54 protein-coding genes and 3 pseudogenes are annotated in these 96,940 nt (G+C 72.6%); 28 read left to right on the top strand and 29 right to left on the bottom strand.

Going from position 1 to position 96,940, the window contains the following annotated elements:
• The 5 genes and pseudogenes from Pen02_RS31755 to Pen02_RS31735 all read left to right on the top strand — a co-directional run.
• A partial coding sequence (locus Pen02_RS31755) for a type I polyketide synthase (RefSeq protein WP_203869841.1) occupies positions 1-9,877 on the top strand: 9,877 nt, incomplete at its 5' end.
• 249 nt (positions 9,878-10,126) lie between these two features.
• Positions 10,127-16,576 (top strand): annotated as a pseudogene (locus Pen02_RS31750) (SDR family NAD(P)-dependent oxidoreductase); the annotation flags it as partial.
• Positions 16,577-16,633: 57 nt separating this feature from the next.
• Entirely contained in the window at positions 16,634-17,812 is a 1,179-nt protein-coding gene (locus tag Pen02_RS31745) for an FAD-dependent oxidoreductase (RefSeq protein ID WP_203869839.1), read from the top strand.
• 294 nt (positions 17,813-18,106) lie between these two features.
• A pseudogene (locus Pen02_RS31740) lies at positions 18,107-36,196 on the top strand (SDR family NAD(P)-dependent oxidoreductase); the annotation flags it as partial.
• A gap of 272 nt (positions 36,197-36,468) precedes the next feature.
• A complete protein-coding gene (locus tag Pen02_RS31735; RefSeq protein ID WP_203869837.1) occupies positions 36,469-36,876 on the top strand; it encodes a winged helix-turn-helix transcriptional regulator in 408 nt (135 codons plus the stop codon).
• Positions 36,877-36,893: 17 nt separating this feature from the next.
• On the opposite strand, the gene Pen02_RS31730 is transcribed toward Pen02_RS31735, so the two are convergent.
• Complete coding sequence (locus Pen02_RS31730) at positions 36,894-37,667, bottom strand: thioesterase II family protein (RefSeq protein ID WP_203869836.1); 774 nt, start codon at positions 37,665-37,667, stop codon at positions 36,894-36,896.
• A 362-nt stretch (positions 37,668-38,029) separates the two neighbouring features.
• Between Pen02_RS31730 and Pen02_RS31725 the strand changes: the two genes are divergently transcribed.
• From Pen02_RS31725 to Pen02_RS31715, 3 genes are all read left to right on the top strand, one after another.
• Positions 38,030-39,469, top strand: coding sequence for an acyl-CoA carboxylase subunit beta (locus Pen02_RS31725; protein WP_203869835.1), 1,440 nt, complete (start codon positions 38,030-38,032; stop codon positions 39,467-39,469).
• Between the two features lie 114 nt (positions 39,470-39,583).
• Positions 39,584-40,579: a 3-oxoacyl-ACP synthase III family protein gene (locus Pen02_RS31720; protein WP_203869834.1), complete on the top strand. Its 996-nt coding sequence runs from the start codon at positions 39,584-39,586 to the stop codon at positions 40,577-40,579.
• A 188-nt stretch (positions 40,580-40,767) separates the two neighbouring features.
• The gene (locus Pen02_RS31715; RefSeq protein WP_203869833.1) at positions 40,768-40,971 is read left to right on the top strand and encodes a DUF5988 family protein; all 204 of its coding nucleotides are present in this window, start codon (positions 40,768-40,770) and stop codon (positions 40,969-40,971) included.
• A 43-nt stretch (positions 40,972-41,014) separates the two neighbouring features.
• Here the strand turns inward: Pen02_RS31715 and Pen02_RS31710 are convergent, their stop codons facing one another.
• Together Pen02_RS31710 and Pen02_RS31705 are read right to left on the bottom strand one after the other, a co-directional pair.
• Positions 41,015-41,692, bottom strand: coding sequence for a 4'-phosphopantetheinyl transferase family protein (locus Pen02_RS31710; protein WP_203869832.1), 678 nt, complete (start codon positions 41,690-41,692; stop codon positions 41,015-41,017).
• Positions 41,689-41,979 carry a hypothetical protein gene (locus tag Pen02_RS31705; protein WP_203869831.1) on the bottom strand — a complete coding sequence of 97 codons (291 nt, stop codon included), beginning with the start codon at positions 41,977-41,979 and terminating at the stop codon, positions 41,689-41,691. The genes Pen02_RS31710 and Pen02_RS31705 overlap by 4 nt, the downstream gene beginning before the upstream one ends.
• A 138-nt stretch (positions 41,980-42,117) precedes the next feature.
• Here Pen02_RS31705 and Pen02_RS31700 point away from each other — a divergent pair, with 138 nt between their 5' ends.
• The 4 genes from Pen02_RS31700 to Pen02_RS31685 all read left to right on the top strand — a co-directional run bounded on the left by Pen02_RS31700 (position 42,118) and on the right by Pen02_RS31685 (position 47,703).
• Positions 42,118-43,944, top strand: a complete 1,827-nt coding sequence (locus tag Pen02_RS31700) for a methylmalonyl-CoA mutase family protein (protein ID WP_203869830.1) — start codon at positions 42,118-42,120, stop codon at positions 43,942-43,944.
• On the top strand, positions 43,941-46,163 hold the full coding sequence (gene scpA / locus Pen02_RS31695) for a methylmalonyl-CoA mutase (RefSeq protein ID WP_239141627.1): 2,223 nt from the start codon (positions 43,941-43,943) through the stop codon (positions 46,161-46,163). The genes Pen02_RS31700 and scpA overlap by 4 nt, the downstream gene beginning before the upstream one ends.
• Positions 46,163-47,170: a methylmalonyl Co-A mutase-associated GTPase MeaB gene (meaB, locus tag Pen02_RS31690; protein WP_239141626.1), complete on the top strand. Its 1,008-nt coding sequence runs from the start codon at positions 46,163-46,165 to the stop codon at positions 47,168-47,170. The genes scpA and meaB overlap by 1 nt, the downstream gene beginning before the upstream one ends.
• Before the next feature lie 119 nt (positions 47,171-47,289).
• Complete coding sequence (locus tag Pen02_RS31685) at positions 47,290-47,703, top strand: YkvA family protein (protein ID WP_203869829.1); 414 nt, start codon at positions 47,290-47,292, stop codon at positions 47,701-47,703.
• Positions 47,704-48,271: 568 nt separating this feature from the next.
• Here Pen02_RS31685 and Pen02_RS43250 read toward each other — a convergent pair.
• Positions 48,272-48,760: pseudogene (locus Pen02_RS43250) on the bottom strand (GbsR/MarR family transcriptional regulator); the annotation flags it as partial.
• 108 nt (positions 48,761-48,868) lie between these two features.
• Between Pen02_RS43250 and Pen02_RS31675 the strand changes: the two are divergent.
• From Pen02_RS31675 to Pen02_RS31640, 8 genes are all read left to right on the top strand, one after another.
• Complete coding sequence (locus Pen02_RS31675) at positions 48,869-49,174, top strand: hypothetical protein (RefSeq protein ID WP_203869827.1); 306 nt, start codon at positions 48,869-48,871, stop codon at positions 49,172-49,174.
• Entirely contained in the window at positions 49,171-50,547 is a 1,377-nt protein-coding gene (locus Pen02_RS31670; protein WP_203869826.1) for a serine hydrolase, read from the top strand. Before Pen02_RS31675 ends, Pen02_RS31670 begins: the two co-directional genes overlap by 4 nt.
• A 373-nt stretch (positions 50,548-50,920) precedes the next feature.
• Positions 50,921-51,196, top strand: a complete 276-nt coding sequence (locus Pen02_RS31665; protein ID WP_203869825.1) for a hypothetical protein — start codon at positions 50,921-50,923, stop codon at positions 51,194-51,196.
• A gap of 66 nt (positions 51,197-51,262) precedes the next feature.
• A complete protein-coding gene (locus tag Pen02_RS31660; protein WP_203869824.1) occupies positions 51,263-52,204 on the top strand; it encodes a hypothetical protein in 942 nt (313 codons plus the stop codon).
• Between the two features lie 18 nt (positions 52,205-52,222).
• Positions 52,223-52,726, top strand: coding sequence for a hypothetical protein (locus Pen02_RS31655; protein ID WP_203869823.1), 504 nt, complete (start codon positions 52,223-52,225; stop codon positions 52,724-52,726).
• A gap of 135 nt (positions 52,727-52,861) precedes the next feature.
• The gene (locus tag Pen02_RS31650) at positions 52,862-54,058 is read left to right on the top strand and encodes a sensor histidine kinase (RefSeq protein WP_203869822.1); all 1,197 of its coding nucleotides are present in this window, start codon (positions 52,862-52,864) and stop codon (positions 54,056-54,058) included.
• On the top strand, positions 54,055-54,708 hold the full coding sequence (locus tag Pen02_RS31645; RefSeq protein WP_203869821.1) for a response regulator: 654 nt from the start codon (positions 54,055-54,057) through the stop codon (positions 54,706-54,708). The genes Pen02_RS31650 and Pen02_RS31645 overlap by 4 nt, the downstream gene beginning before the upstream one ends.
• A 253-nt stretch (positions 54,709-54,961) precedes the next feature.
• Complete coding sequence (locus Pen02_RS31640; RefSeq protein WP_203869820.1) at positions 54,962-56,050, top strand: aldo/keto reductase; 1,089 nt, start codon at positions 54,962-54,964, stop codon at positions 56,048-56,050.
• Positions 56,051-56,183: 133 nt separating this feature from the next.
• Here Pen02_RS31640 and Pen02_RS31635 read toward each other — a convergent pair whose 3' ends face one another.
• Entirely contained in the window at positions 56,184-57,026 is an 843-nt protein-coding gene (locus tag Pen02_RS31635) for a S1 family peptidase (RefSeq protein WP_203869819.1), read from the bottom strand.
• A gap of 236 nt (positions 57,027-57,262) precedes the next feature.
• On the opposite strand from Pen02_RS31635, the gene Pen02_RS31630 reads away from it, so the two are divergent.
• On the top strand, positions 57,263-58,159 hold the full coding sequence (locus Pen02_RS31630) for a LysR family transcriptional regulator (protein ID WP_203869818.1): 897 nt from the start codon (positions 57,263-57,265) through the stop codon (positions 58,157-58,159).
• Between the two features lie 30 nt (positions 58,160-58,189).
• On the opposite strand, the gene Pen02_RS31625 is transcribed toward Pen02_RS31630, so the two are convergent.
• Genes Pen02_RS31625 through Pen02_RS31615 form a run of 3 tightly spaced genes read right to left on the bottom strand, consistent with a single transcriptional unit; the run spans position 58,190 to position 61,862 of the window.
• Positions 58,190-60,388, bottom strand: a complete 2,199-nt coding sequence (locus tag Pen02_RS31625; protein ID WP_203869817.1) for a xanthine dehydrogenase family protein molybdopterin-binding subunit — start codon at positions 60,386-60,388, stop codon at positions 58,190-58,192.
• The gene (locus tag Pen02_RS31620; protein ID WP_203869816.1) at positions 60,385-61,368 is read right to left on the bottom strand and encodes an FAD binding domain-containing protein; all 984 of its coding nucleotides are present in this window, start codon (positions 61,366-61,368) and stop codon (positions 60,385-60,387) included. The genes Pen02_RS31625 and Pen02_RS31620 overlap by 4 nt, the downstream gene beginning before the upstream one ends.
• The gene (locus tag Pen02_RS31615) at positions 61,365-61,862 is read right to left on the bottom strand and encodes a (2Fe-2S)-binding protein (protein ID WP_203869847.1); all 498 of its coding nucleotides are present in this window, start codon (positions 61,860-61,862) and stop codon (positions 61,365-61,367) included. The genes Pen02_RS31620 and Pen02_RS31615 overlap by 4 nt, the downstream gene beginning before the upstream one ends.
• A gap of 689 nt (positions 61,863-62,551) precedes the next feature.
• Here Pen02_RS31615 and Pen02_RS31610 point away from each other — a divergent pair.
• Positions 62,552-65,077 (top strand): AfsR/SARP family transcriptional regulator, encoded by a 2,526-nt coding sequence (locus Pen02_RS31610; RefSeq protein WP_203869815.1) that lies wholly within the window; start codon positions 62,552-62,554, stop codon positions 65,075-65,077.
• Between the two features lie 399 nt (positions 65,078-65,476).
• On the opposite strand, the gene Pen02_RS31605 is transcribed toward Pen02_RS31610, so the two are convergent.
• The gene (locus Pen02_RS31605; protein ID WP_203869814.1) at positions 65,477-66,895 is read right to left on the bottom strand and encodes an amidohydrolase family protein; all 1,419 of its coding nucleotides are present in this window, start codon (positions 66,893-66,895) and stop codon (positions 65,477-65,479) included.
• Between the two features lie 455 nt (positions 66,896-67,350).
• Positions 67,351-67,860, bottom strand: coding sequence for a hypothetical protein (locus Pen02_RS31600; protein WP_239141624.1), 510 nt, complete (start codon positions 67,858-67,860; stop codon positions 67,351-67,353).
• Between the two features lie 176 nt (positions 67,861-68,036).
• Here Pen02_RS31600 and Pen02_RS31595 point away from each other — a divergent pair, with 176 nt between their 5' ends.
• Together Pen02_RS31595 and Pen02_RS31590 are read left to right on the top strand one after the other, a co-directional pair.
• Positions 68,037-68,552, top strand: a complete 516-nt coding sequence (locus tag Pen02_RS31595; RefSeq protein ID WP_239141622.1) for an RNA polymerase sigma factor — start codon at positions 68,037-68,039, stop codon at positions 68,550-68,552.
• Positions 68,542-69,840 carry a hypothetical protein gene (locus Pen02_RS31590; RefSeq protein ID WP_203869812.1) on the top strand — a complete coding sequence of 433 codons (1,299 nt, stop codon included), beginning with the start codon at positions 68,542-68,544 and terminating at the stop codon, positions 69,838-69,840. The genes Pen02_RS31595 and Pen02_RS31590 overlap by 11 nt, the downstream gene beginning before the upstream one ends.
• Positions 69,841-70,154: 314 nt before the next feature.
• On the opposite strand, the gene Pen02_RS31585 is transcribed toward Pen02_RS31590, so the two are convergent.
• From Pen02_RS31585 to Pen02_RS31520, 14 genes are all read right to left on the bottom strand, one after another.
• Entirely contained in the window at positions 70,155-70,652 is a 498-nt protein-coding gene (locus Pen02_RS31585; RefSeq protein ID WP_203869845.1) for an HAD domain-containing protein, read from the bottom strand.
• A 197-nt stretch (positions 70,653-70,849) separates the two neighbouring features.
• The gene (locus tag Pen02_RS31580) at positions 70,850-71,968 is read right to left on the bottom strand and encodes a hypothetical protein (protein ID WP_203869811.1); all 1,119 of its coding nucleotides are present in this window, start codon (positions 71,966-71,968) and stop codon (positions 70,850-70,852) included.
• Between the two features lie 6 nt (positions 71,969-71,974).
• Positions 71,975-72,850 (bottom strand): DUF1963 domain-containing protein, encoded by an 876-nt coding sequence (locus Pen02_RS31575; RefSeq protein ID WP_203869810.1) that lies wholly within the window; start codon positions 72,848-72,850, stop codon positions 71,975-71,977.
• 146 nt (positions 72,851-72,996) lie between these two features.
• On the bottom strand, positions 72,997-73,983 hold the full coding sequence (locus tag Pen02_RS31570; protein WP_203869809.1) for a serine hydrolase domain-containing protein: 987 nt from the start codon (positions 73,981-73,983) through the stop codon (positions 72,997-72,999).
• A gap of 219 nt (positions 73,984-74,202) precedes the next feature.
• The gene (locus tag Pen02_RS31565; RefSeq protein ID WP_203869808.1) at positions 74,203-74,931 is read right to left on the bottom strand and encodes a GntR family transcriptional regulator; all 729 of its coding nucleotides are present in this window, start codon (positions 74,929-74,931) and stop codon (positions 74,203-74,205) included.
• A gap of 141 nt (positions 74,932-75,072) precedes the next feature.
• Positions 75,073-76,275, bottom strand: coding sequence for a dipeptidase (locus Pen02_RS31560; protein ID WP_203869807.1), 1,203 nt, complete (start codon positions 76,273-76,275; stop codon positions 75,073-75,075).
• A gap of 37 nt (positions 76,276-76,312) precedes the next feature.
• Entirely contained in the window at positions 76,313-77,305 is a 993-nt protein-coding gene (locus tag Pen02_RS31555) for an ABC transporter ATP-binding protein (protein ID WP_203869806.1), read from the bottom strand.
• Positions 77,292-78,290, bottom strand: coding sequence for an ABC transporter ATP-binding protein (locus Pen02_RS31550; protein WP_203869805.1), 999 nt, complete (start codon positions 78,288-78,290; stop codon positions 77,292-77,294). The genes Pen02_RS31555 and Pen02_RS31550 overlap by 14 nt, the downstream gene beginning before the upstream one ends.
• Positions 78,290-79,159, bottom strand: coding sequence for an alpha/beta fold hydrolase (locus Pen02_RS31545; RefSeq protein WP_239141618.1), 870 nt, complete (start codon positions 79,157-79,159; stop codon positions 78,290-78,292). The genes Pen02_RS31550 and Pen02_RS31545 overlap by 1 nt, the downstream gene beginning before the upstream one ends.
• Positions 79,156-80,331, bottom strand: coding sequence for a M24 family metallopeptidase (locus tag Pen02_RS31540; RefSeq protein WP_203869804.1), 1,176 nt, complete (start codon positions 80,329-80,331; stop codon positions 79,156-79,158). The genes Pen02_RS31545 and Pen02_RS31540 overlap by 4 nt, the downstream gene beginning before the upstream one ends.
• 3 nt (positions 80,332-80,334) lie before the next feature.
• A complete protein-coding gene (locus tag Pen02_RS31535; RefSeq protein WP_203869803.1) occupies positions 80,335-81,231 on the bottom strand; it encodes an ABC transporter permease in 897 nt (298 codons plus the stop codon).
• Positions 81,232-81,289: 58 nt separating this feature from the next.
• Positions 81,290-82,243: an ABC transporter permease gene (locus Pen02_RS31530; RefSeq protein WP_203869802.1), complete on the bottom strand. Its 954-nt coding sequence runs from the start codon at positions 82,241-82,243 to the stop codon at positions 81,290-81,292.
• A gap of 35 nt (positions 82,244-82,278) precedes the next feature.
• Positions 82,279-83,916 carry an ABC transporter substrate-binding protein gene (locus Pen02_RS31525; protein WP_203869801.1) on the bottom strand — a complete coding sequence of 546 codons (1,638 nt, stop codon included), beginning with the start codon at positions 83,914-83,916 and terminating at the stop codon, positions 82,279-82,281.
• Positions 83,913-85,115: a dipeptidase gene (locus Pen02_RS31520; RefSeq protein ID WP_203869800.1), complete on the bottom strand. Its 1,203-nt coding sequence runs from the start codon at positions 85,113-85,115 to the stop codon at positions 83,913-83,915. The genes Pen02_RS31525 and Pen02_RS31520 overlap by 4 nt, the downstream gene beginning before the upstream one ends.
• Before the next feature lie 509 nt (positions 85,116-85,624).
• Between Pen02_RS31520 and Pen02_RS31515 the strand changes: the two genes are divergently transcribed.
• Positions 85,625-86,575, top strand: a complete 951-nt coding sequence (locus tag Pen02_RS31515) for a GlxA family transcriptional regulator (protein ID WP_239141616.1) — start codon at positions 85,625-85,627, stop codon at positions 86,573-86,575.
• A gap of 10 nt (positions 86,576-86,585) precedes the next feature.
• Entirely contained in the window at positions 86,586-87,206 is a 621-nt protein-coding gene (locus tag Pen02_RS31510) for a DJ-1/PfpI family protein (RefSeq protein WP_203869799.1), read from the top strand.
• 195 nt (positions 87,207-87,401) lie between these two features.
• Here the strand turns inward: Pen02_RS31510 and Pen02_RS31505 are convergent, their stop codons facing one another.
• Together Pen02_RS31505 and Pen02_RS31500 are read right to left on the bottom strand one after the other, a co-directional pair.
• Positions 87,402-88,769, bottom strand: a complete 1,368-nt coding sequence (locus Pen02_RS31505) for a condensation domain-containing protein (RefSeq protein WP_203869798.1) — start codon at positions 88,767-88,769, stop codon at positions 87,402-87,404.
• Positions 88,770-89,215: 446 nt separating this feature from the next.
• Complete coding sequence (locus Pen02_RS31500) at positions 89,216-90,034, bottom strand: SDR family oxidoreductase (RefSeq protein ID WP_203869797.1); 819 nt, start codon at positions 90,032-90,034, stop codon at positions 89,216-89,218.
• A 143-nt stretch (positions 90,035-90,177) separates the two neighbouring features.
• Between Pen02_RS31500 and Pen02_RS42130 the strand changes: the two genes are divergently transcribed.
• Complete coding sequence (locus tag Pen02_RS42130) at positions 90,178-91,560, top strand: cytochrome P450 family protein (protein WP_239141614.1); 1,383 nt, start codon at positions 90,178-90,180, stop codon at positions 91,558-91,560.
• 149 nt (positions 91,561-91,709) lie between these two features.
• On the opposite strand, the gene Pen02_RS31490 is transcribed toward Pen02_RS42130, so the two are convergent.
• The 3 genes from Pen02_RS31490 to Pen02_RS31480 are packed head-to-tail and all read right to left on the bottom strand — an operon-like array spanning position 91,710 to position 95,295.
• Positions 91,710-94,004, bottom strand: a complete 2,295-nt coding sequence (locus Pen02_RS31490) for an ABC transporter permease (RefSeq protein ID WP_203869796.1) — start codon at positions 94,002-94,004, stop codon at positions 91,710-91,712.
• 3 nt (positions 94,005-94,007) lie between these two features.
• A complete protein-coding gene (locus tag Pen02_RS31485) occupies positions 94,008-94,745 on the bottom strand; it encodes an ABC transporter ATP-binding protein (RefSeq protein WP_203869795.1) in 738 nt (245 codons plus the stop codon).
• Positions 94,738-95,295, bottom strand: a complete 558-nt coding sequence (locus Pen02_RS31480; RefSeq protein ID WP_203869794.1) for a PadR family transcriptional regulator — start codon at positions 95,293-95,295, stop codon at positions 94,738-94,740. The genes Pen02_RS31485 and Pen02_RS31480 overlap by 8 nt, the downstream gene beginning before the upstream one ends.
• A gap of 367 nt (positions 95,296-95,662) precedes the next feature.
• Here Pen02_RS31480 and Pen02_RS31475 point away from each other — a divergent pair, with 367 nt between their 5' ends.
• Positions 95,663-96,775 (top strand): glycerophosphodiester phosphodiesterase, encoded by a 1,113-nt coding sequence (locus tag Pen02_RS31475; RefSeq protein WP_203869793.1) that lies wholly within the window; start codon positions 95,663-95,665, stop codon positions 96,773-96,775.
• Positions 96,776-96,940 lie beyond the last annotated feature (165 nt).

The raw sequence follows: 96,940 nt of genomic DNA, 5'->3' as shown, positions 1-96,940 counted from the left end.
CGACCCCATCGAGGCCCAGGCGCTGCTCAATGCCTACGGCCAGAACCGCGACCGTCCCCTCTGGCTCGGTTCGGTGAAATCCAACCTCGGCCACACCCAGGCGGCCTCCGGCGTCGCCGGCGTCATCAAGATGGTCCTCGCGATGCGCAACGGCTTGCTCCCGCGCACCCTGCACGCCGACGTTCCCACTCCCGAGGTGGACTGGAGCGTCGGCGACGTGCGTCTGCTCACCGAGGCGCAGCCGTGGCAGCGCAACGGTCACCCCCGCCGCGCCGGCATCTCGTCCTTCGGCATCAGTGGCACCAACGCCCACGTGATCCTCGAAGAGGCCGAGGACCGCGAACCGGTCGTGCCGCAGCCGGACACCGCCGCACCCGTACCCCTGGTGCTCTCCGCCTCCGCGCCGAACGCCCTGCGTGAGCAGGCCGCCCGCCTGGCCGACCTGCTCGGCACCGACGACATCTCGCTACGCGACGTGGCCTCCTCCCTGGTCCGCACGCGCGGCCTGCTCGCCGAACGCGCCGTGGTGGCCGCCACCGACCCGGCCGCGGCCCGCGACGGTCTGCGCGCCCTCGCCGCCGGCACCGAGGCACCGAACGTCACCACCGGCCGCCCCGCCGGCCGCGACGAGCGGGTGGTGTTCGTGTTTCCGGGGCAGGGGGCGCAGTGGGTGGGTATGGGGGTGGAGTTGCTTGCCGTGTCGCCGGTTTTCGCCGAGCGGATGGCGGAGTGTGAGCGGGCGTTGGCGCCGTTTGTGGATTGGTCGTTGGTTGAGGTTTTGGGTGATGAGGAGGCGTTGCGGCGGGTTGATGTGGTGCAGCCGGTGTTGTGGGCGGTGATGGTGTCGTTGGCTGCGGTGTGGCGGTCGTGGGGTGTGCGGCCGGCTGCGGTGGTTGGTCATTCGCAGGGTGAGATCGCGGCGGCGTGTGTGGCTGGGGCGTTGTCTTTGGAGGATGGTGCTCGGGTGGTGGCGTTGCGGTCGGCGGCGATCGCGGGGCTGCCGGGTGCCGAGAGCGGCATGACCTCGGTGGCGATGCCCCGGGCGGACGTCGAGGCCCTGCTCGACCCGAACCTCGGGGTGGAGGTCGCGGCGGTCAACGGACCGGCAGCGACAGTGATCTCCGGCGAGGTGACGGGCCTGGCCCGGATCGAGTCCTGGTGCGAACAGCGCGGCATCCGCGCCCGCCGGGTACCGGTCACCTATGCCTCGCACTCGGCTCAGATGGAGGTTCTGCGCGACGAACTCGCCCGCGTACTCGGTCCGGTGCGGCCACAGGCGGGACAGGTGCCGTTCTTCTCGACCCTACGGGGCGAGGTGGTGGACGGAGCCGAGCTGGACGCCGGCTACTGGTTCGCCAACCTGCGGCACACCGTACTGCTGGAGCCGGTGGTGGCGCGGCTGACCGCCGACGGTGTGGGCGCGTTCGTGGAGATGAGCCCTCACCCGGTACTGACCGCACCGGTCGCGGAGATCGTGGAGGCGGCGGGCGGTACGGCGGTGGTGGCCGGCTCGCTGCGCCGTGACGAGGGCGGCCTGGATCGGCTGCTGCTGTCGGCCGGCGAACTCTTCGTCCAGGGGGTACGCCTGGACCTGCGCGCGTGGGTGCCGGAGGGCAACCGGGTCGAGCTGTCGTCGTACCCGTTCCAGCGTCGACGTTTCTGGCTCACGACCTCCGGCGGCGACGTCCGGGCGGCCGGTCTGGCGGCAACCCGGCATCCCCTGGTCGCGGGATCGATGCGGCTGGCCGACGGCGACGCGCTGGTTCTCACCGGACGGCTGTCCCTGCAGAGCCACGCCTGGCTGGCCGACCACACCGTGGGCGACACGGTCCTGGTGCCCGGCACCGCCTTCGTCGAACTCGCCGTCCGGGCGGGCGACGAGGCCGGCTACGACCACATCGAGGAGATGACCCTGCACACCCCGCTGGTACTGCCACGGCGGGGACACGTGACGCTACAGGTCGTCCTGCGCGACGGGACGGTCAGCGTCCACTCCCGCCCCGACGGCGAGGACGACTTCACGCACCACGTGACCGCGACCCTGGCCCGGGGCACCGGAGCTGGTGGCGCGGCGCCGCCCTCGTGGCCGCCCGCAGATGCCCGGCGACTGCCCGTGGAGGGGGTCTACGAGCGGCTCGCCGACGGCGGCTATCACTACGGACCCGCCTTCCAGGGCCTGCGAGCCGCCTGGTGGCACGACGGCAGCCTCTACGCCGAGGTCGCCCTGCCGGAAGGCGTCGAGACCGACGGTTTCGCACTGCATCCCGCTCTCTTCGACGCAGCCCTACAGGCGGTCTCCCTCGACCCCACCACCGCCGCCACCGGCGAGCAACCCCGGCTGCCGTTCGCGTTCACCGGCGTCACCGTGCACGCCGGCGGCGCCACCCACCTGCGCGTCCGGCTGACCCGCGACGAGCAGGGCGACCTGACCCTGCACGCCTTCGACCCGACCGGCGCCCCCGTGGTCACCGTCGACAGGCTCGTCACCCGTCCCCTCACCGACACCACCGTCACCCGTCCCGCCGTCGGCGACGCCCTGTGGCGGGTCGACTGGACCGGGACCACTCCGGCCGCCGACCACGACGCCACCCGCTGGGCGGTCGTCGGCGCTCCGGAATTGGCGGCCCGGCTCGGCACCGTGGCCGCCCAGCATCCCGACCTCGCCGCCCTGCTCGCCGTGCCCGGCACTCCGCCGGAAACCGTGGCCCTGCTGCTGCCCCCGGCACCGACCGGCCTCGGTCTCGCCGGCCGGACGCACCAGGCCACCCTCGGCATCCTCGACCTGCTCCAGCGGTGGCTCGCCGACGCACGTACCGCCGGCTCGCGGCTGGTGCTGGTCACCACCGGCGCGGTGAGCGCGACCCCGGACGGACACGACCTGACCGACCCTGCCCACGCGGCGGTGTGGGGCCTGGTCCGCTCCGCGCAGGCCGAACACCACGACAGGTTCGTCCTCGTCGACGTCGACCGCGCGGACGCGCTCACCCGGCTGCCCGCCGCCGTCGCCACCGGCGAGACCCAGATCGCCGTGCGCGGCGACCGGCTGCTCGTCCCCGGGCTCGCCCGCCCGACCGCCGCCGACGTCCTCGAACTTCCTGCCGACGGCATCTGGCGGGTCGAGGCGGGCGCCGACGGTTCCCTGGACAGCCTCGTCGTCGCCGCCGTCGAGCGGCCCGGGCTCGCGGCGCGCGAGGTCCGGGTCGGGGTACGCGCGGCCGGGGTGAACTTCCGGGACGTCCTGCTCAGCCTCGGCATGTACCCGGGCGCCGGAACCATCGGCGGCGAGGCCGCCGGGATCGTGCTCGACGTCGGCGAGGAGGTGACCGCGCTGCGCCCCGGCGACCGGGTGATGGGGCTGTTCACCGGCGCCTTCGGCCCCGAAGCCGTCGCCGACGAGCGGATGCTCGCCGCGATCCCCGAGGGCTGGTCCTTCGCCCGCGCCGCCACGGTGCCCGCGGCGTTCGCCACCGCCTGGTACGCCCTGCACGACCTCGCCGGGCTGCGCGCCGGGGAGCGGGTACTGATCCACGCGGCTGCCGGCGGGGTCGGGCAGGCAGCGGTGCAACTGGCGCAGCACCGGGGCGCGGAGGTGTTCGGTACGGCCAGCCCCGGCAAGTGGGACGTGTTGCGCGGGCTCGGCCTGGCCGACGACCACCTCGCCAGTTCCCGTGACCTGACGTTCGCGGATCGTTTTCCGTCCGGTATGGACGTCGTCCTGAACAGTCTCGCCGGTGAATTCGTCGACGCGTCCCTCGACCTGCTCGCGCCCGGCGGCCGGTTCGTGGAGATGGGCAAGACCGACATCCGCCGTACCGCCGCCACCGTCCGCTACCGCGCCTTCGACCTGGCCGAGGCCGGCCCCGATCGCATCCAGCAGATCCTCACCGGGGTCACCGGGCTGATGGCCACCGGCGCGCTGCGCCCGCTGCCGCTGCGGGCGTTCGACGTACGCCGGGCGGCGGACGCGTTCCGGTTCATGAGCCAGGCCCGACACACCGGCAAACTCGTCCTCACCGTGCCGAAGCCCGCGATCACCGGAACCGTACTGGTCACCGGCGCGACCGGCACGCTGGGCCGGATGATCGCCGAACACCTCGCCGCGGCCGGCGCCCCGCACCTGCTGCTGCTGAGCCGCACCGGCGAGGCCGCCGACGGCGCGGACGAACTCCGTGCCCGGCTCACCGCCCTCGGCGCGGAGGTGACGATACGTTCCTGCGACGCCTCGGACCGGGAGCAGTTGGCCGCCGCCCTGGCCGGGATCCCCCGGGCGTACCCCCTCACCGGCGTCGTGCACGCGGCCGGCGTCCTCGCGGACGGAGTCCTGGAGTCGTTGACTCCACAGCAGGTCGAGGCGGTGCTGCGGGCCAAGGTGGATGCCGCGGTCAACCTGCACGAGCTGACCGTGGACGCCGACCTGGCGATCTTCGTGCTCTACTCGTCGGTCGCCGGTGTCCTCGGCGCGGCCGGGCAGGCCAACTACGCCGCCGCCAACGCGTTCCTCGACGCGCTGGCCCGGCACCGCCGCAGTCAGGGCCTGCCCGCCACCTCCCTCGCCTGGGGATTCTGGGACGAACGCAGCGCCATGACCGGGCACCTCGACGACACCGACCTGCGCCGCCTCGCCCGAGGCGGCATCGCCGGACTGACCCGCGAGCACGGCCTCGCCGTGTTCGACGCGGCGGTCCACCGCGAGGAGCCCGCGCTCGTCGCCGCCCGCCTCGACCTGCGCGCCCTGCACCGCGCCGACGCGGTCGTACCGCCGCTGATGCGTGGCCTGGTCCGCACCCCGGCCCGCCGTACCGCCAGCAGCGGCACGAGCGCGGCGGGCTTCGCCGGCCGGCTGGACGCCATGCCGCCCGGTGACCGGGAGCAGCACGTCCTCGACCTGGTCCGGGCCGCCGGCGCGGCGGTTCTCGGCCATCGGGGCGCCGACGCGATCGACCCGCACCGCGCCTTCAAGGACATCGGCTTCGACTCACTGACCGCCGTCGAGCTCCGCAACCGGCTCGGTACCGCCACCGGACTGCGGCTACCCGCCACGCTCGTCTTCGACCATCCGACGCCCGCCGCGATCACCGCGTACGTGCTGGCGGAAACGCTCGGCACCGGGTCCGCGCCGAGCCTGCCGGTGGTGGGTACGTCCACACCGGACAGCGCGGTGGACCCGATCGTCATCGTCGGGATGAGCTGCCGCTTCCCCGGTGGGGTCAGCTCTCCCGAGACGCTGTGGGAGCTGCTGGACGCGGGCGGCGACGCGGTCGGGCCGTTCCCCGTCGACCGGGGCTGGGACCTGGAGGGGCTCTACCATCCCGATCCTGAGCACCCGGGCACCTCGTACACCCGGCAGGGCGCCTTCCTCGGCGGCGTCGCCGACTTCGACCCCGGTTTCTTCGGCATCTCGCCACGCGAGGCGCTGGCGATGGACCCGCAGCAGCGGCTGCTGCTGGAGATCTCGTGGGAGGCGTTCGAGAACGCCGGGATCGACCCGTCGACGCTGCGCGGCAGCCGTACCGGTGTCTTCGCCGGAGCCAGCGGCCAGGACTACACCGGCCTGGTCGCCCGGATCCCCGAGCGGGTGAAGGGTCATTTGGTCACCGGCAACACCGGTAGCGTGGTGTCCGGGCGGATCTCCTACACCTTCGGGCTGGAGGGCCCGGCGATGACCGTGGACACGGCCTGCTCGTCGTCGCTTGTCGCGTTGCACCTGGCGGCGCAGGCACTCAGGCAGGGGGAGTGCACGCTCGCCCTCGCCGGCGGCGTGACGGTGATGTCCACCCCCGGCTTCTTCGTCGAGTTCAGCCGACAGCAGGGCCTCGCCCGCGACGGGCGCTGCAAGGCGTTCTCGGCGGACGCGGACGGCATGGGAGCCGCCGAGGGCGCCGGCATGGTAGTGCTGGAACGCCTCTCCGACGCCCGCCGCCACGGGCACCAGATCCTCGCCGTGATCAGCGGGTCGGCGGTCAACCAGGACGGCGCGTCGAACGGTCTCACCGCACCGAACGGCCCGAGCCAGCAGCGGGTGATCCAGCAGGCGCTCGCCGCCGCCGGATTGCGCCCCGCCGACGTCGACGCCGTCGAGGCGCACGGCACCGGCACCCGGCTCGGCGACCCGATCGAGGCGCAGGCGCTGGTCGCCACGTACGGCCAGGACCGGGACCGTCCGGTTCGGATCGGCTCGATCAAGTCCAACATCGGCCACACCCAGGCGGCGGCCGGGGTCGCCGGCGTGATCAAGATGGTACTGGCCATGCGGCACGGGATCCTGCCGCGAACGCTGCACGCCGAGCAGCCCAGCCCGCACGTCGACTGGTCCGCCGGAGCCGTCGAACTGCTCACCCGGCCACAGTCCTGGGAGGCGGACGGCCGCCGACGGCGTGCCGGGGTGTCGTCGTTCGGGATCAGCGGCACCAACGCCCACGTGATCCTCGAAGAGGCACCCGGCGTACCGGAGGTCGAGCCGGAGTCGGTGCCGGCGGACCGCCCCGCGCGAGTCGCCCTGGTCGACGCCGCCGCCGGGGACCGCGTACCGGCTGCCGAAGGTCCGCTGGTGCCCTGGGCGCTCTCGGCCAAGACGGCGGAGGCATTGCGCGACCAGGCGGAACGGCTGGCGGCCGTGACCGCCGAGCCCCGGGACGTCGCGCACTCGCTGCTGGTCACCCGCGCGGTGTTCGACCACCGTGCGGTCGTGCTCGGCCGGAGACACGCCGACCTGGTCGCCGGCCTGTACGCACTGCGCGACGGTACCCGGGCGGCGAACCTCGTCCAGGGGGTACGCCGGGACGGGAAGCTCGCCTTCGCCCTCACCGGACAGGGCGCCCAGCGCGCCGGGATGGGCCGGGAACTGGCCGCCGCGTTCCCCGCCTTCGACGCCGTGCTGGAGGAGACCTGCGCCGCGTTCGACCGGCACCTCGACCGGCCGCTGCGCCGGGTGGTCGACGGCGACCCGGAACTGCTCGACCGTACCGAGTACACCCAGCCGGCGCTGGTCGCCGTCGAGATCGCACTGGCCCGGCTGCTCGGCACCTTCGGGATCAGGCCCACCGCGCTGATCGGCCACTCCATCGGGGAGTTCGCCGCGGCCCACCTCGCCGGGGTGCTCAGCCTCGAGGACACGGCCGCGCTGGTGTGCGCCCGGGGCCGGCTGATGCAGGCGCTGCCCGGCGGCGGTGCGATGCTGGCGCTGGGCGTCACCGAGGAGGAGGCCCGGGAGGCGATCTCGGCGGTCGGCGGCCGGATCGGCATCGCCGCGGTCAACGGCCCGAGGTCGGTGGTCGTCTCCGGCGACGGCGACGCGGTCACGGCGGTCGCGCAGCGGTTCGAGGGCCGGCGTCGCAAGGCGCTGCGTACCTCGCACGCCTTCCACTCGCCGTTGATGGCGCCGATGCTGGCGGAGTTCCGGGCGGTCGCTGAGACGGTCACGTACGCCCCGGCGGAGATCCCGGTCGTCTCCACCGTCACCGGCCGTCTCGCTGCTGCCGGCGATCTGCGGTCGGCGGACTACTGGGTGCGGCACGCCGCCGAACCGGTCCGCTTCCACGACGGTGTGCGGGGCCTGCACCAGGTCGGCGTCACGACGCTGCTCGAACTCGGCCCGGACGGCACCCTCACCTCGATGGCCCGGGACCTGATGCCCGACGAGGCCGTACTGGAGCCGGTCCTGCGGCGGGACCGGCCGGAGCAGGAGACGCTGCTGACCGCCCTGGCCCGGCTGCACGCGACCGGCATCCCGGTCGACTGGACGCCGGTGGTACCGGGTGGCCGCCGGGTCGCGTTGCCGACGTACCCGTTCCAGCACCGGCGCCTGTGGCTCACCGACGCGGTCGCGGGCGAGGGCCTCGACCTGGGTGACCCGCTGGTGATCGCGGGCGACGGCGTGCTGTTCGACGCGACGCTTCCGGGAGCGGATGGTCTGGACGCGCCGGGCGGCCTGGTGGTGGAGCTGCTGCTGCGGGCCGGTGACGAGGTCGGCGCCGAGGTGATCGACGAGGCGGAGCTGCTGGTACCGCTTCCCGCCGCCGAGCCGGGCGGGACGCGGGTGCAGGTGCGGGTCCGGGCTGCCGATCCGGCCGGGCGGCGGGCGGCGAGCATCTCCTCGTACGACGGCACCGGCTGGACCGTCAACGCGACCGCGACCCTCGTGACCGGCGACGCGACCGACGAGCCGGAGCCGATCGACGTCTGGCCCCCGGCCGGAGCGGAGGCCGTCGAGGTCGGCACGGACACCACCCTGCGGGCCGTGTGGCGCGGCGACGGCGAGGTCTTCGCCGAAGCGGTCCTGCCCGACCCCGCGCGGGCCGACGGCTACCTGCTGCACCCGGCGCTGCTGGAGGCCCTGGCCGCGGTGCCGGGGCCGGGCGGACCCGTACCGCTCACCCGGTGGCGCGACGTGCGGCTGCTCGCCACCGGCGCCCACCACCTGCGGCTCCGGCTGTCGACCCGGCCCGACAACGGCCACGCCCTGCTGGCCACCGACGCGACGGGCGTACCTGTGCTGACGGCCGGCACGGTGGTGCTGGGACACCCCGGCTCGGCCGCCAGCCCGACGAACGGCGCCGACTCGGCCGCCAGCCCAATGAACGGGACCGCCGGCCCACTGAACGGCGCCGGGTCGCCCAGCGGTTCCCTCGACGGCGTCGGGTCGCCCACCGGCCCTCTGAACGGCGCCGGGTCGGTTGCTGCCGGGCAGGCGCCGGTCCGGCGCGCGGTCCGGAGGGTCGTGCGTCCGGTGGACCGGGCGGCCGGGGAGGGCTCCGGAGGCAACTCCTTCGACCCGGCCACGGCGCTGGAACTGGTCCGGCGGGAGGTCGCCGCCGCGCTCGGCCACGACCCGACCGACCTCCTGGACGACCAGCTCAGCCTGCTGGAACTGGGCTTCGACTCGCTGACCGCGACGGAGCTGCGCCGACGCCTGGTCGCGGCGACCGGCATCCCGCTGGAGCCGACCGTCGTCTTCGACGAACCCTCACTGGCGGCGCTCGCCCGGCATCTCACCGAACGCGCCGACAGTCGTGGACCGGAATCCTCCGGTACGGTCAGCGCGCTCTACTGGCAGGCCTGCGCGCAGGGCCGGCTCGACGAAGGACTCGCCCTCGTGCAGGCGGCGGCGCGACTGCGACCGGCCTTCGATGTCGCCACCGCCGAGCAGCACGTTCCCGGCCCGGTACGCCTGGCCGACGGCTCCGGCGGGCTCCGGCTGATCTGCCTGCCGAGCTTCAGCGCCGTCGCCGGCCCGCACGAGTTCGCGCCGTTCGCCGCCGCGCTGCGGGGCAGGCGCGAGGTGTGGGCACTGCCCGAGCCCGGTTACCTCGACGGCGAGGCCCTGCCGGAGTCGCTCGACGCGCTCGTGCGGATGCAGGCCGAGGCGGTCCGCCGCCTGACGGCCGACGGGGACGGCTTCGTCCTCGTCGGGCGGTCGATGTCGGGCATGCTGGCGTACGCGCTGACCGCGCACCTTGAGGCGGCGCAGCTACCGCCCGCAGCGGTACTGCTGCTCGACAGCTCCACGCCGGAGTCGATCCGTCGCCGGCCGTGGCTTTCGACCGGGCTCGCCCAGGCGGTCGCCGAGCGGGAGAGCGGGATGGAGCTGCGCAGCGACACCCGGATCACGGCGATGGGCCGCTACCACGAGATCTTCGGGGCGTGGGAGCCGAAGCCGGTGGCCACCCGGACGCTGCTGGTGCGCGCCACGGAACCGTGGTCGGCGGAGACGGGCGACGGCGGCTGGCGGGCCGAGTGGGACCTGCCGCACGAGACGATCGACGTCCCGGGCGACCACTTCACCATCCTGGAGTCGGCGGCCGGGTCCACCGCCCTCGCGGTCGACGGGTGGATCGGCGCGACGCTCCTGGAGACCGGTAGGGGCGGCGATAGGGGTTGACCCTGGCCCGGCCGTGCTGTCCGTCCAATTGAACGACGTACCCGTGGATTCTTTCGCCATTTCTCCGGCCGATTCCTGGACATCGTCGTCCGGTGGCCGGAGGTAATTACCAGGTCCCGAGTCAGGGGTTGGCAGGGGTTCAGCTCATCCGACCGAGTCACTAGCTTCAACTGCGGAGACACGCTTCTCACCGGGTTGTGCGTCCTGACGGTCTCCGGCTGCGACAGACAGGTTGCGTGAATGTCGAACGAAGAAAAGACCGTCGAATACCTCAAGCGGTTGACGGCAGATCTGCAGCGTACCCGGCGGCAGTTGCGCGACGCCGAGGAACGGGACCGGGAGCCGATCGCGCTGGTGGGCATGGCGTGCCGTTTCGCCGGCGGGGTCGGCTCGGCCGACGAGCTGTGGCAACTGCTGGCGAGCGGATCCGACGCGGTCGGGGAGTTCCCGGCCGACCGAGGCTGGGACCTTGCTGCCCTCTTCGACCCGGACCCGGAGCGTGTCGGCACCTCGACCACCCGACACGGCGCCTTCCTTCCGGCGGCGGGCGAGTTCGACGCGGGGTTCTTCGGCGTTTCGCCGCGTGAGGCGATCGCGATGGACCCGCAGCAGCGGGTACTGCTGGAGACCTCCTGGGAGGCGTTCGAGGATGCCGGGGTACGCCCGGACACGTTGCGCGGCACCGCCACGGGCGTCTTCGTCGGCAGCAACAGCCAGGACTACGCCTCCGTCGCCACCGCCGCGCCGGAGGAACTCGAGGGCTACCTCGGCACCGGTACCGCCGCCAGTGTGCTGAGCGGCCGACTGTCCTACACGTACGGCTTCCAGGGCCCTGCGATCACCGTGGACACCGCCTGCTCGTCCTCGCTTGTCGCCCTGCACCTCGCCGTGCGGTCGCTGCGCGCCTTGGAGAGCTCCCTGGCACTCGCCGCCGGGGTCACGGTGATGTCCACGCCCGGCGCCTTTCTCGAGTTCAGCCGTCAGCGGGGGTTGGCTGCGGATGGTCGGTGCAAGGCGTTCGCGGCGGGCGCTGACGGTACGGGCTGGGGTGAGGGTGTCGGTGTGCTGGTGTTGGAGCGGCTTTCGGACGCCCGCCGGCACGGTCGGCGCATCCTGGCGGTGGTGCGTGGTTCGGCGGTGAACCAGGACGGCGCCTCCAGCGGTCTGACCGCGCCGAACGGTCCGAGTCAGCAGCGGGTGATTCGGCGGGCGTTGGCGGACGCGGGTGTCGACGCGGCCGGTGTGGATGTGGTGGAGGCGCACGGTACGGGTACGCGGTTGGGTGATCCGATTGAGGCGCAGGCGTTGTTGGCCACGTATGGGCGGGATCGTGTTCGGCCGTTGTGGTTGGGGTCGGTGAAGTCGAATATCGGTCATACGCAGGCGGCTGCGGGTGTGGCTGGTGTGATCAAGATGGTGTTGGCGATGCGTCACGGCGTGCTGCCGAGGACGTTGCATGTGGACGAGCCGACGCCGGAGGTCGACTGGTCGTCGGGGGCGGTTCGGTTGTTGACCGAGGTCCAGCCGTGGCAGCGTAACGGCCACCCCCGCCGAGCCGGCGTCTCCTCGTTCGGAATGAGCGGCACGAACGCCCACGTCATCATCGAGGAGGCACCCGAGGGCTCCCTGGCGGGTGAACCGGTCGACGTCTCTGCGGCGGGTGAGCCGGTCGAGCCGCCGGGTGAGCCGGTCGAGTCAACCGTCGCGGTGCCGCTGGTGCTGTCCGCCCGTACCGAGCCGGCCCTGCGCGAGCTGGCTGCCCGGATGGCCGCGCTGCCGGAGACCTCCGGCGTGGACCTCGGGCACTCGCTGGCCGTCACCCGGACCCCGCTGCCGGTCCGAGCGGTCGTCGTCGCCGACGACTCCGGCTCCGCCCGGGCCGGGTTCACGGCACTGGCCGCCGGGGAGGCCGTGACCGGAGTCGTCACCGGCACCGCCGCCGGCACCCGCGACAACGTCGTCTTCGTCTTTCCGGGACAGGGGTCGCAATGGGCCGGCATGGCAGCCGAACTGCTGCGTACCTCGCCCGTGTTCGCCGAGCGGATGGCCGAATGCGCCGACGCGCTCGCCCCGCATGTCGACTGGAAGCTGCTCGACGTGCTCACCGGCGTGCCGGGCGCGCCCGGGCTGGACCGGGTCGACGTCGTACAGCCCGTGCTGTTCGCGATGATGGTGTCGCTGGCGGAGGTGTGGCGGGCACACGGCGTACGCCCGGCCGCGGTGCTGGGGCACAGCCAGGGCGAGATCGCCGCCGCCTGCGTCGCCGGGGCGCTCTCCCTGCCGGATGCCGCCCGGCTGGTGGCCCTGCGTTCGCAGGCCCTGTTGCAGCTCTCCCAGCAGGGCGGCATGCTCTCGCTCGCGCTGTCCGTGGCCGAGGTACGCGACCTTGTCGCCGATGACTGTCCGGAGCTGTCGGTCGCCACGGTCAACGGCCCGTCCTCGACCGTGGTCTCCGGCCCGCCCGACGCCCTGCACGCCCTGCGCGACGCGTGCGAGGCGGAGGGCGTCCGAGCCCGGATGATCCCCGTCGACTACGCCTCGCACTCGCCGCAGGTCGAACGGTTGCGCGACGAGCTGATCCGGATCGCGGCGCCGATGACGCCGCGCGACGGCGAGGTCCGTTTCTTCTCCTCGGTCACCGCCGCCTTCCAGGAACACCGGTCGCTGACCCCGGAATACTGGTTCCGCAACCTGCGCGACACCGTCGAGTTCGAGCCTGCGGTCTGCGCCCTGCTGGCTGCCGGATTCACCGCGTTCGTCGAGGTCAGCCCGCATGCGGTGCTCACCATGAGCATCGAGGAGACCGTCCAGGCGGCCGGCGCGGACGCCGCCGTCGTCGGCACCCTGCGCCGCGACGAGGGCGGTCTCGCACGCCTGTACCGCCAGCTCGGCGAAGCATGGGTGCGCGGCGTCCCGGTCGACTGGTCCACCGTGTTCACCGGCGCCCGGCGGGTGGACCTGCCCACGTACCCGTTCCAGCGCCGCAGGTTCTGGCCGGGCCGCCCACGCGGCGCGGGTGACGTCGCCGCCGCCGGTCTCGCGCCGGTGTCCCATCCGCTGCTCGGCGCCGCCGTGCCGATGGCCGGCGCGGGCGCCGTGCTGCTGACCGGCCGGCTCGCCCTCGACACCCAACCCTGGCTGGCCGACCACCGGGTCCGCGACGAGATCCTGCTGCCCGGCACCGGTTTCCTCGAACTGGTCGGCCGTGCCGGCGACGAGGTGGGCGGCACCCTCGTGGAGGAACTCACGTTGCAGGCCCCGCTGGCCGTGCCGGCCACCGGAGCGGTCCGGGTGCAGGTCAGCGTCCGCCCGGCCGAGGAGGGCCGCTGGACCGTCGCGGTGCACTCCCGCGCCGACGGCCGCGACCGCTGGGTCCAGCACGCCGAGGGCGTGTTGAGCAGCGGCTCCGGCACGGCCGTACCCGCGACCGTGGCGTGGCCACCCGCCGGGGCGTCCACGGTGGATGTCGGCGGCGCCTACGACGCCCTGGCGGAGCGCGGGCTGGACTACGGGCCGTCCTTCCGGGGGCTGCGCCGGGTCTGGTCCGGTGACGGTGCCGTCTACGCCGAGGCGCGGCTGCCCGGCGACGTCAGCGGTGCGCCGGCCGACTACCTGCTGCACCCGGCCCTGCTCGACGCCGCCCTGCACGCCGCCGGGGTGGGCGGTCTGCTGCCCTCCGACGGCGTCGCCCGGCTGCCGTGGAGCTTCCAGGGCGTTCGGGTGCACGCCACCGGAGCCGCGGAGCTGCGGGTACGCCTGACCTCGCCGGCGCCCGGGACGCTCGCCCTGACGGCGACCGACACGACCGGCGCGCCCGTGGTGTCGATAGACTCCCTGACCCTGCGCGCGGCCGGTGACGCGGCCGGCGCCGACGACGACCTGTACGCCCTGGAGTGGATTCCCGCCGGCACCACCGCCGCAGCGGTGGCGGACTGGGCACTCCTCGGACCGTACGACGCCGGGGCGCGGCCGGACCGGTGCTACCCGGACCTGGCCGCGCTCTCCACCGCGCTCGACTCCGGCGGACAGGCGCCCGAGCTGGTGGTGACCGTCTGCCCGGCCGCCTCCGGCGACACACCCGCCGAGGTACGCGCCGCCCTGTCCGCCGTGCACGCCCTGCTCGCCGGCTGGCTGGCCGACGGTCGCCTCGACCGGTCCCGGCTGGTCGTCGTCACCCGTGGCGCGGTGGCGGTCCAGGATCGCGGCGAGGTGCGCGACCTCGCCCACGCGGCGGTACGCGGCCTGGTCCGTACCGCCCAGTCCGAGAACCCGGACAGGTTCGTCCTCGCCGACCTCGACGACGACCCGGGCCCGCTCCCGGTCGAGCTGTTCGCCGCCGGTCACCCCGAGGTCGCGATCCGCGCCGGCCGGGCGTGGCTGCCCCGACTGCGCGCGGTCGCCGGCCGGCTCTCCCCGCGTACGCCGATGGCGGCCGGCCCGTGGCGCCTGGACGCCACCGGCGCCGGCTCGGTCGACGGCCTGGCCGTGGTGGCGGCCCCGGAGTCGGCGGCGGAACTGGAGCCGGGCGAGGTCCGGGTGGCCGTACGCGCCGCCGGGGTCAACTTCCGGGACGTGCTCATCACGCTCGGCATGTACCCGGACCCGGCGCTGTTGGGCAGCGAGGCCGCCGGCACCGTGCTCGAAGTGGGGCCGGGCGTGCCGTCCCTCGCGCCGGGCGACCGGGTCACGGGCCTGTTCACCGGCGCGTTCGGCCCGGTGGCGGTCACCGATCACCGGATGCTCACCCGGATACCCGACGGATGGTCCTTCACCCAGGCCGCCTCCATGCCGATCGTCTTCCTCACCGCCTGGTACGCGCTGCGCGACCTCGCCGGCCTGGAAGCGGGAGAGCGTGTCCTCGTGCACGCGGCCGCCGGTGGGGTGGGGCAGGCGGCGGTGCAGTTGGCCCGGCACTGGGGTGCGGAGGTCTTCGGCACGGCCAGCGAGGGCAAGTGGGCGGTGCTGCGCGGGTTGGGCCTGCCGGACGACCACATCGGCAACTCGCGGGACCTGTCGTTCGCGGAACGCTTCCCGGCCGGGCTGGACGTCGTGCTCAACAGCCTGGCCGGCGAGTTCGTCGACACGTCGGCCGGGCTGCTGCGTCCCGGCGGCCGGTTCGTCGAGATGGGCAAGACCGACATCCGCGACCCCGGGTCGGTCGCCGGAATCCACTACCGCTCCTTCGACCTCGTGGAAGCCGGACCGGACCGCATCCAGCAGATGCTCAGCGAGCTGGTGCGGCTGTTCACCGACGGCACGCTGCACCTGCTGCCCACCCACGTCTGGGACGTACGCGAGGCGCCGGAGGCGTTCCGCCGGATCAGCCAGGCCCGGTACGCCGGCAAGGTCGTGCTGACCCTGCCGCAGCCGTGGCAGCGGCACGACACGGTCCTGATCACCGGCGGTACGGGTACCCTTGGCCGGCTGCTGGCCCGGCACCTCGCCGACCGTGGGGTACGGCACCTGCTGCTGGTCAGCCGGTCCGGTCCCGACGCCCCGGGCGTGCCGGAGCTGGTCGCCGACCTCGCCGACCGTGGCGCGACCGCCACCGTGGCGGCCTGCGACGTCGCCGACCGTGGTGCGCTGGAGAAGCTGCTGGTGACGGTCCCGCAGGACCGTCCGCTCACCGGAGTCGTGCACGCCGCCGGGGTTCTGCGCGACGGGCTGGTGGGCTCGCTGACCCCGGCGGACTTCGACGAGGTGTTGCGGGCGAAGGTGGACGCGGCGGCGAACCTGGACGCGTGCACCCGCGACCGGGACCTCGTCGAGTTCGTGCTGTTCTCCTCGGCGGCGGGTCTGCTCGGCGCCCCGGGCCAGGGCAACTACGCCGCGGCGAACACCTTTCTGGACGCGCTCGCCCTGCGCCGCCGGGCGGCGGGCCTGCCGGCGACCTCGCTCGCCTGGAGCCTGTGGGCGCAGCGCAGCGCGATGACCGGACACCTCGGCGACACCGATCTCGGCCGTCTCGCCCGAGGTGGGGTGGCGCCGCTGCGCAGTGACGAGGGACTGCGGCTGTGGGACGCGGCGCTGCGGCACGCCGATCCGGTGCTGGCACCGATGCGGATCGACACCGCGGCCCTGCGTGCCGGTTCGGGCCCCGGTGTCGTCCCGGCGCTGCTGCGCGGCCTCGCCGGTGCCGCGGCACGACCTGCGGCCCGGGCCGTCGACCCGGGAGGTCCGGCCGAGACCCCCGGGCAGCGCTACCTCGCCCTGGCGCCCGCCGAGCGGGACCGGGCCCTGCTGGACCTGGTCCGGTCCTCGGCCGCCGCGGTGCTCGGCCACGCCGACAGCACCGAGATCGGTACCGACCGGGCCTTCAAGGATCTCGGGTTCGACTCGCTGACGGCGGTGGAGCTGCGCAACCGGCTCACCACCGCCACCGGGTTGCGCCTGCCCGCGACCCTGGTCTTCGACAACCCCAGCCCCGCCGCGCTCGCCGCCTCACTCAGCCGCGAACTGCGGCCGGACGAGCCCGGTGCCACCGATGAGGACCCGGCCGGCGCCGAGTTCCACCGCGTGCTGCGGGCGATCCCGTTGCAACGGTTCCACCAGGCCGGCCTCTACGACGCGATCATGAGCCTCGCCGCCGCTCCGGACGAGGTTTCCGCGTCCACCGGGCCCGACGGCGACTCCACGGCCATCGACGACCTCGACGTCGCCGCACTGATCCAGCGGGCGATGGACACCTCGCAATCCTGATCCACCGGCCGCGCCACAGGGGCGCGGCGATCCGGTCGAGCACCCTGGAGAGACACGATGAAGGCGGTAATCATCGGCGCCGGCGTCAGCGGGACGCTGACGGCGGTCGGGTTGGCCCGGGCCGGGCACGACGTGGAGATCTACGAGCGTGCGCCGCAGTTGCGGGACGGCGGCAACGGTGTGATGGTCTGGCACAACGGCACCGGCATCATGAAGGACCTGGGGCTACGGCTGGACGGGCTGGGCCAGCGCATCGACGCCGCCGACGTCTGGTCGTACGACGGGCGCCCGCTGATGCGTACCGACATGGCCGAGATCGCCGACGAGCTGGGTACGCCGGGGCTGGGCGTCATGCGGGGCCAGGTCATGGACCGTGCCGTCGAGGCGCTGCCGCCCGGTGTGCTGCGGTTCGGCAAGAAGTGCGTCCGGATCGAGGAGGCCGGCACCGGCGTCGTGGCCCACTTCGACGACGGTACGACGGCGAACGGCGACGTGTTGATCGGCGCGGACGGATACCGGTCGGTCGTACGGCGTCACCTGGTCGGCGACGTGCTGCCCCGGGCGATGGGACTCGCCTCGTGGCACGGCACCACGCAGGTACCCATCGGGCTGGGTTCCGAGCACGTCGTGCCGACCTACTACGGCAGAGTCGGGCTGTGCACCATCCACCCGGTCGGGCAGGGGCTGATCCACTGGGCGTTCGAGGTGCCGTGGACGGGCGCGCTGCGGCACATCCCCGCCGGAGCGGAGACGGCCGACGCAGCCGAACGACCGGTCGCCGGATCCCGGCTCGCCACCCTGCGCAAGGGCTTCGGCGACTGGGCCCCGCCCGTACGAGAGTTGCTGGACGCCCTGACCGAGGACGACATCGCCGTCGCGCCGCACCTCCTGCACCGCGTTGCCGGGGAGTGGGGTCGGGGCCGGGTCACGCTCGTCGGCGACGCGGCACACGTGGTGCCTCCCCGCATCGGCATGGGCGTCAACCAGGCGCTCGAGGATGCCTGGGTGCTCAGCCGGACGACCGCCGCGGCCGACGATCCGGCACTCGCGCTGCGCCGCTACGAGCAGATTCGCCGGCCGCGCGCCAAGCGCATCCACTCCACGGCCCGGATGATGCAGCGCGCCAACCCGCTGCTGCTCGCCCTGCGCCGTACCCGCAAGGGCGTGAACGGCACGAAGATGCTGCGCGCCAACATCGTGCGCGGCAGCAGCTTCCTCAACGACGACGTGCGCTGAGCCGACGGCATCGCACCGAGCCGACGTGCGGACGGAGACGAACGCGCGCAGCGAGACGACGGCACGCAGCGACGACCGCGCGCGCGGGCGGGACAAGGGCAGGCACGGAGACGACGGCACGCAGCGAGACGACCGCGCGGACGGGGACGAACGCGCGTACGGAGACGAACGACGCCCGGAACCGGAACGACGGCGTGTGCGGGAACCGGCCCGCCGGACGAGGACAGGGAGACCCAGGTGCCACTTTCCGAGCCGATCCGAGCGTTGCCGGAGCTGCTGCTGGCCAACGCCGAGCGCTTTCCCGGCAAGGCGGCGTACCGCGACGACTCGCGCAGTGTCGGCTACCCGGAGCTGGCGCTGCGTACCGGGCGGCTCGCGGGTCACCTCGCAACCCTCGGGCTCGGTCGCGGCGACCGGGCGGTGCTGATGCTCGGCAACACCGTCGAACAGGTCGAGTCGTACCTGGGCGTGCTGCGCGCCGCCGGGGTCGGGGTGCCGGTGAACCCGCTCGCGACGGCGGACGAGCTGGCGTACCTGGTCGCGGACAGCGGCGCCCGGCTGGTGATCGCCGACGCGGCCCGGGTCGCGGAGGTGCGTGCCGCCCTGCCAGCCGACGTGACCGTCGTGGCCGGTGGCGCCGGGCAGCAGGGCGAACTCTCGTTCGAGCGGCTGGCGAGCACCGAGCCCGGCCCCGCTCCCCGGGACGACCTCGGCCTGGACGAGGTGGCGTGGATGCTCTACACCTCGGGAACCACCGGCCGGCCCAAGGGGGTGCTCTCCACCCAGCGCAGTTGCCTCTGGTCGATCGGGGCCTCGTACGAGCCGCTGCTGGGCCTGCGGCCCGACGACCACCTGCTGTGGCCGCTGCCGCTGTTCCACAGCCTCTCGCACATCCTCGCGGTGGTCGGCGTGACCGCGGTCGGCGCGTCGGCGCGGATCCTGCCCGGCTTCGCCGCCGAGCAGGTCGCCGCCGAGCTGACGACCGGTGCCTACACAGTCCTGGTCGGAGTGCCGACGATGTACCACCACCTGGCCCGGGAGGCCGGGCGTGGTTCGGTGCGGACGGACAGCCTGCGGGTCTGTCTGTGTACGGGCGCGGTGGCCGGTGCCGCGCTGCGCGCCGCGTTCCTGGATGCGGTGGGCGTCCGGCTGCTCGACAGCTACGGCAGCACCGAGACCTGCGGCGCGATCACCATGTCCCCGCCGGACCGGCCGTTGCCCGACGGGTCCTGCGGGCTGCCGGTACCAGGACTCGACGTGCGGATCACCGACCCGGGTACCGGCGCGGAGGTACCGCCCGGCACCGAGGGCGAGGTGTGGGTCCGTGGCCCCAGCCTGATGCTCGGGTACCACGGCCGGCCCGAGGCGACGGTCGAGGCGCTACGCGACGGCTGGTACCGCACCGGTGACCTGGCCCGCCGCGACACCGCCGGGCACCTGACGATCAGTGGCCGGATCAAGGACCTGATCATCCGAGGCGGGGAGAACATCCATCCCGGCGAGATCGACGAGGTGCTGCGTGGGCTCGGCGGCGTGACCGATGCCGCAGCGGCCGGGGAGCCCGACGAGGTGCTCGGCGAGCAGCCGGTCGGTTACCTCGTGCTCGACCCGGCGGAGCCGTTCGACGTGACGACGGCCTTCGCGGCCCTGGGCGCGCGGCTGTCCTACTACAAGGTGCCGGTCGCGCTGTACGCGGTGGCCGAGATCCCGCGCACCGCCTCCGGGAAGATCACCCGGCACCGGCTGGGCGGTACGCCCGCGCGCCTGCTCGGCGTGCACGGCCGCACGGACGCGCTGTTCCGCCTGACCTGGCCCCCGGCCGATCCGGTCACGGTCGCCCCGAACCCGTCCGGCCCGGCCTCGGTCGGCGGGGCCACGATCGCCCCGGACCCGGTCGACCCAGCCACGGTCGCCCCGAACCGAGCAGCCAGACGATCGCGGCGGCGATCTCGTCGGCCCGACCCGGCCGATCCGGCCACGGTCGGCTCGGACCCGGCCGGGGAGGCGCCCGGAGACGACGCCGTCCTCGATCTCACACCGCGGCCCGACCCGGCCGGGGTGCGCGCGGCCGTCCGGCGGGCTGCCGGTCTGCTGGAACAGCGGCTCACCGAAACCACCGGCCCGGTGGTCGTGCTGACCCGTGGCGCGATCGCGGTGCTGCCCGGAGAACTGCCCGAGCCCACGGCCGCTGCGGTGCACGCCATGGCCACCGCCCGCGCCGCTGCGGCCGACGGCCGGATCGTCGTACTCGACACCGACGACCCCGGCGCGGCAACGGTCGCGGCGGCGCTCGCCGGGCACGGCGGCGAACCGCGCCTGGCCGTCCGCTCCGGACGCCTCCACGTGCCGCGCCTGGCGCGGGCCGCCGCCGACGGCATCCCCTCGTTCGCGCCGGACGCGGCGGTGCTGGTCACCGGAGCCCGGCCCCGGGAGGTCGCGCTGCGTCTGGCGGCCCGGCACGGCGTACGCCACCTGGCCGTCCCCGGCGAGCAGGACGGACTGGCCGAGGCCCTCGCCGACCTCGGCGCCACGCTCACGGTGTCGCCCACCACGAACGGCGCCGGTACGCCGCTCGACATCCTCACCGGGCCCGGGGCGGGGCGTCCGCTGGCGGTGATCGTGCACACCTCCGCCGACGAGGACCCCGAGGGCGTGTGGCAGCTACACGAGGCGAGCACCGAGCCGGGAGCGCCGGTGCTGGTGCTCTTCACCACGGCGGGACCGGCCCTCGGCGTACCGGTGGAATCGACGCGGGCGGCAGCGGCCGGCTTCTGCACCGCGCTTGCCGCCCACCGTCGGGCCATGGGCCTGAGCACTGTCAACCTGGCCTGGGGGCCGGCGCCCGGCGACGACCTGTCCGGCTGGCCGAGGGGATGCCTCCCGCTCACGCCCGAGCAGGCCCTGTCACTGCTCTCCGTCTCCATGACGGCCGGCGCACCGGAGCTGCTGCCGGTCGACATCGACATCGCGGCCCTCGATGGCGGCGCCGGGACAGCACCGGTCCTGCGCGCCCTGGCTCCCCGCGCCAGGACGACGACGGACCGGCTCCACGGGTTGTCCGGCCGCGAGCGCGAGCAGCGGATCCTCACCATCGTGCTGACCGAGTCGGCCGCCGTGCTCGGCCTGCCCGGCCCGGCGGACGTACTGCCCGAGCGGTCCTTCCAGGATCTCGGCTTCACCTCCGCCACCTCGGTGGAGCTGCGGAACCGGCTGGTCGCCGCGACCGGGCAGCCGCTCGCGGCGACGGCGGCATTCGACCATCCGTCCCCCCGGGTGCTCGCCCGGCACCTGGCGGCCGGGCTGTCCGGGGCCGAGCCTGTCCCGCACCCCGCCGACGAGCCCGTGGCGGACCCGGGGGAACCGATCGCCATCGTCGCGATGAGCTGCCGCTATCCCGGGGGGATCGACTCACCCGAACAACTGTGGGACCTGGTCGTCGAGGGCCGGGACGCGATGACGAGCTTCCCCGGCGACCGGGGCTGGGACGTCGAGGCGCTCTACCACCCCGATCCGGACAGCCCGGGCACCAGCTACGTGCGTACCGGTGGATTCCTGACCTCGGCCGCCGCCTTCGACGCCGAACTGTTCGGCATCTCGCCCCGCGAGGCCCTCGCCATGGATCCGCAGCAGCGGCTGCTGCTGGAGATCGCCTGGGAGGCGTTCGAGCGCGCCCGGATCGACCCCGTGAGCCTGCGCGGCGACGCGGTCGGGGTGTTCGCCGGGGCCATGTTCCATGACTACGCCACCCGGCTGGACCGGGTACCCGAGGACGTGGAGGGCTTTCTCAGCACCGGTACTGCGGGCAGCGTGCTGTCCGGCCGGATCGCCTACGCGTTCGGGCTGGAGGGTCCGGCGGTCACAGTGGACACCGCCTGCTCGTCGTCGCTGGTCGCGCTCCACCTGGCCGCCCAGGCGCTGCGGCAGGGCGAGTGCTCGCTCGCGCTGGCCGGCGGTGTGGCCGTGATGGCGACGCCCGCCCCGTTCCTGGAGTTCAGCCGCCAGCGCGCACTCGCCGCCGACGGCCGGTGCAAGCCGTTCGCGGCGGCGGCCGACGGCACCGCCTGGGGCGAGGGCGCCGGCATGCTCGTGCTCGAACGGCTCGGCGACGCGCGGCGGCACGGCCATCCGGTCCTCGCGGTGCTGCGCGGCTCGGCGGTCAACCAGGACGGCGCCAGCAACGGGCTGACCGCGCCGAACGGACCCGCGCAGGTCCGGGTGATCCGGCGGGCGCTGGCCAGCGCCGGGCTGGCTGCGGCGGACGTCGACGCCGTGGAGGCGCACGGTACCGGCACCCGTCTCGGCGACCCGATCGAGGCCGAGGCGCTCATCGCCGCGTACGGGCGGGACCGTCCGGCGGACCGGCCGCTGCGGCTCGGCTCCGTCAAGGCGAACATCGGTCACACCCAGGCCGCCGCAGGCGTGGCCGGTGTGATCAAGATGGTCCTCGGCATGCGGCACGGGCTGCTGCCACGAACCCTCAACCACGACGCGCCCACACCGTACGTCGACTGGTCCGCCGGCACCGTCGAGCTGCTGCCCGAGACCGTTCCGTGGCCGGTCACCGGCGGTCCACGGCGCGCCGGGGTCTCGTCCTTCGGAGTCAGCGGCACCAACGCACACGTGATCCTCGAACAGGCACCGCAGGACGATGCCGGCGGGATCAGCGGCACCAACGCGCGTGTGATCATCGAGCAGGCGCCGCAGGACGGTGCCGGTTTCGGGGAGTTGCGGGGCAGCGCGCGAGTTTCAGCCGCCGGTGCCGCGAGCCCGGAGCCGCGTACCGAGCCGGCCGGACCGGTCGCCTGGGTACTCTCCGGGCGCTCGCCCGAGGCGCTGCGGGCGCAGGCGGAGCGGCTGGCCGGGTACGCGGAGACCCGGTCGCCGGAGCCTGCCGACGTGGGCCTGTCGCTGGCCACCACCCGAGCCCGGCTGGAGAGCCGGGCCGTCGTGGTCGGTCACGACCGCGCGGACCTGGTCGCGGGGCTGCGCGCGCTGGCGGACGGCACCGAGGCGCCGAACGTGGTCACCGGCGGCGTCGCGCTCCGGACCCCGGTCGCCTTCGTCTTTCCGGGCCAGGGCACCCAGTGGCCGGGCATGGTGGCGGAGCTGCTGGAGACCTCGCCGGTGTTCCGGGCGAGTGTGCAGGAGTGCGACGCCGCACTGCGGGAGTTCCAGGACTGGTCCGTTCTGGATCTGCTGGCCGGGGTGCCGGACGCGCCGTCGATGGAGCGTACGGACGTGGTCCAGCCCGTGCTCTTCACCACCATGGTGTCGCTGGCCGCACTCTGGCGCTCCTTCGGCGTGGAGCCGGTCGCCGTGGTCGGGCACAGCCAGGGCGAGATCGCGGCGGCGTACGTCGCCGGGGGCCTGACCCTGCGCGACGCCGCCCGGATCATCGCCCTACGCAGCCAGGCCGCGCAGCGGGCGATGGCCGGTGCGGGCGGTATGACCTCGGTCCTGGCGTCCCGGCAGGAACTGGAGCGGCGTCTGCCGCGCTGGACGGGCCGGCTGTCGATCGCGGCGATCAACGGTCCCGCGACCGTGACCGTCTCCGGCGACCGGGACGCGCTCACCGAGCTGGAGACGGCCCTGGAGGCGGACGGAGTCCGCGCCCGGCGGATCCACGGCATCGACCTCGCCGCGCACTCCGCGCAGGTGGACGCGGTGCGGGAGGAACTGCTGCGGGTGCTCGCCCCGGTCGCGCCCACCGCCGCCACCGTGCCGTTCTACTCCACGGTGACCGGTGGGCTCCTCGACACCGGTACGCTCGACGGCGACTACTGGTACCGCAACATGCGGCAGATCGTGGAGTTCGACCCGGCCGTACGGGCGCTGGCCGCCGAGCGGATCACCACCTACCTCGAGATCAGCACCCACCCGGTGCTGCACGCGTCGATCGAGTCGGTGCTGGACGACGCCGGGGTACGCGGGTCGGTGCTGAGCACGCTCCAGCGTGACGTCGGCGGCCTGTCCCGGATGACCACCGCACTGGCCGAGGCGGAGGTCGCCGGCGTCGAGGTCGACTGGACCCCGCTCTTCGGGCCGGACGCCCGCCCGGTGGACCTGCCCACCTACGCCTTCCAGCAACGCGACTACTGGCTGCTGCCGACGCCGTCGGCCGGCGACGCGACCGGGCTGGGCCTGGCACCCGCCGGACACCCGTTGCTGGGCGCGGCCGTGGAGCAGGGCGGCGGAGGCGGTGTCCTGCTGACCGGCCGGCTGTCGGCCGCGACCCATCCGTGGCTGTACGCGGGCGCGGAGCCGCCGCCCGCCGAGGTCCTGGTCGAACTCGCCCTGCGCGGCTGCGACGAGGCCGGCTGCGAACGGCTCGGCACGCTCACCGTCGAGGCGCCGCTGCCGCTGTCATCGTCGACCGCGACGCGGGTGCAGGTGACGGTGGCCGGGTCCGATGCCGACGGCCGCCGTACCGTGGAGATCTTCGCCCGGCGTGACGACGATCCCTCGTGGATCCGGCTCGCCCACGGCACGGCGGAGCGGCGTACGGTCGGACCTCCGGACGCGGAGCTGGCCGTCTGGCCGCCACGTTCCGCTCGTGCCGAGCCGGGCGGGGTGTGGCAGCGGGGCGACACGACGTGGGCGGAAGTGCGTCTCGCGGACGACGCGGAGCCGGCGGGCGGCTTCGGCATCCACCCGGACCTGCTCGCGGCTGCCGTACGGGCCGCGACATCGGAGCCGTCGGCCGTGGCGACCGACTGGCAGGACGTGGTCCTGCACGCCACCGGCGCGACCGAGTTGCGGGTGCGGCTCACGCCGGGGCCGGCGGGCACGCTGACGCTCGTCGCCGCCGACGGTACGGGTGCCCCGGTGCTCACGGCCGGGGCGCTACGACTGACCACCCCCGACCCCGCCACGTACTCCGCCCCGGCCCGCCGGGGCCTGTACCGCCTGGCCTGGAGCGCCCTGCCGCAGGCGACGCCGGGCGTACCGCCGACGGTGGCGACTGCGGACGAACTGCTCGCCCTGCTCGCCGAGCCCGCGACGGAGCTGTCCGGCCCTGTGCTGCTGGACGTGCCGCGCCGAGCGGACACCGACGTGGCCGCCGCCGTGCGGGCCGCCGTGTACGAGACGTTGCGGGTGGTGCAGGCGTGGCTGGCCGACCGGCGGACCGCCGACGTACCCCTGGTCGTGCTGACCCACGACGCGGAGGAGCGGGACCTGCCCGGCGCAGCCGTACGCGGCCTGCTGCGCTCGGCGCAGTCGGAGGAGCCGGGCCGGTTCGTGCTCGTGGACACCGACGACGCCCCGGCTTCCGCAGCGGTGCTGCGTGCCGGGGTGGCGACCGGTGAGCCGCAACTGGCCGTCCGTGACGGTGTCCTGAGCGTGCCGCGCCTGGTCCCGGTGTCGGCAACGGGCGAGCCGGAGCCGGTCGGCGGGACCGCGCTGATCACCGGCGGCACCGGCGCGCTCGGCCGCCTGGTCGCCCGGGACCTGGCGACCCGGGGCGAGGTCGGTCACCTGCTGCTGCTGGGCCGGCGTGGCGCCGACGCCCCCGGCGCGGGTGAGCTGGCGGCGGAACTGGAAGCCCTCGGCGTCGGCGTCACCCTGGTCCGGGCCGACGCGGCGGACCGCGACGCACTGGCCGCCGCCATCGCGGACATCCCCGCCGCGCATCCGCTGACCGTCGTGGTGCACGCGGCCGGTGCCCTGGACGACGGTGTGGTCGGCGCCCTGACCCCCGCGCGGGTCGACGCGGTGCTGCGCGCGAAGGTCGACGGCGCGCTGCACCTGCACGAGCTGACCGCCGGGCTCGGCCTGCGGGAGTTCGTACTCTTCTCCTCGATCGCGGGTACGGTCGGCACCGCCGGACAGGCCAACTACGCCGCCGCGAACGCGTTCCTCGACGCGCTGGCCCGCGCCCGCCGCCGGCAGGGCCTTGCGGCGCTCGCCGTGCCGTGGGGGCTCTGGGCCGAGCGCAGCGAGCTGACCAGCCACCTCGCCGAGGCGGAGCTGCGCCGGATCGGGGGCGGCGGGATCGCCCCGCTGGCGGCCGGGGACGGCCTGGCGTTGCTGCGCGCGGCCCGGGCCGGCGACGAGCCGGTCGTGGTCGCCGCGGACTTCGACCTGGCCGCGCTGCGCGGCCAGGCGGCCGCCGGGACGCTGCCCGTGGTATTACGTGATCTCGCCGGGGCCCGCGCCCGGCGGGCTGCGGCGACCCGCGCGGACACCGGCTCCGGGACCGGTTCGGCCCTGGCGGACCAGCTCGCGGCGCTGCCGGCGGCCGAGCGGCGGGCTCAGGTCGAAGAACTGGTCCGCGAGCAGGCGGCGGCGGTACTCGGCCACGACTCGCCGCGCCGGCTGTCGCTCGCCCGGGCGTTCAAGGATCTGGGCTTCGACTCGCTGACCGGCATCCAGTTGCGTAACCGGCTGCGCACCGTCACCGGCCTCAACCTGGGTACGACCCTCGTCTTCGACCACCCGACCGGGGAGGCGCTCGCCACCCATCTGCTGCGCGAGCTGACCGGCGAGCTGACCGCCGACGCCGCTGCCCCGGTTCCCGTCGCTGCGGTGGACGCGGCGGACCCGATCGCGGTCGTCGCCGTCAGTTGCCGGTTCCCCGGCGGGATCCGGTCGCCGGAGGAGTTCTGGCAGGTGCTGGCCGAGGGCGTGGACACGGTCGGTGGATTCCCCGCCGACCGGGGCTGGGACCTGGACAGTCTCTGGTCGGGCGAGCCGGGGCGCCCCGGCACGACCACGACGCGGGCCGGCGCGTTCCTGTACGACGCTGCGGAGTTCGACGCGGAGTTCTTCGGCATCTCGCCCCGCGAGGCCACCGCCATGGACCCGCAGCAGCGGATCCTGCTGGAGACCGCCTGGGAGGCCGTCGAGCGGGCCGGCATCGACCCGGCGACGCTGCGGGGCAGTCGTACGGGTGTGTTCGTCGGCGCCAACGGCCAGGACTACGTGACCCTGATGCAGGGCGCCGAGCGTGGCGGCGAGGGCTACCTGATCACCGGCAGCGCCACCAGCGTGATGTCCGGGCGCATCGCCTACCAGCTCGGCCTGGAGGGGCCGGCGGTCACCGTGGACACCGCGTGCTCGTCGTCGCTGGTGGCCCTGCACCTGGCCGCCCAGGCGCTGCGGGCCGGCGAGTGCGACCTGGCCGTGGCCGGTGGCGTCACCGTTTTGTCGACGCCCGGCGCGTTCATCGAGTTCAGCCGGCAGGGGGGTCTCGCGCCCGACGGCCGGTGCAGAGCCTTCGCCGCCGCCGCCGACGGCACCGGCTGGGGCGAGGGCGCCGGAATCCTGCTCGTGGAGCGCCTGTCGGATGCGCGGCGGCGCGGCCACCGGGTTCTGGCGCTGCTGCGCGGTTCGGCGGTCAACCAGGACGGCGCGTCGAACGGTCTGACCGCGCCGAGCGGACCCAGCCAGCAGCGGGTGATCCGGCAGGCGCTGGCGAACGCCGGGCTCACCACCGCCGACGTGGACGCCGTCGAGGCGCACGGTACGGCCACCGTCCTCGGGGATCCGATCGAGGCGCAGGCGCTGCTCGCCACGTACGGGCAGGACCGGCCGGCGGACCGGCCGCTGCGGCTGGGGTCGGTCAAGTCGAACATCGGCCACACGCAGGCTGCGGCGGGCGTGGCCGGTGTCATCAAGATGGTGCTGGCGTTGGAGCACGGCCTGCTGCCCAAGACGTTGCACGTGGACGAGCCGACCCCGCACGTCGACTGGTCGGCCGGCGCGGTCACGCTGCTCGGCGAGGCCGCGCCGTGGCCGGAGACCGGACGCCCGCGCCGGGCCGCCGTGTCGTCCTTCGGCATCAGCGGTACGAACGCCCACGTGATCCTCGAACAGGCCGGTCCCGCCGAGATCCTCGAAGCGGCCGGTCCTGCCGAGGACGTGCAGGTCGGTCCCGGGGGAGCGGACCGGCCGCTGCCCTGGGTGTTGTCGGCGGCGACCCCGGCGGCGCTGCGGGACCAGGCGCGAGGTCTGCTCGGGTACGCCGGCCCGGACAGCCCGTACCGCCCGGTCGACGTCGCGCTGGCCCTGGCCACCACGCGTACCGCCCTGCGGCATCGCGCGGCGGTGACCGCGCCGGACGGCGACGGCTACCGGGCCGGGCTCATGGCGCTCGCCCGTGGCGAGACGACCGCCGCCGTGCTGACCGGTGTCGCCGAGGATCCCGGACCGCTGGCTTTCCTGTTCACCGGGCAGGGCAGCCAGCGTCCGGGCATGGGCCGGGCGCTGGCCGATGCCCATCCCGTCTTCGCCGCCGCTCTGGACGAGGCGCTGGCCCGGTTGGACGAACACCTCGACCGGCCGTTGCGCGAGTTGATGTTCGCCGCCGAGGGGGCGAGCGAGGCGGCGCTGCTGGACGAGACCGGCTACACCCAGCCGGCGATCTTCGCGTTCGAGGTCGCGCTGTTCCGGCTGCTGGAGTGGCTCGGCGTACGCCCGGCTCTGCTGGCGGGACACTCGGTGGGAGAGTTCGCGGCGGCGCACGTGGCCGGGGTGCTGTCCCTCGCCGATGCCGCCCTGCTGGTCACGACTCGTGGCCGGCTGATGCAGCGGCTGGACCGGGTCGGGGCGATGGCCTCGGTGGCAGCGACCGAGCAGGAGATCCTCGCCGAGTTGCCGCCGCGTGCGGACGTCGCGGCGGTCAACGGTCCGGAATCCGTCGTCGTGTCCGGTGACAGCGACGTGGTCGATTCGGTCGTCGCGCTCTGGGCCGGACGCGGCCGGCGTACCCGACGGCTGCGGGTCAGCCACGCCTTCCACTCCTGGCACATGGACGAGATCAGCGAGGAGTTCCGGCGTGTCGCGCAGACCGTCGGCTACGCCGAGCCGAACGTCCCGATCGTCTCCACCCTCACCGGCCGCCGCGCCACCGACGGCGACCTGCGGTCCGCGGACTACTGGACGCGGCACCTGCGGGAGGCTGTCCGGTTCGCCGACGCGGTGCGGACTGCCGAGGCCGAGGGCGTACGCGCGTTCGTCGAGGTCGGCCCGGACGCGGCGCTGTCCGCCACGGCCGGCGCGTGCCTGACGGGTGCGGAACCGGCCGTGGTCGTACCCACCCAGCACCGCAGGCAGCCGGAGGACCTCGCCTTCGCGGCCGCGCTGGCCCGGCTGTACGTGCACGGCTACGCCTGGAACCACGACACGGCGTTCGCCGGGCTCGGCGCGCGGCCGGTACGGCTGCCGACGTACCCGTTCCAGCGCCGCCGCTACTGGTGGCCGATCGAAACCCTGACCGCCGCCGCGACCCGCCCCGGAGCGGCGGAAAGCGAGCCGTGGTGTTACCAGGCGGTCTGGCGTCCGCTGCCCGAACCGGCCGCCGACCCCGCCGGGGGGACCTGGCTGGTCGTCGCCGCCGACGACGCGCTGGCCCCCGCCGCGCGGGCACTGACCGCGCGGGGCGCCCGGGTGGTGCAGGTGGCGGCCGGCCCCGGTTCCCCGGCCCTGGCGACCGGCCCTGACTTCCCTGACCTGGCGACTGGCGCCGATTTCCCGGACCTGGCGGCCAACGCCGCTCTCCCGGATCTGTTGGCCGCTGCCGGCGACGAACCGCTGACCGGCGTGTTGTGCGCGCTGGACCTGGCGTCGACCGTGGCCCTGGTGCAGGCGCTGCACGACGCCGGTCGCACCGCGCCGGTTTGGGCGGTGACGCACGGCGCGGTCTCCGTCGGCCCCGCCGACCGGCTCGCCGACCCGGTGGCAGCCCAGCTCTGGGGACTGGCCCGGGTCGCGGCCCTCGAACTTCCCGGGCTGTGGGGCGGGGTGGTCGATCTGCCCGCGACGCCCGGGGAGCGGGCGTGGCAGCGGCTCGCCGCCGTCGTGACCGGCCGGGGCGGCGAGGACCAGGTCGCGGTCCGCGACGCTGGCGTCTTCGGCCGCCGACTTGTCCGCACGGCCGCCCTTCCGGACGAGGAGCCGGCCTCCGCCGCCCGTCCGAAACGGTCGGTGCAGGGCACCATCCTGATCACCGGCGGCACCGGCGGACTCGGCGCCCAGCTCGCGCGTCGCCTCGCCGCGCACAGTACCCAGCACCTGATGCTGGTCAGCCGCTCCGGCGAGGCGGCGCCCGGCGCGGTCGAGCTGCGTACGGAGCTGACCGCGCTCGGGGCCGTCGGGGTGACCGTCGCCGCCTGCGACGTGGCCGACCGGGAGGCGCTCGCCGGCCTGCTGGCGGCGGTGCCCGCAGACCGCCCGCTGGTCGCGGTGGTGCACGCCGCAGGTGTCCTCGACGACGGCGTGATCACCTCGCTCACCCCCGAGCGTCTGACCGGTGTGCTGCGGGTCAAGGTGGACGGTGCCCGGAACCTGCACGAGCTGACCGCCGGGACGGGCGTGGGCGGGTTCGTCCTGTTCTCCTCGTTCGCCGGCGCCGTCGGTGGGGCGGGGCAGGCGAACTACGCCGCCGCGAACGCCTACCTGGACGCCCTGGCCGAGCAGCGCCGTGCGGACGGTCTGCCCGCCACCGCCGTCGCCTGGGGACCGTGGGCCGGGGCCGGCATGGCGGCGGGTGCGGTCGGCGAGCGGCTGGCCCGGGACGGGGTCCGGCCGATGCCACCCGAACGCGCGCTGGCGCTGCTGGAGCGGCTCGTGCGCTCGGGAGGCCCGTCGACCGTGGTCGCCGATCTCGACGTGGACCGGTTCGCCGCGTCGTTCACCGTGGTGCGGTCGAGCCCGCTGCTCAGCGAACTGGTTCCGCAGGTGCAGGCCCCCACGGCGCGGCCCGCCGGGGACGCCGGGTCCGTCCTCGCGGCGACACCGCCGGCCGAGATGGCCGCAGCGCTGACGAATCTGGTACGGACCGAGGTCGCCGCGGTGCTCGGGCACGGCGGGGCCGCCGAGGTCGATCCGAACCGGGCGTTCCAGGAGATCGGCTTCGACTCGCTGACCGCCGTGGAACTGCGCAACCGGCTCGCGGCGGCGCTCGACAGGGCGCTGCCCACGACCCTCGTCTTCGACTACCCGACGCCCGCGTCGCTGGCGGGTTTCCTGCACGGCGAGGCGGCGGGCGGCGGTACTGCGGCGAGTCCGGTCACCACGGCGCCGGTCGACGAGCCCGTCGCGATCGTCGGTATGGCGTGCCACTTCCCGGGTGGCGTGCGTACCCCGGACGAGTTCTGGACTCTGCTGAATTCCGGCGGCGACGCCATGGTGCCCTTCCCGGCCGACCGTGGCTGGGATCTCGACGCGCTGTTCGACCCGGACCCCGAGCACCACGGCACGACGTACACCACCGTGGGTGGCTTCCTGTCCGGTGCGGGCGAGTTCGACGCGGGCTTCTTCGGTGTCTCGCCGCGTGAGGCGATCGCGATGGACCCGCAGCAGCGGGTACTGCTGGAGACCGCCTGGGAGGCGGTCGAGCAGGCGGGCATCGATCCGATGACGCTGCGCGGTACCGACACCGGCGTGTTCGCCGGTACCAACGGCGGCCACTACGCCGCCCGGCTGCGGAACGTGCCGCCGGAGGTCGAGGGCTACCTCGGTACCGGCAACTCCGCCAGCGTGGCCTCCGGCCGGGTCGCCTACACGCTGGGCCTGGAAGGGCCGGCGATCACCATCGACACCGCCTGCTCGTCCTCGCTCGTCGCGATCCACCTGGCCGCGCAGGCGCTGCTGCGCGGCGAGTGCCGCCTCGCCCTGGCCGGCGGCGTCACGGTCATGTCCTCACCGGAGCCGTTCGTCGATTTCAGCCGTCAGCGGGGGTTGGCTCCGGACGGTCGGTGCAAGGCGTTCGCGGCGGGCGCCGACGGTACCGGTTGGGGTGAGGGTGTCGGTGTGCTGGTACTGGAACGACTCTCGGACGCCCGCCGGCACGGCCGGCGCATCCTGGCGGTGGTACGTGGCTCGGCGGTCAACCAGGACGGCGCCTCCAACGGTCTGACGGCGCCGAACGGTCCGAGTCAGCAGCGGGTGATTCGGCGGGCGTTGGCGGACGCGGGTGTCGAGGCGGCTGGTGTGGATGTGGTGGAGGCGCATGGTACGGGTACGCGGTTGGGTGATCCGATTGAGGCGCAGGCGTTGTTGGCCACGTATGGGCGGGATCGTGTTCGGCCGTTGTGGTTGGGGTCGGTGAAGTCGAATATCGGTCATACGCAGGCGGCTGCGGGTGTGGCTGGTGTGATCAAGATGGTGTTGGCGTTGCGTCATGGTGTGTTGCCGAGGACGTTGCATGTGGACGAGCCGACGCCGGAGGTCGACTGGTCGTCCGGGGCGGTGCGGTTGTTGACCGAGGTCCAGCCGTGGCAGCGTAACGGCCATCCCCGCCGGGCCGGCGTCTCCTCGTTCGGGATCAGCGGCACGAACGCCCACGTCATCATCGAGGAGCCGTCGGAGCCATCGGAGGCACCGGCGGCGTCGGCGGCGTCGGAGGCACCGGAGCCCGAGATCGTGGTCGACCGGCCGGTGCCGGTGTTGCTGTCGGCCCGCGCCGACGACGCGCTGCGCGCCCAGGCCGACCGCCTGCACCGCCATCTGCTGGCCCGGCCCGACCTGCCGCTGCCCGGCGTCGCCCGTACCCTCGCGCTCGCCCGCTCCGCGTTCGACCGGCGCGCCGCGATCGCCGCCACCGACCGCGACACCCTGCTCGACGGTCTGCGCATCCTGGCCCGTACCGGTCGGGGCGCCACTCCCACCGGTGCCCGGGTGGCCGTCCTCTTCTCCGGCCAGGGCTCGCAGCGCCCCGGCATGACCAGCGAACTGTACGCCGGCTATCCGGTCTACGCCCGTACCCTGGACGAGGTCTGCGCCGGCTTCGACGACGCCCTGGATCTGCCGCTGCGTACGGTGATCTTCGCCGAGCAGCCCGACGACGCCGCCCTGCTGCACCAGACGGTGTACACCCAGGCGGCACTGTTCGCCGTCGAGGTCGCCCTCTACCGGCTGGTCGAGTCCTGGGGCGTGCTGCCCGGGCACCTCGTCGGTCACTCGATCGGCGAACTGGCCGCCGCGCACGTCGCCGGGGTGCTGAGCCTGCCGGACGCCGTCCGGCTGGTCGCCGCCCGGGGCCGGCTGATGCAGCAGTTGCCGCCCGGCGGCGCGATGGTCGCGGTCCAGGCCGGCGAGGACGAGGCCCGCGCGCTGATCGCCGACGACCCACGGGTGAGTGTCGCGGCGGTCAACGCCCCCTCGGCGGTCGTGCTCTCCGGCGACGAGGAGGCGGTGCTGCGGGTCGCGGAGCGGCTGACCGCAGCCGGGCACAAGACCAAGCGGCTCACCGTGAGCCACGCGTTCCACTCGGCGCAGATGGACCCGATCCTCGACGAGTTCCGTCGGGTGGCCGAGAGCGTCTCGTACGCCGAGCCGCAGATCCCGGTCGTCTCCAACCTCACCGGTACGATCGCGGGTCCGGGTGACCTCACCACCGCCGACTACTGGGTCCGGCACATCCGGCACGCGGTCCGCTTCGCCGACGGCGTCAGCGCCCTGCGCGACCACGGGGTGGACGTCTTCCTGGAGATCGGCCCCGGCGCGGTGCTCACCCCGATGGCAGCGGAATGCCTGGACGACGAGCCCGGCGGCCCGCAGCGGCTGGTGCTGCCGATGCTGCGGGCGGACCGGCCGGACGGTGTCGCCGTCGCCGAGGCGGTCGGCCGGTTGTGGGCGCACGGTGTGCCGGTGGACGCCGACGCCGTCCTGCCCGACGCGGATCTCGTGCCGGTGCCGACGTACGCGTTCCGCCGGGAGCACTTTTGGCTGCTGCCGGGCGCCGACGGGCCGGATCCGGCCGGACATCCGCTGCTCGGCGTGACCGTCGCGCTGGCCGGTGGCGGTGCCGTGCACACCGGCCGGGTCACCGCGCGGGACGGTACCTGGCTCGCCGACCACACCGTCGCCGGCCGGCCGGTGCTGCCGGGCACCGCGATCACCGACGCGCTGCTGTACGCCGCCGCCGGCAGCGGTTGCACCGGTTTCACCGAGCTGACACTCGGCGGGCCGCTCGTGCTGCCCGCCCGGGGCGGCGTCGACCTACAGGTCCGGGTGGGGGAGCAGGACGGGGACGGCTGCCGCGCGGTCACGCTGCACGCCCGCCGGACCGGCCGGGACGACTGGACCGAGTACGCCCACGGCCGGGCCTGCACCGGTGACCCGGCTGCCGCCACCTCGTCCGGCTGGCTGCCCGCCGACGCCGAGCCGGTGCCGCTGGACGGCCAGTACGACCGGCTGGCGGAGCAGGGCGTGGCGTACGGTCCCGCACAGCGGGTGGTCTCCGCACTGTGGCGCGCCGACGACCAGGTGTACGCGGAGCTGACCCCGACACCGGGCAGCGCCCCCGGAGCCGCCCTCGCCGCGCTGCCCCCGTTGACCGGCCACGGCACGGTAGGAGTCTGGCACGGGCTGGACCGCCTCTCCGCCGGTTCACCGGAGCGCCTGCGGTTCCGGCTCGACGGCGACGACGCCGCCGACGTGGAACTGTCGGACGCCGCCGGTCGGCTCCTGTTGCGGGCGGCCCGGGTGACCTTCGCGGAGCCGGGGCCGCCGGTGGACGACGCCGACGACCGGCAGGAGTGGCTGTACCGGATGAGTCTGGTTCCGTACCGGCTTCCGGAGCCTGCCGGAACGTTCCCGGTCGCGGTGCTGGGGGACCCGGAGACGTTCCCGGCGCTGCGCGGGCTGGCGGCGGTGGCCGTACCCGGGCTCTCGGCGCTCGAACCGGATCTGCCCGGCCCGGTCGTCCTGCCGGTGGGAACGCGGGCGGGGACGCCGGACGCGGTGTCGGCGCGCGAGGCGACCGTCGGGGTGCTGTCCGTGGTCCGGCAGTGGCTCGCCGACGACGCCCGCGCCAACACCACGCTGGTCGTACTCACCCGCGAGGCCGTGCCGTACGTGCCCGGCGGCCCGGTCGACCCGACACACGCCGCGGTCTGGGGGCTGATCCGGGCGGCCCAGGCCGAGCAGCCCGACCGTTTCGTGCTGGTCGACGTCGACGACACGGTGGCCGCGCACGATCTGGCGGCCGCGCTCGCCGGACCCGAACCGCAGTTGGTGCTGCGGGGCAGGCAGGCGTTCGTACCCCGGCTCGCTCCGGCGGTGGTGCCGGCGGCGGTACCCGGGTATGCCTTCGACCCGGCCGGGACGGTCCTGGTCAGCGGTGGCATCGGCGGCCTCGGCCGCGAACTCGCCCGGCACCTGGTCGTCTCGGCGGGCGTGCGCCACCTGCTCCTGGTCGGCCGGCGGGGAGCGGCGGCGCCCGGCGCCGCCGAGCTGCGGGACGAACTGGGCGGCCTCGGCGCCGAGGTGACCGTGGCCGCGTGTGATCTCGCGGACCCGGACCGGGTACGTGAACTGGTCGCCGCGATCCCGGCCGCGCATCCGCTGACGGCGGTCGTGCACGCCGCCGGGATCAACCGGGACAGCGTCATCGCCGCGATGACCGACGAGCAGGTCGACGAGGTGTTCCGCGCCAAGGTCGACGCGGTGCTCAACCTGCACGAGGCGACGGTGGATGCGGATCTCGGGGCGTTCGTCGTCTTCTCCTCGGCCTCCGGCATCCTCGGCGGGCCGGGCCAGGGCAACTACGCGGCCGCGAACGCGTTCCTGGACGCGTTCGCCCACCACCGCGCCGCCCGGGGCCTGCCGGCGATCTCGCTGGCCTGGGGCCTGTGGCGGGAACGCGCCGGGATGGCGGGCAGGCTCACCGACGCGGACCTGCGCCGGATGCGCCGGGGCGGCATCGCGCCACTGGACACCGCCGACGGCCTCGCCCTGTTCGACCTGGCCCTGCGCGTCGGCGAACCGGCCCTGGTGCCGGTCCGGCTCGACGTGGCGGCGCTGCGCGTGGCCGCGCGGACCGCGCCGGTCAGCCCGCCGCTGCGCGGCCTGGCGCCGTACGTCCCGGCCGAGGGCGGCGCGGACGGTACCCCGCGACCCACGGCGGCCGTCTCCTTCGCCGACCGGCTGGCCGGGCTGTCCGCCGCCGACCGGGACCGGGCGGTTCTCGACCTGGTCCGGACCTGCACCGCCACGGTGCTGGGCCACCCCGGCCCGGGTGCGGTCGACCCGGACCGTGGCTTCCTGGAGCAGGGCCTCGACTCGTTGACGGCGGTGGAGCTGCGCAACCGGCTGACCGTGGAGACCGGGCAGCGGCTGTCGGCGACCGTGGTGTTCGACCATCCGTCCCCGGCCGAACTCGCGGCCCAGCTCCGGGAGCTGTTGCCGGCGCCGACGCCCGAGGCCGGCCCGCTGGACCTGACGTCCGAGCTGGACCGGCTCGCCGGGGCGCTGGGCGCGGCCGAGCCGGGCGATCCGGAGCATGCGGCGGGGATCGCCCGGCGCCTCGAACAGCTACTGCGGGCCTGGGAGGGACGGTTCCCACGGCAGGCGGCGGAGAACGGCGCCATCGACCTGGAGTCGGCGTCGCTGGACGAGGTGCTCGGCTTCATCAACGACGAGTTCGGTTACTCCAGTTGAGATCTGCGGAAGCCGGAAGCCGGAAGCCGGACGCCGGACGCCGGACGCCGGAAGCTGGGGGCCGGACGCCGGAGGCCGGAAGCTGGGGGCCGGGGGCCGGAAGCCGGGGCCGGTCGGCCGGTCCGGGCAGGGGCGGGATCCGGCGTCTGGGCGCACGTCGGATCCTTGCCGACAGCGATTGGCGGCTAACATGGCGCCACAGCAGGCACGTCACCGAGAGTGGAGAGAACCGTCCTCTTCGTGTCTCGCGCTCGAGGGAAGAAGGCTTTCTCATGTCCGCAGCGAACACCGGCGTCACGTCCCTGGCGAGCGCGGCTCTGCCGATGCCCGTGCCCGCCGAGGAGTACGACAGCTGTCCCGTCACGGACGTGGTGCGGCTGATGAGCGACAAGTGGTCGATGGTGGTCCTGGTGCTGCTCGGCCGCCGGTCGCACCGCTTCAACGAGCTGCACCGCAGCATCGACGGCATCAGCCAGCGCATGCTCACCCGCACCCTGCGCGGTCTGGGGTCGTCCGGTCTGGTGCTGCGTCAGGTGCGTCCGACCGTCCCGCCCAGCGTCGAGTACGGTCTCACTCCGCTGGGGGAGAGCCTGCTCGAACCGCTGTCAGGACTCGCCGAGTGGGCGGTGCGGAACTGGCCCGAGATCGCCGCCGCACGCAACCGCGTGCCGACGAGCTGACAAGCCTCGTCCTCGCCTCACCGGCCGGACGGGTTGTCGCGCGTCGTCAGTGACCGGACGACGACGTCGAGAACAGCCGTGTGGTGCTCGTTGAGGAAGAAGTGCCCGCCGGTCATCGTGTGGACGGTGACGTCGGCCGTGGTGTGCCGGCGCCACGCGTCGGCCTCTTCCGAGGTGGTCTTCGGGTCCGCGGCGCCGGTCAGTACCGTCACCGGAGCCGAGATCGTGACGTCCGGAGCGCACCGGTAGGTCTCGATGGCACGGTAGTCGTTGCGGATCGCCGGGAGCAGCAGCGCCCGCATCTCGGGGTCGGCGAAGATCCGGCTGTCGGAGCCGTTGAGCGCCGCCAGTTCGGCGATGACGCCGTCGTCGCTCAGCGTGTGTACGCGCTCGTCGCGCTGCCGGGACGGAGCGCGGCGGCCGGAGGCGAAGAGCCGGCGGGGAGTGAGCCCCAGCCGGTGCTCCAGCCGACGCGCCACCTCGAAGGCGACCGTCGCGCCCATGCTGTGCCCGAAGAGCGAGACGTCGTCGCCGAGGTCGGGCAGGGCGGCGAGCGCCCCGACGACTCCCTCGGCGAGCTCGGCGACGGAGCCGGCGAACGGCTCGTGGCGCCGGTCCTGGCGACCGGGGTACTGCACGGCGAGGACCGCGACGGCGGGCGCCAGGTCGGCGGAGTGCGGAAAGTAGAAGCTGGCGCTGCCGCCGGCGTGCGGTACGCAGACCAGGCGTGGCGCGTCCGCTGCCGCTGGATGGAACCGGCGGATCCAGGCACCCGTGGCGATCGTGGTCACGGGTGCCAGGATGCCCCAGCCGCCGGACCGGTACCAGGGCCCGGACGACAGGATCGGGGCTGTGCTGGGGTGTGTCGGCCCGACAGGGGTAGCTCTGGGGTTGTCCGCCGGTCGGCGCCTCTCTAGCGTCCTCAACGTCGGGCTCGACCGCCCGAGCACCACGTCGAGGGTTCTGGTCGACCCGGCCGCCACGTGATCCAACGGGAACGCGGTCCCGGAGCGAGCCCGACACAGCGGTCACCGCACCGCTCGATCCGCCACGCCCACGATTCTCCGGACCTCGCCCGTGCCGTCTGAGCCCCGGCCCGGACTCCCTACTTCCCTGTTCGCTGGTTGCCCTGCTACAGCTAGGCGGTAGACGAATGACCGTGCTCAGCGTGCCCCCGGTTCCGGCCCCGTCGGAGCCGGCGACCGAGCCCCGTGACCCTGTGCTGCGGATGGAGCGGACGCTCGACCCCGGCACCCTCGAACTGCTCCGGGAACGTGACGACAGCGGCGTGTGCGTGGCCCGGGGCCGGGTCGACGGCTCACCGGTGATCGTCTACTGCACGGACGCGACCCGGATGGGCGGTTCCATCGGCGGTGTCGGCAGCCGGCACATCGTGGAGGCGATCGACGCGGCGGTTCGGGATCGGGTACCCGTCCTCGGACTCTGGCATTCCGGCGGCGCGAAACTCGCCGAGGGAGTGGAGTCGATGGACGGCGTGGGCCGGATGTTCGCGGCCATGATCCGGGCGTCCGGTCGCGTGCCGCAGATCTCGGTAGTGCTCGGCCCGGCCGCCGGAGCCGCTGCCTACGGTCCGGCGCTGACCGACCTGGTGGTCCTGGCGCCGGCCGGGCGGCTCTTCGTGACCGGTCCGGAGGTGGTCAGGTCCGTCACCGGAGAACAGATCAGCATGGAGGAACTCGGCGGCGCGGACGCGCACGGCCGCCGTTCCGGCGTCGCCCATGTCCTTGCCGACTCGGAGGAACACGCCCTGCAACGGGCCCGGCAGATCGTCGGCGTCTTCGCCGCGACGGGCTGGTTCGACCCGGCGGCCGCGACCGACGACGAGGGACTGCGCGGGTTGCTTCCGGACCGGCCGCGCCGGGCGTACGACGTGCGTCCGCTGGTGCACCGCCTGCTCGATCCGGTGCCCGTCGGCGACCGGTTCATCGAGTTGCAGGCCCGGTGGGCCCCGAACGTGGTGGTGGGTTTCGGCCGCCTCACCGGCCGGTCGATCGGGGTGGTCGCCAACAACCCGCTGCGCCGTGGCGGCTGCCTCGACACGCTGAGCGCGGAGAAGGCGGCCCGGTTCGTGCGGATGTGTGACTCGTTCGGCGTTCCGCTGCTCGTCGTCGTGGACGTGCCCGGTTATCTGCCGGGGGTCGGGCAGGAGTGGGACGCCGTCGTACGGCGGGGCGCGAAACTGCTCTACGCGTTCGGTGAGGCGGTCGTGCCGAGGGTCACCCTGGTCACCCGGAAGTCGTACGGCGGGGCGTACATCGCGATGAACTCCCGGGCGTTGGGCGCCACCCGCGTGTTCGCCTGGCCGGAGGCCGAGGTGGCGGTGATGGGCGCGCAGGCGGCGGTCGGCATCCTGCACCGCAAGCGGCTCGCCGCAGCCGAGCCCGCCGCGCGGGAGACGCTGCTGGCCGAACTCGTCGCCGTGCACGAACGGGAGTCCGGTGGGGTGGCTCGCGGTCTCGCCCTCGGCGTGGTCGACGAGGTCATCGAGCCGGCCACCAGCCGGCGGCGGGTGGCCGAGGCGCTCGCGGGCGCACCCGCCGGGCGCGGCCACCACGGCAACATCCCACTGTGACCGCCGCCCCCGGCGGGCGGTGCTGTTCGGTGGCGCTAGGGGTTGAGGCTAGGGGGCACCCGCGCCCTAGTTTGCGAGCACAGGCAGTATGGGCCTCCAGTCTGGAGTGGGTCAGTGGCACAGCATGTCGGGGTGCTCGGCACCGGTTCTTATGCTCCCGCCCGCGTGGTATCGAACGCGGAGGTCGCCGGCCCCGCCGGGGTGACCTCCGACTGGATCACCGTCCGTACGCAGATTCGATCCCGGCGGTATGCCGCGCCGGACGAGGCGACGTCGGACCTGGCCGTGCGGGCCGCCGCGCAGGCACTGGCGAACGCGGGACTCACGGCGGACGAGGTGGACTTCCTCGTGCTGGCCACCTCGACGCCCGACCATCCCCAGCCGCCGACGTCGTACCTGGTCCAGCACGCGCTCGGCGCCACCGGGGCGGTGTGCCTGGACATCAACGTCGTCTGTAGCGGCTTCGTGTACGGGCTGGAGGTCGCCCGGAGTCTGCTGGCCACGCGCCCGGGCGGCCACGCACTGGTCGTGGGGGCGGACATCTACTCGCGGATCGTCGACCCGGCCGACCGGGCCAGTGTGGTCCTGTTCGGTGACGGCGCCGGCGCGGTCGTGGTGGGGCCGTGCCCGGAGGCCGTGGGCATCATCGGAACCGAACTGCGGAGCAACGGCTCGGAGCACGATCTGGTCGGGGTGCACGCCGGGGGCAGCCGTGCACCGGCGAGCGTCGGCACGCTGGACGCCGGGTTGCACTACTTCCGGATGCGTGGCCGGGACGTGCGCCGGTTCGTCACCGACCACGTGCCGCCGATCCTGTCGGACCTGCTGCGCGTGCACGGCACGATGACCTCGGAGATCGATCACTTCGTTCCGCACCAGGCCAACGGGGTCATGCTCGACGACCTGGCGAAGACCGTCGGACTGGCCGGCGCGCAGACCCATCGCACGATCGAGCAGTACGGCAACACGGGTAGCGCGTCGATACCCCTGACCCTCGACCAGGCCAACCGGGACGGTCGTTTCAAGCGCGGCGACCTGGTGCTGCTGGCCGGGTTCGGCGGCGGCATGTCGCTGGGAGCCTGCCTGCTGCGCTGGTGTGCCGGGCAGTGACGCCGGCCCTGCCCATCGCGACACCACCACCAGCGGTATCGCTCACGTCCACCGGTCCGGGTGAGGACGTGGGGTCTACCGGCCGAGCTCGTCAGCCCGGTCTGGGGTCGGTAGGGGGTCGGATACGGGTGCCCACGGCGGGCGTACGGCACCAGCATTGTCGGCAGGCAGCACGGGAGGTGCATTCAATGGATCGACCGGAACACGTCGAGGCGCAGCTCGTCGGTGGCCCCTCGGATGCCCCGGCGACGGCGACGATCGGCCGGCACGACGAGATCGACAGAATCAAGATCATCCACTTGGGCGGGTACGAGCACTTCGAACGCGAGGCCGGCACGGACACCACCGCGCCGGTCTACCGCTGGACCATGCGTACGAAGATCGCCGAGTAGTCGCTGCCACGCGGCCCGGGGCGGTGACGGTGGACATCAACCCCTATCGGCCCGGCCGCGTCTTCTTCCCGTGTCCGGACGGCACCAGGACCGCAGTCACCACCAGCCCGTCGCCGACCAGGTAACGGCCGTGCACGACCCGTGGCCCGGGAACGCCAGTGGTCACCACGAGCTGCCCGGTGAACGTCCGGGTGACCGGCTCGATCGACAGCCGCGCCTCCTCGAATCCGAGTTCGCGCCCGGTCAACGGGTACCACGCCTTGTAGATCGACTCCTTGGCACTGAACAGCAGCCGGTCCCAGTGCGTGGCCAGGTCGACGTCCCGCAACCGCCGCAACATCTTCGGTTCGCCGGCCGTGCTGATCGTCTCGACCACGCCGGCGGGTAGCGGACGATGCGGCTCCGCGTCGATGCCGAGCCCGGCGGCGTGCGCGGTGCGCGCCACCGCGGCGGCGCGGTAGCCCCGGCAGTGCGTGATGCTGCCGACCACACCCGGTGGCCAGCGGGGGGCACGGCGCGGGCCGGGAAGGATCGCGGCGGGCGGGAAACCGAGCTCGCGCAACGCCTGCCGGGCGCAGCGGCGGGCGGTGACGAACTCCCGACGGCGTTCCGGCACGGCCTGGGCGACCAGGTGCTCCTCGCCGGGGAAACAGCGCTCCCCGGCGACGTCGCCGAACGCCTCGGCCGACACCACCGTGGCGGGCAGCAGCCGCTCGATCACGGCCGCAGGATCCGGCGCAGCGGAGCCGGTGCCGTGCCCCGACGACGCCATTCCCGGGGACAGCCGAGCGAGACCTCCCGTTCGTGGTTGCCGGGCGACCGGACCAGCTCGCGGAAGCGGCCACGCCGCCGGCGCCGGGTGCGCGCGACGTCGGCGAGGATCTCAGCCACGTCGCCGGCGACGATCGGCCAGTCGTCGTCGGACTCCGGCGCGAGGCCGTCGGCGATCACCCGATTCTCGGCGTACGACACGTGCAGGTCGCCGACGGCGAACAGGGATCCCGGCATCGGCCCGATGCTGTCACGGACCGAAGTCGTACCGGCACCCCTATTTCGGCGCCCGTAACCGAAGAACTGGGGTAGCCAGCCATTCGTCGCCGCAGGCATGTTGTGCATCGGGACGAGCGACCGGAAGGACGGAAGGCCATGACAGCGTCCACCGCAGAGCAGTGGCGCGGCCTGGCTCTCGCCGCGCTCCGCAGATCGGGTGACGCCGACGAGAACACGCCGCCGGAAGTGGTGGCGGACCTGCTGGCCACCTCGACCTACGACGGGTTGCGGCTTGCGGCCCTGCACACCCCGGGCAGCGGTACGCCGCCGCGCGGCCTGCCGGGACAGCCGCCGTACGTCCGTGGCGCCCGTGCCTCGGGCGGCCTGGTCGCCGGCTGGGACGTACGACAGCGCCACTGCGAGGCGGAGCCGGCCGAGGTCCGGGCGGCGGTCCTCGACGACCTGGCGAACGGGGCGACCTCGGTCTGGCTGACGATCGGCCGCGAGCCCCTGCCGGTCGACGCCCTGCCGGCCGCGCTCGACGGGGTCCACCTGGACACCACCGGGGTCGTACTGGATCCGGGTGAACACGTCGTCGCGGCGGCCGGGGCCTGGTTCGACCTGCTCGCCGCCCGGGGCGTCGAGCCGGCCCGGGCCGTCGGCAACCTCGGCGCCGACCCGCTCGGGTGGCGGGCCCGCACCGGTGACGCGACCGCCCTCGCCGGCGCCGTGCGGGACGCGGCCTCGCTGGCGACCCGGTGCGTGACCGAGGGGGCCGGATTCCGGGCGATCACCGTGGACGCGACCGTGTACCACGAGGCCGGCGGCTCCGACGCCGAGGAACTGGGCTGTGCGGCAGCCGCCGGAGTCGGGTACCTGCGGGTTCTGACCGACGCGGGCCTGTCCGTGCCGGCGGCCCTCGGCCAGTTGGAGTTCCGCTACGCCGCCACGGCCGCCCAGTTCGCCACCATCGTCAAGCTGCGGGCCGCCCGCCGGATCTGGGCGCGGATCGCGGAGATGTGCGGCGCGCCGGGTGCCGGTGCGCAGCGGCAGCACGCGGTGACGTCGGCGGCCATGATGACCGCCCGGGACCCGTGGGTGAACCTGCTCCGGACCACGGTGGCCGCCTTCGCCGCCGGCATCGGCGGGGCGGACGCGTTGACCGTCCTGCCCTTCGACCACGCGCTCGGCCGGCCGGACGCGTTCTCCCGGCGGCTGGCCCGGAACACCCAGGCCCTGCTCATCGACGAAGCCCAGGTGGCCCGGGTCCTCGATCCGGCCGGCGGCTCATGGTACGTCGAGCGGTACACCGAGGACCTGGCGCAGGCCGCGTGGCAGTGGTTCACCGACATCGAGAAGGCCGGCGGTCTCGCCGCCGCCCTGGACAGCGGCCTGGTCGCCGACCGGCTGGAACGGACGTGGCGGCGGCGGGAGTCCGCGATCGCGCACCGCCGGGACCCGATCACCGGGGTCAGCGAGTTCCCCGACCTCGACGAGGAGTCCCCACCGCGCCGGCCGGGGGCGACGCCGGTGGGCGGCGGTCTGCCGCGTCGGCGCTACGCGGCGGCGTACGAGCGGCTGCGCGACCGCAGCGACGCCCATCGCGACACTACCGGCCGCCGGCCCACCGTCCTGCTCGCCACCCTCGGCTCACCCGCCGAGTACGGCCCGACGGTGACCTTCGCGACCAACCTGTTCGCCGCCGGCGGCATCGCCGTCACCACCGCTCCCGCCGACCCGCCGGAGGCCCTGGCCGAGGCGCTCGCAGTCGGCGGGTCACCGGTCGCCTGCGTGTGCGGTCCGGACCGGGCGTACCCCGAGGAGGCCGAGTACGTGGTCAAGTCGCTGCGGGCCGCCGGGGCGCGACGCGTCTGGCTGGCCGGCCGGGACGAGCACTCCGGCGCTGACGACTGCCTGCACGCCCGGTGCGACGCCGTCGCGGTGCTCACCAGCACACTGGCCGACCTGGGGGTGCCGGATTGATTCCCGACTTCACGACGGCGGAACTGACGGCGCCGACGCCGGCACCGATGCCGGACGCCGAGGCCGCCTGGCGGTCTGCGGTGCTGGCCGAGACCGGCATGTCCGCCGACGAGCTGACCTGGCGTACGCCGGAGGGCATCCCCGTCCCACCGCTGTTCACCGACGCCGACCTGTCCGGGCTCGACTTCCTCGACAGCTATCCGGGCGTCGCCCCCTACCTGCGCGGCCCCTATCCGACCATGTACGTCAACCAACCCTGGACCATCCGCCAGTACGCGGGGTTCTCCACCGCCGAGGAGTCCAACGCCTTCTACCGCCGCAACCTGGCGTCCGGCCAGCGAGGACTGTCGGTCGCCTTCGACCTGCCCACGCATCGCGGCTACGACTCCGACCACCCACGGGTCACGGGCGACGTGGGGATGGCCGGTGTCGCCATCGACTCCGTCGACGACATGCGGGAACTGTTCGCCGGCATCCCGCTGGACCGGATGAGCGTGTCGATGACGATGAACGGCGCCGTCCTGCCGGTGCTGGCGTTCTACATCGTCGCGGCGGAGGAGCAGGGTGTCGCGCCGGAACGGCTGTCCGGCACGATCCAGAACGACATCCTCAAAGAATTCATGGTGCGCAACACCTACATCTACCCGCCGGCGCCGTCCATGCGGATCATCTCGGACATCTTCGCGTACACCTCGCAGCGGATGCCGCGCTTCAACTCGATCTCCATCTCCGGCTACCACATCCAGGAGGCGGGTGCGACGGCCGACCTGGAACTCGCCTACACCCTCGCCGACGGCGTGGAGTATCTCCGTGCCGGCCGGGACGCCGGGCTCGACATCGACGCGTTCGCCCCCCGCCTGTCGTTCTTCTGGGGCATCGGCATGAACTTCTTCATGGAGGTGGCGAAGCTCCGCGCCGCCCGGCTGCTCTGGGCGAGGCTGGTGGGCGAGTTCGGGCCCAGGGACCCGCGTTCGCTGAGCCTGCGCGCGCACAGCCAGACCTCCGGCTGGTCGCTGACCGCCCGGGACGTCTTCAACAACGTCATGCGTACCTGCGTCGAGGCGATGGCGGCCACCCAGGGGCACACCCAGTCGCTGCACACCAACGCCCTCGACGAGGCGCTGGCGCTGCCCACCGACTTCTCCGCCCGGATCGCCCGCAACACCCAGCTACTGATCCAGCAGGAGTCCGGCACCACCCGGGCCATCGATCCGTGGGGTGGCAGCGGCTACGTCGAGCGGCTGACCCGTGACCTGGCGGACCGTGCCTGGGAGCACATTACCGAGGTGGAGGCGGTCGGTGGGATGGCCCGGGCGATCGCCGAGGGGATCCCGAAACTGCGGGTCGAGGAATCGGCCACCCGTACCCAGGCCCGGATCGACTCGCGCCGCCAGCCGGTGATCGGCGTCAACAAGTACCGGCTCGGCACGGACGAGGCGATCGACGTGCTCCGGGTGGACAACGCCGAGGTACGGGCCAACCAGGTACGCAAACTGCGTCGGTTGCGGGAGGAACGCGACCCGGTCGCGTACCGTCGCGCGCTGGACGCGCTGACCCGCGCCGCCGAAGCCGAGCGCGACGGAACGCGGGCACCCGGGCTTGCGCAGAACCTGCTCGCCCTGTCGGTCGACGCCGCCCGGGCCCGGGCCACCGTGGGTGAGATCTCCGAAGCCCTGGAGAAGGTGTACGGACGCCACACCGCCCGGATCCAGACCGTCTCCGGGGTGTACCGGCAGGAGGCCGGCCAGGTGGGCAACATCGAGCGCGCCCGGGCGGCCTCGGCGGGCTTCGCCGAGGCCGAGGGGCGCCAGCCGCGGATCCTGATCGCCAAGGTGGGGCAGGACGGTCACGACCGGGGGCAGAAGGTGGTCGCCACCGCCTTCGCCGACCTCGGCTTCGACGTCGACGTGGGCCCGCTGTTCGCCACCCCGGCCGAGGTCGCCCGGCAGGCGGTCGAGGCCGACGTGCACATCGTCGGCATCAGTTCGCTGGCCGCCGGCCACCTCACCCTCGTGCCCGCGCTGCGGGACGAACTCGCCGCCCAGGGCCGTCCGGACCTGATGATCATCGTGGGTGGTGTCGTCCCGCCACAGGACCACGAGGCGTTACGCGCCGCGGGCGCCGCCGCGATCTTCTCGCCGGGTACCGTCCTCGCCGACGCGGCGCTGGACCTGCTCGCCGACCTGTCCCGCCGGCTCGGCCATCCGGTACCCGCGTAGTGGCCCCGGCGGGCGTCGACGTCGCGGCGATGGCGGCCGGGGTGCTCGCCGGCACTCCGGCATGGGTGGGCCGCGCCATCACGCTCGTCGAGTCCACCCGAGGCGACCATCGGGCCGCGGCGCAGCAGCTTCTGGCAACGCTCACCCCGCACACCGGCGGGGCACACCGGGTCGGCGTCAGTGGGATTCCCGGCGCCGGCAAGTCCACCTTCATCGACGCACTGGGCTGCGAGCTGATCGCCGCCGGCCACCGGGTCGCGGTGCTCGCCGTGGACCCGTCCTCGACCCGGGGGCGGGGCAGCATCCTCGGCGACAAGACCCGGATGGCCCGGCTGGCCGCCGCGCCCGGCGCGTACGTCCGGCCGTCGCCCACCGCCGGCACCCTGGGCGGCGTCACGAAAGCCACCCGGGAGGCGATAGTGGTGGTGGAGGCCGCCCGCTACGACGTCGTCGTGGTGGAGACGGTCGGCGTGGGCCAGTCGGAGGCCACGGTCGCAGAGATGGTGGACTCGTTCCTGCTGCTGGCCCTGGCCCGCACCGGCGACCGGCTACAGGGCATCAAGAAGGGCATCCTCGAACTCGCCGACGTGATCGCGATCAACAAGGCCGACGGCCCGCACGCCGCCGAGGCGCGGCGCGCGGCGCGGGAGCTGACCGATGCGCTCCGACTGCTGCACCGCGGCGAACAGCCGTCCGTGGTGGCGCCTGTCGTCACCTGTAGCGCGCAGGAGGGGACCGGCGTGGCGGACGTCTGGTCCCGGCTGGTCGCGCATCGCGAGCGCCTGGCGGCAAGTGGCGAGCTGGTCGAACGCCGACGGCGGCAGCAGGTCGCCTGGATGTGGTCGATGGTTCGGGACTCCGTGCTGAGCCGCTTCCACGCGCATCCGCGGGTACGCGCCACCGCCGACGACCTCGAACAGCGGGTCCTGGACGGCTCCCTCACCCCGGCCGGGGCAGCGGAGCAGATGCTCGCCGCGTACGACCGGGACGTGCCCGAGCGCACGTGAAGCCGACGTACCGTTGCCCGGCCTAGGCTTCGAAGCCACCGCCCGGGCCGCCCAGAGCGGCGCCGACTGCGACAGCACACCGTACGGACCGTGCGACAGCACCCGAAGGAGACGCCGGCATGCCGTGGTGGCTGCAATCCCTGATCGGTCTCGCGATCGCCCTGACCGTCGTCTGGCTCGCGCTCGTCGGCACGCTGCTCGTCACCAAGCCCGACCGGGTCCAGCTACGTGAAGCGTTGCGTCTGCTCCCCGACCTGCTCCGACTGTTACGCCGGATGGCTGCCGACCCGACCATGCCGCCCGGCGTACGGGTCAGGCTCGGCCTGCTCCTGTGCTACCTGGCCATCCCGATCGACCTGATCCCCGACTTCATCCCCGTCCTGGGCTACGCCGACGACGCCATCATCGTCACCGCCGTACTGCGCTCCACGGTCCGCCGCGCCGGCCTCGACGCCGTTCGCGCCCACTGGCCCGGCACCGATGACGGCTTCGCCGCCGTATGCCGCCTCACCGGCCTACGCGACCGGCAGTAGCGCTGGTCGAGCACTGGGTCGCGTCGCGCGTCCGTACCGCTGACGCTTGATCAGTCTGCTCTTGGTGTCGACGCCTTCCGTGCCGCCGTTCCGCCAGGGGTGGGTCGCGGCTCTCGTCGTCGACGGCTCGGCTCTGTGCGGGGCTGAGGCGGTCCGGTCTGATGGTGATGGTGTAGGTGTCGGGTCCGATGGTTCGCAGGGCGAGCGGATCGGCGATGGCGGGTTGTAGCTGGATCGCGTCCAGGGCGGAGGTTAGGCGGCTCCGGGGCCAGTCGAGCGCGGTGGCCAGTGTGTCGAGGGTGAGCGGTCGACCGGCGTGCACGAGTGCGGCGAGCACGGTCAGCGCGTCGTACAAGACGGGCTCGGCGAGGGTGCTGCCGCTCATCTGCTCGCTGAGCCTGGCGAAGAACTGGCCCATCCTGCACAGGCGGGCTCCGGCGGTCGTGTCGGCGCCGAAGATCGTGATGCCTCGCTGCGCTGCCCCAGCGATCTCACTGTGCGCGCCGGTGTCGGCCTGCCATGCCCGGAGCCAGACGTCGTCGTCGATGACGTACCGCTGCCGGCGCCCACCGGGGTCCGGTCGGCGCAGCACCAGTTCCATGGCCTCCAGGTAGCCGATGGACTTGGACACCGACGCGGGACTGACCTGCAACCGACGCACCAGTTCGGCTGCCGTCAGGCCGCTGGCGTCCGCGGTGAGCAGGCAGACGAACACCCGAGCGGTCATCCTGGGCAGTCCGGTCGCGGCCAGCAGGGTCGCGAACTCGTCCACGAAGTCGCGCACCATCTCGGTCGACTGCTCGTCGCTCGTCGTCTCGGACGGCCGGGGCCGGCGTCGGCGAGCGCGGTGGCCGGCGGACTGCTGGGCGTGGTCGGCCAGGTAGGCGCCGGATGCGCCGTTGCGTGCGACCTCGCGGCTGATCGTGGACGTCGGCCGGCCGAGCCGGCGGCCGATCTCGGCGTACCCGAGCCCGTCGGCCAGCCAGGTCGCGATCCGGCTGCGGTCCTCGTGGGTCAGCCTGCCTCCTGGCACCGGCGCCTCCTCTCTTGCGTTCATCAACAGTACATTGCAACGGCTCGGTTGAGGTAGTTGCATTCATCTGCACTTCTGTTGCAACGATTCCCCGCCAGCTCGAGTTTTCCGGCCTCATTGGTTTGACGAGACTTGAAACGCAACGTAGCTTTTCTTCATGCTGAAGGGGAGGACAACGATATGCACGTGATGGCCGTATCGACCGTCTCGGACAACAGCAAGTTCTGGAGTGGCCTGAAGAGGGCACACGCCATGCTCCCCAAGGGCGCCAGGTGGAAGGTGGCGGTCGCGAGCCAGGACGGGGCCAAGGCGGTCAACATCATCGTTCACGACTCCGTCGACGGCGTGCGGGACTTCTTCGAAACACACGCGGGTGCCTACGCCACGACGGAGTACTTCGAAGCGGACGCCGCGAACGCGGTCGGTCTCCCGAGATGACGATCGACGTGCGACGAATTCAGGCTCGGGTCGCCGTACTCCTGGCGGAGTACGGCATCCCGAGCGCCGCGATCGGCGTGCTCCAGGCCGGCGAGCTCACCGAACTCGCGGTCGGTGTCAAGAACGTGGAAACGCGGGAACCCGCGACGGTCCACACCGTCTACCAGTGCGGCTCCATGACCAAAACATGGACCGCACTGGCCTTCATGCAACTCGTCGACGAGGGAAAGGTCGACCTGGACGAGCCGGTGCGGAGCTACCTGCCCGGTTTCACCGTCGCGGATCCCGAGACAAGCGCCAAGGTCACCCCGCGTCACCTGCTGTACCACACCAGTGGCATCGAGGAAGCCTTCGGCGATCCAGGCGAAGACGACGACGTCTACGAGCGCATGATCGACAGTATCGTCGACGCGCCCCAGGTCTTCCCGCTGGCCAGCACCCACGGCTACAGCGCGGCACTGGGGTACGCGATTCTCGCGCGGATCCTGGAGGTCCTCGACGGCAAACCCTGGGACGACGTCATGCGAGATCGTCTCTTCGAGCCCATGGCCCTGACCGACACGAGCAGCCGGCGCGAGCAGGTGGACGAAACCCGGGCCGCGACCGGGCACCTGATCCGCTCCCTGGCCGAGGGTCCGGTCGTCACACCGGTGGACCACCTGCCGCGCTCGTTCGGCCCCGGCGGCAACATCACCTCGACGATCCGGGAAGTGCTCACGCTGGCGCACGTGCTGCTGCACGGAGGCACGGCACCGAACGGAAAGTTCATCGTCTCGGCCGGAAGCATCCGGGAGATGATGCGCTCGCGCGTGTCCGTACCCGATTCCCACATGTTCGGGCCGGAATGGGCACTCGGTCTCATCGTGTGTGATTGGCGCGGCGAAACCGTCTACGCCACCGACGGCAGCACGATCGGCCAGAACGCCCGGCTACGGATCCTGCCCGACTCGAACACGGCCATCGCGATGCTCACCAACGGTGGACCACGGGAAAGCTTCTACCGGAGGGTGTTCAACGAGATCCTGACCGACCTCGGCACGGTCACCATCCCGGAACTGCCGGCACCGGACCCGACGCTGAACCTCGACCTGTCGAGGTACGAAGGCGTCTACGAGCGCCCCGGCACCCGGTACGAGGTCTCCGCCGACGGTGGGAAGCTGTACCTGACCCTGGTCCTCGATACGACCCAGGCGGAGTTCCTCCAGAAACCAGAGCGCACCCGATACGAGCTACTCCCGGTGAACGAGACACAATTCCTGATGCCACCGACGGATCCGTTGGAGGACACGCAGACGGTCGCGATCTACGACCTCACCGACGACAATGCCCGATACCTCCACATCAACTGCCGGGTACACCCCCGATCAGGGTGATCGGCTGAGTAGGGTCACCCGGTGACCGGGCAGTTTGTGCAGGTAGCGGCCGGCCGGGCAGCGGCTACCCGGGCAAGGTGAGCCTCGTCGGGTTGCGCCCCGTCGAGTCGGCCGGTGGCCTGAGCTGGATACCAACAAAATCTTTACCACCTCCTGCGATGGTTCTGACCGGAGCCGGTGACCCGGGATTCGGGTACCAGACCGTGGCGTGCGGGCTCCGGTTCCGGCCGGCCGTCGCGGTGGACGGGCGGGCTCGTCCGGTCCGGGCGGGCACCGGACGACCAGCGGGAGGGGTGAGATGCCGAGCACCGGGACAGACCTCGGGGCCGATCTGTACGGGTTGTGGAGGGCCGGCAGCGACAACCTGCCAGCCGTGGCGGAGGAGTACGATGCTGCCGCTCGATTGGTGGGCGACACGAACTCCGGCCTGGCCAACGCCTTCATGCGACCAACGCAGCTCGGCGGGCCGTACGGGCCCACGCACGGGCCGTGGAGGAGCTTCCGTGACGAACTGGAGTCGATCCTGAGCGATACGGCGGTCAACCTGGAACTGGTCGGCGAGGCGCTCCGTCTGGCCGCCTCGGAGTACGCCAGGACGGACAGCGCCGCGGGCGCGGAATTCGACCGGCTGCGCCAGGCCAACGGCTGATGCGTGACGTGCTCGCGGACAAGCCGGTCCGGCCCCTCTGAGTTGCTGGTGACGGAGAGTCGACGAATGAGTTTCGAGCAGCTTATGCAGCATGCTGAGGAGATCAGGCAGAAAGCGATCGACGAGGAGGTGGAGACGCTGGAGCAGGAGATCCGAAATGACGGTACGCCCAACGTCGGCAGTCTCCTGGCCGAACGGCGCCGACAGATCGAACAGGCGTACGCCGACGTGCCCGATCTCTTTGAGCCCTTCACGGAGATGCCGGACCCCTCGTCGTTCGACGGGATGATCGCCCAGTTGGCGGCAGCCCTGCACAAGCTCTCCTCGGGTGAGGGTCACGAGAGCCCGCTCGACGGTGCGATCTATCCCGCCAATGTGGCGCTTGCCGGATTGCCGGGTGTGACAAGCTATATCGAGGACTGGACGGGCGCTGCCGCGATGGAGTTCAAGACGAACTTCGTCGACCCGTTTTCCGCGATCGTGCAGAACCAGTTCCTGCTCACCTCCGTGCTCAAGGTGGCGCTGGAGGCGGAGCAGGCCATCTGGGCCGCCGCGCGGAACGACATCGACAAGATTGCGCACGATGCCCTGGCGGCGCTCGACTCCGACGGGTGCGGCCCGAGCGGTTGGACCATGACGTTCACGGTGGTGGCCGCCATCGTCGCGACCACGGCGGCACCCGTCGGTGCCGTCAGTGTCGTCGCCGGCACGGCGCTCACCGCCGTCGGATCAGCCGTGTCCATCGTGGGTGCGGTGCCGCGCGACACCGCACCGTCGATCCAGTTCAGTGCCGGGAGCCCGAGCAGTGTCATCTCACAGATGCGCGAGGCCATTTCCATGCTGATCCAGGAAATCCATGTCCAGGAAAGCGAGGTCGCCAACGCGATGAGCGGCAACCTCGGCCTGGTCAGCGGGAACCGTGGGTCGTACGTGTCGCCCCGTCCGGCTCTGGCCGGTGCCGACGGCGGCGATATCACCGGCCCGGACTACATGGGTTACTCGAGCTGATCCGGGAGGGACCAGACCGTGGGAGTACTCGCCGAGCGACTGGACGACATGCGGGTCCGGGTATCCGCGCCGGGCGGTCGGATCGTCGCCGAACTGCGTGGCCGTGCGGACGTACGCCTGTCGTTCACCCCGGAGAGCTACCGCTACTGCGACGAGCGGGAACTCGAGCGGCAACTCGAGGGTCTCGGCAAGCTGCTCTGGGCGGGTCGGACGAGGGAGTACTACGCGGCGGCGAGCGAGGCGTTCGGTGCGACGATCACCGGAGAGCCGCCGGCGGTGAGTCTTCGTGACCAGGATTTCTGTTCGGCGCGGGATGAGCTTGTCGCGCAGGGGCGTTCCTCGGACGGCCGGATCCACCTCGCGGTGCGAGGGATGCGGATCTGGACGGTACGGGTCGCGGACGGCACCGTCCGCAGCCTGACCGAGGAGGAGTTCGCGGCCCGGGTGAGCGAGGCGGCCGGCGAGTTGATCCGCGACCAGTTCGCGAAGATCCGGGTGCTGAAGCACCGCGTCTACGGTTGACGAACCGCAGCGACGTTTGGCGTACCGGCAATGTCACCCAACGGAATCGCGGAGGTTGGTTCGCGATGCAGTTCGGCGGTCCCGGGCGTCGACCGGGCACGCCGGCCGGCCGATGGTTCCGGGCCGGCACCCGGGGTGTTCACGTCCTGGGTCGACCGGTTGTTCGACCGGCGGATGCTGCCGCTGCGGTTGTTGATCCTGCTCGCCTGCGCCGTGGGCTATCTGGTGCAGTTGCGAGACCCGGCGTCACCCGTACGGCCGGTCGACTGGGTCCTGGCGCTGACGGCGGTACTGGTCAGCGCCGGCGGTAGCCGGTGGCCGCTGGCGGTGGTGCTGCTCCAGTCGACACTGCTCGGTACGGCCGAACCGCTCGGCGCGAGCCTGCTGGTCCCGATCAAGGTCGGTGCGAGTCTGGCGGTCTTCGAACTGGCGATGTACCGCACGGGGTGGCAGTTGCTCGTCGGCTGGAGCGTGTTGGCCGGGGTCTACGCGACCCGGGTCGTCGGCGACATGCCAGCCGACCTGGCCCCGATGCTGTACCGGGTGACCGTACTGATCGGCCTGCCGTTGCTGCTCGGCGCGTACCTCCGGTCGGTCCGGCAGAAGGCCCGGCAGGCCGAGCGGTGGCTTGCCGAGGAGCACCAGCGTCGACTCTCCGAGTTGGCGCTCGCCCGGGTCACCGAACGCACCGCGATCGCCCGGGACCTGCACGACATGGTCGCCCATCACATAGCCTCGATGGTGCTGCGGATCGGTGTGGCCCGGCACGTGCTGCCGGAGACCGACCCGAAGGTGCGGGAGGTGCTCGACGACGTACACGCCAGCGGTACGAGCGCGCTGGCCGACCTGCGACGGCTGGTGGGACTGCTGCGCCAGCCGTCGACCGGGACGGGCCTCGACCAGCCGCTGTTGGACCCGTCGGAGCTGCCGGACGCCCTGGCCGAGGTGGTGCGGCGAAGCCGGAAGGTCGGACTGCGGGTCGACGCGTACGTCGATTCCCGGATCACCGGCGTGGACGCGGTACGCGGCCTGGCCGTGCTCCGGCTCGTACAGGAGGGTCTGACCAACGTCGCCAAGCACGCCGGTGCCGGAGCCCGGGCCTCGGTGACGGTACGGACGGCCCTCGACGGCGACGTCCGGGTCGTGGTCTGTGACGACGGCGGCGAGGAGCTGACGGAGGCGGCCTCGTACGGCCTCGGTCTGGGACTGGCCGGACTGCGTGAGCGGATGGAGATCCTCGGCGGGCGACTCGACGCCGGTCCGGTCGACCGGGGTTGGCGGCTCAGCGCGTTGCTGCCCGCGTCGGTCCGGTCGAGCCGGGCGGTCTCGTGATCCGGCTGCTGCTCGTCGACGACCAACACCTGGTCCGGGCCGGGCTGCGGATGCTCTGCGAGGCGGCACCGGACGTCGAGGTGGTCGGCGAGGCGGAGAACGGTGGTGCGGCGGTCCGGTACGCCGAACAGGTGCTGCCCGACGTCGTACTGATGGATCTCCACATGCCGGGGATGAACGGCAGCGTGGCCACCGAACGGATCCTGGCGGCCCGGCCGAGCGTCCGGGTGGTGGTGCTGACCACGTTCGACGACGACGACCACCTGTACGCCGCGCTGCGGGCGGGCGCGTGCGGGTTCCTCGTCAAGGACGCCGCCCCGGCGGAACTCCTCGAAGGGGTCCGCAGGGCAGCCAACGGCGAGAGTCCGTTCAGTACCAGGGTTCTGGACCGGCTGGTGGCGTCCGCCGTCGACACGTACGTCGGGGACCGTGCGCCGGACCCGATGGCCCGGTTCGACTTCACCGGTCGCGAACGGGAGGTCCTCGCGCTGGTCAGCGCGGGGCTGTCCAACGGCGAGATCGCGCAGCGGCTGGGTCTCGGGGTGACCACGGTCAAGACGTACGTCACCAGCCTGCTGGCCAAGACCGGCGCCTCGAACCGGGTCCGGCTGGCCGTACTGGCGGTCCGGGCCGGCATCGACCCGAACTGAGCACCGCCACCGAGCGCGGCACCCTCGCTTCCGCCTACCCCCGACCGTGGTACCGCGCTGTCCGCGCGCCTCCTCCACCTGGCCGGTTCCGGTCGGCCGGCCGGCCGACCGGACGACCCGGCACGGGTCGCCGGCAGCAGGAGGTGCCGGTGCGGACGGGAATCGAACATGGTCCGTGTAACGCGCCAACGGCATCGGCCAACCCGGCCGCCCGTACTCCGTCGGCGATGCACATGACACACGGAGGAGTTCCATGGTGTTCCCCAACGACACACCGGCTGCCCGCCCGGGCGGCCACCCGACCAGGCGCAACCTGCTGACCGCCGCCGGAGCGGCCGGAGCCGGGGCCCTGCTCGCCGTCGGCGCCGCCGGCCGGGCCGAGGCCGTCGGCATCGCGCCGGCCGGCCTCGCGGCCGATCGCCGCAGTGGCGGTGAGATCACCCGTGTCGTCGGGCGGACCGGCGAGCGGCTCCGCGCGGTCGGCCTCGGCACCTTCATGACGTTCGACAAGCGACCCGGCGCCCAGCGGGGCCACCTGCGGGAGGTCCTGAAGCGGTACTGGGAGGCGGGCGGCCGGGTGGTCGACACCTCCCCGCTCTACGGCGGTGCCGAGCTGTCGGTCGGTGACTTCGCCACCGACCTGGGCATCACCGACGACCTGTTCCTGACCAACAAGAGCTGGTCCACCGGCGAGTACCTCAGCGACGAGAGCCACATGGTGCGGCAGTTGGAGACGTCGAAGACCCGACTGTGGCGCGACAGGATGGACGTGTTGCAGGTGCACAACCTCGTCAACGCCGAGGCCGCCGTGCCCGTCCTGCGGCGGTGGAAGGGCGAGGGGAGGATCCGGTACGTCGGTGTCAGCCACCACGCGACGCAGTACTATCCGGCGGTCGAAGTCCTGATGCGGAACTTCGACGTCGACTTCGTGCAGATCCGCTACTCCATCTTCACCCGGCACGCCGAGGAGCGGATCCTGCCGCTCGCCGCCGACCGGGGGATCGGGGTGATGGTCAACATGTCGATGGAGAAGGGCCGGCTGCACAAGCTGGTCGAGGGACACCGGGTGCCGGGCTGGGCGAGGAGTTTCGGCGCCGACACCTGGGCGAAGTTCTTCCTGAAGTACGTCCTGTCGCATCCTGCGGTCACCGTGGTGCTCCAGTCCACCAGCAACCCGGACCACCTCGACGAGAACATGACCGTGCTGCGCGGCCCGCTGCCGGACGCGGAGACCCGGGCGAGGATGGTGCGGCACATGGTCGGCGAGATTCCCGGCTTCGCCGACCTGGAGAGCATGGCGTGGTATCCCGGCAAGACGTTCGACGGGTACGTCAAGCTCTAGTTGTGCTGGCCACGGCACCGTTCGACGGGAGGTCGGCCTGACCCGTGGCGGGACCTCCGGCGAGGAGTACGGCATGACGCCGACCACGGACCGGAGGTCTCCCGCCGCCGCCCCGGGACGGCGTACTCGCGCACTACGGGATGGTGACGCGGTACGCGGCCAGGATCTCCATGATCGGCTGGTAGTAGGTAGTCCCACCGCTTGTGCAGTTGCCGCTGCCGCCGGAGAGGACGCCGAGGACGGTTCCGGTCGACGCCGAGTAGAGCGGACCACCACTGTCGCCCGGCTCGGCGCAGATGTTGGTGCGGATGAGCCCGAAGATCGTGCCCTCGGCATAGTTCACGGTCTGGTTCAGGCCGGTCACCGTGCCGCAGCGCACCCCGGTGGTGGCCCCGCTGCGGCAGACGGCCTGACCGACGTACGCGTTGCCGGCACCGGTGATCGGGAGCAGTTGCGGATAGGTGTAGACCGCGCTGGGATGGCTGATCGTACCGGTGTAGCGCACGATGCCGTAGTCGTTGCCGGGGAAGCTGCTGCCGGTGTTGGGACCGAGCGGGATCGTCCGGCCGCTGTCGGCGTACCAGGTCGAGGCGGCGCGGGTGCAGTGCCCGGCGGTGACGAAGTAGTACGTGCTACCGGCGCGTACGTTCGCGCCCAGGGAGCATCGGGCGGCGCCGCCGTAGATGGCCTGCCCACCGGCGATGAGCGGGCGCAGCCGCCCGGGTTCGCGGCGGAACACCGCTCCGGAGCGGTCGGCGACGGCGCGGAGTACCCGGGCGTCGGCGTCGCCGACGGACTCGTCGACGGTGAGCGTGGTCCGGCCGGTCGCCGGATCGACGCCCCAGGCGGTCCCGGCGGTACGCACCTCGGCCACCGTGGCCGGGCCGGGCGGGGCGCCGCCGCGCTGCTGTGCGGCGGCCGGTGCGGCGGGCAGGAGTACGGCGAGCGTGAACACGAGGACCGGTACGAGGCGCACCACGCCACCTCCGACTGTCGGCTGTCGATGTACTGCCAGGATCCGTCCTCGTCGTCCCGGGTTCAAGCCCCGGCAGAGGATCCGGCCGCCGACGGTGCGGACGGATGCCGGACGACGCCCGGCCCGGCCGGCCTGCGCAATGATCGTCCGGCTCGGAGCCGTCCAGAACAGCCACGGCGGGCCGGGCGGCGTGAGCACGTCCGATGAGGACCACGGAAGCGAGATACCTTTCGGAAATGCCGATCGAACTGCGCCTCATCCGGTACGTGATCGCGGTTGCCGAGGCGGGCGGTTTCGAGGCTGCCGCCGCGCGGCTGCACATGACCCAGCCGCCGCTGAGCCGCCAGATCCGCGAGCTGGAACGGCAGCTCGGCGTCGAACTGTTCCACCGCCGGCCGACCCGGCTCACCGAGGCGGGCCGGGTCTTCGTCGAGTCCGCCCGTGGCGTCCTGGTCGAGGCCGAGCGGACCGTGGAGCGGACCCGTCACGCCGGCCGGGCCGAGGGTGGGCAGGTACGCGTCGGCTACACCGTGACCACCGCCTTCGAAGAGATGCCGAAGTTGTTCGCCGCGATGCGCGACCGGTACCCGGGCATCCGGCTCGACGCGCGGGAGGCCTGGGACGTCGATCTCGGTACCGCGCTGCACGAGGGCGAACTCGACGTCGTGCTGGGCCGGCACCTGCCCGTGCCGACCACATACCAGCGGATCCGACTGCGCCGTGATCCGTACGCCGTCATGGTCGGCGCCGGGCATCGACTGGCCCAGCGGGGTACGGTCGCGCTCAGCGATCTCCGGGGAGAGACCCTGCTCTTCTTTCCTCGCCGGCTCGCGCCGCACTACCACGACACCGTGCTCTCCGCGCTTGGCAGCAGCGGCGAGACCTTCCACGTCTGGGAGAACCCGCTTCCGGGACTGCGCAACCTGCACCTCAACCTGCACGACCAGGGGTTCATGTTCCTGCCCGGGTCGCTCGGGCGGCAACTGCCCAACGGGGTCGCCTGCCTCGCCACCACCGACGAACTGCCGACGATCGACCTCGAGATCGCCTGGCGGCGGCACCCGTCACCGCCGGTGCGCGCACTGGTCGACACCGCCCGCCAAGTCGCCCGACGGGAACGCTGGACGTCCTGACCGATCAAACGGGCCCGACCGCCCGTCGGCTCAGCGCCATCCGGCCAGTACCTTGTCCGGGGTGATCGGGAACTCCCGTACCCGCTGCCCGGTGGCGTGGTAGACGGCGTTGGCGATCGCCGCACCGGCGCCGGTCGCGGTCACCTCGCCCAGGCCCCGCGCGCCCAGCTCGTTCGCCTCCGGCGCCGGCTTGTCCACGAAGATCACGTCGATGTCGGGCACGTCGGCCTCCACCGGCACCAGGTAGCCGGCCAGGTTCGCGGTGACGATCCGGCCGTACCTGCGGTCGACGAGCGTGTGCTCGGTCAGTGCCGCGCCGATCGCCCAGACCGCTCCACCGAGCGCCTGGCTGCGGGCGGTCGCCGGGTTCAGCACCCGCCCCGCGTCGACGGCACAGACCAGCCTGGTCACCCGTACCTCGCCGGTAACGCCGCTGACCTGCACCTCGGCGAAGGCGGCGCCGTAGGACGGACCGGCGTTGGCGCTGAGGTCGGCGCCGCCGGACGCCTCGACGGAGGCGCCGTGCCGACCCAGCACCTGCCGGTAGCTCTCGCCGCGGCCCGGGTCCGCACGCAGGAACAGCCGTCCGTCCACCGTGGCCACCTCGTCCGGGGCGGCGCCGTACAGCGGTGACCGCGGGTCGGCGACGGCGAGCCCGACCACCTTCTCCCGGGTGGCCCGGGCGGCGGCGCGGACCGCCATCCCGACCGTGGTCGCGGTCGCCGAACCACTCGACGACGGTGCGGGCGGAAACCGGGTGTCGCCGAGTACGGCTCGGACGTCCTCCGGCCGCACGCCCAGTCCGTCCGCCGCGACCTGCACCATGATCGTGTATGTCCCGGTGCCGATGTCCTGGGTACCGCAGGTCACCCGGGCCCGGCCGTCGGTGCTGATCCGCACCGTCGCCTGTGCCACCCCCGGATGCCAGTTGTGCTGCGCCCCGGCCATCCCCCAGCCGACCAGCAGTTCACCCCGGCGCATGCTCCCTGGAGCCGGCCGGCGGCGGGGCCAGCCGAACCGTTCGGCACCGAGCGTGTAGCACTCGCGGAGGAACCGGCTCTGCGGTCGGTCCGGGGCGCTCGGGTCGACGTCGGTGTAGTTGCGCAGCCGCAGCGCCACCGGATCCATCTCCAGCGCCCAGCTCAACTCGTCGAGCGCCATCTCCAACGCCTCGTTGCTGGGCCCGGAGGGCGGCCGGGTGGCGATGGTCGTACCCAGGTCCACCTCGACGACCTGGCTCGCGATCTCCAGGTGGGGGACCGCGTAGACGGACTGGGTCGCGGCGATCGGGTTGAACTGGATGATGTCCGACCGCGAGGTGTGCGAGGTGACCGCGTGGGTGATCGCGGTCAGCCGGCCGTCCCGGGCGGCGCCGACCCGGAGCCGTTGCACGGACGCCGGCCGATGCCCGCAGCTCGTGTACTGCTGGGCGCGGGTGAGCACGAGCTTCACCGGGCGCCCGACCAGCCTGGCGACGGCGGCGGTCAGGTAGGTGTGCGGCCAGACGAATCCCTTGCACCCGAACCCGCCACCGAGGTACGGCGTGACCACCCGTACCCGCTCCTGCGGCAGGCCGAGCATCCGTGCGACGGCGTCCTGGGTGAACGTGATCGACTGGGTCGACTCGTAGAGGGTCAGGTCGTCGCCCTTCCAGACGGCCAGGGTCGCGGACGGCTCGATCGGGTTGTGGTGGTTGATCGAGGTGCGATATTCGACCTCGACCCGGACCGCCGCTCCGGCCAGCCCGGCCGCTGGGTCGCCCCGGCGTAGCTGTAGCGCACCGGGGGTGCCGTCCGGTGGCGTGTACGCCCGGGACAGGTTCTCCACCAGGCCGATCGTCGGCTGCTCGGCGTCGTAGTCGACGCGTACCAGCCCGGCGGCCCGGGTGGCCTGTTCGAACGACTCGGCCACCACGATGGCGACCTGCTGGCCGCCGTGCCTGATCTCGGTGCCCTGCATCGGCACCAGGGTCTGCGCGTACGGCACCCAGCTCGGCGACTGCTCCGCGAACCGGGGCAGGTTCTCGTGCGTGTATACGCCGAGTACGCCGGGCGTGGCCAGGGCGGCGGCACTGTCGATCCGGCGGATCCGACCTCGGGCGATCGTGCTGGTCACCAGCACTCCGTACGCGAGGTCGGGGATCGGCTGGTCGGCGGCGTACCGGGCCTGCCCGGTGACCTTGGCCCAGCCGTCGACCCGGTGCAGCGGCTTCCCGACGTACCGGCTCATCTGCCGCCTCCGAGTTCGCCGAGCACGCCGGCCAGCGTGCGGGACACCAGGTCGAGCTTGAACGCGTTGTGTTCCCGGGGGACCGCGCCCCGGACCGCGACCGCCCCGGCCGCCGCGACCGCCGCGTCGGTCAGCCGTTCGCCGCGCAGCACGTCCTCGGCCTCCCTGGCCCGCCACGGCCGGGGAGCGACCCCGCCCAGCGCGATCCGTACGTCCCGGACCGTCCGGCCGCGCAGTTCCAGCGCGACCGCCACCGAGACCAGGGCGAACTCGAACGACGCCCGGTCGCGCACCTTCCGGTAGCGCGAGCGGGCGGCCATCGCCGTGGCCGGCACCTCCACCGCCACCACCAGCTCGCCGTGCTCCAGCACCGTCTCCCGGTGCGGCGCGTCGCCCGGCAGCCGGTGCAACGTCTCGATCGGCAGCCGGCGCGCACCACCCGGGCCCTGGGTCAGCACCGTGGCGTCCAGCGCGGTGAGCGCCACCGCCAGGTCGGAGGGGTGTACCCGGATGCAGCTCTCGCTTCCGCCGAAGATGGCGTGCCAGCGGTTCTCGCCGGCCAGCGCGGGGCAGCCGCTGCCGGGCACCCGGGCGTTGCAGGGCAGCGCGGTGTCCCGGTAGTACCAGCAGCGGGTGCGTTGCAGCAGGTTGCCGCCGATGCTGGCCATGTTGCGCACCTGCCCGGACGCGGAGGCGAGCAGCGCCGTCGAGACGACCGGCAGCCGGTGCCGGACCCCGGTGTCCCGGGCCACCTCGGCCATCCGGGCCAGGGCGCCGATCCGGACCCGCCCCGGCTGCCACTCGATGCCGCGCTCCGCGACCCGGTTCACGTCCACCACCAACCCGGGTACCTGCACACCGTCGCGCATCAGGTTGGTCAGCTCGGTGCCACCGGCCACGAACGCGGTGTCCGGCTCGGCGCTGGCCAGCGCGACAGCCTGGGCCGGAGTGCTGGCTCGGACGTACCGGATCTCGTTCATCGTCCTTCCCCGTCCCGCTCGGCGGTTCCGTCGACCGGTTCGCCGCGTCCGTGCGCCACGTCCCGGATCGCGGCGACGATGTTCGGGTACGCGCTGCACCGGCACAGGTTGCCGCTCATGCCCTCCCGGATCTCGGCGTCGCTGGGACGGTTCTGTTCCCGCAGCATGCCGATGGCCGACATGATCTGGCCCGGCGTGCAGAACCCGCACTGGAACGCGTCCCGCCGGACGAAGGCGGCCTGCATGGGATGTGGGCGGTCGCCGTCCGCCAGCCCTTCGACCGTGGTGATCTCGGCTTCGTCCTGCATCACCGCCAGGGTGAGGCACGACTTGGCGCGCTGGCCGTCGAGCAGCACGGTGCAGGCGCCACACTCGCCGTGGTCGCAGCCCTTCTTGGTGCCGGTGAGGTGCAGCCGCTCGCGGAGCGCGTCGAGCAGGCTCACCCGGGGCTCCACCGCGAGGCGGTGGTCGGCACCGTTGACCCGCAACGTGATCTCGACCGGCCCGGGCCCGACGACCGCCGGCCGGTCGGCCTCGACCGACGTCGCGGCCGTCGCGGCGGCGTCCGTTCCGTCGAGAGTTCCTCCGACGGCGACGCCGAACGCCGCCCCGCCACCACCGGCCAGTACCCGACGCCGGCTCAGGTGACCATCCGGTCCATCCGGCACAGCACCCTCCCTTTCCTAACGCGACCGTGGCCGTGCCGTGGTCGCCGATCGATGCGACGGGGGCCCGGGGAAGGTGGCGCTCCCGTACCGCAGGACAGTGCGGCTTGGCGGTCCCGCCGTACGCCGCCGTCGCGGTAGCTGCGTGGGTGCGACCGGGACCGACCCGCCGAAGGTACGGAGTGGTGGTTAAGAAGCGGCTAATGCTCCGGCCGACGCCGACGCCGACGCCGACGCCGATGACGGCGATGGCGGCTCGTGGCGGGCGGCCACCGCGACAGGGGCAGGGCGGAGGCCCGGCGCTGTGCCGCGTCCGCCGGACTGAGCAGACCGCGCCGGTGGAGGCCGCCGCAGCGCATCGAACAGCCGGCATACCCGTGGGGTATACCGCTGGTCCTTGCCGGTCCTTGCCGGCCCGGGGTGACCAACGGCCTAATGGCAGGGGCGGGTCGGCCGCCGGCTCCCTGCGGTACCGCCCGCAGGCGAACTCGGGCGCCCACGGCCGGACGGGGGATCAGATGGTAGGCGAAGCGACGCTGCGGCTGTTGGGCCCGGTCACGCTCGTCCACTCCGGAGGGACGGTGGACCTGGGGCCGGCGAAGCAGCGGGCGGTACTGGCGGCCCTCGCGCTCGAACCGGGCTCCCTGGTCTCGACCGAGCGGTTGATCGAGATGGTCTGGGGTGACGCCGCACCGTCCGCCGCGCGCAAGGCCGTCCAGGTCTACGTGTCGCACCTGCGACGCATTCTGCCCGCCGGCCGGCTGGTCAGCCGCAAGCCGGGTTACCTGCTGGACGTGCCGCCGGAGGCGGTCGACCTGCACAGGTTCCGGGCACTGGTGGCAAAGGCCCGCGATGTCGACGCCGGGCAGACCCGCTCGCTGCTGGCGTCGGCCGAACAGTTGTGGCGGGGCGAGCCGTTCGACGGCCTCGGCGACGTACCGGCGTTGGCCAACCTGGCGGCGGGACTGCTGGAGGAGCGGCTGTCGGTCACCGAGTGGCGCCTGGGCCTCGAGATCGACCAGGGGTCGGCCGCCGAGGCGGTCGCCCGGTTGCGTGCCCTGGTCGTCGCGCACCCCTTGCGTGAGCCGCTGCACGTCCTGCTGATGCTGGCGCTGCTGCGGACCGGCCGGGCCGGCGAGGCGCTCGCCGCGTACGGCGATCTCAGAGCGGTGCTCGCCGAGGAGTTGGGCATCGAGCCCGGCCCGAAGGCCGCCGACCTGCACCTGCGGATCCTGCGCTCGGAGACCCGCCCGCCCCCGCCCTCACCGGACCCGCAACCGGAACCGCAACCGGACCCGGAACCGGCGGAGGATGCCCAGCCGCCCGAGACGGTGGCGACGTTCGATCCACCCGTCCCGCCGGCACAACTGCCGTACGACGTCGTCGACTTCGTCGGCCGCACCGACGAGCTGGCCGGCGCCGAACGCATCCTCCGGGACGGGTACGAGCACGTGCCGATCGTGGTGCTGGCCGGCCAGCCCGGGGTGGGCAAGACGGCCCTCGCGGTGCGCCTCGGTCACCGGATGCGGGCCGACTTTCCCGACGGCCAGCTCTTCGCCGACCTCGGCGGTGCCCGTCCGGTACCGGCCGACCCGGCCGAGACAGCCGCGGCCATGCTGCGTGCGCTCGGCGTTCCGGCACCGGCACCTGGTTCGCTCGCCGAGCGGACGGCGATGCTGCGCAGCGCACTGGCCGGCCGTCGGGTGCTGATGGTCCTCGACGACGCCGCGGACGCCGCCCAGGTGCGCCCGTTGCTGCCGGGACGCGCCGGAAGTGCCGTCGTGGTGACCAGCCGTCGGACCCTTGCGGACCTGGAAGGAGCCCGGATCGTCCGGCTCGACGTGCTCACCGACGAGGCATCCGTCGAACTGCTGCGCTCGCTCGTCGGGGTCGAGCGGACGGCCGGAGAGCCGCAGCGCGTACGCCGGATTACCGCGATGTGCGGAAACCTGCCGCTGGGCCTGCGTATCGCGGGTGCGCGGCTGGCGTCCCGGCCGGCCTGGAGCCTGCGTCACTTCGCCGAGCGGTTGGCCCATCGGGGCGTGCTGGACGAGCTACGGGTGGGGGACCTGGGGATACGGGCCACGTTCGAACTCAGCTTCGCGCGGCTCGACGCCGAGCAGGCCAGAGCGGTACGGCTGCTCGCCGTGCCGGACTGGGCCGACTTCAGCCCGCTGTCGGCCGCCGCACTGCTGGGCCGGCAACCCCGGCAGGCCGAGTTACTGCTGGAGGAGCTGCTCGACATCCACCTGCTCCGCCAACCGGCGCCGGGCCGGTACGCCTACCACGACCTGATCGGCTCCTTCGCCCGTCAACTGGACCCGGAGACGGAGGAGCCGTCGCGGGAGGCGGAGGAGCGTTCGCCGGAGGCGGAGGAGCGTTCGTCCGCCCTCGCCCGCCTCGTCGGCTACCACCTGCATGCCGTCTACCGGGCGGTGGCGTTGCTGGTCCCGGGCGTACGGCTGGATCCACCCTCCGTCGCACCGCCGGCGGTGCTGCCGCAGTTCGCCGACCACACGGCCGCGCTGGCCTGGTTGCACGCCGAGCACGCGGCGGTGGCCATGGTCGCGATGGAGGCAGTACGCGCCGCGCGGGCGCCGCTGCCGGACCTGGCGGTACTGGTCGTCCGGCTCGGCGCTTACGTCAAGATCGCTGGCGCCTGGCGGGGATGGCAGAGGTTGGCGGATGAGGTACTCGCCGCTGCCGAGGAGAGCGGCGAGCGCGGCGCGACGGTGTACTCCCGGACCGGCCTGGCCGGTGCCCACCTGCTGACCGGGCAGACGCTGCACGGGCCGGCGGCGCCGAAGCGACGTTCGGTCGACCTCGACCTCGACCTCGCCGAGCTGGTGCTGCGGGAGCCGGTCGGCGCCCACCGGCCCGGCCGGGACCGGCAGGATATTGCGCAGACCCTCGCCGAACTGGCGGTGCTGCGCGATGGTGCCGCCGCCGGCACGGTGGTCCGCAACCGCGACAACACCCTACCTGCGGACCGGGCGGTCGCTTCCCGATCGCACGTTCCCGGCGGTGTCGACCGACGTGCTTGAGGACGCCGTCGCCCTCCGTCGCACCCACTACGTCTTGCCGGACAGGCCGGAGCAAACCGTCGAGGCGATCCGGTCGCGGCGGGCCGGCCAGCTACCTGCCGGAGCCGGAGGACGACCATTCGTCAGCACGCACTGGGAGGACGATCTCGGAGCCCCGTGGGCGTATCCCCTCGCGCCACTGCGATGGCAGCCCACGTGACAGCCGATCGCCGCAACCCGGCTGGACCCCGCGTGCAGCTTCAGCCGGACTTCGGAACCCGGTCCTGCCGCGACGGCGGGGGTGGGACAGCCGCTCGCCGCCGCCCGGGACATTGCCGGTGCGCGGGGAGTGTGCGGTAGCCGGTCACTACCCCGCGATACGCGTGTACCGCAGGGAAGTGACCAGTCAAGTGGCGGTGGTCAGCTCGGTCGGCCCATGCAGGGACAGCCCACCGTGACGCGGGCGTCGGCGGGGACCTCCCTCGCTGCGGCCTCGACCTCGGCGAGCATGCGCTCCCGCTCCTCGGCGGAGATGTATCGGCCGCGCACCACCACCGCCCGGATCCGCTGGGTGTTGCGGATGTCGTCGAGCGGGTTGGCGTCCAGCAGCACCAGGTTGGCCAGGTTGCCACGGCGGATCGTCCCCTCGTGGTCCTGCCGGCCGAGGAACCGGGCCGGTTCGAGGGTCGCCGCTTGGAGCGCCTGCATGGGGGTGAGACCCGCCTGCACGAGCAGCGCCAGCTCGTCGTGCAGGGCGAACCCGGGAAAGCATCCCGGCGTCGCGCTGTCGGTGCCCGCCAGCATCGGCACCCCGGCCCGGCGCATCTCGTCAACCAGCCGGAGTTGGCGGTCGAAGAGCTCCCGGTGCTGGGCAACCTCGGTGGGACCCCGGCCGGCCGCGAACAACTCGTCCAGCGCCCACCACCATTCCTCGGCCGTGGCGGCCGGCAGATATTTCAGCCGCCCGTCGGTTCGTGACACCTCGTCGGGCATGGCGATTGCCCGCATCGCGATGAGGGTCGGGACCTGCCTTGACTGGTTGGCGACGAATCCGGCGAAGACCGCAGCCGCCTTGCCGGGGTCGTAGCTCTGCGCGGCCAGCCAGTTCAACGGATGCATCTGGTTGAACCAGCTGTTGTAGTTTCCGGGCTCGATCCGGATCTCGGCGATCGCCCGGCGGATCTCCGCTTCCCGGCTGGAGGTCGAATACCAGGTCCCCCACATGTGCTCGAGGCTGCGCTGCCCGGCTCGACTGGCCTCGGTGATCGGCACGTTGTCGGGGCAGTGTCCGGCGAACGGGATCTGTAGGCGTCGAGCCTCGTCGACGACGGCGAAGTATGCCTCGGGCGACAGCCGTGAGTAGACCTTGACGAAGTCCGCACCGTCCCGCACGACCTGGCGGACCGCCGCTCGCGCCTCCGATTCGTTGGTCACCTCGATGTACGAGACGGCGTTCAGGTCCGCCCAGAGACTCGGAGCGCCGTCGATCAGAGGGCTCGCGATGATCGAGCGTGGGCCCAGCAGGCTGCCGGCCTCGACCTGATCCCGCCACCGGTGGAGATGGTCAGCTCCCGACATCTCGCGCACTGTTGTGATTCCGTTCGCGATATACAGCGGTGGAATGATCGCCTCGTGTACGTCACTGTGGACGTGCATATCGCACAGACCCGGGATCAGGAATTTTCCCGTGCCGTCGACGACCGTCGCACCACGCGGGACGCTTATATCCCGCCGCCGACCCAGCCCGATGATCCGATCCCCTTCGACGACCACGGTTTGGTCCGGCCTTGACGGCCCACCTGTGGTGTCGACAACCGTGACCCCGACGAACGCGATCACGCCTCGCCTCGCCGCACCTGCGGGCACCGATTGAGTCAGTCCTATCACTGCGCCGGCGCCTGCGGCCAACCCGGCCCGGAAGACATTCCGACGAGAGATGCTGTGCGGCACTAACTCCTCCTCTGGGTAGCTGTCATCACCGTTCCTGGTTGCAGGACATTCGCCGGCACTACGGCCGTGACGACGAAGGCGAGCCGCAGATCCATCGCCCGCCATGGATGTCGGATGCTCCGTCGAGCAGTCCGGTCATTGGATTTGGTCATGCCATTCACGCTCGTCGGGTTCGGGCGCGATGTCACTGGCCCTAAGTCCCGGACCGGAGGTAGGGCCTACCCCCCTGTGCCGCCCGCGCCCGGCGGCGAGACCAGCGCACGTCGGGCTCCACGGACGTCGGCTGTCCGATCGGCCAGGCGGACGCCGGTGTCTGGAGCGCGGCCTGCTATTGGCTTGTGCGGTCAGGCTGGTGGATCGTCTCGATAGAGATGCGCCTTCACCCCTCGGCCGCCCCAGCGTGTCGCAGTGAGTTCCGGCCGTGGTCGGGTGGGTCTGGGCACCCAGCCGTGTCGTCTGCTGTCCGGCGGGGTGCTGTCCCAGTCGGCGAACCACGGGAACGGATCGGTGGCGGGATCTGCCTCGACCTCGCAGGTCTCGCGGACCACCATGGACGGGTAGAAGCGCGTCTCCTGGGCCACTCTGCAGTCGTCGGTCCGGGAAGCGACCAGGGCACCGCACCGTTCACAGGCGACACAAGGGCTCCAGCCCACCAGGGACCAACAGCCGGTGAGCACGAGGTCGTGGACGAATCGTGTACCGCGTACGTCGCCGGGTGAGAGCACGAAGGTGCCCACAACCTGGTCACGGCCGTACGCGGCCTCGTCGATCGCGTAGCTGCCCGGGGCGAGCAGGGGAGGGTTCACCTGGTGACAGTCCAGCAGCGACCAGTGCAGTCCCGCTGGCAGCTCCACCAGCCGGACCGGAACGCTCAGAGCGTTCCCGCACGTCGCACACCGGAAGCTTTCCACCTCGGCAGTGTGGCGCACGGGCCGGGCGGAGGCATCCGAGAATATCCGGGAACCTCCGACAGACGCCCGCGCTCGGGAGCGTTGTGGTCGCGGGCTCGGGTAGATGATTCTGGGGCCGGGTGGAACCGATCGCGGCTGCCGTGCGCCTGCAGGAAGTGACAGTGCTCTCCGAACCGGCCGTTCGGGGCGACTTCGACGCGCTCTACGCGGCGCAGTTCGCCCCCATGGTGCGGCTGGCCTGCGTAACGACCGGCAGCGTACCGGCGGCGGAGGACGTCGTGCAGGAGGTGTTCCTGGCGTTGCTGCACCGTCCGGACGTCCGCGAACCGACCGCATGGCTGCGCCGCGCCGTCGTGTCCAGGTGCACCTCCTGGGTACGTCGTCGTCGGCTGGAACGCCGCCATGCCGGCCAGCCCGAGCCTGAACCGCTCGTGCCGCTGGGGCCCGACGCCATCGCCGTCCGCGCCGGCCTCGCCCGGCTGCGCCCACGGCACCGGGCCGCCATCTTTCTGCGCTACTACCTCGACCTGTCCGAGGCCGACATCGCCGACGCGCTGAACTGCCGGCCGGGCACCGTCAAGTCCCTGCTACACCGGGCCCACTCCGCACTGCGGGAGCACCTCGATGACCACTGACCACCGACTGCGCGCCGCCGTCCACGAACTCGTCGAGGCGATCCCCGTGCCCATGGCTGCGCCGCCCGTCATGCTGCCGACCCCTCGCCGGTCATGGCGGCCCGTGCTCGTGGCCGCCGCCGTCGTGGTGCTGCTGCTCGCGGCGGGGCTGGTGCGCCTGCCGGCGGCGCCGACCGCACCTGCCGCCGGTCCCGCCACGCTACCGCGCGTCTTCGCCGGCCATTCCTACCTCACCGCCACCGCCTCCGACGCGCCCGCCGGGCCCGCAATCGCCATCTACGGGTACGGGCAAGGCGACCTGCCTTTCCAGACCCCGCAGCTCATCGCCGTCGGGGCGGACGGGCGCACCTACCGCGAGATCGACATCGCCAGTAAGCGGGGTCGGCCCGTCGACGCACCTCTGCTGAAGTCACCGGCGGCACCCGCCCTGCTGTCTCCCGACGGCGGCAGGGTCGCCGTCGCGGACGCGCGTGGCCCGGTCCACGATGTGGCGATTGTGGACCTGACCACCGGCCGTACCCGTAACCACCCGGTGCCTGCCGGCTCGGCGGTACAGCTTCTCGCCTGGTCGCCGGACTCGACGCGGCTCGCGTACGCCGTCGCGCCGTATCGGGCGGACAGCCATGGCGACCCCCGGGTTGCGCTCGCCGCCGACGGCGAACTGACCCTGCTCGACCTGGCCACCGGCGTCACGTCCACCGTCGCCGGGCAGCGCGGGGTACTCGACGCGGCGTTCTCGCCCGACGGCAGAACGCTGGCCGTCCAGGTCGGCACCGAGCTGCGTCTACTTCTCGCCAGTGGCGGGAGCACGATCGTCCCGCTGCCGGACGGGCACCGGCTCGGCGGGCCAGCCGCCTGGTCACCCGACGGCCGCCGGCTCGCGCTTGTCCGGGTGGCCGCCGGCAGCCCGTCCTGGGCCACCGGGTACTGGTCGCCGGATGGATTGGCCGTCCTCGACCTGCCCACCGGGGTGTCGACGCCGCTCGACACCGACGCCACTACGATCCTCGGTTGGCGGGGCGCCGACCTGTTGGCAACCAACCGCGACACGATCGTCTCGGTGCCGCCGACCGGGTCGGCCCGGGTCCTCGCCCGGCTCCAGCCCGGCAACGACCACTGGATCGACACGGTGCAGTTGGCGACCGCCCGTACCGAGAATTTTCAAGTACGCGACGCCGGCGTCGATCGCGGCCCGTGGCCGTGGTGGCTGCGGGTGCTCACCCTCGGGCTGCTCCTCCTCGCCGGCGGCGCCGTACTCATGGCGCTGCGCCGCCGACGGGTTCGCTGAACCACGGCATTCGATGTCCCACCCACGGAATCCTGAACCCTATGGGTTGGATTTGCCGCCCACACCGACCGTCGCGGCTCGGCGAAGCGGTTGCGCACCTGCATGGGCGGCAGATCCGGCACGACGTGCCGTTTCCCAACCCGGTGCACTCATCAGGCCGTACAGCGCCGCTGTCCACGCATCCATGCGGCCCGATCGGGTCGCGGGCGGGTGACGGCGTACCGCCTGTAGCTACCGCACGTGTCGCTCGATACGGTGCGTCATCAGCCAGCGCGGACAGCAAGGCCCACCGCGCGGCAGTGCGCGCAGCCCGATCAGGCGGTCTCGTTCAACTCCTCGATCCATTGTCGGGCTGTCGCGAGGTCGTCGCCGGTCAGTCCGAGATGTGGATCGACGCGGTGCAGCAGTGCCGGCTGTGGGTGGTGTGCGCTGACCCAGAGTCGGTCGGCGTCGGTGATCTCGTCATCGAGCCAGACGAAGGGACGTCCGGCCGCCCACCGTGCCAAGGGTGCGGTCTTCCAGTGCACGCCACGCGGTGGTTCCTCGTCGGCGTCGAGAAAGTCGACCACCGGCAGCACCGGGAGGCCGAGGAGGGGCGCGACGACCTCGTTCGCCTCGGCCATCCAGGTGCTCGCCCAAGCCAACTCCCCTGGTAGGGCAAGCAGACGGCGGCCATCCTCGATGTCGAGACGATCCAACAGCGGGTTACCGGAAGGGTCGGGCGCGAGTGGCGTACCGCCGCTGGAACGGCGACTGGCGGCTGGCCGGTTTCGGAACGGGATGAGCACGCCGTCGATGTCGAGAAGGATCAGCGGTCGTGACACGCCCGAACCGTACCGCTGATCGGCGATGTCCCGACGCCGGCCGCTCAGGTGAAGTCCCCGCAGCGTGAGAACGCCGACCCGGTACACCGCGCATGCCCCTCAATCGGCACCGACAGGGTGCGGCCCGCGTGGCGGCGGCGCGTGTCGATCGGGATGCGGCATACCCGGATGATGTGCGGCCGAGGTCAGTCGGACAGGTCGACCTCCAGGACCGCGACGTCGTTACCGGCGACCAGCAGCACGGTGGTGTGCATGTCGTCCTCTCCGTCGGGCGGCCATGTCACCGGCAGGAAACCGGCACAGGCAATCCGCGCGTCGTCACCCATCCGGGCCAGGACGAGGTCGACCAGGTCGTCGACGAGAAACGTCACGAGGTGGTCGGCCGGCACGTCCGGGAACTCGTCGATGCCGCTCCACTCGCCGTCGAACAGCAACTCGTTCAGGTGCAGCCGCGCCTCGTTCTGGAGGCCGGCGCGCAGGTCGGTCGCCGAGATGGGACGGAACTCCTCCTCGTCGTACTCGTCCGCGTCCTCGCGGTTGTCCGTCCACCAGCGGGCTGCGGCGGCCAACGGGTCACCGTCGCCCTGGTCGAGCCGGCCGATCCGGCACCGGAACGTGACCGGCGTGTTGTTGTTCACCCAAAGCAGGTCGCTCAGCAACGTCAGGACGCAGGCGATCCGGGTACGCAGCGCGGCATCGGCACCGTCGGAGGCGAAGACCGGCGGCTGCCGCACCTCCGGCGCCGGGTTCAGGGAGACCCGCAGTGTGCCGCCGTAGGTGTCGCGGTGCAGCAGGTGCAGCGGCGCCGGCAGTCCCGGCCCACTCGGCCATTCGGCAGCGGTGGTCAGCCGGAGCAGGTCGGAGTACGGGCCGGCCAGCAGGTTGGCGAGGAACCCCACCAACACTTCTCCGCGCCGGTCGCGTACCGGCACCACGGCCGAGATCAGGGTGACGAGTTCCGCCGACACCTCCCCGTCGGCCCGGACCGACTCGTACGGTCGGTTGGGGCCGGGCGACACCCGACTGGTCAGCACCGTCGCACCGGTGAGGGTCGGAAGGTCACCGGCGTCCGCGATCTCCGGCAGGGGCGGCGGTTCCGGCCACTGCTGGTCCCGGCGCGACTTGGACCTCCCGGACACCAGCGTGGACGCCCAGCCGGAAGCATGGTCCGGTGACCACATCGCCAGCAGCCACACCGTCGCGACCAGTACCCACTGCTCGTTCGTCGGACGGCGGTCGCCCACCCGCTCCATCGGATCGGGCTGCCGATACCAGGCGTCGGTGTAAGCCGTGGTGAGCGCCACCGGGTCCTACTCGCTGAACTCGGTCACGGAAAACGCCCTGTCCAGTCGGCCGGCGGCCAGGTCGCCGTGGTGGATCACAAAACTTCCGTGGTAGAACTCGTCGGCCACGGAAAAGCGGGCGAGCGACATCCACTCGCTCGCCAGTCGGTGCTTTTCCTCTTCCACATGGGAATACCATTTCGCCACCGGGATGACGATCTCGCCGGCCTTCTCGCGCCCCGCGAGGGTCTGCTCGGCAACACTCGTGATCACCTCATCGTCGACATAGCCGCCGAGGTAGGCGCTGGCGAGCGCTTCGTCGGGCGGCCAGAGGTCGTACGCCAGTGCGCGGAGTTCGTCCAGGTGCGGCAGGTCGCGCTCCAGGTTACGGGCCAACCGCTGCTGGAAGGGCGACAGGTCGTCCTCGTCCTCGTCGTCCTGCGTCGTGAACCAGTCGGGCAGCTCCGCGAGGAGTGTGGCGCTGACGTCGTACTGCTTGCCGACGAACTCGGGGTTGGTGGGTTCCGCGACCACGGTATCGGCGCCGGCCGGTACGTAGACGACTTGCGCGTACCGCTGCTCCGCGCTGGCGCTGGCCAGGTGGTCGTTCTCGTGGTCCAGGAAGAACAGCAGCGAGCCGTCCGCCGGCAGGCCGGAGCCGTCGATCCTCGGCAGCGCCGCACAGTCGACGGAAAAGACGAACGGCAACTGACCGACCTGATCGGACGGCCAGTCCTCGTCCACCGGCAGCCGAGGCAGCCCACCGAACTGTCCGACCGGAACACCACCGGAGCCTCCGCTCAACCGGATCGACAGCCGGAGGTGCGTGACGAACCTGCTGATCTCGTCGTCCGGAAGGCCCTTCGCGAGCGCGGTACGACGAAGTCGCCCCTGATGATCCATGGCCCAGCATGATGCCACGAACCAACGACGACAGGGCGAACCCGGCGATCGGGTGGCCCGCCGGGTCACCGGCGCGGAATACGACCCGTCGCGAGGTTCCACCTTCCGTTGCGAGGTTCTACCTCCACCGACCCGAACGCGGCGGTTCACCCCACGCCGGGCAGGACGACCCGCTCCAGCAGCGTGACCGGTGTCCGCCACTGCTCCGGGTCGTCGTAGTTGCCGGCGGCGATCGCCACGGCGAGGTCCAGTTCGGGTACGACGACCAGGCGTTGGCCGCCGTTGCCGATCGCGCTCACCAGTCGACGCCCGCCGACGGTGTCGAGGTACCAGTGGTAGCCGTACTCGGCACCCCAGGTCGTCCGGAGGCGGGGCCGGAGCATCGTCCGGATCCAGTCGGCGGGGACGACCTGACCGCCGTTCCACGCGCCCTCACCGAGCACCAGCTCGCCGATCCTGGCCAGGTCGCGTGGCGTGAGTCGCAGGCCGGACGCGGGTGACGCCACCCCGTCCGAGCCGGCCATCCACCCAAAGTGGTCGATGTCCAGCGGTGCGAAGAGCGCCGTTCGGGCGTACTCCGGAAGGGGTTTTCCGGTGCCGTCGGCGATCAGCCGACCGAGCAGCGCCGAGGCGCCGCCGCAGTACGTCCAGCGGGTGCCGGGAGGCTCGACGGTCGGGCGCTCCAGCACGTAGCGGTACCGGTCCGGGGCCAACTCCATGGCGATCTCGTCGTTGGCCGGACTGTCGTACGGGACGTCCTCGCGCCATTCCAGGCCGAGCGACATCGTCAGTACGTGCTCGACGGTGAGCCGGGCCCGCCCGGGATCGGCCGCCAGGTCGGGGTACTCCGGGAACTGCCGCAGCAGCGGCGCGTCGGGGCCGGGAACCAGACCCTCGCCGAGGGCGATCCCGTAGACCAGCGCGGTCACGCTCTTGCTGACCGAGCGAAGGTCGTGCAGCGTCCCGGGACCGAACTCGACGACGCCCAGCGAGGTGCCCCAGCTCGCGTCCTCGCCCGTGCCGTAGTACTCCAGGATCGTCTCGCCGGCCCGGACCGCCACCGCCGCGTGCAGGCCGTCCAGCTTTCCCGCCTGGATCGTCTCGTCCAGCAGGTCACGCAACGCGGTCGCCATGAGAACTCCCCGGGTAGGGACGCTGTCCCCTCGGGGCAGCAGGTCAGGCCGTCGACCGTAGACCAAATCCCGCCATCCCGGCCAGGAGCCATCCGACCCGGACCCGGCGCCGGAGCCCACGCCTGTGCGGCGGGGGAGCCCACTGCGGTGTGGCGGGGGAGCCCATCGCTGTGCGGCAAAAGAGCCCACCGCGTGCGGCGGGGCAGGTCTGGAGCCGGCTCAGGCGCCCCGGGTGATCCGCAGGGTCAACACGTCGGTCCGGACCGTGATGTGCCCGTGGAACAGGGCCAGCCCCTCGGCGTTGTAGCCGATCTGGGTCGCGCTGACCAGTGGATGCCCGAGCGGCACCGCGAGCCGGTCGACCGCCGCCTCGTCGGCGAGTACCGCCGCGAACTCGATCTCGGCCCGGCGTACCGGCATCCCGGTGGCGCCGGCCAGGAACTCGAACATGTCGAGGTCGATGCTGACCAGGCCGGACGGGTCGAGTTCACGCTCGCCGACCCGCAGCGGCAGGTGGTCCCGGATCCAGGCCGCCGCCACGCCGTCGACGGCGAAGAGCCGGTCGACCCGCCAGACGGGCGAACCCACGTCCAGTCCGAGGATCTTGGCGCAGTCGTCCGGGCACTCGGCCCGGCTCACCGACGCGTCCTGGAGCGCCGGCCGGTGCCCGGAGGCGGTGATCCGGTCCCGCAGCGCGGTGACGTCGCCGATCGACACCGGTACCCGCTCGGCCGGCTCGCTGACGAACGTGCCCACCCCCCAGGTCCGGGTCAGTACGCCTTCGGCGGCGAGCTGCCCCAGCACCTCCCGTACGGTGGCGCGGCTGACCGCCAGCCGGTCGGCCAACTCGCGCTCGTTGGGCAGCTTGTCACCGGTCCGGAACTCGCTGCCGATCAGATCGCGCAGTTGACCCTGCGCGGTCTGAAGCGCGGTCTCGCGCCGAGCCATCAACCCTCACCTCTTCGCTCCGCCGCGCCAGCTACGGCGTACGGAGTGTAGTAGCTGGGCACCCGGCCGATCGACGTCCGCGTGGGTGCGCCGCTGCACCACCCGCCGCCGCGCACCCCGATGCCCGACCACCGCACGTCGTCACCAGACCTGTTCGAGTACCCGGATGGTGTTGCCGCCGATCACCTTGGCGATCTCGTCGTCCGAGTAGTCGTGCTTGACCAGCCAGCCGACGATGTTGCCGAACGCCTCGCCGGGATTCTCCACCCCGGAGACGTACTCGACCCGGGGGTGCGCCGGCTTGTTGCCCGAGTCGTGCCCGTAGTTGCCGGCGTACGTCTTGTGCACCCCGACGTGGTCGCCGAACATCGTGTCCGGGCCGAACGTCACGTGGTCGATCCCGACCAGGTCGACGCAGTAGGTGAAGTGGTCCATCACCGAGTCCAGCGAGTGCTCCGGATGCGCCTCGGAGAGGGTGGTGTGCGGAGCCGCCTCGATGCCGATCACCCCACCCCGCTCGGCGCAGGCCCGGATCACCTCGTCCGGCTTCATCCGCGAGGTGTTCCAGACCGAGCGCGCCCCGGCGTGGGTGACGAAGACCGGTACCCGGCTCGCCTCGATGGTGTCCAGGCAGGTCTGGTCGCCGGAGTGCGAGATGTCGATGGCGATGCCGAGCTTGTTCATCCGGTCGACCGCGCGCCGGCCGAAGTGCGTCAACCCACCGTCCCGGGCCTCCGACAGCCCACCGCCGAGCATGTTCGCCTGGCTGTACGCGATGCCGAGCTGGCGTACGCCGAAGCCGTACAGGATGTCGATCCGGTCGAGTTCGTTCTCGATCGGGCTGCTGCACTCCAGCCCGGCGACCAGGGCCAGCCGGCCGTCCCGCTTCGCCGCCCGGATGTCGTCGAGCGAGGTCGCCAGCGTGACGTAGTCCTGTTGGTAGATGTCGCTCATCCGCATCCCGAGGGCGTAGACGAGGTCGTTCCACTTCCAGCCGTTCTCGCTGGTGACGCAGGAGGCGCCGGCCATGAAGTTGTCGAAGACGGCGGTCAGGCCGGACCGGGCCAGCCCTTCGAAGCCGGTCCGCTGCCGGGCGGTCCGGTTGTAGGCACGCAGCTCGGTGACGTCCGCCGGCAGGATCACCGGGTGCTCGTGCAGGGAGATCGCGATGTGCTCGGCCAGCAGGCGGGTCACCCGCTGCCGCTGCGGGTCGGAGAGCCCGAGGTCGTGCTCGGGTACCCGACCGATCTCCGGGGCCAGCTCGAAGACCCGGTAGTCGGCGTGTGGCTCCAGGTACGAGTAGGACTTGTGGCCCTGGTACCGGGAAGCGGGTTCTTGCAGCAAGACTTTCTCCTTACGACGGGACGGGTCGCGCGAGCGGCTAGGCGGCGGCCAGCGGGTAGTGGCAGGCGACCGCGCGGTCGCCGCCGGCCAGTACGGGTTCGGTGATGGCACAGGTTTCGGTCGCCTGCCAGCAGCGGGTCCGGAACCGGCAGCCGGAGGGTGGGTCGACCGGGCTGGGCGGATCACCGGCGAGGAGGATTCGCTTCCGCTGCGCCCGGCCGACCGGTTCGGGGACCGGCACCGCCGACAGCAGCGCCTTGGTGTACGGGTGGGCCGGCGCGTCGTACAGCAGCCGTTCGGGGCCGCGCTCCACCAGCTTGCCGAGGTACATCACCGCGACCCGGTCCGAGATGTGCCGGACCACCGACAGGTCGTGGGCGATGAAGACGTACGCCACCCCGAGTTCCCGCTGGAGCCGTTCCAGCAGGTTGACGACCTGGGCCTGGACGGAGACGTCGAGCGCGGAGACCGGCTCGTCGCAGACGATCACGTCGGGTTGCAGGGCCAGCGCCCGGGCGATGCCGATCCGCTGCCGCTGCCCGCCGGAGAACTGGTGCGGATAGCGGTCCAGGTGCAGGCTGCCGTCCAACCCGACCAGGTCGAGCAGCTCCTTCACCCGGTCCAGTCGCCGTCCCCGGTCCAGCACGTCGGGATGGATCTCGAACGGCTGGAGCAGGATCTCCCGTACCGTCCGGCGCGGGTTCAGCGAGGTGTACGGGTCCTGGAGCACGATCTGGATCCGTCGGCGCAGCGCCCGCAGGTTCCGTCCCCGGGCGGCGTGCACCACGGCATCGCCGAACCGCACCTCACCGGATGTCGGCCGTTCCAGCCCGACCAGCATCCGGGCCAGGGTGCTCTTGCCACAGCCGGACTCGCCGACGATGCCGAGCGTCTCGCCCCGGCGCAGGTCGAAGGAGACCCCGTCGACGGCCTTGACCACTCCGCCGGAGGTGAACGGCAGCCGCCCCTTCACCGGAAAGTGCCGGACCAGGTCGTCGACCCGCAGCACGAGTTCGTCATCCACCGACATGCAGCAACTCCTTCCGGTGGTGGCAGGCGCTGGCGCGGCCGTCGGGCAGCGGCTCCAGCACCGGCAGCGTGGCCCGGCAGACGTCGTCGGCGCGCGGGCAGCGCAGGTGGAACGGGCAGCCGGCGGGCAGCCGGGCCGGGTTCGGCGGGGCACCGGGGATGGCGTACAGCTCCTCGTCGCGGCGGTCGATCCGGGGCATCGAGGCGAGCAGCCCCTCGGTGTACGGATGCGCCGGGCCGGCGAAGACCTGCTGCACGGTGGCCCGCTCGACGATCCGGCCGGCGTACATCACCGCCACGTCGTCGGCGACCTCGGCGACCACGCCCAGGTCGTGGGTGATCAGCAGCAGTGCCATCCCGCTGTCCCGCTGGATCTCCGCGATCAGCTCCATCACCTGCGCCTGCACGGTCACGTCCAGCGCCGTGGTCGGCTCGTCGGCGATCAGCACGTCCGGCTCCAGCGCGATCGCCAGCGCGATCATGATGCGCTGCCGCATTCCGCCGGAGAACTGGTGCGGATAGTCGCGTACCCGGTCCTTCGCGGCCGGGATGTGCACCCGGTCGACCAGCTCGACGGCCCGGCGCCGGGCGGCGGACCGGGACAGTCCCCGGCGGACCCGGAGCAGCTCGCCGAGCTGCTCGCCGACCGTGTAGACCGGGTTGAGCGCGGCCATCGCGTCCTGGAAGACCATGCCGATCTCCTCGCCGCTGACCCGGTCCCGCTGTTTCGGGGTCAGGGTCAGCAGCTCCCGGCCGCGCAGCCGGACAGAGCCGGCGACCCGGGCCGGTGGCTCGTCGAGAATTCCCATCACCGCCTGCGCGGTGACGCTCTTGCCGGAGCCGGATTCGCCGAGGATCGCCAGCGTCCGGCCGGACTCCAGCGCCAGTGACACCCCGTTGACCGCGTGCACCGAGCTGGTCGCGTCGCCACCGGACCCGGGAACGGGGAAGCTGACCCGCAGGTCCTCGACCTCCAGCAGGGCCATTACCGGATCCCGGCCGAGTCGAGGAAGTCCCGCACCGTGCGCTGGAACAGCTCCGGCTCCTCCAGTTGCGGCGAGTGCCCGGAGTGCTCGAAGACCACCAGCCGGGCGTCCGGGATCAGGTCGGCGATCACCTGTGAGGCGGCGACCGGGGTACGCCAGTCGTGCCGGCCGACGGTGACCAGGGTCGGGCAGGTGATCGAGGGAAGCTGCGGCTTCAGGTCGTAGCGCGGCATGTTCTGCCCGAAGGCGGCGTTGTGGGTCCGGTAGTGGAACCGGGTGGCGGCCAGCTTCGCGGCGTCCTTCGCCGGGTCGTGCTGGTGGTCGTAGAGCGGCAGGATCGCCTTCCAGTACTCCCGGAGCTGCTCGTTGCTCTCGAAGTGTCCGGTGCCGATCCGGTCGATCGCCCACTGCGGGATCATGGTCCGGTCGGTGTTCTTCGCCTTCTCGACCGCGAGTTCGTTGTGCCCGTTGTCGGCGGCGGTGTCCCGCAGCACCAGTGCGGCGACCCGGTCCGGATGCGCGACGGCGTATTCCAGCGAGATGAAGCCGCCGTACGAGCCGCCGGCCATCACGATCTTCTCGTAGCCGAAGTACTCCCGGATCGCGTCGACGTCGGCGACCCACTGCTCGTGGGTGAACGGCTCGTCGTCACTGGACTCGCCGGAGCCCCGGGCGTCGAAGACGATCACCCGGTACTGGTCGGCGAACGGCCCGAACGACCTCTTCGGCTCGGCGCGGGAGCCCAGCCCCGGTGCGCCGTGGTGCACGATCACGGCCGGTGCGTCCTCGGGGCCGTACGCCTCGACGACCAGCTCGGCGCCGTTGATCGTCAGCCGGCCCGCGAAACCGGGCGAACTGTCGACGGTCATCTGACCTCCTCGATGATGTTGGACGCGAGATCGCGCGGATAGCCGGTCAGCCGGCGCGGCCCGGCCTCCTCGACCAGTACGGTGTCGGAGATCCGGTAGCCGGCGTGCCCGGGTACGTAGACGCCGGGCTCGCTGGAGAGCAGCATTCCGGGCTCCAGCACGGTGTCGTCGCCGTCCTCGACCCAGGGCGCCTCGTGGTTCTGCAACCCGATGCCGTGCCCCTGCCGGTGCCGGATGTAGTCACCCAGGCCGTGCCCGCGCAGCACGTCGAGGCAGATCCGGTTCACCTCGGCGCAGGTCCGGCCGGCCCGCATCGCCTGGGTACCGACCTCCTGCGCCTCCCGGTCCGCCTCGTAGTAGCGCCGCTGCTCACGTGTCGGCTCGCCGACCACGAAGGTGCGTTCGCTCTCCACGAACCGGCTGGCCACCGCCGCGCCGAGGGAGAGGATCAGGGTGTCGCCGGGCTGGATCCGGCGCCGGGTCGGCAGGCCGTGCGGCAGCGCCGAGTTCGGGCCGGCGTAGACCAGCCCGCCGGCCAGTTTGGTGGTGTAGACGACCAGGTCGTAGTCGGCGTACATCCGGTCGGTGCCGTACCCGATGACGTGCCGGGCGATCTCGTCCTCGCGGGGGAGTTCGGTGCCCCGGCGCAGCGCCTCGGCGATCAGTTCCCGGCCGGCGCCGAGCATCTCGTCGCAGATCCGCGCCGCCGCCTCGTGGCACGGGATCTCCTCGGGAAACTTGCGCAGCCGCAGCTTCGCCACCGCGTCGGTGGTGACCAGGGTGCTGCCGCCGAGCGCCCGGGACAGCGCCCGGTACGCCCCGATCGACAACCCCGCGCCCACCCCGATCTGCTTCGCCTTCCGGCCGGCCAGCGCCGCGCCGAGGGTCTGCTCGGCGCTGACCACGCCGGGGAACTCGAAGTAGCTGACCGTCTCGACGGTGATGCCCTGCTGGGCGGCGTACTCCTCGTCGAGGCGGGGGATGACCAGCAGCGGATCGCCCTCCCGGGGCATCCAGAGATAGACCGGCCGCTCGGTGGCGATGTAGAAGAACCCGCTCAGGAACGCCACGTCGGCGGGGGAGGTGGCCAGGAACCCGTCGAGGCCGCGTACGTCGAGCGCGTCGGCCAGCCGGGCCCGGACGGACGAGTAGAAACTGTCGGGCAGACGCATGGGTCAGCCTCCGTTCCGGCGGGGGTCTCGGATGTCGTTGAACCGCATACCGGCGACCGTCGCGGCGAGCACCAGCAGCAGGATGGCCAGCGACGGGAAGAGGGTCTGCCACCAGGCGATGGCGACCACCCCGCTGCGCTGGGCGTTGAGCAGGATCCGCCCCCACGACCAGGCGTCCGGGTCACCGAGGCCGAGGAAGCTCAGCCCGGCCTCGGAGATGACCGCCCGGGACGCGGTGAGCAGCACGCTGACCACGATCAGCGGTACCACCGCCGGCAGGATCTCCCGGGTGACGATCCGCCATCCGCTGGCGCCGAGCACCCGGGCCCCGTCGATGTACGGCATCGCGCTGACCACCAGCCCCTGCGACCGGATCAGCCGGGCCACCTCGGGCCAGGCGAAGACGCCGATGATCACGGTCAGCGTCCAGACGCTCGGGTTCACGATCGCGGCCAGCATGATCATCAGGGGCAGGGTGGGCAGCGCCAGCATCACGTCGGTGACCACCGTGCCGACCGCGTCCACCCGGCGGAAGTACGCCGACGCGAGCCCGATCGCCGTACCCAGCACGATGGCGATCAGCGAGGCCGCCACCCCGATCAGCAGGCTGGTCCTGGTCCCCCAGACCACCTGGGCGAAGATGTCCTGTCCGAGGTCGTCGGTGCCGAACAGATGCCCGCCGGACGGGGACCGGAGCACGTCCGGGCTGGTACCGCCCGGCTCGTCGGCGATCAGCGGCGCGAAGACCGCCAGCAGTACCATCACCACCAGCACCGCCGCCGCGAGCAGCCCGGACGGCTGCCGGAAGAACGTCCGCCACGCCGACCGGGTGCCGACGGCCGGCTCCGTCGCCGGAGCGGTCGCCGCCGCCTCCGCCTCGGTCACCAGCGGCGCGCTCATCGCGGTTGCCCTTCCGGGCGCGACGACGGAGCACGGCGGCCCGGCCCGCTGCCCGCGCTCACAGTCGGATCCTCGGGTTGAGGACCGCGTAGAGCAGGTCGGTAAGCGCGTTGGCGACCACCACGGTGATGGCGAGCATGATGAACGCTCCTTGCAGGACGGGATAGTCGCGTTGCCCGACCGCCTCGTAGATCAGCCGGCCGACGCCGGGATAGGCGAAGACGGTCTCGGTGAGTACGGCGCCGCCGACCAGGGTGCCGAGTTGCAGCCCCATCAGGGTCAGCGCCGGCAGGATGGCGTTGCGCAGGCCGTGTTTCCACAGTCGACGCCGCCCGGACAGGCCCCGCGCCCGGGCCGCCCGGATGTAGTCCTCGCCGAGGACGTCGATCAGGTTGGTCCGCAGGGTCAGCGCGTACGGGCCGAGTTGCACCAGCACCAGCGAGGCGACCGGCAGCACCAGGTGGTGTGCCAGGCTCAGGTAGGCGGCGAGGCCCCGGGTGTCCGGGTCGATCGCCCCGCCGATCGGGAACCAGCCGAGCCGGGCGCCGAGCCAGACCAGCAGCAGCATCGCCACGCTGGGCACGAAGAGCGCGTGCCCGGCGATGCCGAAGCCCTGGAGCAGCCGGTCGGGCCAGCGGCCCCGGTGTGCCGCCGCGTACACCCCGATCGGGATGCCGACGGCGATGGTGAGCAGGAACGCCACCCCGGCCAGCAGCAGGGTCCAGGGCAGCCGGTCGAGCAGGATGTCGCTGACCGGCTGGATCTGCCGGAACGAGATGCCGAAGTTGCCGTGCAGCAGTTCGCGCAGGTACGACACGTACTGTTCCAGCAGCGGCCGGTCCAGCCCGTACGTCTTGAGCAGCGCCGCCCGCATCTCCGGCGTCATGTCCCCCTCGACCATCAGGGTCGTGGGGTCCCCCGGCAGCAACCGGAGCAGGAAGAACGTCGCGGTGATCGCTATCCAGACGGTCAGTACGGCCTTCAGCGCCCGGTTGAGCACGAAGCGTGCCACGTGGGGGACCCCTCCCTTCTACGTCGTCGCGCCGGTCAGCCGACCGGCTTGACCTGGGCCAGCGAGTACGCGGTGACCATGCCGAGCAGGTCGGACGGCGAGGCCACGAAGCCGGTGAACTTGCTGGCGTTGTAGGCGAACTGGAAGTTCTCCACGTAGAGCGGCGTCAGGTACGCCTGCTCGTGCACCACCTTGTCGATGTTCTTGATCTTCGTGGCGAACGCCGCCGGGTCGGTGGTGCCGGCCGCATCGTCGATCAACCGGTCGATCTCCGGCGACTTGAGCAGGTTGTAGTTGATCCCGCCCGGGTTGCTGGAGAGGTAGGTGCTGCGGAGCTGGTCCATCGGGTTGTCGAAGACGCCCCACTGCGACGCGTCGATGTCGTACTCGCCGTCCTTGGTGCGGGACAGGAAGGTGTTCCGCTCCACGCACTCGTTGGTCAGCTTGATGCCGGCCTTCGCGGCGCTCTCCCGGAAGAGCTGCACCACCCGGGTGATGTTGGCGTTCGACTGGTCGCAGGCGACGCCGAGGTCGAGGCCGTCGAAGAGGCCGTCACCGTCTCCGTCCTTGTAGCCCGCCGCCGCCAGCTTGGCCTTCGCCCCGGCCGGGTCGAACGGGTACGGCTGGATCTCGGTGTTGTCGTAGTCGGCGAAGATCGGCGAGATCGGCCCGGACATCTCCCGGGCGTCGCCCTGGAGTACCGACGAGATGATCGACTTGGTGTCCACCGCCATCGACAGCGCCTGCCGGACCTCCTGCCTGGCCAGGTCCTTGTTGTTCATGTTGTAGGTCAGGTGGGCGAAGCCGAGCGCGCCGACCTTGGCCAGCTTGATCTTCGAGTCGTTCGCGAAGGTCTTCGCCGCCGACGCCGGTACCGGGGTGCCCATCAGGTCGATGTCGCCGTTGCGCAGCGCCAGCATCATCGTGTTGACGTCCGGGTAGAGCCGGAACTCGACCTTGCCGACCGCCGGCTTGCCGCCGGGCGCCAGCGGGTACCTGTCGTTGCGCTTCATCACGTACCGCTGGCCCTTGGTCGCGCTCTCCAGCACGAACGGCCCGGCGCCGACCCAGTTCGAGTCGTTGGCGAACTTCGACAGGTCACCGGCGCCCTCGAAGATGTGCTTCGGCACGATCGACATCCAGAACCCGACGCCCTCGGCGAACGGTGCGTACGGCTGGGAGAGGTGGAACTTCACGGTGGTCGCGTCCGGTGCCTCGATCGAGGTGACCCAGGTCAGCTTGGCCGCCACGTTGCCCAGCTTGTACTTCATGATCGACTCGGCGCTGAACTTGACGTCCTCGGCCACCACCGGCTTGCCGTCGGTCCAGGTGAAGTCGTCGCGCAGCGTGAAGACCGCCGTCTTGCCGCCGTCGGTGTAGGTGTATTCCTTCGCCAGCTCCGGCGCCTTCTTGGCGTTCTCGTCGATCCGCAGCAGGTGCGGGTACATCGCGTTGAGGATCCAGGAGTCGGTCTTGCTCAGCGACTGGAGCGGGTTGAAGTTCGACACGTCGGTGGTGGTGCCGACCCGCAGCACCGCGTCGCCGCCGGAACCCTCACCGGACGACGAGTTCCCCTCGTTGAGTCCGCACCCGGACAGGCCGAGCGCGGCTGCCGCGCCGAGCGCGACGGCAACCCGCCACCGGCGGGTACGGCCGGAAAATGTCCTGCTCACCAAACCTCCCGAAGAACGCGAATGATGTTGCCGCCGATGACCTTGGCGATCTCGTCGTCGGAGTAGCCGTGCGTGACCAGCCAGCCGACGATGTTGCTGAAGCACTCCGCCGGGTTCTCCAGGCCGGAGACGTACGGCACCCGGGGGTGGTCGACGGCGCCGTGCGCCTTGCCGATCGCCAGGTGGCCGGTGAAACTGTCGTGCAGTCCGACGTGGTCACCGAAGTTGGTGTCCGGGCCGAACGCCACGTGGTCGATGCCGACCAGGTCGACGCAGTAGACGAAGTGGTCCATCACCGACTCGATCGAGTGGTGCGGGTGCGCCTGCGAGAGCGTGGTGTGCGGGGCGGCCTCGATGCCGATCACCCCGCCCCGCTCGGCGCAGGCCCGGATCACGTCGTCCGGCTTCATTCGGGGGGTGTTCCAGACCGCGCGGGCTCCGGCGTGGGTGACGAAGACCGGCACTCGGCTCGCCTCGATCACGTCCAGCGAGGTCTGGTCGCCGGAGTGCGACACGTCGATGGCGATGCCGAGCCTGTTCATCCGGTCGACCGCGCGCCGACCGAAGTGGGTCAGCCCGCCGTCCCGGTCCTCGGAGAGCCCCGAGCCGAGCATGTTCGCCTGGCTGTACGCGATGCCCATCTGGCGTACGCCGAAGCCGTACAGGATGTCGATCCGGTCCAGCTCGTTCTCGATCATCGTGGCCGCCTCCAGCCCGGCCACCAGGGCGAGCTGGCCGTTGCGCTTGGCGGTGAAGATTTCTTCCAGGGTGGTCGCCACGACCACGTAGTCCTGCTTGGCGATGTCGGCGAAGCGCAGGCCGATGTCGTAGATGACGTCGTCCCACTTCCAGGCGTGCTCGCTGGTCACGCAGCCGGTGCCGTTCATGAAGTTGTCGAACACCGCGGTCATCCCGGACCGGGCCAGGCCCTCGAACCCGAAGGAGTTGCGTCCGGTCCGGTTGTAGTCCCGTAGCTGGGTCACGTCGGCCGGCAGGATCTTGGGGTGTTCGTGCAGCGAGATCGCGGTGTGCTCGCGCAGCAGCCGGGAGACCCGGTCGGATTGGTCGTCGGTCAGGCCGAGATCGTGGGCGGGCACCCGACCGAGTTGTGGGGCCAGGTCGAACACCTTGAAGTCGACCTGCGGGGTCAGATAGTCGAACGACCGGTATCCCGCATAGCGGGAAGCACGTTCCTGCACTAGTCAGCTCACCTCGGAACACTCAGAGGCATGAGGATGGAGGTCTGACCTCCTGCCTTTCCGGGACCGTACGCGAGAACCTTGCGCATTGGGAAGATCTCGTGATCCGACCGTTATCTCTTCTGTCGGCGGTTGTTGGCGACGGAATCTGCTGGTAGCGGCGTTGGGAAGGCCGGTTCCACGCGGGATCGGAGGCTCGGTCGACCGGGTTCGGGGTGGGCGTGGATCGTGGAGATCAACTGTCCGGAGGTCTGACCACTGCCGGAAAGGGGTGTCGGGCAAAGCCGTTCGTCCAGCCCCTGCCTCGGCTCGGCGCCACATGATGGGACCGGTGCGGGACCGAGGTCGGCGGGTCCGGAGGGCGGGTCCGACCGGACTGGTCCCGCACTCGAACTCGGCGTCGGCGTCGTCCACCGGTGCCTGCGGCCCGCCCGGTCGACTGCGGCGATGGCGGAAATCGTCAGTGACCTGTCATTGCTGCCAGCTCCGGTGCCGGAAACGATGGCCGGGTGGACGTACGCCGGATCGTTTTCGTGATCTTCCCGAGGTTCCAGGTGCTCGACCTGACCGGCCCGCACGAGGTGTTCGCGCAGGCCGAGCGGCTGGCGGCGGGCTACCGGCTGGAGACGGTCGCACCACTGCCCGGACCGGTCACCGCCAGCGGCGGCCTGACCGTCACCGCCGACCTCGGCGTCGACGACTGCGTCGGACCGATCGACACCCTGGTGGTGGCCGGCGGCCGGGGCCGCGCCGAGGCGTGCGACGACCGGCGGCTGATCGGCTGGCTGGCCGGCGCCGCCAGCCGGGCGCGGCGGGTCGCCGGGGTGTGCGGCGGAGCGTTCCTGCTGGCCGAGGCGGGACTACTCGACGGCCGGCGGGCGGTCACGCACTGGGGGAGCTGCGCCGAACTCGCCCGCCGGTATCCGACGGTGACGGTCGAACCGGATCCGATCTTCGTCCGCGACGGCGACGTCTGGACCTCGGCCGGAGTCACCGCCGGGATGGATCTCGCACTCGCCCTGGTGGAACAGGACCAGGGCGGCGAACTGTCCCGGACCATCGCCCGACAACTCGTCATGTTCGTCCAGCGGCCCGGCGGCCAGGCCCAGTTCAGCACCCAACTCGCCGCGCAGCGGCCGGCTCGACCCGGGCTGCGCCAGCTCCAGGCGTGGCTGGCCGAGCACCTCGCCGACGACCTGAGCGTGCCGGCCCTCGCCGCCCGGGTCGGAATGAGCGAGCGGCACTTCGCCCGGGTCTTCCACGCGCAGACCGGACAGACCCCCGCCGCGTACGTCGAGTCGGTCCGGATCGAAGCCGCCCGACGGCTGCTGGAGACCACCGACACCCCACTCGGCCCCGTCGCCCGGAACTGCGGATTCGGCACGGTCGAGACGATGCACCGCTGCTTCCGACGCACGATCGGGGTCACCCCCGGCCAGTACCGCCACCACTTCGGCTGAGAGGAACACCATGCGGATCGTCATCCCGCTCTTCGACCGGTTCACCGCGCTCGACGCGGTCGGCCCGTACGACGTCCTGAAACTGCTGCCCGGTGCCGAGGTGGTGTTCGCGGCGACCCGTACCGGTCCGGTCCGCAACAACGTCGGCAGCCTGGCCCTCACCGCCGACGCCGCCTTGGACGAGATCGACTCCTGTGACGTGCTGATGGTGCCCGGTGGCGCCGTCGACGCCTACCTGGCGGGCGGGCCGCTGCTGGACTGGATCCGCCGGATGCACCAGCACACCCGGTGGACCACCTCGGTCTGCACCGGATCCCTGCTGCTCGGCGCCGCCGGACTGCTGCACGGGCGGACCGCCACCACGCACTGGCGGCGCACCGAGATGCTGGAGTCCTTCGGCGCCACCTACACCGCACACCGGGTGGTCACCGACGGAAAACTGGTCACCGCCGCCGGAGTCTCGGCCGGGATCGACATGGCGCTCACCCTCGCCGCCCAGGTCGCCGACCCGACCACCGCCGAGGCGATCCAGCTCGCCATCGAGTACGACCCGCAGCCGCCGTTCGACGCCGGCTCCCCGGCGAAGGCGTCCCCGGCGGTCCGGGCCCGATTCGCCGCCGGACTGCGCTGAGTCCGGCGGCGGACTGTCCCCCGGTCGAGACCGGGGACGGCCGGTTCGTGCTCGACCCGGCCGGTTCGTGCTGGACCCCCGGACGCTTCGTGCTGGACCCGGACGCGCCGACCTGCCGGATTGCCCGGGACAGCGGTCGACCGAGCGGTGTGCCGGGCGTCGCGCGGTTGCGGCCGGGGGCGGGATCGGTGGCTGTCAGCCGGCCGGGTACGGCTCGTCGTCGGGCGGGACGAGGGCCGAGACCGGGCGGTCCGGATCCGTGGCGACCAGGCTCAACAGGAGCGCGAGGTCACCGAGCAGGTGTACGACGGTCTCCGGTCCGAGCCGGCGGCGGTCGTACCTGGCATGCAACCCGAGCCGGTCGCCCGGTACGACGAGCAGGGTGAACGGGTGCCGCGACGCTGCCCACCGACCGTCGAAGCGTACCGAGAGGGTCGACGCGTCGGCCGTGCCGGTGAACAGGTCGTTGTCCATCGGATAGGTCTCGAAGTCGAGCACGCTCTCGTACAGCGGCACCCCGGCGGGTGGCCCGGCCCAGCTCCGGAGCAGTGCCGGCGGCACGTGGTCGAACGGGCGGGTCAGCGACTGCCGGGCCTGCAACCCCCGTAACCACACCCCGACCGGCTGGTCGGGACGGATGCGTACCCGAAGCGGCAGGGTGTTGACCAGCGGCCCGACCAGGGTCTCGGTCGCCGCCGGGCCGGCTCCCCGGCCGGCGACGGTCGAGCCGATGACGACGTCGTCGACGCCGTCCCGGACCGAGAGCAGCCGGGCCCAGCAGCCCTGGATCGCGGTGTTGAGCGTGATCCGCTGCTGGCCGGCGGTCTCCTGCAGCAGGTAGGTGTCGTCGCTGGTCAGTTCGAGCGAGTCCTCGCCGTACGCGTCGGCTGGGTCGCCGCTCCAGTCCGGCGGGTCGCTCTGCAACGGCCTCGGCACCGGTCGACCGGACAGCTCGGCACGCCAGAACTCCTCCGCCTCGGCGAGGTCGTGCGCGGCGGACCAGGCGACGTGGTCGCGGAACGGCATCGGCGTCGGCAGTGCGGCATCCCGGCCTTCGAGCGCCGCCCGGTATTCCGCCAACACCTCGCGGAGCAGGATCGGCAGGCTCCAGCCGTCGACGACCAGGTGGTGCGCCGTCCACACCAGCAGGTGTTCGGTCTCGGAGACCCGCAGCAGGGCGAACCGGGACAGCGGCGGAGCGTCCAGAGTGAAACCCTGGGACCGGTCGGCGACGAGGAACTCGGCGAGGCCCCGGCGACGCTGGCAGGCCCGGATCGTCCGCAGGTCGTCAAGGTGCCACCTGGGCGGCGGCGTCTCCACCGTGGCCACCTGGGCGGCGGCGTCGGCATCGTCGCGGACGAACCCGCTGCGCAGCACCTCGTGCCGGGCGATCACCCGGTGCCAGGACTGCTGGAACTCGGCGACCCGCAGCCGGCCACGGATGACGAGCCGGACCTGTTCGAGGTCGGTCGCCGGATCCGTCTCGCCGGCCGCCCGACGGAGGATGCCGCGCTGGACCGGCGAGAGTGGATAACTGTCCCGTACGTCCACCGGGCTGGTCATCCCGTCACCTCCAGGGGGCGGGTGGCCGGGTCCGGGAACTCGGCGGCGACCGCCGGGCCCGGGACCGTCCGCACCCGCGATGCGAAGAGAACTGAGCGGCTCATGTGGGCAGTGACAACTCCCTGTCTGAGCAACTGCCGGTTGGGGGACGACGTCACGCACAGACATGGAGATCCATGATTCGACGCCGAGTGTCGCCGACGTTACCAGGGGTGGCGCGGCGCTGTCTCCCCGCCGCGCGCCCAGTTGGGTTCGCTCGGTTTTCGTCGGAATTGCCGGCGTCGCGCGTTCTGGCCTCCAGAATAAACGCGCCTGTGGATCATGTTCCAGTCACCCAGTCACCCAGCCGTCGAGGCGTCGAGGCACGGCGACGTCGGGTGGTACCGCTGGCGATCGGGTCCGCCGCCCTGCTCGGCGCCGCCTGCCGCGCGATCCGCACGGGTGCGCTACTCCGGCTGCTCCGACGTGTCCGACGTGCCGGCGAGGTACTGGCGCCAGGTGATCCGTCCCCGGTCGCCGGTCGACGGGACGAGCGCTCCCGCGCGGAACGATCGGCCGAGCCGGCCCGGCACGGGTACCCGGAGCAGTGGCCGCCGGATCCGCCGGGCGGCGAGCCAGTCCCGGAACAGTACGCCCGCGCCCAGCACCACCGGCCCGCCGAACTCCTCGGTGGTACGGCCGGGCGGGGCGGTAACCCGACGCCGGAGGTGCGCGGCGACGTCGGCGACATCGACCGGCTGGACGGTGATCTCCGGATCGACGGGTAGCACCGGCAGCCGGGGCAGCCGGGCCATCGCCCCGGCCAGGAACTCGTGGAACTGGGTGACCCGGAGCACCGTCCAGGGCACCGGCCCGGCCGCCACCAGCGACTCGGCCTCGATCTTCATCCGGAAGTACGGCCACGGCACGCGGTCGGCGCCGACGATCGACAGGTACACCAGGTGCCGTACCCCGGCCCGGCCGGCGGCCTCGACCAGCCGGCGGGTGCCGACCACGTCGACCTGCCGGGTGTAGCCCCGTTGGTACGGCGCGGACGCCAGGTGGACGATGGTGTCGACGCCGTCGACCGCGTCCGGCAGGCCGTCTCCGGTCGCGAGGTCGAGCCGGATCCGGTGGACGTCGCCACCGACGCCCGACGGACCCGCCGAGGCGGGTTCCCCGGCCGGGGCCCGGCTCGCGGCCCGTACGGTGTGCCCGGCCCGGGCCAGCTCCGGGGTGAGTACCCGGCCCAGTCGGCCGGTGGCCCCGGTGATCAGGATGTTCATCGCAGTCTCCGCCTGTCGTCAGATCGGTCCGGACCGGCGCGTCGGCGGCCGGTCACGGAATCCGTCGCGGAAGGGACGGGGGAGCGCCGACCGTTGTGACCGGCGGGCCGGACGGGCGCGCGGCCAGCGCGTAGCCTGTCCGGGTGACCGGAGCGCCGCAGACGGAAGACCGAGCCCCCATCCCCACCGCGGCGCTGTTCGACGCACGGTTCCTCGCCGACCCCTATCCGGGGCTGGCGGCCCTGCGCACGGCTGCCCCGGTGCACCGGCTGACCCTGCCGGACGGTGCGAACGTCTGGCTGGTCACCCGCTACGCCGACGTACGGGCCGGGTTCGCGGATCCCCGGCTGTCGTTGGACAAGGCGAACTCCACCGACGGCTGGAAGGGCTTCTCGCTGCCTCCGGCGCTGGACGCCAACCTGCTGAACATGGACCCGCCGGACCACACCCGGATCCGCCGGCTGGTCCGGCACGCCTTCGGGCCGCAGCGGATCGCCCGGCTGCGACCGAAGATCGAGGCGGCGGCCGAGGCGCTGCTGGACCGGATGGCCCCGGCCGGCCGGGCGGACCTGGTCGCCGAGTACGCCGGGCCGCTGCCGGTCACCGTCATCTCCGACCTGCTCGGGGTGCCGGAGGAGGATCGGCCCGCACTGCGCGGCTGGACCGACACGATGCTCGCCCCGCCGGCCGACGATCCGCGCGCGGCCGGCCGGGCGGTCATGGCGATCCAGGACTTCCTGGTCCGGCTCATCGCCGACAAGCGGCGCGACCCGGGCGACGACCTGCTCACCGCGATGATCGCCGCCCGGGACACCGACGAGGACGACGCAACCTCCGCAGCCCTTTCTTCGCCGAGATTCTCGACCGCCGCACCGACCACCTCGCCGACGCCGACCACCGCCGAGGCCGGCGGCAACGGCTCACCGTCCCGGGTCGGCGTGCCCGGCGCCGACGGGAGCGCACCGCCCAGGCAGGACGGCGGCGACCGGCTCAGCGAGGACGAGCTGACCTCGCTCGCCTTCCTCGTACTCTTCGCCGGCTACGAGAACACCGTGCACGTGGTCGGTTCCGGGCTGCTCGCCCTGCTGCGCAACCCGGAACAACTCGCGCTGGTACGGGCTGGCGTCGAGCCGTCGACGGCCGCCGTCGAGGAACTGCTCCGGTACGAGCCGCCGGCCACCGTCGCGCTGCGCCGGTTCGCGCTCACCGACATCACGATCGGCGGGGTCACCGTTCCGGCCGGGGCGACGGTGCTGCTCTGCGTCGCCGCCGCCAACCGGGACCCCGAGCGGTTCGCCGACCCGGACGCGCTCGACCTGACCCGGCCGGACAACGGGCACCTGACCCTCGGACACGGCATCCACTACTGCGTCGGCGCGCCGCTGGCCCGGCTCGAGGCGCAGATCGCGATCGGGGCGGTGCTGCGCCGGTTCCCGAAGCTGGCCCTGGCGGTCGACCCGGCCGAACTGGCCTGGCGGCCGTCGTTCCGGACCCGTGGCCTGACCAGCCTGCCCGTCACCTTCTGATCCAGAGCTCGTGGCCTGAGTAGCCCGCCGGTCACCTTCGGCCCCCCGACCCGTCCGGCTGATTCGAGACCGTGTTGCCGATCGAACCCGTCCGGCTTCGAACCCGCCTGGCTTCGGACCCGTCTGGTTGATCGAACCCCTCGGTGCCGTCACTCGTACCGAACGAGGTCGGTCGCCGGGGTCCGGGCCAGCCGGTGCGCGGCCAGTACGCCCGCGAGCGCTCCGGCCAGGGCGGTCGCCGGAACGGTGCCGGCGAGCAGCGCGCCGGCCGGGGCTTCGGCGAGCCCGGGACCGGCGCCGATGCCGGTCATCACCTGGTCGGTGAGCAGGTGGAACGCCAGCAGGCCGATCGGGAGCCCGACGAGCGCGGCGGCCAGGCCGAGGGCGGCACCGCCGGTCGCGGACTGGGCGAGGGTCTGCCGGACGGTGAACCCGACCGTGCGGAGCACCCCGAGGGTCCGGGACCGTTCCCGGGCACCGGTCAGCAGCGCGGCGGCCAGGTTCGCCAGGCTGACCACCAGGACGAGCGCGGCCAGCAGGCGCATCGCCACGGTGAACATGCCGAGGTCGGCGGGGTCGGACTCCCGGGCGTGCACCGCGACTTCCGGTCCGAGCCGGTCGCGGAGGGCGCCGGCCAGTGTCTCCGGCGTACCGGTCGGACCGGCCGAGACCAGGTACGCGTCCGGCGCGACGCCCGGCAGCATCTCCGCCCGGTACATCAGGATCTCACCGGTGTCCTCGGTCTCGCTGTACCAGCCGACGATGGTCAGCGTCAGCGGCGTCTCCCCGGCCCGGACCTCGACCGTGTCGCCGACCTGGAGTCCGAAGCGGCGCAGCAGGCCGTAGCCGGCGATCGCCTCGCCGGGTGCCCGTAGCGGCCGGCCCTCGCGCACCAGGAACCGTGCGGCGGCGGGGTCCCCACCGATCGCGCGGGACAGGAACGTCTGGTCGCCGAGGGTGGTCCGCCGGTCGAGCTGGCTGTACCAGCCGGCGGCGCCGGGTGTGCCGGCCAGCGCGGCGGTCAGGGTGGCCGGGTCGGTGCCGTCGGCCACGACGACCGCGTCGTAGGGGTCGCCGGCCCGGCCCGGCTCGGCGATCATCCGGTCCATGGTGGCGGTGAAGCCGACCCCGACGACGACCGCCGCCACGGCGACCGCCAACGCGGCGGCGGTCAGCGCCGACCGCCCCGGCCGGGTGAGTACGGCACCGAGGCCGTACCGGTAGGCGGGGCCGAGCCGGAGCCGGTCCAGCAGTCGGGTGACCCGGGCCGGTGCCGTACCGCGCGGCGGGGCGTTGCGCAGCACGTCGGAGACCGGCTGTCGGGCGGCCTGCCAGGCTGGCAGTACGGTGGCCGTGGCGAGCACGGTTCCGACCAGCAGGGCGGAGCCGAGCAGCGACAGCGGGGCGATGCGCAGCTCCGGCCGGCCGACCGCCCCGCCGAGACCGACCTGGAGGAACGGGGCGAGCAGGGTGCCGGCCACCCATCCGGCGAGTACGCCGGCCGCACCGAGCAGCAGCGCCTCGGCGACCAGTCCGGTGATGACCTGTCGGGTGGTGTAGCCGACCGCCTGGAGCAGGGCGACCTCCCGCCGCCGGGCCAGCAGTCGGGCGGTGGCGGTGCCGGCGACCACGAACGCGGCGGCGAGCAGTACGAAGATCCCGAAGCCGGCCAGCGAGGCGCCGAAGATCCGGTCCCGGATGAGGATGTCGTCCCGGGTGTCCGGCCACGGCTGGACCCCCTCGACGCCCGCGCGGATGCCGAGGCGGGCGGCCACCGCGTCGGCCTGCCCGGGGTCGACCAGCCGGCCGACGAGCAGCGCCGCCCGCGTGTCCGGCACCGGCTCACCCGTCCCGGCCGGTGGGGCGAGCGTGTCCAACGTCGCCGGGTCGACGAAGAGCCGGATCGGATCGCAGTCGGGATAGAAGCAGTCGGTCAGGTCGACCGCGGTGCCGACCACGGTCAGTGTCGCCGGCCGGCCGCCGACGGTCAGCCGGACCTGGTCGCCGGTGCGGATGCCGGCCCTGGTCGCGGCGGCCTGGTCGAAGACCACCTCCCCGGGTACGCCGGCCGCCGGCCAGACACCGCTGCGCAGCAGTGGCCGGCCCACCGGGGGAGTACCGGTGGACGGGGCCGCGATCCGGGCGTCGACCGGCTCCCCGTCGAGGGTCACCGCCCCGGCGAGGTACGGCGTGATCGGGGCGGTCGCCGCGAACGCCGGGTCCTGGCGTACCTCCGCCAGCGCCTCGGGGGTGCCGTAGACGACCAGGTCGGGTCGGCCGGCGTCGGAGTAGATCCGGTCGACCTCGGCGCCGCCCTGGCCCTGCACCGACAATCCGGCGACGACGCCGGTGGTGGCCAGCGCGGCGACCAGTACGGTGGCGATCGCCGTGGCCCGGTTGCCGCCGCGCAGGCCGGACCGGGCGAGCCGGAGGATGGCGGACACGGCTCAGCCCTCCAGGTTGATCAGGTTGCGCAGCGTCGGCCGGCCGGTCGGGCCGGACAGGTCCCGTTCGTCGGCGATCTGCCCGTCGAGCATCGTCACCACCCGGTCGGCGGCTGCCGCGACCCGGTGGTCGTGGGTGACGAGCACGATGCTCTGGCCGTCCTCGTGGCGTCTGCGCAGCAGGTCGAGCACGGTCTCGGCGGCGGCCGAGTCCAGCGCCCCGGTCGGCTCGTCGGCGAGCAGCACGTCGGGCCGGTGCACCACGGCGCGGGCCAGGGCCACCCGTTGCTGCTGCCCGCCGGAGAGTTCGGCCGGGGCGGCGTCGGCGGTGTCGGCCACCCCCAGTTCGTCGAGGGTCTCCAGGGCCCGGCGCCGGGCGTCGCGGCGGCCGATGCCCTGCAACACGAGCGGAAGCTCGACGTTGCCGGCCACCGTCATCGTCGGCACGAGGTTGAGGAACTGGAAGACGAAGCCCAGGTGCCGGCGGCGGAGCAGTGCCCGTTCGCTCTCCGAGCGGGTGTCCAGCCGCTGGCCGGCCAGCCACACCTCGCCCCGGTCGGGGCGGTCCAGCCCGCCGAGCAGGTGCAGCAGGGTGGACTTGCCACAGCCGCTCGGCCCGGTCACGGCGACCCAGTCGCCTGCGGCCACCTCGATCGAGACGTCTCGCAGGGCGGCGAAGTCCCGTACGCCGCCGTGGTAGGTGCGGGACAGGTCGCGGGCGCGGAGCAGCGGTTCACTCATCCCCGTTTTCCTTCCAGGAGGTCTTGAGTTCGATCTGCGCGAGTTGCTGCTGGCACGCCTCCAGCCAGCGCAGCTCGGCTTGCAGGTGCAGTGCGCTCGCCTGCACGAGCAGGCCGCTGACGCTTCCGGCGGTGGTGCGCGCCGCCTGCCGGTCGAGTTCCCGCAGCGCCTCCAGGCAGCGCTGCCGGTGGTGGGTGATCACGGTCCGTGGGTTCACGTCCGGTAGGAGGGGCGCGGCCAACCGGGCGGCGACCAGCCGGAGCAGCACGTCCGGTTTCACCAGTGGGGGATCGGAGGGGGCGGAGAGCCACTCGTGCAGCGTCGCCGTGCCGGACTCGGTGAGCCGGTAGACCTTGCGGTCCCGCCGGTCGCCGCCGGACTCGGCGGTGTGTGCGACCAGCCCGTCCCGTTCGAGCCGGCCGAGCGTCACGTAGATCTGGCCGATGTTGACCTCGCCGCCGGCGTCGGCGAACAGCTCGTCGTAGCGTCGACGCAGCTCGTAGCCGTGGGCCGGGCCGGCGGCGAGCAGGCCGAGCACAACGTGTTTCATCCACCGACCCCCTATGCCTAACGGTTAGAGTCTAACCGTTAGGCATGTCCCGTCAAGAGTCTCCGCCAGTGGTGACCGGCGGGCCGGTGCCACCGAGTCGCCGTGCGGCAGCGCCACGGGCGAGCGGCGGGCCGGGATCGCGCCGTACCGCAGTGGACGGTCGACGATAATTCCGTCCACCGGGCGGGCACGGCGGAAGGAGGGCGGATGACCAGGACGTCCAGGCAGCATCGACACCCCGGAGGTTCATCGTCCGGCCAACCGGTGCCCGACTGCCGGTCGCCATGGCGCGGTTGGATTCCAGGTCGATCCACGAGCGGGACCGCGCGCGGCAGCGCGACCCCGCTTCGACCGACGGGAGACGACCTTGGCACGTACCCTTTCCGCGCTCGGCCTCGCCGGCGCGTTGCTGGCGACCGCCGTGGCGGTGCCGACCAGCCAGGCTGCGGCACACGACGACCGGTCCCGCCCGGTGGCCGGTGACCGGCCGCTGGTGATCGCCCACCGCGGCGCCAGCGGCTACCGTCCGGAGCACACCCTGGAGGCCTACCGGCTGGCGATCCGGATGGGCGTCGACTTCATCGAGCCCGACCTGGTCTCCACCAGGGACGGGGTGCTGGTGGCCCGGCACGAGAACGAGATATCCGGTACCACCGACGTTGCCGTCCACCCCGAGTTCGCCGCCCGCCGGACCACCAAGACCATCGACGGTACCGCGGTGACCGGCTGGTTCACCGAGGACTTCACCCTGGCCGAGCTGAAGACGCTGCGGGCCAAGGAGCGGCTGCCACAGGTACGGGTGACCAACACCGCGTTCGACGGACAGCTCCCGGTGCCGACCCTCCAGGAGGTCATCGACCTGGCCCGTAGCGAGAGCCGGCGGCTGGGCCGGACCATCGGCATCTACCCGGAGACGAAGCACCCGACCTACTTCCGGTCGATCGGGCTGCCGCTCGAGGAGCCGCTGGTCCGGGTACTGAAGAAGAACGGCATGACCGACAAGAAGGACCCGGTGATCATCCAGTCCTTCGAGACCGCCAACCTCCGCAAGCTGAACCGGATGACCGACGTACGGCTGGCGCAACTGCTGGACGCCGCCGGTCGGCCGTACGACTTCGCCGTGGCCGGCGACCCGCGTACCTACGTCGACCTGGTCAAGCCGGAGAACCTGCGCTGGATCGACAGCTACGCCGACGGCATCGGGGTGAACAAGAACCTGCTGGTGCCCCGGGACGCGAGCGGGAAACTGCTCGCCCCGACCGCCGTGGTGCGGGACGCGCACCGGACCGGTCTGGTGGTGCACGCCTGGACCTTCCGGGCGGAGAACCAGTTCCTGCCGGTCGACTTCCGGATCGGTACCGACCCGAACGCCCGGGGCGACATCATCGCCGAGTACCAGCTCTTCTACGGACTCGGCCTGGACGGGGTGTTCAGCGACCACCCGGACACCGCCGTGGCGGCCCGGGCCGGCCTGTCCTGACCTGGTCCAGCCTGGCTTGACCTCTCCTGACCTGGTCTAACCTGGCTTGACCCCTCTCCTGACCTGGCTTGATCCGGTCCGACCTGGCTCGGCCCGTGCCGACCTGGCTCGGCCCGTGCCGACCTGGCTCGGCCCGTGCCGACCTGGCTCGGCCCGTGCCGACCT

This window comes from Plantactinospora endophytica (assembly GCF_016862915.1).
Classification (GTDB): domain Bacteria; phylum Actinomycetota; class Actinomycetes; order Mycobacteriales; family Micromonosporaceae; genus Plantactinospora; species Plantactinospora endophytica.
This window is presented reverse-complemented; position numbering and strand designations above follow the sequence as displayed.

Coding starts and splice junctions, on each gene's coding strand:
- Pen02_RS31630 (WP_203869818.1), top strand. CDS start 57,263: ATGCCGATCGAACTGCGCCTCATCCGGTACGTGATCGCGGTTGCCGAG.
- Pen02_RS31535 (WP_203869803.1), bottom strand. CDS start 81,231: ATGAGCGCGCCGCTGGTGACCGAGGCGGAGGCGGCGGCGACCGCTCCG.
- Pen02_RS31670 (WP_203869826.1), top strand. CDS start 49,171: ATGACGATCGACGTGCGACGAATTCAGGCTCGGGTCGCCGTACTCCTG.
- Pen02_RS31500 (WP_203869797.1), bottom strand. CDS start 90,034: ATGAACATCCTGATCACCGGGGCCACCGGCCGACTGGGCCGGGTACTC.
- Pen02_RS31745 (WP_203869839.1), top strand. CDS start 16,634: ATGAAGGCGGTAATCATCGGCGCCGGCGTCAGCGGGACGCTGACGGCG.
- Pen02_RS31685 (WP_203869829.1), top strand. CDS start 47,290: ATGCCGTGGTGGCTGCAATCCCTGATCGGTCTCGCGATCGCCCTGACC.
- Pen02_RS31540 (WP_203869804.1), bottom strand. CDS start 80,331: ATGCGTCTGCCCGACAGTTTCTACTCGTCCGTCCGGGCCCGGCTGGCC.
- Pen02_RS31625 (WP_203869817.1), bottom strand. CDS start 60,388: ATGAGCCGGTACGTCGGGAAGCCGCTGCACCGGGTCGACGGCTGGGCC.
- Pen02_RS31565 (WP_203869808.1), bottom strand. CDS start 74,931: ATGGCTCGGCGCGAGACCGCGCTTCAGACCGCGCAGGGTCAACTGCGC.
- Pen02_RS31735 (WP_203869837.1), top strand. CDS start 36,469: ATGTCCGCAGCGAACACCGGCGTCACGTCCCTGGCGAGCGCGGCTCTG.
- Pen02_RS31700 (WP_203869830.1), top strand. CDS start 42,118: ATGACAGCGTCCACCGCAGAGCAGTGGCGCGGCCTGGCTCTCGCCGCG.
- Pen02_RS31555 (WP_203869806.1), bottom strand. CDS start 77,305: ATGTCGGTGGATGACGAACTCGTGCTGCGGGTCGACGACCTGGTCCGG.
- Pen02_RS31715 (WP_203869833.1), top strand. CDS start 40,768: ATGGATCGACCGGAACACGTCGAGGCGCAGCTCGTCGGTGGCCCCTCG.
- Pen02_RS31575 (WP_203869810.1), bottom strand. CDS start 72,850: ATGGATCATCAGGGGCGACTTCGTCGTACCGCGCTCGCGAAGGGCCTT.
- Pen02_RS31610 (WP_203869815.1), top strand. CDS start 62,552: ATGGTAGGCGAAGCGACGCTGCGGCTGTTGGGCCCGGTCACGCTCGTC.
- Pen02_RS31480 (WP_203869794.1), bottom strand. CDS start 95,295: ATGAAACACGTTGTGCTCGGCCTGCTCGCCGCCGGCCCGGCCCACGGC.
- Pen02_RS31570 (WP_203869809.1), bottom strand. CDS start 73,983: ATGGCGACCGCGTTGCGTGACCTGCTGGACGAGACGATCCAGGCGGGA.
- Pen02_RS31725 (WP_203869835.1), top strand. CDS start 38,030: ATGACCGTGCTCAGCGTGCCCCCGGTTCCGGCCCCGTCGGAGCCGGCG.
- Pen02_RS31550 (WP_203869805.1), bottom strand. CDS start 78,290: ATGGCCCTGCTGGAGGTCGAGGACCTGCGGGTCAGCTTCCCCGTTCCC.
- Pen02_RS31705 (WP_203869831.1), bottom strand. CDS start 41,979: ATGCCGGGATCCCTGTTCGCCGTCGGCGACCTGCACGTGTCGTACGCC.
- Pen02_RS31505 (WP_203869798.1), bottom strand. CDS start 88,769: ATGACCAGCCCGGTGGACGTACGGGACAGTTATCCACTCTCGCCGGTC.
- Pen02_RS31660 (WP_203869824.1), top strand. CDS start 51,263: ATGAGTTTCGAGCAGCTTATGCAGCATGCTGAGGAGATCAGGCAGAAA.
- Pen02_RS31590 (WP_203869812.1), top strand. CDS start 68,542: ATGACCACTGACCACCGACTGCGCGCCGCCGTCCACGAACTCGTCGAG.
- Pen02_RS31485 (WP_203869795.1), bottom strand. CDS start 94,745: ATGAGTGAACCGCTGCTCCGCGCCCGCGACCTGTCCCGCACCTACCAC.
- Pen02_RS31545 (WP_239141618.1), bottom strand. CDS start 79,159: ATGACCGTCGACAGTTCGCCCGGTTTCGCGGGCCGGCTGACGATCAAC.
- Pen02_RS31620 (WP_203869816.1), bottom strand. CDS start 61,368: ATGAACGAGATCCGGTACGTCCGAGCCAGCACTCCGGCCCAGGCTGTC.
- Pen02_RS31510 (WP_203869799.1), top strand. CDS start 86,586: ATGCGGATCGTCATCCCGCTCTTCGACCGGTTCACCGCGCTCGACGCG.
- Pen02_RS31640 (WP_203869820.1), top strand. CDS start 54,962: ATGGTGTTCCCCAACGACACACCGGCTGCCCGCCCGGGCGGCCACCCG.